Source organism: Microbacterium sp. 22215, from assembly GCF_052045655.1.
In the GTDB taxonomy this organism is placed as follows: domain Bacteria; phylum Actinomycetota; class Actinomycetes; order Actinomycetales; family Microbacteriaceae; genus Microbacterium; species Microbacterium phyllosphaerae.
This window is the reverse complement of record NZ_JBQEPC010000003.1, coordinates 227,550-339,670: the sequence shown is the minus strand read 5'-3', so window position 1 is coordinate 339,670 and position 112,121 is coordinate 227,550. Positions and strand designations below refer to the sequence as shown.

The window sequence follows — 112,121 nt, the reverse complement described above, 5'->3', positions numbered from 1 at the left end:
GTCAGGAAAGCCTGACCGCGAGTCCATCAGGCGAGCTGTCGCAGAACTGCACTGACGGTCGATTCGCCGCGGCGGGAGCTCTCCTGCCAGAGTGGGGCATGGCCACCTACACGCACGGACATCACGAGACCGTCCTCCGCTCGCACAGCAGCCGCACCATCGCGAACTCGGCGGAGTACCTGCGACCGCACCTCACCGCGGGCGCACGACTCCTCGATGTCGGAGCGGGCCCCGGCAGCATCACGGTCGACTTCGCCGGCGTCGTCGGTCACGTCACGGCGACCGAGATCGACGCGAACGCCCTCTCGCTGTCGCGCGATCTCGCCGCGAGCAAGGGGCTCACGAACCTCGACTTCTGCGTCGAGGATGTGCACTCACTGAGCTTCGCCGACGACAGCTTCGACATCGTGCACGCGCACCAGGTGCTGCAGCACGTCGGCGATCCGGTGCAGGCGCTCCGAGAGATGCGTCGGGTGACGACACCCGGCGGGATCGTCGCCGTGCGCGACGCCGACTACGCCGGCTTCATCTGGTTCCCGGTGCTCCCGGAACTCGACCGGTGGCTCGACCTCTACCGACGGGCGGCGCGAGCGAACGGCGGCGAGCCCGATGCAGGGCGGCGCCTGCTCGCCTGGGCGCGGGCAGCCGGATTCGACGACGTCACGGCGACGACCTCGAACTGGACGTACGCGACACCGGAGGACCGCGCCTGGTGGGGAGGCATGTGGGCCGACCGCATCCTCGAGTCCGCGCTCGCCCGGCAGCTGGTCGACAGCGACATGGCGACGTCCGCAGACCTGCAGGCGATCAGCGACGCCTGGAAGCGCTGGGCTGACGACGGCGACGGCTGGTATCTCGTGCCGCACGGGGAGATCATCGCGCGCGCCTGATCCACCCGGTGGATACATCTGCAGGCGGATGCGGGGCGGAAGCCGTGCCGCGTAGCGTGGAAGAGTGATCCGCCCGCTCTCCCGCACGGCGCTGATCCTCGACATCGTCGGGGCGGCGCTGCTCTTCGTCATCCTGACCCCGTTCTCGATCGTGTTCTACGGCCCCGGGGCCCTCGGCGAGGGTGTCGACGGGATGGCGGTCGTGGCAGTCGTGGTGCCGGGCATCCTGATGTTCGGCGGTGTGGCGATCGGCAGGCTCGCGCCGGGGCTCGCGCTCGCCGCGGCCTGGGCGGGAGCGATCGTCCAGATGCTCGCCGGATACGGTCCCCTGCCCATCGACCTCGCGATACTTCTCGTGCTGTACGCGACCGCCGCCTGGGGCTCACGGGCCGTGCTGTGGTGGGGGTTCGGATCAGCGCTCTTCGGGGGGTTCGTCGCGGCTGGCTTCCTGGTCGTCGTCACCGGGGTCGCCTCCGGTGCCAGCGGGTGGGACCAGCTGACCACCGGCACGCTGCTCCTCGCGGTCTCCGTGCTCGCGCTCGGATTCGCCTGGGTGTGCGGGCTGCTGTGGCGTGTGGTGTTGCGGGCGCGGAGCACACGATCGGCTCAGCTGCAGGCGGAGTCGCTCGCTGCCGAAGAGCAGGAGCGCGTGCGCATCGCCCGTGACATGCACGACATCGTCGCGCATTCGCTGGCCGTGGTGATCGCGCAGGCCGACGGCGCCCGGTATGCCGCGGCCGCGAAGCCGGAGGTGGCCACCGAGGCGCTGGGCACGATCGCGCAAACGGCCCGTGGCGCGTTGAGCGACGTCCGGCTGTTGCTCACCCAGCTGCGCCACCGTCAGGGCGACGGCCCCCAGCCCACTCTCGCCGACCTCGAAGCCCTTTTCGCGCAGGTGCGGCAGGCGGGCATCGAGCCGCGCATCACGGTCGACCCCACACCACCCGGCGAACCGCCCGGAGCGATCCAGCTCGCGGTCTACCGGATCCTGCAGGAGGCGCTCACCAACGCCATCCGGCACGGCGACGGTGCCGTCGACGTGCACCTCGCCTGGCTTCCCGAGCGCGTCGACATCCAGGTGCGCAACACCGTCGGGCGCGAGCAGACGCAGTCCGGCGGTGGACACGGCCTGATCGGCATGCGGGAACGTGCGCAGCTGGTCGGCGGTAGCCTTCAGGCGGAGCGCCAGGGCGTGCAGTTCGTGGTCCGAGCGTCGCTCCCGATCGGAGAAGCCGAATGATCAGAGTCGTCCTCGTCGACGATCAGGCGCTGTTCCGCGCCGGCATCCGGATGCTGCTCGCCTCTCAGCCCGACATCGATGTCGTCGGCGAAGCCGGAGACGGACGGGAGGCGATCGAGCTCGTCCGCGCGACCCGCCCCGATGTGGTTCTGATGGACATCAGGATGCCGGTGATGGACGGACTCACCGCGACGGCCGAGATCCTGACCCAGCCCGACCCTCCTCGGATCGTCATGCTGACGACGTTCGACCTCGATGAGGCGGCGGCCCGCGCGATCCGGCAGGGCGCCAGCGGCTTCCTGCTGAAGGACGCGGATCCCGAGTTCCTGCTCGCCGCGATCCGCACCGTCCATTCGGGGTCGAGCGTCATCGCGGCATCCGCGACCCGTGAGCTGTTCGCGCACTTCGCCGAGGCGCCGAAGCCGGTGCCGGCGCAGTTCGCAGCGCTGACCGATCGAGAGCGCGAGATCTTCGCCCTGGCGGCGAGGGGCCTGTCCAACTCCGAGATCGCCGCCCGTGAGTACCTCAGCGAGGCCACCGTGAAGACCCACATCAGCCGCATCCTCACGAAGCTGACGCTGCGCGATCGAGTGCAGCTCGTGGTGTTCGCGTTCGAGCACGGACTCGCCTGAACACGACACGCGGCGTCTCGAGATCATCCTTGCGATGTATGCGGATGCGCCGTAAGGGCGACGCGGCAGGGTGGTCGTGCTCCGTAGCGTCGAAGACATGGAGATCACGACCACAGACCTCGGCCTCGCGGCCCGCGTCCAGCACCTCGACAAGACCTACGGCGCAGGCGAAAGCACCGTCCGCGCGCTCGACGACGTCAGCGTCGGCATCCGCCGCGGTCAGTTCACCGCGATCATGGGCCCCTCCGGCTCGGGCAAATCCACGCTGATGCACATCATGGCGGGGCTCGACAGCCCGACGCAGGGGCGAGCGTGGATCGGTGACACCGAGATCACGGGCCTCGGCGACCTCGATCTGACGATCCTGCGACGCCGTCGCGTCGGGTTCATCTTCCAGGCCTTCAACCTCGTGCCCACTCTCACGGCGCACGGCAACATCATGCTGCCGTTCGAACTCGACGGGCGGCGCCCGAGCGCGATCGAGAAGGCCCGCATCGACGGTCTGATCGAGACCCTCGGGCTCGGCTCGCGGCTGCAGCATCGTCCGCATCAGCTCTCGGGCGGCCAGCAGCAGCGTGTCGCGATCGCGCGGGCGTTGGCGACGGCACCCGACCTCGTGTTCGCCGATGAGCCGACCGGGAACCTCGACTCGAAGACCGGGCGAGAGGTGCTGCAGCTGCTCGCCGCCGCGAGCCGCGAGCACGGGCAGTCCATCGCGATGGTCACCCATGACGCGATCGCGGCAAGTCACGCGGATCGGGTGCTGTTCCTCGGCGACGGACGCATCGTCGCCGACCACCCCCGTCAGAGCGCCGAGGAGATCTCGGCCTACATGCTCGCTGCCGAGGTGGCGGCATGACCGCCGTCGACTCCCCGATCCGCACGGTCGTCCCGCAGACCGCGGCGACGGGACCGCGCCTGGGATGGTTGCGTGACCGGGGCATGGGCGCAAGCATCCTCGTCGCCGCTCTCTCGGCCGCTTTCGGAGTCGTGCTGGTCGAGACCACCGCGTACCTCGGCGCCGTGCTGCAGGCCGACCCGTTCATCGGCGACAGCGAGACCCTCGCCTTCATCGTCGGCCTGCTCTCCGTCCTTCTCACGGGAGTCGCGATGTACGTCGCGGCGATCGTCACCGCCAACACGTTCTCGACGATCATCGCCGGCCGCACACGTCAGATCGCGCTCATGCGCCTGATCGGTGCGACCGCTCGGTCACAGCGCGCGGAGGTGGGCACGCAGGGATTCGTCGTCGGCGTCATCGGCGCCGCACTGGGGCTGCTGGCCGGTCTCCTGATCGCCGCGGTCGGCGTGCAGATCGGCTCCCAACTGATCGCGAACGTTCCCGAGGGCTTCTCGCTCGCACAGCCCTTCATCGCGCTGCCGGCTGTCGGCGTCGCCCTCACGACCTGGGCTGCTGCCTGGGCGGGGTCGCGCCGGGTGCTCGACGTCACGCCGCTGCAGGCGATCGGCGGCTCGGTCGAGCGCACGCACGACGAGGTCTCGCGCGCAGGCCGTCACGTCGGTGCCTGGGTGCTGCTCGTTGCCGGGGCGTTCCTGCTCGCGGCCGGTGTCGTCGTGGGGCTGGTGCATCCGCTCGGTGTCGTCATCGCGTTCGTCGGCGGGCTGCTGTCGTTCACCGGTCTCGCGCTCGGAGCGGTGCTGTTCATGCCGCCCGTACTGCGACTGGTGGGGCGGATGTTCGGGTCGAGCGCCACCGCCCGGCTCGCCGCCGAGAACGCGCTGCGCTACCCCGAGCGCTCGTCGCGCATGGCCATCGGCGTGGTCATGGGGGTCACCCTGGTCACGATGTTCGCCGTCGCGCTCGAATCGGTCAAGCAGATGCTGATCAGTCAGGTCGACGGCGAGACGCCGGCCGAGTTCTTCACGCCGTTCGACGCCTTCGCCGCGGTGATGATGGTGCTCGTCGCCGTGTCTGCGGTGATCGCGGCGGTCGGTCTGGTCAACCTGCTGACGATCGGAGTCGTCCAGCGCCGTCGCGAGCTCGGACTGCTGCGCTCCATCGGTCTGTCCAACGGCCAGGTGCGCCGCATGGTGCTGCTCGAGGCCGCGCACATCACGGTGGCGGCCACTCTGACCGGTCTCGTGCTCGGGACGGTCTACGGGTGGATCGCCGCGCAGTCGCTGCTCGGCTCCACGCCGACGCTTCCGGACTTCGAACCGGCGGGCCTCGTCGCGCCGCATGTGCCGTGGCTGCCCATCGTGATCATCGTCGTCGCGACGGCCGTGCTCACCCTGGTCGCGGCCGCCGCCCCGACCAGGCTCGCCACCCGTGTGGCGCCTGTGGAGGCGCTGGCCGCGGACTGATCCGTTCGCCGTCACCCATGCCCCGATGACACGAGCCGTCATCGGGGCATGGTCGTGCACGGGCTCGTCCTAGGCTGGACGGATGCCGTCTCCGTTCGATCAGTCCACGTATCAGGTGCGCCTCGAGTGGGGTGTCGAGGGACTCGGGCGTCTCGCGCCCGCCGACGTCGTCGTGGTGGTCGACGTCCTGCGGTTCTCGTCGACCGTGGCGGATGCCGTCGCATCCGGCGCCTCGGTCTCGCTCGACGATGCCGAGCGCTGGTCGCGCAACGGTGCAGCGGTCGCCGCCGCTGCGAAGGATTCGGTGGTCCTTCTCGGATGCCTCCGCAACGCCTCGGCGGTGGCACGAGCGATCGCCGAGCTGCAGGAGCGCAGACAGGCGCGCACCTCGGTCGCCGTGATCGCGGCGGGGGAGGCCGACGCTGCCGGAGCCGTGCGCTTCGCGGTGGAGGACCAGCTCGGCGCGGGCGCGATCGTCGCCGCGCTGACCGACCTGGGCATCGACCACACCGCACCCGACGCCGCCGTCGCCGCCGAGGGGTTCCGCGCGCTCCGGCGCGCCCTGCGTCACATGATCAACGCCAGCGGGTCAGCGCGCGAGATCGCCGACGGAGTCGCCGCGACCGAGCGGATGACCGCTGCGGGTCTCCTCCCGGTGACGCCCGCCGGTGCCGCCGAGCTCGACGCGCATGATGTCGTCCCCGTGCTCCGTGAGGGCGTCTTCGTCGCCTTCGGCTGAGCGGTCGCCGTGTACTCGGCAACAGGCCGGGCATCCGACGGACTATTCGAACGCTCCGACGTAGGGTCGTGAGATGAGGTTCGTCCCCGCTCTCGTCCTCGACGCCGTGCTGGTGCTCGTGTTCGCCGTGATCGGTCGTGCATCGCACGACGAGGATCCCGGTGGATTCCTGCTCACGGCCTGGCCGTTCATCGTCGCCCTCCTGCTCGGCCATCTCGTCGCCGCTCTGCTTCCGGGCAGACCGCGTCGGCCGTGGTCACTCGGCTGGGGCGCGGTCGTCTGGGCTGTCACGGTCGTCGGCGGGATGCTGCTGCGCGTCGTCTCGGGAGACACCGCACAGGTGGCGTTCATCATCGTCGCGACCCTCGTGCTCGGGATCTTCCTCGTCGGCTGGCGGGCCGTGGCGGCGCTGCTGCGTCGGCGTGCCCACCGCGAGCGACAGGGCGGCGGGGCGGATGCGGCCGAGGCGGTCGGCGACGAGCGGATCGACGACGGTGTGGTCGCCTCGTCGGAGGATGTCGCGGAGCAGTCGCCCGACGCATCCGGGCCCGACGGCGTTCCGGATTCCGACCCCCACACGCGCTGACCCCGACGCGCTGACCCCGATCGGGTCAGCGTGACATCTGGGCGGCGAGCCGGGTGTCGGCGCTGATCTCGCGCCGGGTCCAGTCGAACAGGTAGCGAGCGTCGTACGAGCGTGAGCAGCGTGCGCACGAGGTCGCACGAGACGGCCGCCGATGACGGTAGGTGACGTGGCCCGACGGGCACCGGCCCACCCAGGGGGCGAGTTCCACGGCCGTCTCGCCGTGGTGCGTGGTTCCGCCCACGTAGCCGAGATCGCGGGCCACACGCTTCCACGCGGAGCCGTGCCCCGCCTCATGCCCGGCCAGTGCGTGCGCGACCTCGTGCAGCAGCACCTGGTGGATCTCGTCGTCGTCGAACCGCGCGGCCAGATATCGTGACACGGTGATGCGCTTCTTCGAATAGTCGCACTGCCCCGCACGACGTTTCGCATGGTCGAAGTCGAACGACCAGCTGTCGTCGAGATGCATCGTGATCAGTGCTTCGCCCCAGACGCGCACACGGTCAAGTTCGGCCATGCGATCAGGCTAAACCATGCCGCCGACATCGCGGGCAGGGGCGCGTCAGCCGGCGACCAGCTGCGATGTGCGTCGTCGCTCGGCGGCCTCGATCGCGAGGAGCACGGTCTCGAGCTCACGATCCTGGGCTCCGGCTTCCCGCCGCAGGAACAGGGACTGTTTGAAGCTCTCACGGGCCGTCTCGTAGTCGCCGGCTTCGTAGGCGTTCTTACCGTGGTGGTGGTGGGCGAACGCGGCGATCGACGCCCAGCGCTGCCCTTCGGCCTCGGCGGCGCACGTGGCGAGCTCCTGCTCGGCGGCGGCGTGGGCGCCGCGGTGCTGGAGGACGGTCGCGTGCAGGACCCGTGCGCGGAGGACGTCCTTGCGGGTGCCCGCCATCCGCGACTGGCGCACGGCCTCATCGGCCAGCGGCAGAGCTTCGTCGAGTCGATCCAGCACCTTGAGGAGCCAGACCCGTTCGAGCAGAGCCGGAAGGCTCCGCTGGTTCTCGATCTCCTCCAGTCGTGCCGAACACTCATCGAGGTCGACCAGCTCGCGAAGGCTCTCCTGGTCGTATCCCTGGATGAAACTCATTGCTCTCCTTCCGCAGCGTCCCCCGTCCAGTGTGCCTCGCGACCGTCTCGTCGTCGGGGCGGCACGCCCCACGGGCTCCGCATCCGGAACCGGATCCGCGCCTTCAGCGCAGGAACAGCGATGCATCGGGACGCGGCGATGCGACGGCATCCGCGTCCGTCACCACCCGTGCGCCCTGGACGAACGCGGTCACCTCTGCGCCCTGGGCGATCTTCGCCGGATGCGGCCCTGCGGCCAGCATCCGCGGAAGCCATTCGGTGGGGAGCGGGGCGGCGGAGGCCGCGATCACGAGGTTGCCGAAGCGGCGCCCCTTGAGCACCTGGGTGTCGGCGAGCACTCCGATCTCGGGGAGCACCTCTGCGATCGTCGCGACCTGGCGTCGGGCGAAGGCGAGGCCGGGGCCGTCGGCGACGTTCACGAGCAGCACGCCGCCGGGGGAGAGGAGGGCGGAGAGCTCGTGATAGAACTCCAGACTCGTCAGATGTGCGGGTGTCCGAGCGCCGGAGTAGACGTCGGAGACGACGAGATCGCAGCTGCCGACGATGGCCGGGGGCAGTCGTGTGATGCCCTCACGCGCGTCGCCGATCCGCAATCGGATCGCCGCACCCTTGGGCAGGGGCAGATTCTCGCGCACGAGCGTCACCAACGGCGCCTCGAGCTCGATGACCTGCTGCCGGGAGCCGGGTCTCGTGGCGTCGATGTAGCGGGGTATCGTCAGGGCGCCCGCGCCCAGATGCACGGCCGTGAGAGGACCGGCCGGAAGCTGGTCGATCACGGCGCCCATGCGCACGATGTACTCGAAATGCAGGTGCGTCGGGTCATCCAGGTCGACGTGCGACTGCGGGGTGTCGTCGACGATGAGCTCGAATCCGCTCGTGAACTCCGACGGGATGATCCGCGCGATGCCGCCGTGGTCGAGTCTGGCCTGCGGATGCTCCGTGTCTCGCGCTCGCGTCCTGCCCATGCTCCGAGACTACGCGCTCACTTCGCCTGGTTGCCGACCGAGCAGGTGTCCTGGTCGACGCTCTGCCCCGAGATCTCCGGAGGCAGCGTCGCCCGCGTCTCGGGTGTCTGGGTGGGCGCAGGGGTCTCCGTCGTGCCCTCGGACGGGGCGGGCGTCGCGAGCTCCACGCTTCTGTGCGTCGAGACATCGCCCGAGAGTGCGATGGGCTCCCCCGCGACGAGCGCCGCCCAGAGCGGTTCGGCCGCATCGTAGTTCGGCACGACCTTGTCGCTGTCGTCGGGATCCTCGAGGTTGGGGTACTGCACGAAGACGAAGTCCGAGAACCGCACATCCTTCAATGCGAGCGCCAGTTGGGTCAGGGTCAGTGCATTGCTCAACGACTCGCTCGGCACGATGTTGTCAGCGACGGTGTTCATCAGCCGCAGCACCTTCGCCGGATCCGTCAGCGTCTCCGCACTGAGGATCTTCTTGGCGAGTCGCGACATGTACTGCTGCTGATTCGAGATTCGCGCGAGGTCGCTCTCGTCGCCGACACCGTGTCGGGTGCGGATGAACGCCAGCGCGCTCGCACCGGAGACGGTGTGGGTGCCGACGGGCAGATCGATGCCCGCGAGCGTGTCATGGATGCCGTCGCCGGCGACGCACACCTCGACGCCGCCGATCGCGTCGGTGATGGCGATCACCCCGTCGAAGCTGATCTTCGCCGCGAACTCGATCGGAAGCCCGCTGAGATCGCTCACGGTCTTCACGATGCAGGACGCGCCGGCGTGATCGAAGAGGGAGTTGATGGAGGCCTTGGCCATCGACGACGCGGTCGAGCCGTCCTGCCTCGTGCACTCGGGCACCTCGACTCCCAGGTCACGCGGGAACGAGACCACCGTGACGTTTCGCGGTGCGGCCGAGACGTGGACGAGCAGGTTCACATCGTTCCGGCTGCCCTCGTCGGCCTTCTCGCAGCGCTCACCGAGGAGCTTCGTCGAGACGTCGCCGCACTCGTCCGTGCCGACGATGAGTATGCTGAAAGCCTTGTCGCTCGGGTAGGCGCCCAGTGACGGGGGAGCGATCTCGACATCATCCTCGAGAGCGATCGCGCCCTCCCCGACCCGGTTCAGCACGTCGATCACGATGAAGCTCGCAACGGCGACGGAGGAGACCACCAGGACTCCGAGGGCCACGCCGAGCAGCCGGAGAAGTGTCGACAGCGGGCTGGGTGTCGGCAGGTCGGCATGGCGCGCGAGCGTTGCGCGCTTCGGGTCGTCGAGAGGCCCTGACATGCGGCGAGCCTACCGGCGGAAGCCGATGTTACGGCCGCATGACGTTTCTGAGAATAACTTGCAGGGAATTAGTTAGTGATGAATACTTTTTCCTACGTGGTAGGCACCCGATGCCGCCAGGACGTTCAAAGAGGAGAACCCTGATGCACAAGCGCATTCTTCCGGCCGTGGCGCTCGGCGCCGTGGCCACCCTGGGGCTGGCGGCCTGCGCCGGCGGCGCAGACAACGGTGGAGCCGTCGACGGAGAGGGCCAGGAGCTCACCGTCTGGATCATGAAGGGCACCAACCCCGACGCGAGCGCGTTCTACGACGAGGTATCGGACGCCTTCGAAGACGAGACCGGAGCCACGGTCAAGATCGAGGAGATCCAGTGGGCCGACGCCCACGACCGCTTCGTCACGTCGATCGCCGGCGGCACCACGCCCGACATCGCTGAGACCGGCACGACCTGGACCGCCGAGTTCGCCGATGCAGGCGCGCTCGAGGAGCTCGACGAGTACGTCGACGGTGAGAAGGGCCTGCGCGACGACCTGGTCGAGGGTCTCGCCGTCGCCGGCACCTACGACGAGAAGCTCTACGGCATGCCGTGGTACGCCGGAGTGCGTTCGATCGTCTACCGCACCGACGTCTTCGAGGAGCTCGGTCTCGAGGCTCCCAAGACGTGGGACGACATCGTCACCGCGGGCGAGGCCATCAAGGCCGCCAAGCCCGACATGCTGCCCTTCCCCGTCGCGGGCGACGCCGAGTTCCAGGTCTACCCCTGGGTCTGGGGCGCGGGCGGCGAGATCGCGACTCTCGACGGCAAGAAGTGGACGAGCGAGCTCGACAGCGATGAGTCGCGTGCCGGCATCGAGTTCTACACCGGTCTCGCGACCGAGCACGGCTTCTCGTCCGCCGGTGCGACGACCTGGAAGGAGACCGATCTCCGTGACTCGTTCACGCAGGGCAACGTCGCCATGATGCTCTCGGGCTCGTGGACCCCGAAGGCCCTCATCGAGGCGAACCCCGACCTCGAGGGCAAGATCGGCGCCGCAGTGATCCCCGGCGAAGACGGCGGCATCGCGCCGTCCGTGCTCGGAGGCTCGCACCTCTCGGTCTTCAACACCACCAAGAACGCCGACCTCGCGTGGGAGTTCGTCAAGCTCATGACCACGGGTGAGTTCGCCGAGAAGTGGGCCGACGAGACCGGATACTTCCCGGGCGTCCAGTCCGCGATGGAAGAGGCCCTGGCCTCGACCGACCCGCTCGTCGCTCCGTTCGCGCAGCAGATGGTCGAGGGCGGCGCATCCGTGCCGGTCACCCCGAACTTCGGTGCGGTCCAGGCGAAGAAGACGACCAACTCGATGATCCAGGCCATCCTCAGCGGGCAGAAGGACGTCGACACGGCGACCAAGGACGCCGCTGCTGAGATGACCGAGCTGCTCAACAAGTAAGGCTGTATCCCTTCATGTCGATGGTGCAAGCGCCACTGCCGGCCACGAAGGCGGAGTCCACCTCCGCCTCCGTGGCCGGTGGCCGGCCGCGCAAGCGAGGACTCTCGCTGCTCACGGCCCGCCCCTGGCTCCTTCTCGCTCCCGGGCTGGTCATCCTCGCGGTGCTCATGCTCTGGCCGCTCATCCAGGTCTTCATCTTCTCGCTGCAGGACTACGGTCTGCGCGAGATCAACACCGGTGAGAGCAACTGGATCGGCATCGACAACTACGTCGAGGCGCTCACCAACCCGACACTCTGGACGGTCGTGCTCCCGAACACGGTCGGCTTCGCAGCCGTCGCGGTGTTCGTCACCGTCGCCGTCGGCACGCTCGTCGCCCTGCTGCTCGCGAAGCTGGGCCCGGTCTGGCGAACCATCGTCTCGAGCTGCATCATGGTGGCCTGGGCGATGCCCGCCGTCACCGGCACCTACGTCTGGACGTTCATCTTCGATGCCGACCGCGGCATCTTCAACACCGTCCTGCAGGATCTCGGCCTGATGGACGACCCGGTGAACTGGTTCACCAACCAGTGGTCGTTCTACGCGATCGTGCTGCTGAACGTCGTGCACCACGGCTTCCCGTTCGTGGCGATCACGGTCCTCGCCGGTCTCCTCGGAGTCTCGAAGGAGATGCTCGAGGCGGCGGCCCTCGACGGCGCGAACGCCTGGATGCGCTTCTGGAAGATCATCTTCCCGACCCTCAAGCCCGTCTTCTCGGTCGTGATCATCCTGTCGACGATCTGGGACTTCAAGGTCTTCGCGCAGGTCTACCTGATGCCCGGCGGAGGCGGCGGGAACCGATCCGTGCTGAACCTCGGCGTCTGGTCGTACGTCGAGTCCTTCGGCCAGAACCGCTACGGGTTCGGTGCCGCGCTCGCCGTGCTCCTCACCCTCGTCCTGATCGGCATCACGATCGTGTACATCCGCTCCCTCATGAAGGAGGACGAGCTGTGAACCCCCGCCCGTCTGTCATGTCGCGGGTCGGCACCGGCATCGCGATCGCGGCCGTGCTGATCTTCACGCTCTTCCCCGTGTACTGGATGGTCTCCAGCGCACTCGACGCCAAGGCGTCCAGTGGAGGACAGTCCCTGCTGCCGCAGGAGTTCACGTTCGACAACTTCGCGTTCGTGCTCACCGACGGCGGTTTCGGCACCTACCTGCGCAACTCCGCGATCGTGGCTCTCGTCACGGTCCTCGTCAGCGCTCTGGTCTGCCTGCTCGCGGCGGTCGCGGTCGCTCGCTTCCGCTTCAAGTTCCGCACCACGATCCTCATGATGATCCTCGTCGTGCAGATGGTGCCGCTCGAGGCCCTCGTGATCCCGCTGTTCCTCCAGGTGAAGAGCCTCGGACTGCTCAACAGCATCCTGGGTCTGATGGTGGTCTACGTCGCGCTCTCGCTCGCGTTCGGAATCTGGATGCTGCGCGGATTCGTCGCCGCCGTCCCGGTGGAGCTCGAGGAGGCCGCGTACATCGACGGTGCCAGCTGGTGGCGGATGTTCCGCTCGATCCTGCTGCCGCTCGTGATGCCGGGCCTGGTCGCGACCAGTATCTTCAGCTTCATCACCGCCTGGAACGAGTTCATCTTCGCGATGACGATCCTCGGCAGCGCGACCGACCAGTACACGGTGTCGATCGGTCTCAAGTCGTTCTTCGGGCTGCACTCCAACGACTGGGGCAGCATCATGGCCGCGTCGACGATCATCACGATCCCCGTCATGATCTTCTTCGTGATCGTGCAGCGTCGGCTCTCCGCCGGCATGGTGGCAGGAGCGGTGAAGGGATGACCGACGAGCTCGAACGACTTGCGAATGCGGTGCTGTGGCCCGGGTTCCTCGGAACCGAGGCTCCGCAATGGCTCGTCGCAGAGCTCGAGGCCGGCCTCGCCGGCGTGGTCTACTTCGGCCAGAACATCGGTGACGAGCTGTCCGAGTTGAGTGCTCGGATCCTTCGCGCGAACCCCGACGCCCTGATCGGCATCGACGAGGAGGGCGGCAACGTCACCCGCCTCGAGTCCGCCACCGGGTCGACGCTCCCCGGCGCGGCTCAGCTGGGCATCGTCGACGACGTCGAGGCGACGAGGGCGTCGGGCGCGGAGCTCGCCCGACGTGTCGCGGCGATCGGGGGCAACGTGGTGCTCGGCCCGGTCGCCGACGTGAACACCGACCCGCGCAACCCGGTGATCGGAGTCCGTTCCTTCGGCAGCGACGAGGCGGTCGTCTCACGGCACGTGCTGGCGGCCGTCGAGGGCATCCAGAGCGGTGCTGCAGCGGCCTGCGTCAAGCACTTCCCCGGCCACGGCGACACCCATCTGGACTCGCACCACGCGCTGCCGGAGATCTCCCTCGACATCGACGAGTTCGAGAGGGTTCACCTCGAGCCCTTCCGGGCGGCGGTGGCCGCAGGCGTCGATTCGATCATGACCGCGCACATCGTCGTCCCCGCCTGGGGGCCGCAGCCCGCGACGCTCAACGCCGGAGTGCTCGGGATGCTGCGCGACTGGGGCTTCGACGGCGTGATCATCACGGACGCCCTCGACATGGCGGCGATCCGCGAGACCGTCGGCATCGGAGCGGGGGCCGCGAAGGCCCTCGCCGCCGGCGCCGACCTGCTGTGCATCGGAAACCCCACCAATCGCGGCGAGGCGACTCTCCCCGATCAGGACCAGCGTGACTTCCACGAGGCGCGTGACGGGATCGTGGCCGCCCTGCGCGACGGCACGCTGTCTCGCGCACGTGTCGAGGAGGCGGCACGCCGCGTCGGAGCGCTGGCTGCGACGCTGCGCAGGCGCGCCGGTTCGGCCGATGCCCCGTCCGACTTCGACGCGAGCGAGATCGTCGGGCGCGCGGTGACGGGTGCGACCGCGGATGTCGAGTCGCTGGCCGTGGTCGATGCGCGGCGCCGATCCACGCTCGCGGTCGACAGCGCGTCCGCGTACGTCGCCGAAGCGCTCGCCGGCGACGGATATCGCGCGCGCGTCGACGTGGCCCGTGCCCCGCTCGCCGAGCAGGATGCCGCTCTGGACGCCGCCGTCGCCGACGACGGACTCACGGTGATCCTGATCGACCGCCCCGACGCGGACGAGGCGCAACGTGCCCTCGTCGACCGGGCGGCGATGAAGGACCACGGCGCGGTCGTCGTCAACGTCGGACTCGCACCGCAGCGCCCCTTGGCCGCACCGGTCGTCGAGGTCGGAGCGGCCAGCCTGATCGGCGCGCGTGCGGCCCGCGAGCGACTGATCGCGAGCTCGGCCCACGACGATGTGACGTCACGACCCGACACAGATCCGGCCGACTGAGGCAGGATGACACCGTGGACGCAGACGTTCTCGCGCTGGTGCGCCGATCCGTTCCCCGCCTGAGTGCCGCAGAGGCACGAGTCGCGGAGACGATACTCGGCGACCCCACGCTCGTCGTGGACCTCGCGATCAACGACCTCGCCCAGCTCTGCCACACGTCGCTCTCGACGGTGGCGAGGTTCGCGCAGTCCCTCGGCTTCAGTGGATATCGCGAGCTCAGGGTCGCCGTCGCCCGCACGGTGACGCTCGCGCAGGCGCAGCAGGCACGCTTCGGACTCGACACCACGGCGATCGATCCGGATGACGAGCCGGCCGCGATCGCCGCCAAGCTCGCCGCACAGGAGATCGACGCGATCGAGAAGACCGCGCTCGGCCTGGATGCCGCCTCCCTCGACCGCGTGGCCCTCGCGCTGGTCGCCGCGCGGCATGTCGATCTGTTCGGCCAGGCGGCGTCGTCCCTCACGGCGCAGGACCTCCAGCAGAAACTGGCGCGCATCGGATGCTCCGTCGCGCACTCGGCCGATCCGCACCTCGCGCTGACCACCGCGTCGCTGCGCACGCCCGAGGATGTGGTGATCGCCTTCTCGCACAGCGGGGAGACGCACGAGGTCGTTCGCGCCGTGGAGGTCGCCCGTGACGCGGGTGCGCTGTCGGTCGCGGTCACCAGCGCGCCCGACTCGACGCTCGCCCTCGCGGCTGATCTCGTGCTGCTCACCTACGCGCAGGAGTCGCCGTTCCGCATGGCGGCGATGTCGAGTCGCATCGCGCAGCTCGCCCTCGTCGACATCCTGTTCGTGCGTGTCGTGCAGCACAGGGGAGAGCCTGTCGTCATCCCGCTGCAGCTGACGCACGATGCGGCGGCCTCGAGACGACGTCGCTGAGAACACCCCGGCGTCGCTGAGAACACCCCGGCGCTGTCGTGCGTGGTCCCGTGTCAGACCACGTGATCGCGGGTGCTGATCAGCGCCCGCGTGGCGATCCGATGAGCCCGGGCGAGGCTGCCCGTGAGTGACAGTCCGGTGAGGATGCCGGCGAGGAAGCCGGCGGCGAACGCATCTCCCGCGCCGATCGACTCGACGACCGGCACATCGAGTGCCTCGCTCTCGGTGCGCTCGGACCCGTCGAAGGCCACGGCGCCGGACGGGCTCGTGGCGACCAGATACCGCGCTTCGGGGAACAGCTCGCGCAGGCGATCGGGGTCGGCCGTGCCGAACACGGCCTCGGCATCGGGCTGCGTGCAGAACACGATGTCGGCGCGGCGGGCATAGGACGCGATGACTGCGCGCCCCTCATCCTCTCGGCCTCGCCACAGTGCGGGCCGCCAGTTCACATCGAAGCTGATCAGGCGGCCCTCGCGCGGTGCGTCGAACAGGGCATCCTGCGCAGCCCTCGTCGAGTCGGAGAGCGCGGGGGTGATGCCCGAGGTGTGCACCAGCGCGGACTCGGCGAGCAGGTCGGATGCGGGGGACGACTCGACGGTGCCGGGCGACATCGCCGAGGCCGCGGAACCCGAGCGGTAGTAGTGCATCGTCCCGTCGATCGAGCCGTCAGGACCCGACGAGAGCTCCTTCACATAGAGGCCGGTCGGAGCATCCGGGTCGATCTCGATGCCGCGGTCGTCGACCCCGTGCTGACGCAGCTCGGCGGTGAGGAAGCGTCCGAATCCGTCGTCACCGACCCTCGATACGACAGCGGTGCGGATGCCGGCCGAAGCCAGCGCGATCGCCGTGTTCCACTCCGCTCCGGCCAGTGAGCGGTGGAACGTCCGCGCCTCTTCGAGGGGGCCGGCCGTGGCGGGGACGAAGGAGACCAGACCTTCGCCGACGCAGACGGCGAGAGCGGAAGTGTCGGGCACGTTCTGGACACTACCCGATCGGTCGGAGGGGGGAACTTCCGATACCGGAATGCAACCTGGAAGTGTTTTGCATCGGTATGCCCACTGGGTAGCGTCGAGGCATCACCGTTTCCGGAGTCGACGACGCCTCCGGAACGCGCACTGCAGCGCTCGACAGGAAGGTCACACAATGCACCATGAAGTCATGCGTCGGCGAGGTCTCATCGCCGTCACGGGAGCAGCGCTCGCCGCGCTGGTCCTCTCGGGATGCGTCGCCAGCGAGCGCGGCGACGACGGCGGAGAGGCATCCGGAGATGTCGACGGCACGTTCGTGTTCGCCGCATCGTCGGATCCCGCCAGCCTCGACCCGGCATTCGCCCAGGACGGTGAGAGCTTCCGCGTCTCCCGACAGATGTTCGAGGGACTCGTGGGCACCGAGCCCGGCACGGCCGACCCCGCTCCGCTCCTCGCCGAGTCGTGGAAATCGTCCGAAGACGGCATGAGCCACACCTTCGAGCTGAAGAAGGACGTCACCTTCCACGACGGCACCCCGTTCGACGCCGAGGCTGTGTGCGCGAACTTCGACCGCTGGTACAACTGGACGGGCCTCGCGGCCTCCGAAGCCTTCGGCTACTACTACAACAAGCTCTTCAAGGGCTACAAGGAGAACGCGGCGGATGCCGTGTACAAGTCCTGCACGCCGGACGGCGACCTCTCGGTCACGATCGAGCTGAACAAGCCGTTCGCCGGTTTCGTCGCCTCGCTGTCCCTGCCGTCGTTCTCGATGCAGAGCCCGTCGGCCATGCAGGAGTTCGGTGCCGATGACGTCAGCGGTTCGGCCGAGGCTCCCGTCCTCTCGGAGTACGCGATGGGTCACCCGGTCGGCACCGGCCCCTACCAGTTCGACGAGTGGGCTCCGGGCGAGCAGGTCACGCTGAAGGCCTACGACGACTACTGGGGCGACGCCGGACAGATCGACGAGATCATCTTCCGCACGATCGACGACCCGACCGCTCGTCGCCAGGCTCTCGAGTCCGGCTCGATCGACGGGTACGACCTCGTCGGTCCCGCCGACACCAAGGCTCTCGAGGACGACGGCTTCACCATGGTGTCGCGCCCGCCGTTCACGATCCTCTACCTGGCGTTCAACCAGGCGGTGCCCGAGCTGCAGGACCCGAAGGTCCGCGAGGCTCTCTCGTACGCGGTCGACAAGGACGCGCTGATCAGCCAGGTGCTCCCTGAGGGCACGCAGAAGGCGATCGAGTTCGTTCCCGAGGTCGTCAACGGCTACAACCCCGACGTCACGACCTACGACTACGACCCCGAGAAGGCCAAGGAACTGCTCGCCGAGGCAGGGTACGACGAGTCGAACCCACTGAAGCTGACCTTCAACTACCCGGTCAACGTCTCTCGTCCGTACATGCCGGACCCCGAGCAGATCTTCACGGTGCTGTCGTCGCAGCTCTCCGAGGTCGGCGTCGAGACCACCCCGGTCTCGGAGGAGTGGGTCGAGTACCTCGACCGCACCACCGGCACGTCCGACCACGGCATCCACCTGCTCGGGTGGACCGGCGACTACAACGACACCGACAACTTCGTCGGCGTCTTCTTCGGCCAGAAGAGCTCGGAGTGGGGCTTCGACAACCCCGAGCTGTTCCAGAAGCTCAACGAAGCGCGTGGCGTCTCGAACCTCGAGGACCAGACCGCGCTCTACGAGGAGATCAACGAGATGGTCGCGCAGTTCATCCCGGGCGTCCCGCTCGCGCACCCGGCGCCCACGCTGGCGTTCGACCCGCGTGTGAAGAGCTACCCCGCCAGCCCGGTGAACGACGAGGTCTTCACGGACATCGTCCTCACCAAGTAGGTCTGACCGACTGAGATGCCCACCCGGGTCTCCGCGCTCGTCGCGGGGACCCGGGACCGGCGTACCTTCTGATCAACGGAGACCTCTTGCTGCGTACCATCGGCAGGCGACTGCTTTTCCTCATCCCCACCCTGATCGGCCTCAGCATCCTGCTGTTCGCCTGGGTCAGGGCCCTGCCGGGCGGCCCCGCCGTCGCACTTCTCGGTGAGAAGGCGACTCCGGATGCCATCGCCAGGGTCAACGAGCTCTACGGCTTCAACAAGCCACTCATCGAGCAGTACTTCATCTGGGTCGGACGACTCCTTCAGGGGGACTTCGGAACGTCGATCCAGACGAACCGACCCGTGACGGAGGAGTTCTTCCGGCGCTTCCCCGCGACGATCGAGCTGAGCGTCCTGGCGCTCATCTTCGCGATCGGCGTCGGCATTCCCCTCGGATACTGGGCGGCCCGCCGACACGGCAAGTTCACCGACCACGCCTCCGTGGTCATGAGCCTGATCGGCATCACCATCCCGGTGTTCTTCCTGGCGTTCATCCTGAAGTACGTCTTCGCGGTGCAGCTGGGCTGGCTGCCGTCCGACGGCCGGCAGAACCCGCGAATAGACGCGACGCATCCCACGGGGTTCTACGTGTGGGACGGGATCATCACCGGGGAGTTCGATGCGTCGTGGGACGCGTTGCTGCACCTGGTGCTTCCGGCACTCGCACTCGGAACGATCCCGCTCGCCATCATCGTCCGCATCACCAGGGCCAGTGTCCTGGAGGTGCAGAACGCCGACTACGTGCGCACCGGTCGAGCCAAGGGCGTCGGATCGTCGACGCTGCGCAACAGGTTCATCCTGCGCAACGCGATGCTGCCCGTCATCACGACGATCGGCCTGCAGACCGGACTCCTGATCTCTGGTGCCGTGCTCACCGAGACCGTGTTCGCGTTCCCCGGCATCGGCTCGTTCCTGGCGCGAGCGATCTTCACCAGGGACTTCCCGGTGCTGCAGGGCTTCATCATCTTCATCGCCATCGCGTACGCGCTGATCAACCTCGCGGTCGACGTGTCGTACAGCTTCATCGATCCGAGAGTGAGGGTGCAGTGATGTCCCGTCTCGGCCTCTGCAAGATCGTTCTCCGAAAAGAGGTGACGTCATGAGCGTCGCACTCCCACCCGCACAGGGCGGCGGGATCATCGACACCGTCGCCATCGCCCAATCCGATCTGAAGGACGGACCGGGAGGCTTCTGGCGCGACGTGTTCCGGCGTCTCCGGCGCAACCCCACCGCCTGGATCGGCGCGGGCATCGTGCTCGCCTTCCTGCTGGTGGCGGCACTCGCTCCGGTCCTGGCCCCGTACCCCGAGACGGCGCTGCCCGGCGCGAAGTACATCACGCCGACGTACATCCCCGGACCAGGGGAGCTGCCCGGATTCCCGCTCGGCCTCGACCGCTTCGGCGGCGACGTGCTCTCCAAGCTCATCTGGGGTGCCCAGGCGTCACTGCTCGTCGGCGTCATCTCGACGGCGCTGGGTCTCGTCGGCGGCATGGTGCTGGGGCTCCTGGCCGGCACCTTCGGCGGCTGGGTCGACACGGTGATCATGCGCATCGTCGACATCATCCTGTCGGTCCCGAACCTGCTGCTGGCCGTCTCGATCGCGGCGATCCTCGGTCAGACGCCGTTCGCGGTGATGATCGCGATCGGTGCCTCGCAGGTGCCGATCTTCGCGCGACTGCTGCGCGCGTCGATGCTGCAGCAGCGATCCAGCGACTACGTCCTGTCGGCCCAGACCCTCGGTCTCGGTCGAGGACAGATCACGATGTCGCACGTGCTGCCCAACGCCATCGGCCCGGTCATCGTGCAGGGCACGCTCACCCTCGCCACCGCCGTCATCGATGCGGCGGCGCTGTCGTTCCTCGGTCTCGGCGGCGGTCGCCCCGAGACGGCCGAGTGGGGGCGCATGCTCACATACGCGCAGGCGGAACTCGCCATCGCGCCGTGGTTGGCATTCCTGCCAGGTATCTGCATCGCGGTCACCGCGCTCGGCTTCACCCTGTTCGGTGAAGCGCTGCGCGAGGCCATGGACCCGAGGACGAGAGCACGATGAGCGCTGCGAAAGAGAACCAGGTGCCGAACGCACCGCTGCTGTCGGTCGAGGGCCTCGCCGTCGACTTCGCCACCATGGACGGCGTCGTGCACGCGGTCGAGGGCGTCGACCTCGAGATCGCACCGGGGCAGACCGTCGCGATCGTGGGGGAGTCGGGGTCGGGCAAGTCGACGACCGCGATGGCGATCATCGGCCTGCTCGCCGGCGGCGGGCGGGTGGCTGCCGGCAGCATCCGCCTCGACGGCCGCGAGATCGCGCACGCCCCGGAGAGCGAGCTGCGGATGATCCGCGGTCGCGACATCGGGCTGGTGCCGCAGGATCCGATGTCGAACCTCAACCCGGTCGCCAAGATCGGCACTCAGGTGGCCGAGACGCTGCTCGCGCACGGACTCGCCACACGGCAGAACGTGCAGCAGAAGGTCGTCGAGGCCCTCACCGCCGCGGGGCTGCCGGATCCGGAACGCCGCGCGAAGCAGTATCCGCACGAGTTCTCGGGCGGTATGCGGCAGCGCGCTCTGATCGCGATCGGTCTGGCGTGCAAGCCGCGTCTGCTGATCGCCGATGAGCCGACGAGTGCGCTCGATGTCACCGTGCAGCAGACGATCCTCGATCAGATCGGTGAGATGACGCGGGAGCTCGGCACCGCCGTGCTGCTCATCACTCACGATCTGGGCCTCGCGGCCGAACGGGCCGAGCGGGTCATCGTGATGCACCGCGGCAAGGTCGTCGAGCAGGGGCCCGCGAAGCAGATCCTCGAGGATCCCCAGCATCCCTACACGCAGTCGCTCGTGCAGGCGGCGCCGTCGGTGGCGGCAGCGCGTCTGCGGCCCGAGGCCTTCCGCGTGGAGGACAGGCAGGCTGCGTCGTCGGATGCCGAGAGGTCTGCGGATGCCGAGGCGCTGGGCGCCGCGACCGCCGCCGACAACATCGTCGAGTTCGAGCACCTCACCAAGGTGTATCCGGTGCGCGGGCAGAAGGAGGACTTCGTCGCCGTGAACGACGTGTCTCTCGCTATCCCGCGCGGTGAGACGGTCGCGATCGTGGGTGAGTCGGGGTCGGGTAAGACGACGACGGCGCGGATGCTGCTGAAGATCATCGAGCCGACCAGCGGGCTGATCCGCTACGAGGGCAAGGACGTCGCCTCGCTCACCAAGGCCGAGACGCGCGACTTCCGCCAGAAGGTGCAGCCGATCTTCCAGGACCCGTACTCGAGTCTGAACCCGATGTTCACGATCGAGCGGCTGATCGCCGAGCCGCTCGACTTCTACAAGCGGGGGAGCGGTGCCGACCGCCGCAAGCGCGTGCGCCAGCTGCTCGACGATGTGGCGCTGCCGCAGTCGATGCTCCGGCGCTACCCGTCGGAGCTCTCCGGCGGTCAGCGCCAGCGCGTCGCGATCGCCCGTGCACTCGCGCTGTCGCCCGAGCTCATCGTGTGCGACGAACCGGTGTCGGCTCTCGACGTGCTCGTGCAGGACCAGATCCTGAACCTGCTCGGAGACCTGCAGCGCGAGTACGGACTCAGCTATCTGTTCATCTCGCATGACCTGGCGGTGGTGCGCCTCATCAGCGACTACGTGTGCGTGATGAAGGACGGATCGCTCGTGGAGGCGGCCTCGTCGGAGGAGATCTTCACGAACCCGCGCGATCCGTACACGCGACGTCTGCTGGCGTCGATCCCCGGGAACGAGCTCAACATCGCCTCCTGAGGCGATCCGGTCGACCTTCTTCGGATGCCAATACCGCAGCATCCGAAGAAGGTCAAGGATCGAGCTTGCCATGTCGCAAGATCGCGCGTATAGTTGGTAGTTGCGCTCGCTTCTCCGTGCCCTCATATGGTGGTCGGCATCTCGTTGAGCAAACGGGCGCACACTCACCTGACGACAAAGGAATCGAGAAGCCCTGCGGGGCTCACGGAGGTTATTCCCTTGGCTGCTGCTCGCAACGCATCCACCACCACCACCACTAAGAACGGACGCGGAGCATCCCGTCTTTCGTTCGCCAAGATCTCCGACACGCTGACGGTCCCTGACCTTCTCGCTCTGCAGACCGAATCCTTCGGCTGGCTCGTCGGCAACGACGACTGGAAGGCTCGCGTCGCAGAGGCCAAGAAGGCCGGCCGCACCGACGTGAACGAGAACAGCGGTCTCGGCGAGATCTTCGAGGAGATCTCTCCGATCGAGGACCTCGGCGAGACGATGCAGCTGTCGTTCACGAACCCGTACCTCGAGCCGGAGAAGTACTCGATCGAGGAGTGCAAGGAGCGTGGCAAGACCTACGCCGCTCCGCTGTACGTCGAGGCCGAGTTCATGAACCACCTCACGGGTGAGATCAAGACCCAGACGGTCTTCATGGGCGACTTCCCGCTGCAGACCGGCAAGGGAACGTTCATCATCAACGGCTCCGAGCGCGTCGTCGTCTCGCAGCTCGTGCGTTCGCCCGGCGTCTACTTCGACAAGACCCCCGACAAGACGTCCGACAAGGACATCGTGTCGGCGCGCGTCATCCCGAGCCGTGGTGCATGGCTCGAGTTCGAGATCGACAAGCGCGACCAGGTCGGCGTCCGCGTCGACCGCAAGCGCAAGCAGTCCGTCACCGTGTTCCTCAAGGCGCTGGGCATGACCAGCGAGGAGATCCTCGCGGAGTTCGCCGGCTACACCTCCATCGAGGAGACGCTCGCGAAGGACACGATCGTCACCAAGGAAGATGCGCTCCGCGACATCTACCGCAAGCTGCGTCCGGGCGAGCAGGTGGCCGCCGAGGCCGCGCGTGCGCTCCTCGACAACTTCTACTTCAACCCGAAGCGCTACGACCTGGCGAAGGTGGGTCGTTACAAGATCAACCACAAGCTGGGCCTCGACGCTCCGCTGACCGACTCCGTCCTCACGGTTCAGGACATCGTCGCGACGATCAAGTACCTCGTCCGCCTGCACGCGGGCACCGAGGAGACCTTCCCCGGCATCCGCTCGGGCAAGAAGGCCGAGATCCGGATCGCGACCGACGACATCGACAACTTCGGCAACCGTCGCATCCGCGCGGTCGGCGAGCTGATCCAGAACCAGGTCCGCACCGGTCTCTCCCGCATGGAGCGCGTCGTCCGCGAGCGCATGACCACGCAGGACATCGAGGCGATCACGCCGCAGACCCTGATCAACGTGCGCCCCGTCGTCGCCGCGATCAAGGAGTTCTTCGGAACGTCGCAGCTGTCGCAGTTCATGGACCAGAACAACCCGCTCGCGGGTCTGACCAACAAGCGTCGTCTCTCGGCTCTCGGACCCGGTGGTCTGAGCCGTGACCGCGCCGGTGTCGAGGTCCGTGACGTCCACCCGTCGCACTACGGCCGCATGTGCCCGATCGAGACGCCTGAAGGCCCGAACATCGGTCTGATCGGTGCTCTCGCGACCTTCGCGCGCATCAACTCGTTCGGTTTCATCGAGACCCCGTACCGCAAGGTCGAGGGTGGCGTCGTCACCGAGCACATCGACTACCTGACCGCTTCCGAAGAGGTCGACTTCAACATCGCGCAGGCCAACGCCCCGCTCGACAAGAACGGTCGCTTCCGCGAGAGCCACGTCCTCGCACGCCCCAAGGGCGGTAGCGGTGAGGTCGACCTCTTCCTCCCGGAGGAGATCGGCTACATCGACGTCTCGCCGCGCCAGATGGTGTCGGTCGCGACCTCGCTCGTGCCCTTCCTCGAGCACGACGACGCACAGCGCGCCCTCATGGGTGCCAACATGCAGCGTCAGGCTGTGCCGCTGCTCCGCAGCGACTCGCCGCTCGTCGGAACCGGTATGGAGGGCTACACCGCCATCGACGCCGGCGACGTGCTCACGGCCGAGAAGGCCGGTGTCGTCTCCGAGGTCTCCGCAGACCGCGTCACGGTCATGCTCGACGAGGGTGGCACGCAGGACTACCACCTGCGCAAGTTCGACCGCTCGAACCAGGGAACGTCCTACAACCAGAAGGTCGTCGTCAACGAGGGCGACCGCGTCGAGGTCGGAGAGGTCATCGCCGATGGCCCCGCCACCGAGAACGGCGAACTGGCACTCGGAAAGAACCTCCTCGTCGCGTTCATGACGTGGGAAGGCTACAACTTCGAGGACGCGATCATCCTGAGCCAGGACCTGGTGAAGGACGACACCCTCTCGTCGATCCACATCGAGGAGTACGAGGTCGACGCCCGCGACACGAAGCTGGGCAAGGAGGAGATCACCCGTGACCTCCCCAACGTCAGCCCCGAGCTGCTCAAGGATCTCGACGAGCGCGGCATCATCCGCATCGGCGCCGAGGTCCGCCCCGGCGACATCCTCGTCGGCAAGGTCACGCCGAAGGGTGAGACCGAGCTGTCGGCCGAGGAGCGCCTGCTCCGCGCGATCTTCAACGAGAAGAGCCGCGAGGTCCGTGACACCTCTCTGAAGGTGCCCCACGGTGAGCAGGGCACGATCATCGCCGTCAAGGAGTTCAACGCCGAAGACGGTGACGACGAGCTCGGCTCCGGCGTCAACCGCCGCGTCGTGGTCTACATCGCCCAGAAGCGCAAGATCACCGAGGGCGACAAGCTCGCCGGTCGTCACGGCAACAAGGGTGTCATCGCGAAGATCCTCCCGATCGAGGACATGCCGTTCCTCGCGGACGGAACGCCGGTCGACATCGTGCTGAACCCGCTGGGTATCCCGGGTCGAATGAACTTCGGCCAGGTGCTCGAGACCCACCTCGGGTGGATCGCGAAGCAGGGTTGGAAGGTCGAGGGAACCCCGGAGTGGGCTACCAAGCTCCCGAAGGACGCCTTCGAGGCGGCCCCCGGCACCAAGGTCGCCACCCCGGTGTTCGACGGTGCGAGCGAGGAGGAGATCGCAGGTCTCCTCGACTCGACCATCCCGACCCGCGACGGCATCCGTCTGATCGACTCCAGCGGAAAGGCCCAGATGTTCGACGGCCGCTCCGGCGAGCCGTTCCCGGCGCCGATCTCGGTGGGCTACATGTACATCCTGAAGCTCCACCACCTGGTCGACGACAAGATCCACGCGCGTTCGACTGGTCCGTACTCGATGATCACCCAGCAGCCGCTCGGTGGTAAGGCGCAGTTCGGTGGCCAGCGATTCGGTGAGATGGAGGTGTGGGCCCTCGAGGCCTACGGTGCCGCTTACGCGCTCCAGGAGCTCCTCACGATCAAGTCCGATGACATCCTCGGCCGCGTCAAGGTGTACGAGGCCATCGTCAAGGGCGAGAACATCCAGGAGCCCGGCATCCCCGAGTCCTTCAAGGTGCTCATGAAGGAGATGCAGTCGCTCTGCCTGAACGTCGAGGTCCTCTCGGCCGATGGCACGCTGGTCAACCTCCGCGACACGGACGACGAGGCCTTCCGCGCTGCGGAAGAGCTCGGCATCAACATCTCCAGCCGCTTCGAGGCCGCCTCGATCGACGAGATCTAAGGTTCAGGCCGCCGCCTGAGCGTGCAGCTCCGGCGGCGGCCCACCTCCCCGATTTCTTCAGAAGAATTCCTACACAGGAGAATTTGTGCTCGAGTCAAACACTTTCGATGAGCTTCGCATCGGCCTGGCCACCGCGGACCACATCCGCGCCTGGTCCTACGGCGAGGTCAAGAAGCCTGAAACCATCAACTACCGCACCCTGAAGCCGGAGAAGGACGGTCTCTTCGGAGAGCAGATCTTCGGCCCGTCCCGCGACTGGGAGTGCGCCTGCGGCAAGTACAAGCGTGTCCGCTTCAAGGGCATCGTCTGCGAGCGCTGCGGCGTCGAGGTCACCAAGTCCTCGGTCCGTCGTGAGCGCATGGGCCACATCGAGCTCGCCGCTCCCGTCACCCACATCTGGTACTTCAAGGGTGTTCCCTCGCGTCTGGGCTACCTGCTCGACATGGCGCCGAAGGACCTCGAGAAGGTCATCTACTTCGCCGCGTACATGGTCATCTCGGTCGACGAGGATGCTCGTCACCGCGACCTGGGCACGCAGGAGAACAACATCCGCCTCGAGCTGAAGACGCTCGGAGACCGCCGCGACGCGAAGATCGCCGAGCGCCTGGCACGCCTGGAGGAGGAGCTCGCTTCCCTCGAGGCAGAGGGCGCCAAGGCCGACGCGAAGAAGAAGGTCAAGGACGCCGGCGAGAAGGAGATGTCGCTCATCCGCAAGGGTGCCGACGAGGCGATCGCCAAGCTCGAGCGCGTGTGGGAAGACTTCCGCACCCTCGAGGTCGGTGCACTGCGCCCCGAGGACGACGTCTTCCACGAGCTGCAGGACCGTTTCGGTCAGTACTTCGAGGCCTACATGGGCGCCGAGTCGATACAGCGTCGCCTCGCGGCGTTCGACCTGGCCGCCGAGGCGGAGAGCCTGCACCTGCAGATCTCCGAGGGCAAGGGCCAGCGCAAGATCCGCGCGATCAAGCGTCTGAAGGTCGTCAACTCGTTCCTGGAGACCGGCATGAGCCCGGCCGCCATGGTCCTCGACGTCGTTCCGGTCATCCCGCCGGAGCTGCGCCCGATGGTGCAGCTCGACGGTGGCCGCTTCGCGACCTCCGACCTCAACGACCTCTACCGTCGTGTGATCAACCGCAACAACCGTCTTCGTCGTCTGATCGACCTCGGTGCCCCCGAGATCATCGTCAACAACGAGAAGCGGATGCTGCAGGAGGCCGTCGACGCACTGTTCGACAACGGTCGCCGTGGTCGTCCCGTCACCGGTACCGGCAACCGCGCCCTGAAGTCCCTCAGCGACATGCTGAAGGGTAAGCAGGGTCGTTTCCGCCAGAACCTGCTCGGCAAGCGCGTCGACTACTCGGGCCGTTCGGTCATCATCGTCGGCCCGCAGCTGAAGCTGCACCAGTGCGGTCTGCCCAAGCAGATGGCTCTGGAGCTCTTCAAGCCGTTCGTGATCAAGCGCCTGATCGACCTCGGTCACTCGCAGAACATCAAGGCGGCCAAGCGCGCCGTCGAGCGCACCCGTCCCGAGGTCTGGGACGTGCTCGAGGAGATCATCCGCGAGCGTCCCGTGCTGCTCAACCGTGCACCCACGCTGCACCGTCTGGGCATCCAGGCTTTCGAGCCTCAGCTCGTCGAGGGCAAGGCCATCCAGCTGCACCCGCTCGTCTGCGCGGCGTTCAACGCCGACTTCGACGGTGACCAGATGGCCGTCCACCTGCCGCTGTCGGTCGAGGCTCAGGCCGAGGCCCGCGTGCTGATGCTCGCGTCGAACAACATCCTGAAGCCGTCCGACGGACGCCCGGTCACCCTGCCTTCGCAGGACATGATCATCGGTCTGCACCACCTGACCACGGTCAAGGCGGGCGCAGCCGGTGAGGGCCGTGCATTCGGTTCGGTGGGCGAGGCGATCCTGGCCAAGGACGAGGGCACCCTCGACCTGCAGGCCAAGGTCCGCATCCGCATCCCGGGTCTGACGTTCCTCGAGGGCGAAGCACCCGAGGGCTACGAGCGCCACGGTCTCGTCGACGCGTCGCTCGGACAGGCGATCTTCAACGACACGCTGCCGAAGGGCTACCCGTTCGTCCGCGAGCAGGCTGACAAGAACAAGCTGTCGCAGATCGTCAACAAGCTGGCCGAGGAGTACCCCAAGGTCGAGACGGCTGCGTCGCTGGACCGCATCAAGGACGCCGGCTTCTACTGGGCCACTCGTTCGGGTGTGACCGTCGCGCTGAGCGACATCCTCACGCCGCCGAACAAGGCCGAGATCGTCGCCGGTTACGAGAAGCAGGCCTCGAAGGTCCAGTCTCAGTACGAGAAGGGTCTGACGACCGACACCGAGCGTCGCCAGGAGCTCATCAAGATCTGGACCGAGGCGACCGACGAGGTCCAGGCCGCGATGAAGGCGAACTTCCCCGAGGACAACACCATCAACCGCATGGTGTCGTCGGGCGCCCGTGGTAACTGGCTGCAGATCCGGAACATCGCCGGTATGCGTGGTCTGGTGAACAACCCCAAGGGTGAGATCATCCCGCGTCCGATCATCTCCTCGTACCGCGAGGGCCTGTCGGTGGCGGAGTACTTCATCGCGACGCACGGTACCCGTAAGGGTCTGGCCGACACCGCTCTGCGTACCGCCGACTCGGGTTACCTGACCCGTCGTCTGGTGGATGTCTCGCAGGACGTCATCATCCGCGAAGAGGACTGCGGCACGTCGAAGGGCCTCGAGCTCCCGATCGCCGCTCCGAACTCGCAGGGCGAGCTGGTGCGTGACGCGAACGTCGAGAACTCGGTGTTCGCTCGTACGCTGGCCTCCGACGTGGTCGACAGCAAGGGCGAGGTCCTCGCCTCTGCCGGCGACGACGTGGGTGACGTGCTCATCGACAAGCTGGTCGCCCTGGGCGTCGAGAGCATCAAGGTGCGCTCGGTCCTGACCTGCGACTCCGCCGTCGGTGTCTGCGCGCAGTGCTACGGACGGTCGCTCGCGACGGGTAAGACCGTCGACATCGGCGAGGCCGTCGGCATCATCGCGGCCCAGTCGATCGGTGAGCCCGGTACCCAGCTGACGATGCGTACCTTCCACACCGGTGGTTCGGCTTCGGCCGATGACATCACGCAGGGTCTGCCCCGTGTGCAGGAGCTCTTCGAGGCGCGTACCCCCAAGGCTGCGTCGCCCATCGCAGAGGCCGACGGTCGCATCACGATCGACGAGACCGACAAGGCGAAGAAGCTCATCCTGACGCCCGACAACGGTGACGAAGAGGTGATCTACCCGGTTCTGAAGCGTGCGACGCTTCTGGTCGAGGACGGTCAGCACGTCAGCGTCGGTCAGCCGCTGCTGGTCGGAACGCTCGACCCCAAGGAGGTCATGCGTGTCATGGGTGCCCGCGAGGTGCAGCGTTACCTCGTCGGCGGCGTGCAGGGCGTGTACCGCTCGCAGGGTGTGCCGATCCACGACAAGCACATCGAGGTCATCGTCCGTCAGATGCTCCGCAAGGTCACCGTCGTCGATCACGCCGACACGACCCTGCTCCCGGGTGAGATGGTCGACCTCAAGCGCTACCAGGCGATCAACCGCGAGGCTGTGGCAGAGGGCAAGCGCCCCGCGTCGGGCCGTTCGGAGCTGATGGGTATCACGAAGGCGTCGCTCGCGACGGAGTCGTGGCTGTCGGCCGCCTCCTTCCAGGAGACGACCCGCGTGCTCACCGAGGCTGCGATGCAGGGCAAGCGCGACCCGCTGGTCGGTCTCAAGGAGAACGTCATCATCGGAAAGCTCATCCCCGCCGGAACCGGTCTCTCGAAGTACCGCGACGTCACGGTCGAGGCGACGGAAGAAGCCAAGAGCGAGCGCTACCCGAACCGGATCTTCGCTTCCGACGGCGCGTACGCTGACGGTGACTTCGGTTACGTCGACTTCGACGCGTTCTCGACGGACGACATCACGCCGGGTACGTACAACTGACGTACTGAGTGAGTGAGAAGGCCCCGGGCGATTCGCCCGGGGCCTTCTTCGTGCGCGGATGCCGCGGAGGCGGCCTGGTGGCCGTGTCTGGGACGGGTCAGTCGAACAGGTGAGCGATGATGCTCGAGGTGTAACCCTCGGGGGCGAGGTTCGAATACTGGGAGTCGATCAGCACGTCGTCGCGCCAGAACAGCGTGCGGCCGTCGATCACGGGATACTCCGTGTTCTGCCAGGTCTTCTCGCAGCGCGTGCCGTCGTCCGGGGTGAAGCAGGTGAAGCCCTCGTCGGCGACGAGAGAGTTGAGCATGTCGAGGGCAGGACCGCGGTTCATGAGCGAGATCGTGGTGACGAGTCGCGTGGTGTCGGCCGCGGGGTCGGCCCAGATGCAGGTGAGGGTTTCGTCGTCGCCGACACCCGACGGGCCGAAGGCCGCGTCATTCAGCGGCACTCCGTCGAGCTGCGCGAGCACGTCGCCCGAGAGGATCGCTCGGCAGTCGGTCGGCAGTGTGATCGGCGCCGTCGTGGGAGTGGGGGAGGGCGACGGAGAGGGTTCGGCCGTCGCATCCGTCGTCGAGGTCGCGGAAGGGCTGGGCGACGTGCCCTGCCCATCGGACCCGGAGCCGCCCGGACCGCAGGCAGTCAGCAGGGCGATGAGCAAGACGGCCGCAGCGCCGGTGGCGAGTCGCGCGTTCATGCGCTCACCGTAATGGTCGGTGGCACCCGTGCGATAGAGGCAGACCGCGGCGCCGAACATGTCGTGCGAGCGGTAGTGTCGGCGGAATGAGCGTTGAATCCTCCCGTGCGTCCGGTGCCGTCGTCGTCGGAGACGCGTTGATCGATGAGATCCGTGACGATGCCGGTGTGCGCGAGCTCGTCGGCGGCGCCGCGTTGAACGTGGCCGTCGGGCTTCGACGACTCGGCGTACCGACCACGCTGATCGCGATGGTCGGCGACGACGAGGCGGGCGCGCACATCCGCGAATACCTCGTGGACCATGACGTCCGTCTGATCGCGAGCGAGGCTCCGCTCGGCTCCTCGCGGGCGATCGTGCAGCGAGGAGCCGACGGCGAGCCCGTGTACGTCTTCAATGAGGCGGCGCAGCAGCGCAGCATCCGCTACTCCGCCGAGGCCGCGCGGGCTATGGCTGATGCGGGTCTGGTGGCTGTCAGCTGCTTCCCGTTCGATGTTCCGGCCGAGGTCGACGCTCTCATCGCCGCCGCGGGCGACGCTCGTCTCGCCATCGATCCCAACCCACGCTCGGGCATGCTCAGCGACCGTGAGGAGTTCGTGCGGGGCTTCGAGCGTGCGGCCGCAGGAGCGGCGATCGTCAAGGTGGGCGCGGATGACGCGACCCTGCTGTACGACGGTGACCTCGACGCTCTCCGCGCTCGACTGCGCGGGCTCGGGGTCGGCGCGGTCCTCGCGACAGCGGGTGCTGACGGCGCAGCCCTCGAGTCGGATGCCGGTATCGTCACAGCCCCCATCTCGGCGCTCCCCGGGCGCGTGGTCGACACGGTCGGTGCCGGAGACGCGACGCTCGCAGCTGTGGCGGCGGGGCTCGCTGAAGGCACACCGACGGATGCGGAGGGATGGCAGGAGCTGCTCGATCGGGCGATGGATGTGGCCGCGGCGACCTGCCGAGCGGAGGGCGGTCTGCTGCGCACGCCGGAGTCTCTGACGGACGCCGACAGAGGCGTCTTCGGCAGCTGACGTCTCGATTTCTCGCGCCTGCCGTTCGCAGGTATGATTATCTATCGTGCCCCCGGTTGGCTGTCGAAGTCGGACGGGTGCGCTCTGGCGAGTTACCCAAGCGGCCAAAGGGATCTGACTGTAAATCAGACTGCATTGCATTCGGGGGTTCGAATCCCTCACTCGCCACCAGGGGGCCATTCCCGGATCTCGAGGATTTTGTTCTCGTATCTCAGAAGGACAGGTCACAGTAAGAAAGCCACCGGAATTCCGGTGGCTTTCTTCGTTTTCCCTCAGATTCCAGTCAGCGCCTTCGGTGGCTCCAGGTAGCTGACAAGATGAGGGCGTGAACGAGCTGATGCTGAGAGATGCTGTCGCGATCTGGGACCTCCGTCCCAACGATTGGGGGGATCCTTACACAACCGCGAGGAACGTGCCGTTGAAGTCTCCCGTCGACCTCACGGACGACGACGTCGAGGTGCTTCGAGGCATCGACCTGAGTCGCCTGGATCGTCGTGAGCGCATCCGGCTCCTCGACATCATCGCGATCCGTGGTTCGGGACGGGAGCGCGCCGACGCATTCCGCAGGATGGTCGCTGCCGTCGCGGATGAGTGTGCATCCGTCGAGCTTGAACGCGAGGACATCGAGCTGTGTGAGCGGGCTATCGAAGTGGCGCTTCGTTTTAAAGGGGACGTCGGAAAGGAGGGCGCACGTCTCGAATCGCACTTGGTCGCTCGGCTTCTAGCGTCCGCCATCTACGCGGAGGTGATCTTGATCTCCGACGTACTGTTCACGCACAGTCGTGCCCGGGGCCAGGCGGCTGCCATCGCGTCTCATCTACGCGATCTTGCCGAGGGGGAGGCGCCGTGGGACGGGAGACAGCTTCGGGAAGCGGCGGCAAACTGGCACTACACGATTGGGGAGACGTCGGCGGCTTTCGATGACACTGTCTGGATCGTTGGCAGCCTCATAGCGGAAGCTGACGCCGTGCGCTCGTCTCGGCCCATGCACGCGGCCGACGCGCTTGAGAACGCGCTGAAGGTCCTCCGCACCATCCCGCAGTCAGAACGTGCGTCCCGCGGACTCGCAGAGGCGGATAAGCGGATCAAGGCGAAGATCGATGCCGCCAACTCTGAAAGGCATCGTTTCCTCGCCACCGTGCGTGACGAGAAGGTCGACGTCAGCGCTGCCGCAAAGCGTGCATGGACGGCGACGCGTGGGCGTGAGCTCGAAGAAGCTGTGCACGTGCTTCTGTATCAGCGAGACCTTGCGGACTATGCCCAGATGCGGAGAGCGGGGGAGGCGAGCAGCAAGGCACTGTTCTTTTCCACGGTGTACATCTCGGCTGACGCGCGCACGATTGCCCGTAGCGACGCCGGCGAGATTTATGGGGTTCCCGACGACGTGTGGGCGCAGATGGCCGAGGCTTATGACGAGCGGGTTGGACGCACGGTCGCGGGACACATCATCCCGATTTGGCAGTCGATGAGAGCTGACCATGCCCTTCGTGTCGACGACTTCCGAGAGCTGGCGAGAGTCAGCTCCATCGTGCCGGCGGGTCGGGAGTACTCCGTGGCTCGGGCGCTCGCGTATGGCTACGACGGAGACTTCTTCACGGCGGCGCAGTTGCTGGCCCCGCAGGTCGAGAACATGGTTCGTGTTCATCTCGCGAACGCTGGTGTCCTCACTCGTTCGTATGAGGGTGGCGTGCAGCACGAGGTAGGGCTGTCATCGTTGATGGAGCGGGCGGAGGCGGGATCGGTGTTCGGGGACGACCTCGCGTTCGAGATTCGAGCCCTATTCTGCGGCCCGCTCGGACCGAACCTCCGCAACGAGTTCGCGCATGGACTCGTGAACGACTCGGGATCCGGGATGCACGCGAGCGTCTACGCATGGTGGTTGATGTGGAAGGTCGTGAATCAGCCTTTCGCCAACCCGCTTCACGATGTCGAAGCGGCCGCGGTTCGAGAGCCTGCACTACCAAGTCGCGAATAGGTCGCACAGCGCACGTCTGCTCGGCTCGCACACGCGACGTTCAGTGAATTCCGACCGCTTCCGTCATGCGTAGACGTTGCGCCTCGCTGGCATAACGTGAAGTACCGTTGACGCACACACTACGGGAGGCTCTCTTGTTCGATGCTCACGTGCTTAAGGTGCTCATCGCATCGCCGTCAGATGTGAGGACGCTGCGAGACAGCGTCGAGCAGTCGCTGCATGAATGGAATACGGATCGTGCGGCTGCCGCCACGACGATCTTGCTGCCGCGCCGGTGGGAGAGCGGCGCCGTGCCACAGCTCACGGGTGAAGACGGCCAGTCGGTGATCAATCATCAGCTTGTCGATGACGCCGACATCATTATCGGGGTCTTCAGCCAGACGCTCGGTTCAGCGACACCGCGCGCCGCGTCCGGAACCGCGGAGGAGCTCGAACGCGCGCGTGATGCCGGCAAGCCGGTGCACGTGTACTTCAGTGCGATGCCTATTGACAGAGACCATGACCGAGAGCAGCTTGCCGCGCTCGATGCATTTAAGCAGTCGCTTCAGGAGATCGGGCTCTACGGGACGTTCGACACGGCCGGCGACCTCGAGAAGAAGGTTCGAGCAGCTATCGAGCATGACATCGCTGGGCTGGGACTTGGCAGCCCCATGCTTCAACGAGCGGGGGGCGCCGAAGTTGCGGGACACTACAAGTACGAGCGCGAGGCGGATTCGAAAGGACGTATGCGCACTCGACGCGAGCGAGTTGAGATCGTGAACGCGGGTACGTCGACAGCGGAGGACGTGCAAGTAACTCTCGTTTCTGAAGATGAAGGCCTTGAAGCCCCTTCCTTCTACAACGCTGCCACGCCGTTCACTCTGGCCCCGAATGGCGGCACGTTCGCACTGCCCATCCTCGCCTACGCCGGCTCAGCGAATCATGTTCGCGTCGAATTGTCGTGGAAGGAAGATGGGGAAGAGCGACAGAACTCGCACTCGCTCTCGCTTCTTTAGGCGGCGGAGTTCCGCACCGACGTCAACCGGATGGGCAACTTTTTGAACTGAGCTCGCAGGTCCGCCGTGGTTGCTCGAAAAAGTGCGTCAGGAATCGCGCGCTGGGACAAAAGTGCAGACTTCTGAGTCCTCCTGCGGGCGCTAGCGTGAGCGGCGAGACGAGAGATTTCGACAACAACGGGAGACGCCATGGCGGTGCACTGGGTGAATTACGACCTGAGGAAGCAGGGCCAGGATTACACGAAGCTCATCGACTACCTGAAGTCGTCTGGGACGTGGGCCAAGCCGCTAGACAGCAGCTTCTTCGTCAGCACCACTCTGACGGCCGCTCAGCTTCGGGACGGAATCATGGAGCACATCGATTCGAACGACGCTGTGGTCGTCGTCGACGTCACCAGCGACGACTGGGCAGCATTTGGCATTTCTGAGAAGGTCAGCGACTGGATGAAAGACGAACTGAAGTAACGTCCCCACGCGGCAGGCCGATGACGGGCTTCATCGACCTGCCGCTGTGCGAGGCACTTACGGCGCGAGCTAGTGGAACCGACGTAGCCACGCGTCGATGTCTTCGAAGGCGTAGTACACAACGTTGTCGACGCGGACCGCTGCGGGTGCGCAGCCGGCCCATCGAAGCAGCCGCAGCTTGTGGCGGCTGATCCCGAGGTCGTCGGCCAACATGGACTCAGTGCGCGCTTTCTCCGCGAACACGGCGTGCTGCGCCGCGGACGAGCGGAAAGTTACAGCGTCGCGGTTGAACAGGTAAGGCATAGTTCTCCGATCTTCGGAGCTCCTATGCGGGAGGGAATCACATGCGAGACATCAACACCGGCGGGGACGTGCACGGAGGAATCCACGTCAACGAGGGCCCCACATACGTGGACTATCGCCATCTCTCATCGGACGTGCTCGAAAACGAGCATGCTCGACTGCGCATGAAGCGCTCAGCGAGACGCCGCAAGAGATATCGCAACATGGCCGTTGGCATGGTGATCGGCGCGGTCGTCGTCATCGGCGGGCTATGGGCTTTGAACTCGCTCGACCCAGCTTGGGTCCCCATCCTCGGCGTTGCCGTTGGCATCGGTGCCTTCGTGTTCTCTATCAAGAAATGGGGAGAACCGACAAGAGACGAACTCAACGTCATGAACGGGATCGAGGAGATCCGACAGATCTTGGCCTATCGAGAGGCCGGCGAGACGGGTTCTGGCCGCAGCGCGCGCCGCTAGGGCAGGAGGCAGAGATGACAACACGAATCGATTTCACGAGGACTCAATGGGCCGTCGGACAGGGGTTCTTCCACTCCGGCGAGGTGTCCTGCCTGGACGCTCGCGCGCTGTACGTGTACGACTGCGGGTCGCTATCGTCGAACTCTCTCGATAGGGAGCTGGACGAGTTCATTGACCGGTACAGCGACCGCGTCGTCGACTTGGTCTTCGTATCCCACTATCACTACGACCACGTCAGCGGCCTGCCGAAGCTTCTCAAGGACGCGAAGGTCCGAGCCGTTGTGATCCCTGTTTTGTCGCCAGCCGAGCGCCTCGTCGCAGCCGCCGTGACGACCCCCGCGTCAGACGTCACCGGGTGGACCATGTTCTTCGCCGCGGACCCGGAGGGAGCGCTACAAGAAGTCGCGCCCGACATCGAGATCATTCGCGTGTTCCCAGAAGGAGAAGACGGGGCCGACGGGGACGATGACGATGACCCCGACTTTGATCATGTAGACGTTGGTGTCGGTGGCGGGGAAAAACTCACCGCGCCTACGCAGGTCAGCCTGCGGATCGGGAAGAGGTCCGTCCTGCAAGGAACAGACGCGTCGGGGGCGACGGTGAAGTTGTGGGAGTGGCGCGGATACACGACGAAGTTCGCATACGGCCGCGAGAAAAAGCTTCTGGAGAAGCTGGCGAAGCAGAGCGGGCTCGACGAATCGAAGGTCGAAGCCGCTCTTGCTGACCCGGCGCAGTTCCGAAGCTTCGTCGAGACCTTCCACACCCAAATCACACAGGCGTTCGCCGAGTCTTTCGCCGACGTCAACCTTTCCTCCCTGCTCGTCTATAGCGGACCGGCCGACGAACGTCCCGTGTCGGGCCTTGTCTACCGCACGCGAACGGGTGAGGTGGAAGGGCGGGAGATTGGCGCATGGGACATCCGACCAGGATGGTTCGGTACCGGGGACCAGAAGATGGGTGTGCGGCGCTGCAAGGAAGTCGCGAAAGAGTTCGAGAGCGAACTGCACCGCGTCGGTGTGCTTGCACTCCCGCATCACGGGGCGTCGTCCAGCTACCACCCTGCCCTCATCAAGATGTTCCCCGGGCAGAAGCCCACGTGCGTGGCAGCAGCGGGCGAGAACAGCCCATACGGACACCCGGAGCGTGAGGTGCTGTCCAATGTCGCATCACAGGGAAGCCCCATTGTCATCGTCACTGAGGACGTGCGGTCGCGCATCACTGAGTCTGGGGCGGTCGACTTTTGAGAAAGTCGAGCAACACGAGGAAATCCTCGTCGCGGGACCGGACGCGCGCGCTCGATACTGTGGACAGGTGACTCTCCTCGATTTCTCTCGCACCGTTCACACGGAGCAGGCACCCGACGGCTTCATTCCCACCATGGTCGACATGCCGACGACGCAATCATTTGGTGAATGTCGCGTCAGGTTCGAGCCTTGGAAGGCCGGAGGGATCGTCTTCGTCATCGTGCGCGGGGTCGACGATGTTCATACTCTGACGACGTGCGCCGAGCAGATCGAGGAGTGGGTGCGGAAGATCTGGGGCCTACACGCACGTGTCATCGAAGACTGGGCGAGCGAGGCTCCTCGCTACCGCGTGCAGGGTGACGACGGCGAACGGGTGGCCGCGGATGTCGACGAGTTGGGGGAGATTGGTCTCATGCTCACCCGCGACCCCTCCGGCGAGCTCATCACAGGGCGCGCATGACCCGAGGGACAACTTCGACGTAGGCGTCGAAGCGGAAGCCGTCGCAGACGAACTGGCCGTCGTTGAACAGCCCGTGACCGTCCCAGGTGAAGGCGAAGGTCCAGCCGTCCGCTGTCTCTGCGACTCCCACGTCCTCCAGCTGCTGCCGCAGATCGCGGGTGAGGATGGGCAGCATTCGGGCTGCCGCGTCCGCGGTCGTCGATGACGCGGGCGTCGGATTCAGTGATTCGGAGGACCCGACGAAAATCGTGTAGCCGGGAACCGTAGTCAGCGGGCTGTCGCGGAGGCGCGCGCGGATCCGCCCGGGGTAGTGCTGGTGCAGCAGCGTGCGCAAAGCAAGTCCGATCTCGACGGTGATGTCGCTGACGTAGTCGTCAGGGTGGATGGGCTGGATCGCAGTCGTGGTCATGGTTGCGTGCTTTCTGAAGAGGTGAGGTACCCGGGCTTCGGGTACCTCACCTCCATGCGCGGTCTCGCGTCGGAGCATGCGTCACACGGGTATCAGGCCGTAACGCGCGCGACGTCCGGCGGGCATGCCGCGCCCCTTCTTGACGCTTTTAGTGCGGCGCGGGGCGCTGACGTGACGGTTGGTGCGCTTCTGCCGGCGGTTCGGTTCCGGGGCCGGGCGGGTCTCGTCGTACTCCTCCTCCAACCATTTGAAGATGATGCGGCCGTTCATCGCGATGACTCCGATGAGTGCCTGGAATGCCTGTGCAGCCTCGCCGCGCATCCGGCGGTTGGTGGAGTCGTGCAGGCTGTTGTCCGCATGCTTGAGAAGGTTGTTGAACGATTCGATGGTCTGACGCCCGTACGTGTGCGCTTCATCCCACTCCTGGCTGCCATAGCGGTGGTGCTGACGGTACTTGGCACCGAGGTCGGCGTCGAAGGTGACGCTGGAGCCATTCGTGCAGATGTGGCCCGGAGCCTTCGGCGGGTTCTCCACGGGAAGGGGGGAGCGTCCTTCGCGCGGTGCCGGCTCGTTCGGCTTCAGCGGGCATTCCAGGCTTCGGTTCGTTCCGGAGCCCGGGCAGCTCATCACGAGGTTGCCGTTCGCCTGCTTGTCCTTCTGGTACAGCTCCCACTTCGCCCGCTCCTGGAGGGCGGCGTAGCGCCGCTGGCGGTGGCTGAGTTCACGCTCAGCCCGAATCGCCTTCGTCAGCGTCTTGTTCTTCTTGTCCTCCTGCACGGCCTTGTTGTACCTCACCATGATTTCGCGATGGGTCATCGGGGTGGCCGGGCACATCCAGCGCCCCTCGAGCATGAAGGCACCGTGCGCCTGCGCCTGGATGACGCCTTCACCTTTGGACGCCTTCGCCTTCGGGTCCGGGTACCGCATGCTGAGCATCGCTCCCGCCTCGCGCAGGGGCGTCTGCAGGACGCTGGGGTTCGCGTTCGGCAGGTATGCCTGGTCTCCGATGACGTAGCCGAGGCCGTGTCCCCAGGCGAGAATGTCGTCGAAGATTTCGCGGGCCCGGTAGTTGGATTCAGTGTTCGGGGTGTGGAAGTTGAATCCGACGATGATGTGCGGGACGGACTCGCGGTAGTCCGAGTCGTTGGAGACGAGGATGGCGAGCTCGCTCTCGTACCCGTACCCGACCTTCTTGGCGTGAGTCTCGGTGCCGTCCCAGCTGTCGCGCTGGTCGTAGGTGCGCACGTACCATCCGGCGTCCGGGTCCATCGGAATCGTCTGGTCGTCGCGACGCTTCTCCCGCCGCTCCGAGGACATGCCCTTACTCGGGGCGGCGAGGAACGTGGCGTCGACGGCCACGCTCAGCTCGCGCGTCTTCGCGGACTCCGGCAGAGACTCGTACTGCGCGTGCAGCAGGTCGTTCGCGAAGTGGAAGAAGCGCATACGTTTGTCCTCGAGCTCGTCGGCGCGTTGTTCGCGGTAGTCCACGACGGAAGGCCACTCGCGCTTCAGCAGTGCCCGCTGCCGGCTCAGGGCGGGCTTAAGAGGCTCGATGGACTCGATGGGCTTGTAGTCGAGGACGTCGAGCAGACGGTTGGTGGCCCGCTCAACGCGGTTCTGCATGTCCTCATACGGCACCGGCTCGAACGCGACGCGCAGGATGGCTGCGGCCTCGGGGGTGAGCCGGTCGCTGAGCACTTCGGCAACGCGCGTCGCGTACAGGGGCTCTTGCTCGAGAGCGACCACGAGCCAAGCGATGAAAACCGCGCGAGCGCTGAGCTTAGGCGGTCGACCACCGCGGTACTTGCGGTCATCGAGGTCCCACTGGCAGACCTTGTCCATGACGCCGGAGGTGTCGACGATGTTCGCGGCCCACTTGATGGTGTTGAGGGGAACGAGGTGAGCAGCCATCACTTCACCTCCATCGAGAGGCGGAACGCGGCAGGCTGTGCGGAAGCGGGCACGTGGTCGGCGAAGGCGGCGAGGCGGCGCAGGAAGTCTGGTGCGCTGAGACCAGCGGCGGACATCAGCGAGTAGATGTTCGTCGACGCGTTGACGTGAGTGAGCAACCACGTCGCACGCAGCCTCTGCGCGCTCGGCGAGTTCGGGCCCAGGTTCTGCAATGCCGCGCCGAGCGTGACGGCTGTCCTGAGCGTCCAGTCCGGGCCGACGAGGTACGCGTCCGCGGCCGTGCTGCGTGCAGCAGACAGCTCGTCGTGCCACGCGCTGAGAACCGGGACGGTCCGGTCAGGGAGCTGCACTCCCAGCAGGCCGTCGTCGAGGGTGACGATGTCGGCGCAGCGGACCTGCAGCATCTCCGTGCCGGTGAGACCGCAACCGAGGCCGAGCGCGACGATACCAAGCGCGCTGCGCCGTCGGACGTCCGTCGGCTGCCATTCTGCCCAGCGCAATATCGCGCCCTGCTCATCCTCGTTGTATGGCATCGAGGGGGTGGAGGTGGTGGCGATGGTCCGCTGCTCGGGGGTGCTGCGCAGTCCGGCGATAGCCCGCAGGCGTTTGCGCTCGCGCTCGGCGACCGGCCCGTCGACCTCTGAGTGTCGGTGGGATGTGTAAGTGTCAATGATGTTGGCGCGGAGGATGGATTCGTTCATCCCTCCGACCCCGGTCATGAGCACCCAGTCGGCGAACGCGGAGAGCGTCGCCAGGCCGTGCTGGATGGCACGCTCGGTCCGACCGTGCGCGTAGCGGGTGCGAATGGTCTCCCGAACGAAGCCCTCCATCTCGGACCAGGCGGTGGCGTCCAGGGTGCGGGGTGTGTAGTTGTCGATGATGTGGTGAGTGGTGTTCATGACCAGTACATGCACGGTGGGCCGCTGTATTGTGTACGGAGCTACCTGAAGTCCTTTTCGTAGCGATTTCACGCACAGGAAGGCGATGTGTTGGATTTTCGGTACCCGCCAAATCACCATGTTCCGGACTACGAGCGGTTCGGTTCGAGTGACACTCTCATGTGGTCTGGCCCCGACGATCCGGACCCGGAGCGGCGCGCGGCACGCATCCAGGATCAGGCGGCGAGGATCGTCCGCTTGCGTCTGAAGGCCGACGGCATCACCCAGGCGCAGTTCGCGGAGTCCATCGGGATGGATCGGCCGAAAGTGAGCCGTCTGTTGACGGGCGCTATGTGGGCGAGCCTTATTGACCTCGAGATTCTTCTCGGTGGGTGCGGCGCGACGCTGACCTCCATTTCGCTCGCCATCGGTGACGGCTCGCATCAGAGCACACGGGTGAAGAAGATCATCAGCTCGTACCTTCGAGAGCAACTTGCGAAGGTGGAGGAAGAAAACGCTCATATCGAACCAGAGCGTCCATCGACTTGAGGCCGGCCCACCAGAGGAGGTCCTGCATAGGAGTTCCGGCCGCCATGTGATCCACCAACCATGTCGCGCGCATACGTTGCGTAGACGGGCGTATGCCTTCGTTCGCGCAGGACGCGACGAAGTTGGTGACCATGTTCTTGCTGCCAACGATGTTGGGCCGAAAAATGGGAGCGGTCGTGTCGTCTGCCCGGCTGACGATTGCTCGAAGGTCGTCCTGCCAGTCGACGTTCACAGGAACGGTCCGCCCGGCCACCTCAATCGCTCTCCCATCGCCGACGACGTCGACTGGTCTGACCGCGCAGAGGTCGCGGGGAGCGAGGCCTGCGCCGAGCCCGAGGACGGCGATGACTTGTGCGGGGATCTGCTTGCCGTCGAGTTGCCGCGCGGCCCACTGCCAGATGCCGTCGACCTCGTCGAGCGTGTAGGGAGTCGATGGCTTCGCTGCGGAGAGGGGTGTGAGTTGCGGTGTGCGGGGGATGACGTCCAGCGCTTCCCCGACGCGCAGCAGAAGGGAACGTCGCCGGCCTCGGGTGGAGTTTTGAGTCGTGTCCATGACCGCGGTGGCGGTACCAATGACGTCGCGGCGAAAGACCGTCTCGCGCGTCATCGAGTATCCGGCACCGTTGACGCACCAGTCGACATGGTGGGCAATAGCGTTGACGACGGACGCCTCTGCGTAGTTGAGTCCCGGAAGGGCATCGTCTGCAGCGAGGACCACAAACTTCCTGATGTGTGCCCATTCTTCTTCGGGCAGGTCCGGCCTGTACCGTTTGAGGTCGATGGGGGCTGGACGCACGCGCGAATCCGACGACATGGCGACCTCCTCCCTGGGGTGCCGCGACAGTAGCATTTCCAATAAGGCCATGTATAGGGGTCCTTATGGATTACTCTCGGCGCGTCCCGGAACCGCCTCGCGCTGGGTGACCATGATTATCGAGTTGACGCGGTTGACATGGTGTAATTGGACATGTCTAACAGGCCGGAATCATAGGGTGTGTTTTTTGAGACCGGGTGCGCATGCTGAGAGTGTGTGGGACGAGGAAAGCGCGAGCCGCTTAGGTGCGACGCTCCGGCAGCTACGGAACGCGCGTGGCCTTTCGCAGGAGGCCCTCGCCTATCAGGCGGGCATCACGAAGAACCAGCTGCAGCTCATCGAATCGGGACGTGCCTCCGGCCGAAAAGATGAGTCGGGACCGTCCAATCCCCGAATGGCAACACTCAGTGGCCTCGCTGGAGTGTTGGGCATCAGTGTCGCCGAGATCATCACCGACGCAAAGATCTAACCGCAGGTCCGGTCTCTTCGCTGCGATTGATGGCCCTAGGCAGCGCTATTGGCACGCCGTCGGTGCCTGTCGTCCACGCCAGCCATTGATGAAGAACGTCGGTGTCCCGTTGACGCTGCTTCGGATGCCTCCCGGCATGGCAGTCACGACCGGTTGTGCGGCATCCCGAAGGGGCCGACCGTGGATGAGATCGGTGACGTCGACCAGGGGCTCAACGTCCCGCAAACTCACGGTTTGGTATACCAAACCGTGAGTTTGATGCAATTTCGGCAATCTTGCCTAGCTCTGCCAGGGAGTCCTTGGCAGGATTCTGCCGTACTCTCTACTGGGATCGGGGGTCGCTGGCAAGGCTGCCAAGTAGTAAGTATGTTTTATGAGAGATCAAAAAGAAGAAGTAGATAAAGGGGGAACTTCACTCCCCAACTCTCTATAGGGGCACACCCCGCGCTTGGTCACCTTGGCAGGTTGGACGCGGCCCCTACTCGCGACTGGGCACACGGGGTATTTCAGCCTTGGCAAGGACCTTGGTCCGGGCCGGATGTGAAGTTTTTCCGGGATCGGGCCAAGAACACCCCAGATGTGCCGCAGGGTGATACGTGAGAGAGAGTCGCGGACAACACATTCCCGTCGAAGCAGATCCCAGGACTGCTGAGCAGCCGCGACCGAAGCCCGAGGCATAGACCTCGCGCCGGGCCGTGTCTGAAAACTCCACAGCGAACTATCGCGGTACGCGACACTCGACGCGCTTAGGCGGTCTGCGCCACCCCGCAGCTCATCAACCGACTCACTGACTGACAGGAGACGCCCGGCGTGCATTCGACGCACATGCTTGGCGCACTGGGACAGCGACTAGCCGGGACGGGATCTTGCGATGCGGCGAGCTAGCTGCTCCACGCCCACGCCGTGTGCCTGGCATCGCGGAGGACGTCTTCGAGGTGGCCTGCGCGCAGCTGCTCCATGGGGCTGGGTGCTTCCTCGCCTGTACCGTCGTTGACTCGAGTGTTCAGCCACTGCGCCCAGGTCCATGTCCCTTTCGTGCCGGTGCTCAGTACGTGAAGCACCTCGTTGATGCCCTCGACCAGATGTCCCTCGTGCACCTGAAACGCGGGGTAGAGCACCTTGCCGTCGCTCGTCGATACCTCGAGCACTCTGAGTGACGCAGCAGCCTCAGCCACGTCAGATTCCGTCCAGCCGAGGGTGCGAGCGAGCGAGGCTGCGGTGTAGCAAGGGCCGACAATCGCCGCCCATGAATCCGCTTTCTCGGACTCCGTCACACCCCTGCCGCCGCTCGGATCGCCTTCAGGCTCGGGGTTCGCAGGGTCAAGGAGCTCATGTCAAGAAACCCCAGATGCCCCTCCTGGCCTTCTCGCCCCAGGCTGCCGACTCGGCGGCCGTCCTCCGTGGCACCGCCACCAGCCACGTGCATATGGCCGTGCAGCAGAAGCTCGGGCCGTGCAGCATCCCACGCCTCAGCGACGCGCGCTCGGGACGTCGCTGAAGCGGCGAGGGCGTCATCGGGGAATCCCATCGGGTTCGTCCGGAGGGTCTCCCGAACCGCTCGGACGGGTGTGCGGGCAGGGCCTTCATGGGTGAGCATCAGGTCCGCCGGGCCGCTCGCGATGGCCGCGGCGACGTGCTCTTCGCTGATCTCCTCATCGGGCCACCAACTCACCCCTGGCTGTCGCCAGGCCTTGTCTACGGAAGACGCGCCACCGAGCGAGAGCACGGCACGGTCGCCGATCCTGAGGCGACCGGGACGAGGAAGTAGCCAGGTGATGTCAGACACCCGCACGGCGGCCGTGGGGTACGCGTCGAGCAGAGGGGACACCTCATCCCACGGCTCATGGTTACCGAGGGTGACGTAGATCTGCTTGATGTTGGACGCGGCAAAGGCGTCATCCACCTCCTCGGGCTGCATCCACCAGTCACCGAGTTGCAGAAGTGTCGTCACGTCCGGCGCGAGCGCGGTCAACGCTTTGGCCAGAATCCTCAACCAGCCCGCATTGCCGTGCACGTCGCCGCACACCGCGACGCGCCGGTCTGGCAGGACGATGCGACGTTGGTACTCGAGCGCTTTCATGGGAACCTCCTTCTGGCCGTTAACCATTTGTACAAGGCCATGTCACGGAGTGCTAGTGCTCGACCTCTAGGCGGATCCCTCGTCCCGGTCGCGAGGGCGGTCCTCTCCCGGGGCACTCCTGGGGATGACGTCGTGAGGCTCTGAACGCTCAGCGTGCAGATCTTGAAACGTCGTGTGGTTGTAGACGGGGAAGTGGTGCATCAAGAGTCGTTGCCGCGGGAACGGTCGGCTGATTGGTAGCACCTGGTCGGCGACGTCTTCGACGATGCCCATGTTGAGCAGGTCTTGACGAGCCGTCAGCATGTTCCGATAGCTGCCCACGCGCCTTGGCCAGAACTCCGGCTGAAGACCCGGCAGGATGTAGCACCGATCTGAGCTGAACTCGACGAACGCGGTGTGTGCGCGAGTCGCGGTATCGTCGGGCATCAAGGACTGGAACTCGAGCTCGAACCCGACCCCGACCCCGACCGGTCCGGGCGTCATCCAGCTCGCTCGAATTGACTGCACCTGGTTGTCGTCAATCATGATGCCGGAGGGGCCCGTCACTGCGTCGAGGAGTGGCTTGATGACGTTGTCGAGGTCTGCGGCGGTCTGTGTTTGGTAGCGGTCTTTCTCGGCGACGAACAAGGTGAGTGTGACCTCGACGTCGTGGGTGAAGAGGAAATCGGTGTCCGTCGAGATCGCCTCCCGCAGTGCCGCCTGAAACTCGCTCACCCTGATCCGCTTCGCTTGCAGCGAGAGGGGAGGGACTGTCGACGTCACGGTGACCCGCCCCGCCTCCCGGTAACCGTTGACTGTGAACGCTGTGTGGTCCATGCTCACTCCGTTCCTGCTCGAGCGTGAAGGTCTCGCTCCACTGTGAGCATGCCAGCTCGATGAGGGGCGCCCTCCCCGCATGTCGGTCAGGACTTCGCATGAGCGGCAAATACGGCGTGACGGCTGTCTGTTGTGCGCGACGATGTCACAGCGGTCAGATAGGGTCACCACGTGCCCACCAAAGACGAACTCAGGATTGTTGTCGGCCGACGCATGCTCCTCGAGGATGCGCTCTGGATGGGAGACGTTCTCACCAGTGCGCTTCGTCATGACGGGCCGGCGCAGGCGATGGTCCCGCTGCTGCTGTCGGGGCATGCCGCGCGCATCGTCTATGAGGGGCGTGGACTCCTCACATCACGGAATCCGGATGTCGCACTTCCCGCGTTCGTGGAACAGCTCCCCGATAGCGAACACCCTTCTATCGCGCTCGCTCGTCACGCCACGAAGATGCTCGACAATCAGACCCGCAAGGACAAGCCACTCAGCGAGTTCGAGGCGGAGATCCATCAAGCGTGGATGTCGCAGAGGGCATTGCTGTTTGCTCCAGTCAAGCGAGGCTTCACCTGGATGCAGCCGGACCTCGGCTTCTACACGCTCGACGGTGATGTCGTCGGAGCAACAATCCCACTCCACATGCGGTTCGGCCTCGACACGGTGTCCCCAGAAGGCTATCCGCAGTTCTTCAATGACTTCGGTAGGGATCTGGTCACCTCGCTGCAGATCTACACCTGCCTGTCGGGGCGTACTGATGCCATGGCCACCACGGTGGATGTGAGCCCTGTCGATGCAGTTGACGACAACGACAAGTTCGTGAAGCGCTACCTCGGGAGGGCGTACGACAAGGACCTCAACCTCGACCAGAAGCTCCTTCTTCTCCTTGTGGAGTCGGAGGTCAACACGGCGAACGCTCTCATCCCTCAGATGACGGGGACGCACGTGTCCGCCGCTTTCCGTGCGCGGCTCATCAGCTTGTGGCACGCGATGTCATCGCTGGGCAAGGTTCTCGATGCGAAGCCCGGAGCTTCGTCTCCCGGACGGGACAGGGTGCGCGCTGTCGTTGAATCCGCCGACGCGCGGCGGCTATCCGCGTCCGGCATGCGCGAAGTGCGAAACCGCAGTGTTCACTACGAGATCCCAGGCGACCGCGAGATCGTGTTCACGGACGGGCCGATGTTCGGGATCATCGAGCATCAGACCACCGAGAGTTTCGCGAGCATGGACGCGCTCGTCCTTGACCTCAGCGCGGAGCTCGGCTCGGTGCTGCGGCAGTGGAGAGGACAGTGACCCTGGCCGACGCGAGTAACGTGCTGGTCATCGGCTGCGACGAGTCCGGGTCAGAGGGCGAGACGTTGGTCGCCAGCCAGCATCCTGTCTTCGTGCATGCGAGCGTGAACCTACCAGCAGGAGAAGCGGAGGACCTGCGAGACTGGATGCGCGCTGAGACGCGTACCCAGGCATCTGAGATGAAATCGAAGACTGCACTCCTTCCGAGGAACCGCAGAGTCCTTTTCCAAGCGCTCGACCGGCTCTCTGGCGCTGCGAACATCACCCTGGTCGACAAGGCGTACTTCCTCACCAGCAAGCTTGTTGAGACGCTCGTCGGCCCTCACGCCGAGCAATGGGGCACCGATATCGGCAGGTCCGGCTTCGGCAGAGCTTTGGCCGAGGTGCTGGATCGCCGGGCCCCTGCGTCCGTCGGCATCTCCCGCTGGGACGCCCTCCTCAGTAGCTATAACTCACTCGTCCGCTCCCACCGACGGCAAGGCGCAGAACCTCCCACGGTGGGCGCGTTCTTCTCCGCCCTTGAGGACGCGCTGCGACACAGCACGGATGACGACGTACGAGAAGCACTCACGCTGGTGTGGGATTCACGAATGTTCGCGCACGAGTACCAGGGGAGAAGCGAGGTGGAGTTCCGAGAGCTGGACCCGCTGATGCCGACGATGAGTGGTGTCGCAAGAAACTGGGCGATGCGCATCGGCGACGCGCCCTTCACATTCCTCGCCGATACCTACAGTGGCCTGACCCCGGTCGTGCGCGACTACATTGTGGAGGCATCCCGCATGCCGCTCGCCGTCGGCGGCTACCTTCTTCCGAAGCCAAACCTTCGCGGAATCTCTCTCGAGGACTCACGTGAGGACGCTCGCATTCAACTCGCGGACATCCTTGCGGGCATCGGACGGGAGGTCGCCCGGATGGCGATGGAGGGGACGTTCGATGATGACCTACAAGTGGCGATTCACGAGATGCTCGACAACACGGTGATGGCGTCCGACGGGTCGCCGCTGGATGTGCTCATCGACCGTCGCCCGATTGCTTACCGGGACGAGTGGGTCGCCACGCATTGGGGTATGTAGCTCCCGGCAGACATGGTGCGGCAGTGCCTCGGTGCATCACACGTGCCTTGTGACTGGAGTCAGCTCGCGATGTGGCCGTTCACATAGAGAAGCAGGGCCCGCACGTGAGGTGCTGACTCATGCAGGTCCTCGAACATGTCCCCGTACGCCTCTTTGAGCTGGGAGAACAGGCTCGCGAGCGAACGGTGCTTGATCTTCAGGCCCGAGTCTTTCGCGTGGATTCCTTCGGAGAGCGCGAGCAAGAACTCGAATGCCGCGTCCCCGGCCTCGCCACCGAGGTTGGACAGTACGAACCACAGCAGGTCAGCGACCGCTCGGCTGGCATCCTCATCGGAGGTGTAGTTCAACTCCCCGGGCTCCGCGGCACGGATCACCGCCGCTTGAATGATGGGGTCGTTGAAACGGTCGAACACCGCGGGGTGAAGCGCATAGCCGTGCCGGCGGGCGGTGATGGTCCTACTCTCGATGCGGGGACTGCGCCGTCGCGATTCGTAGAGAAGGTGTGCGACGGTTGCGTAGATCTCGGCATGCGTCGGGGTCGCTGCGCTCCCGTGCGTTTTCCAGTCGAACGGCCAGAGGGCGAACTTGGCGTTCACCTCGGCGATTACGCCGCTCTTCTTCGCGCCGACGAACAAAGTGGAGCTGTTCACCGCGCCCAGAATCTCGAGTCGACCTTCGAGCGTGGCGATGAGGTCGGCGTCGGCGTCGTTGTCAGCCAGCCACGCACCGACCGTTCGGAGAGTGGCATCTTCACGGCCCCACGGAGTCTTCGACCCGGGGAATCGCGGTTCACGAGGAACCTTCCAGACGTGGTTGAGCTTGCTCGTCTCCGAATCACTCACTCGCTTGAGAGTGCCCTCCAGCATGTCCCACGTCGTCGAGGATTCGGGGTGCGCGGCCGCGACGAAGTATCGGAGATGGAAGTTGCCTGTGACTTTGCGCAGATCGCGGCTCACGGACGTGAACTGACGACCGGATCCGAGAACGGCGGCACACACGAGAATCGTTCCACCATCGAGGTCGTCGAGGCTCGATGTCCCCGCCTTTCGCCATTCTCGCCAGATCACCGGGTCGTCGCCGGTCTCCTCGAGATTGCTCACCGCTTCGTTGCCGATGAGCTTGTCGGCGAGCATCTGTCCGAGTGCGGTGGAGTCGTCGTCGAGGAGCGAGACAATAGCGACTATCGTGCCGTCTGCGGCACTCTCAGCAGCGGCCGTGATCTGCCGGGAGACTGCCGAGTCGGGATCCGTGAAGAGGTGCCCGAGGCGCGTGGAGACGCCATGTGGCGACGCTCCGGCCGAAGAGCCCCGGTCGAACGTGATGGCGTCCAGGCCGAGAAGATCGTCGAAGTAGTTGGAGCCATCAAACTGCGTGAGCTCATCAGGGATCCTTCGCCTCGGACCCTTCGGCTCGCGAAGTGGCCGGTCCGTGAAGGAGGGCATCCGCAGGTCGAGCGCGCTCGTTGCCGGGAAGAAGGAGTCCCCATCCAGCTGGATCTCTCCGCTGCCGATATCGCACGCCTCGCACTTCCCGCTCTTGAAAGTCTTGTACGGCGTGATGCGCGACCCGCGGACGGATGGATGCGCCTTCGGGTCGTGGTCGCTGAGGTCGCACAGCATGAGGCCCGATTTCTCTGGCCACGGTTCCTCCGAGATGTAGAAGAGAGTGACCACCTGACTGTCGGGAAGTTTCTTCTCATCGACGATCTGGCGTGCGAGCGATCCCGATGTGGAACCGGAGACGAGGACGATGTCCCCGGTCTGGGGACTCAGGTTTGGGTCCAGGCCGCTGTACCCGCCGAACGTCTCGATGCGGTGATGACCGGGGTTTCCGCCGCGTCGAAGAAGGTCCGCGTACGCGTATCCCACGACAGAGATCGCGGCGGTGTCGACCCACACGGTGGCGTCATCTTCTGGGATCTCCAGCACATGCAGCAGGGACATGGCGACGAAGTACGCGTGGTGGACGCGGGACACGGCCTGGGAGGTGCGGATGAAGTGCTCGGAGTGGCTGCCGCTCGGATGAGTGAAATGGAAACCTGCCGCCGCGGTTGCCAGCGCTTCTGAGTCCCGGAAGAGCTGTCGCAGGCCATCTTGGACGACGTCGTTGACGATGTCGTCGGTGACAGCGTGGAGATGGGCCTCTTCGCGCAGCTGCTCGCGGAAGACGCCTTGGACGTCGACGCTGAAGAAGCGGTACTCGCGGGGCGCAGACGTGTCGCCTTCTTCCCCGAACCGTTCCGACGTGCTCAACGTCGTAAAGAGGGGGAGCAGATCCTCCGGGAACACGAACCAGACTTCGGACACCTCATGCCGCGGGCGAAGGTACTCGCGGAGCGGGATCAAGAAGGCCTCTGCGGCGGTGAAGTTCAGGCCCGTCCAGTGCACGGCGACGAACGCGGGGAATCCGTCGCGGTCGACTTCGGTGGTGAAGAGGTAGCGGTTCTCGTCGATCCGGGTGCGCTTCTCTGTCACGGTGCCACCTCGAAGTCGACGGGGTAGACGATGGTGACAGCTGTTCCCAGCCTCGGGCCGACAACGAAATCGCCAGCTTCGGGGATCCATTCGACGATGAGGGACGGCGTCGTTGTAGATCCAGCGTCCACCGGTTCGAAGGGGCGGTCGACGAAGTTTCGAAGCATCTCCACTGTCCCGGTTCGGATAGACATGAAGCCGTTGAGGTTCGTCAGACTCTGCTGTACGCGTGCCAACCCGATGTCACCGAGGTCGACACGACGGCGCTTCAGGTTCTTCGCGAGGGCGGCGGTGAGGTAGCTGATCTCGGTCTTCTCGGACAGTAGATGACCTTCATTCAGGCTGTCTGCAAGGGAGCGGGCGAGGCCGACCCCACTGTCGATGATGGTGGCGGCACCCAATACGACGCGGGTGACTTCGCGTCCGGTCTCCCTCTGGGCGAGCCGGGCGACATCACGCACGTAGCCGACGAAGCTGGGGTCTGAAGCGGTGGCCGCGGTGATCTCATCCGGGGCATAGCTGTACTCGCGGAACGTGAATGAGCGGCAGTTCGCGCCGGTGCGGCCTCCGGCGAGGTGTGCGGCGTGCCACTGCGTGTTCTGCACGAGCTCGAACAGGATCTCGCCGACCTCGTCCTGGACGGGCTTCCTCTGTTGCCGAACCTTCGTCGCCAGCGCAAGTGCGATGCCGCGAAGTTGGGGAACTCGCTGGCTGAGGTTGTGGAAGGGTGCCTGGCCGGTCACCGGATGCTTGGTGCGGGTGACGTTGCCGGCCGGCGTCGCTTCCTCGCTGAGCTCACTGAGCGGATCACGAACGGGCGCACTCTCTGTCGGCCACAGGTCGTGATAGAGCGTCCGTGCGGTCTCTTCCACACCTGGCTCGCCATTCCAATCGGAGTGAAGATCCGGGCTGGTGCGGTTGCTGAGCGACTGTGCCACTAGGAGGATGCTGGATGTCTCAGCCCCGTCTCCGTCGTGCGCGCTGAAGGCCTTGCGGGCCGAGAGTTGTTCCCGAGCACGCTTCTTCGCCTCGTCGGTGACGTCGTCTCCGTCCACGGTGACACGCTCGGCGAGGTAGAGCGCAAAAATCTCGACGTCGGAGAGGGCGCTCCCGCTCCGTAGGCGTTCGAGGGTCGCTGCGGTCAGCTCGAGGACGCGTCCGGTCATGTTCTGGCCCCAGGTGAGAACAAGCTGCATCCACATGCTGTACTGCCCGGGCGTGAGCGGATGGAGAATGTCCTCGAGCGTCAGCGTCGTGTCTGCGCCGCCATCGACACCCATCTGCTCGTGCCACTCACGTAGCGTGGACCGCGACGTGGACGGGGCAAGTCGGAAGTGCAGCATGCGGTCTCCTGGTCTTCGCGTTGGGCCAGCATATTGGGGACGAGCGTCGTTGCTCAAAGCGCAGGTGTGCGGGGTGCCACCCGTCCTCGCGCGACCTCGGGGGCACGTGGGGACCCGACCCTTCACAGGTTGGATCGCAGCCACTGAATGAGCTTCGCGGACAGCCCTACCGATGCCCACTCCTGACCTTCCACGTCGACGACAACGACGGTGTCGTTCGGGTCGATGTGCTTGCGGATGTCTTTCACTAGATCGACTGCGGTCGAGTTCGATTTGACGAAGAAGCTGCTCTTCAGTGGCTTCGCCCACTTCGCATGTGACTGGAGGAACGTGATGAGCGTGTCATAGTTCTGACCCGGACGGTTGAGGTCGTAATTCACCCAGTAGATGGCCATTCATGCTCCCCAGTTCGTGGTCCCCACAGGAACCCATGCGCGTGCATCCATCAAGACACAGGTAGCGGTCGTGGCAACAGGGGCGAGAGAGGTGCCTTTTTGCAGCTCGACGGACTTCCTGACGAACCTCGAATCGAATCGCGAGCTCTCGGGGCGGTCCTGGGGTAACCGCCCCGAGAGCTGCGTTGGGGACCGGATGCTCTTCGAAGCCCTCGGAGTGTGCGGCGACGCCCGAGGAGACATCCGCGGTTCACGATAGGACCGCCCGCGGTCGTCGTCTGTCCGCCGTACGGGGGACAGTCCGACCGTCGGACCGAGACCTTTTGCCGCTGAATGAGAAACCTGACCTACCTGACGCTGGTGGCACTCACCGGAGGTACGCGGGCGCCTTCAGGCTGACCAGGACACAGTGCGCGCGCTCCGCGTCAGGACGTCTGCACGCGCCTGTTCGACCAGCGACGCTCGAGCGAATATGCACCACCAACGATGAGCGCGCCACAGATGGGCGCGACAATCGACATCCACAGCTGAGAGAGGGCGACCTCGCCGCCGTAGATAGCGGTGGCGATAGACCGAGCTGGGTTGAACGATCCGTTTGAGATGGGGATCGCGGTCAGTGCGACCAAGGTGAGCGTGCCGCCGATGGCCGCAGGCGCAAGCGCGGGGTTCGACCCGGAAGTGGTGACGCCCAGCACGACTGCGACGAGGACGCCTGTCGCCAGCATCTCTACGAGGAACGCGGAACTGAGGTCGAAGCCGCCGGGAGACAACGCTCCCCACCCTGTGGATGCGAAGCCGTTCGTCTGTGCGGTCCTCAGGATCCCGTTGGGTCCACCTGCGGACACAAGGAAGATCAGTGAGGAGGCGGCGGCTCCACCAAGCACCTGCGCCGCGATGTAGGGCGCGCTGTCGCGCCAGGCGAAGCGCCCGGCGATGGCGAGACCGATGGTCACCGCGGGGTTGAAGTGACCGCCGGAGACCGGTCCCCACGCCGAGGCCCCGATGAGCACCGATAGTCCAAGGGCGATGGCCACGCCGAGGAACCCGATGTCGAGACCGCTCGCGCCTTGCTTGAATCCGGCGCTGAAGGTCGCCGCTCCCACGACGCCGACAACGAGGAGGAAGGTGCCCATGAACTCGGCGATGAGCCGGAGGACGAGCGTGGGGGAGGTGAGTGCGTGAGACATAGAGGGTCCTCAGGGTGTGGAACTGGCCAGGGCGGTCGCAGAGATTGTGCTGACGAACGCTGCGAGGGCAGGAGGCGGCGTGCCCANCACGCCGCCTCGCGGTGTTGCGGGTTACTTCTGGATGAAGGCGAGGATGTCGGGGTTGATGACATCCGCGTGGGTGGTGAGCATGCCGTGCGGGTATCCCTCGTAGATCTTGATCTCGGAGTTGGGGAGGAGCTCGTGCTGCTTGATGGCGGCGTCCTTGTAGGGGACGACCTGGTCGTCGTCGCCCTGAAGGACGAGGACCGGAACGGTGATGGCCTTGAGGTCTTCGGTCTGGTCGGTCTCGGAGAACGCCTTGATGCCCTCGTAGTGCGCGAGCGCGCTGCCGGTCATGCCCTGACGCCACCAGTTCGCGACGACGGGCTCGGAGAGCTCCACGCCCCCGCGGTTGAACCCGTAGAACGGACCGGAAGCGACCGCCTGGAAGAACTCGGCGCGGTTCGCCGCGAGAGCCTCACGGAATCCGTCGAAGATAGCGCTCGGCAAACTCAGCCATCCGCGTGGGGTCATGGTTCCACCACGTGCGCAGATCCGGCGTCGGCGCGATATCTTTCAACCAGTCATCCAACTCTGCATGCGCTTTCGATACCCTTCGAGGCCAGAGCCGGTCGACGAGGACCCGGAAGCCATCGTCGGGCGAGGCCGGCTCGTAGATGCGCTTTATAGTCAGAGAGTTCATAGTGGTCCTCGGAAGACATGGGCAGGTCTGATTTCACGATAGGTCCGCCACCTTCAGCCCCTGCGCGACGAATGTATGAGCAGCATCCGACTTCCGCTCGATGTCTGAGGTGGTGCACCAGCGTTGACTGTTCGCATGACCAACGATCCGAACTGGAAGCTCCCCGAGGTTCCTTCCTTTTCCCTCACAAGCCCGGACTTCGTCAACGGCGCGCACCTTCCTGGTTGGGTTCGTGGATCCGCGACCGGAGGCGAAGACCGTTCACCGGCCCTGGAGTGGTCGGGGGCGCCGGAAGGCACACAGAGCTACGTGCTCTCTGTTTTCGACCCGGATGCCCCCTCTGGCTCCGGCTTCTGGCACTGGACTCTCATCGACATTCCGGTCGGCGTCACCGCTCTGCTTCGAGGGGCGGGAACCGAAGACGACGTCCTCCCTCCCAAGGCGCGCCGACGTCGCAATGAGTACGGCACGGACATTTTCATCGGCGCTGCGCCGCCCGCAGGTCACGGTCCCCACCGCTATGTCTACACGCTGAGCGCCCTCGACATCCCCACCCTCGAGGTCGCAGCGGACGCGACCCCCGCCATCGTCGGGTTGCGCCTTCGTCCGCACATCATCGGCCGCGCACAGATGATCGGCTATCAGGAGACCAACGCTGACGGTACGCCCGCTTACGGCCAGAACAGGGCGAGCGCATGATTCACCACCTTGTCTCCTGGAAGCTCCGGGAAGATGTCGACCGCGCCGAATCCATCGGCCGAACCCGTGAGTTGCTCCTGGGGCTCGTGGGGATCGGCGATTCGATCCGATCTATCGACGTCATCGAGAACGTCGCATTCCCCGAGGTGAACCACGATTTCGCGGTCCTCGCGACGTTCGACGACGTGGCAGGTCTCGAGGCGTTCGCGAACAACCCCATCCACCGGGCCGCTGTCGTCGAGATCCACACATTCATCACCGAGCGCGGCGGCATCGACTGGGAAACCCCCGACGCCTGACCACGAGCGGCGACACCTTCGAGGCAATCAGCGGAGCTTCGTCGTTCGATTCCGTCATACCCCTCAGGAGACCAAAATGACCGACTCAACCCCCGCCACGGGCGACCTCACCGGTACAGCCGATGACCGAGCGCGTCAGCTCGCCACGCTTCGGTCGGAACAGCAGACAGCTACATGGCTGCGCAGACAACTGGACCTGACACTGGTCGCGTGGGCAGATGACGAGACGAAGCTCGACATCGAACTCGAGGCGCACGACGACATCGAACTCGAGGCGCTTCCTGCTCAGAATTCGTGTCGGCACGCACTAGGGCCTGTGTCGCCGAGCTCAGCGATCCCAGGGTGCGGTCGGTGCCGGTTGGCGGATCCCGGCGTTGGACCACGCTCGCGCCGCCGACCGCTTGAGTCGTTCGTTACAGTGCACCCCGCACACATGACGGTCACGGTGAATCCAGTGGGCTGATTGCCCGACCGGAGCGTCGCACCAGATGCAGGCGTCGCCTGCGACGGCACGTCCCTTCGGGTGCGCGAGGGCGGCTCTGAACCACTCCCAATAGTCTCCGGTTGGCCCGTTTCCGGAATGCGCCACCACCCACTCGGGAAGCTTGGCGCGTCGGCGTGCGCGAGCTCGCAGAGCCTCTTCGCCCAGCGATAGCCGTGCGATGAAGTCACTCTCGGTGATGATCTCCAGGCGTTGTCCGGCGTCGACTAGGTCAAACGCTTTCTGCAGCTTGGAAGAGAAGGCGGCACCGGGGCGGAACGTGCGGGCATCGAAGTCGCCGGTGACGAGGATCGTGGTCTTCTTGTTCGGTGCCGGTTGTGTGAGACCGCCGTGCTCGGCCACCAGGGATCGTGCGTCATCACGGACCATCATCCGCAGCGCTCCGGTGAAGCAGACCATCTGTCCGGCGAACCCTCCTCCGACCTCCGGGTCGGGAGATGAGTCCAGCTCCGTGGCGAGGCCGTCGATGTCGTCGATGAACGTCGGCACGATGGGCACGGCGTGGTGGTCAGCGAGCGCCACCACAGACTCGGCGCCAACCTGACGCGCGAGCGCGATGAGAACGGCCGCGGATGTGCGTGCATCAGCGAGAGGGTCATGGTGGTCGAAAGCGCCCATGTTGAGGTGGGTCGCCACCCAGGGCAGGGAGTACGACGGGATGTGCAGGGCGGCTCGTGCTAGCTGCAAGGTGCACAGTGTGCCGAGCTCCGGCCAGGGCAGATCATACGCGCCGGTTGCATTCAGAAGCACGGAGACATCGAAGCGGGCGTTGTGGCCTACGAGGAGGTCCTCGCCGACAAAAGCCATGAGCTGCGGGTAGACCGCATCCCAGGTAGGTGCATCGTCCACGTCGCGGGCGGTGATCCCGTGGACGCGCACGTTGATCTCCTCGAACTCGTCGAAACCGGAGGGCGGCTTCACGAAAGAGGAGAACTCCCCAACGATGACGCCGCCTTGGACTCGAACGGCGCCGACGGCGCAGACCGACTCGCGGGACCTGTTCGCCGTCTCAAAGTCGATGGCCGTGAAGTTGAGCCCAGTGCGGGCATCGGCAGCACTCACAGTGGTCTGTCCTTCAGAAAGTGGGCAGGTTTTCGAGGTTGTTGTTGTAGCGACCGTCGGCATGCGTGCGCAGGTACGCTGCTCCGCGGCTGGGGTCGACGACGCCGACGTTGACCTGATTGGCGCCGTTGCCGACATAGACCTTGTTGCCCTCGGCGACCCACGCGACGAGAGTCGGCTTGTCGCTCTGCCCGGAGCTCCCGTTGTCTCGCGACACCCACTGGTACGCGACTATCACTTCCGGTGCGCGCCGCTGACCGTCGAATCGAACGTGTGTGATCTCGATTGCCATGTTGTCCCCATTTCCTCCGTGTCCCCGCTCCTCTCAGTATCTGGCAGGAGGGAGTGCCAGATCCCTGGACAGCGCCGAGGAAAAGAGGTGTGTAAGGAAGTCGCTGGCTCGCGCAAAGGCCTCCAGCAGCGGGGGTCAGCGCAGTGCGACGCTCATCTGCCGCTTGTCGCGCGCAGCTTGTCGAGTCGTGTCTTGACGCCGCTCTTCTCGTAGCGTGGCGGGAGCGGTTCTAGTTACTCGACGTCCCAGAGCGTGTAGCCGACGACGCCGGCAGGAATGAACTCCATCGGCTTGGTCAGCTCGTTCTCCATCCCGATGATCCGGCCACTGTCCTGAGAGATGAGGAGCGTGTTCTCGTAGTCGGTGCGGTCATCGCTGGTACGAAGCCCGACGACGTCTCTGCCTAGTCGGTCTTTCGTTTCGCCGAGGACAGTGATGCCGCCGGCGTCGACGAGCATGCTAATCAGGGTCGCGTGCTGCTCGTCGGTCAGCGTCCAGTAGCTCAGCAGTTGGCCGATGGCGAGAAGCAGATCTCCGGACGACGAATCGGGTGTGACGCCGAAATCTGCCAGAGCCGCGAGCAGATCCTCGCGGCTCGAACCTTTCAGCGCCAGTACTCCAGGCGGGATATCGAGATCCTCCGGGCTCGTCTCGACTTCACTGATCACGTCGCCTGGCTTGTAGGGGCTCTCCGCAATGCCCTCCGGTCGCTCGCCATCTGCCCAGTAGGACTCGGCGGCGATGACCGTGCTGATCGAACCGGACTCCGGCGACCACTCGAATAGAGACTCCTGTGGAACTACTTCGACGTGCTCCGTGGCGATGTCGATGTTCCATCCCCAGCCCAATGTCCTCACCCGGGACTGCTGGACGACCCCTTCAGAAAGGTCAAGTTTCTGTTGGGCGTCGGCAACCACAGCGTTCAACGGTTGAGCGTCCGAGTACTGGAGGGGTGCAGGGGTCAACGCGAGCGCGGACGGTGACGGACCGAGGACGTTCACCGCAATGACGGCGATGACAGCGATGGACGCGACAGCAGCGGTAACACCGCCCCAGGCCCAACCCAGGCGACGGCGTCGGGCGGGAGATGGTTGGAAAGTCCCCCGAATGATGCCTTCACGAACGGCGATCTCGCGCGCAGTGAGCGGGGCAAAGCGTCCCGCCGACGCGGGATTGGAGGCGCGGAACAGTCGGTCTAGCTCGTCGTCGGAGACGTTCATCGCTCGCCCTCCTTCGCTTCCAGCTGCGCGCGCAGTTTGGCCCGTGCTCGGGTAAGTGTTGTCCACACCGCTGCCGGACTGCAACGCAGCACGTCCGCGACCTCCCCGGCGTTGAGCTCGTCCCAATACGTGAGGACGACAACCTGACGCTCACGCGCGTTGAGGATCTTCATCGCCTGGCGAAGGGCCAACGCGTCCAGCGGGTGAATTCTGTCCGCAGCGTTCTGGAGACCGCGGCTGAGTGCGTCCAGTGCCCGTCCGCGCGAGCGAGCACTGCGGTCGACATCGCGGAGCTTGTTGTCGGCGGTGCGAATGAACCACCGCAGACCCATGGGCTTCTCGGGATGCAGCTTCCGCCACGCGACGACGAACACCTCGGCGGCGATCTCGTCAGCTTCCTCTTGACTCTCGAGGAAGCACGAGAGGTGGTGCCGAACCACAGGCCAGTACTCGTCGAAGAGGCCGCGGAATACGGCGGCCTTGTTGGCATCGGTCGTCTGGGAGGAAGCGCTGGAGCGTGACGAAGTGATTGACGGGAAGTAATCGCCGCTGTCCATGACGACGCGGAGGTTGCCGAAAAGACTGCCCCGCATGATCACCGCCGCCTCACTCACCTTGCTCGTCTCCTCAGGCTATCCGGCGAGTCAGAGAGTGCAGAGGAGGTTGGTGGTGACTCCGCCGACGTTCGCGGAACCGTTCGCCCCCGCCGTCGCAAGTGTCGTCCCCGAAGAGTTGCGTGCGCGCACGCTACCCGAAGTTCGACCGTTGGCGATGGATCCCACGGTCTGGAGGGCAGCTGTACTGACGTTGGTGCAGATGGTGAACGTCAGCTTCGAGCCTTGAAGATTGGGCGAGGCGTATGCGCAGTACGTCCCGGTGGCACAGCTTCCGACGGCGCGCAGAGCTGAGGACTCCGACGCCGCTTCGAGGGTCATCCCGAGTGCCGGCCAGACGACCGTGGTGTCGTCGACTGCGATGCCACCGGGCACAGCCTCCAACGCGTACTCAACATCGGGGTGGAGTTCGTCGGTGTCCGCGTTGGCCGCGGTAGTTGCGAAGGTCAGCGCGAGGACGAGTGTGGCAATAGCGGTGACAGTGCGTTTCATGATGCCTCCCGGGCTGCTTGACCGGGGCCGATTCAGAGCCCTGGGAAGAACTGACTTCAGCCCTTCGATCCCAGTATTGGCGCCGGGAGAGCGGTCCCATCGCGCGCTATTTGCGCCTGGCAGGAATTCCTTACGCACTGTTTCGTAACGATGTGCAGCTCGGCCACAACTGTACTGGCGCGATACCTACCAGGTCCGACGGCCTCTCGGGTTCGGAGTAGCGAGGTGATCTGCTCGGCATGATGTCGGAGAAGAAAAAGTGTCAGGTGTTCGTTGCTGCCGCAAAAGGGGGCTAAAGGTGTCCCCCAAACGGTGGACAGCGCACGACTTCGCTCTGTGCCTAGCATCGACTCAGTCAAGCTGCGTCCTTGCACCTCCGAGGATGTGTTCAAGTGCCGTGACGATGTGGAGCGTGTATGCCTATCAACGAATTGCCGCGCGAGTTTCGGCCGGCGGGCGACGACAAGTCCCGTGAACTGTCACGGCGGTCGATGCTGCGCATGGTCGCAGCGGTCGGCGGGGTCATCGCCGCGTCTGCAAGCCTCCATGCACTGGGGGGCCAGTCCGCCGCTGCCGCCACGTCACAGTCCGCGACGTCAGATGCCTCTTCTAGCGAGATGAACCAGTTCGTCGACGCAACGCGAGCAGATAGCTTCACCAACCTTGCGGGTGTTCGCAGCGAATACGCCGAGGTCACCACCGACTTCCCGCTGGCTCTCCCGGAAGAGACAACGTTCCCGTCCGAACCGACGCTCCAAGACACGGCCCCGCACACCTTGTGGGAACGAGGAAGTGGCGTGGCGGATGCATTTATGATCTGGTTGGGGCTCACCATCGCGGCGGCAAGCCAGGCGCACTCGAACGGACAGGCTCAGCAATCGCTGCAGCTCCTGGATGAACTCGATGAAGGCTACGCGAGTCCCGCTCGCGAGGCCGTTCTGGAGGACGCCGGTCGATACTTCCCGGCCGCGATCTCCCAAGCACGCCAGGGGGACTTCGCCGGCCTTCTCGCATTGGCGGCGTAGCGATGAACGCCTTCAGGTTCTCGTCGAAAACCCTTGTTCGACACATGGTCTCGCTCGGAGCCGTTATCGTGCTTGCGACTGCAGCTCTGGCTGGGTGCGCAGGGCAAGAACCCTCGACAGAGTCCGGCACTGCCCAGCCGTCGCCCGCCGCGACACCTCCGCTCGATCCGGGATCGGCCTCGGAGTATGACGGATGCGACCCAACGCAAGGCCCGCACGCAAGCAACGATCCGGTCGCGGGAGGGGTTCTCCACCCGGAGTTCTACGCCGAGATCCGCGACCTCGGAAAGCGTGAGCACGCGATGGGCGAGGCAACGTCGAACGAAGAAGGTCTCCCCGCAACCTATACGGCGGTCGCTAACGATGTGGAAATCGCCATCGCCGCGCGCTTCTGCCTCACCACGGAAGATTTGCACCTGCTGAACTTCGTGCGGCATTGCGTTGGTGACACCATTCAGCCGGGTGACGTGTACAACCTCGACCCGTACACCATCGCGACCGTAGGTCAGAGCGTGAACGGCCTCTGCAACAACACCCCCACGTTTACCCTCCCCGAGCGCTGAAGCGCGTCTGTCGTCAATTACCGTTAGGACAACCATGGCCTGGACCTATTCCTACCCCGCATCGGAGCAGGGGAGCGGCAACCCGGTGAACTTCTACAAGTGGCGCACAGTAAGAGGTCTCGTGCAGATGCGACTTACCGATGTTGCCATCAGCGGAGGAGCGCAATGGTACTCAGCCCGCTACCACATCAACCTCATCACTGCTTCGGGGCAGGTGCTCTGCGATACGGACATTCACAAGGACTGGGGTGTGCCTGCTCCCTTCAAGTCCCTGTGCTTCGTCTCGCCCGCCACCTCTGTGCGAATGCAGGTCACGGCGTACGTGTACACCTCCATTCCCGTCTACAACTGGTGGAGCTCCGAACTCCGGTGGGACAACTCGCAAGCCTGAACTCGAGCGCTCGGGGCTGTGCCGGGTTGCCTATCGGTCTCGCTGCGGTCAAGCACCCCAAGGGGTGCTATCTGCTGGGTGCGTGAACAGCGCGCGACGACGCCCCTCGGGTCTAGCGCACCGTTCATCGGGTCTTCCCGCTGCACGCGGTGAGCTGAATCGCCTCACGAGGAAGCAACCGCCAAGAGATGTGTGCGATGGCGGCGCCAGGGCGAGACATGCGCGGTGCGCGTAAGTGCTCGACCGATACCGAAGACGTTTGGTTCTCAAAAGCCCCAGCCATATGGGCGGGGCTACCGAGGTTTCGCAATGCACCAGTACCGCATCGAAGCCGTAAAGCAAGGAGTAGACATGGTAGGCAGCCATAAGCGGCGAAAGACAATCGCCGCCATCGCTATCGCGGTCATGCTTTCTGTGAGTGCGACAGAGTCCGCCAGTGCGCTCTCCGACGACTCGGCGACGCCCACGCCGACCCCCTCGGTCACTCCAGAGGACCAGACTGAGCTGCCTGAACCCGCGCCAGAGACACCCGTCGAGCCCGACGATGATGAAGCGCCCTCGGAAGAACCTCAGTCTCCCGTTGAGGGGTCTACGCCGCCGTCGGAGGAAGCCGAGCCGGACATGGTTCTTCGCCAAGATCCCGAGAACGGAGATGCGGGCTCCGTGATCCCTGAAGAGCAGAGGGCGGCAATACTCGGCTCCGAGTGGACCACAGCCCACGACATCGCGTGGGCCACCTCGGGCGACGCAGATGGCCTGCACGTATTGACCGCCGAGTCTTCGAGCGGGTACGAGTGGAAGCGCATCGCCACGCTGTCGATGTACGGTTTCGACACCGATAGGTGGGTCGGCAATGCGTGCCTCACCAGCGACGCGGCGACGCTTGCCGTTGTGTACGCGCCACGTGGATTCACCAACGACGAGACGCTGTTCAACCACGGCGCATTCGGCGCCCTTGTCAACCTCGAGACCGGCGAGAGTCATCAGCTTGGAGCCGGATACACACTCGCCTACTTCAATCCGGGCTGCGGGCTGGACTCCCGCATTGCCTTCACACAATTGGACGAGGCGCGCACTCGCATCGTCACAGTCACTTCCGACTCGCCAGAGGACGCGGCCGCAGTCGAGGTCCCAGGGCAGATCACATCCGCGGTACCGGCCGAGTCCGGACTCCTCGCTGCCGCTTCCGGTGCCGTAATCCACATCGACAACGATGGAGCGACTTCTCCCTTAGCATCGACGAATGGCACTCCGTACGACCTGACGGTCACAGGCGAGGGGGACCTGGCCTACATCTCGCACGACGGAACAACCGCGACGGCGTTCCTTTCCTCGGCGTCGGACGGCGACCCACCCATCGCTCTGGCCAAGGGCGACCTCGATGAGCTTGGCATCGCCCGAAGCGGCGACGAGGCCTTCCATCTCCTCGGCGATCCCGAGGTTCTCGTCGCTGATCTTCCGGCAACCGTGCAAGCCCACCCAGAAACGAAGGCGACAAGCGAGATCTCTTCATCGGGTCAGCTCGCCGTCGACGTGTCGCTGCCTGCGCCCGGCCTCGAGGTGGATCCGAAGAGTCCAGCGGCTACCCCGGACACAGTCATCGTTGACGCCACGGCGCTCGAATCTGGGACCACCATTGAGTTTCAAGTGCAAGATGCGACGGACGACTTGGCCGCACCAGACCAGTCGTTGGAACCTTCGCGGCTCTCATCAGGGAGCGGCGGGTCGCCGGTGTGCGCAGTGCCGCGCAACGACCCGGGCATCCAGGCGTTCCAGCCGAATCTCGCTGAAGTTGAGTGGGCGGTGAATCAGGCTGTTCTTGGGAATTTGTCCGCGCAGACGACGTTCGGGGTGCCTGCGCTAGCAGGAGCTTCGCAGACGACAGGAAAATCGGTCCCGGCTCAGATCATGCTGGGGATTCTGGCGCAAGAGTCGAACTTCTGGCAGGCATCCCGGTTTACAGTTCCCGGCGTCACCGGGAACCCCTTAATGGGTGACTACTACGGCATCAGAAGCGCGGAGGAGGGTGAGCCTTGGTGGACTATCGACTACGGGGCAGCGGACTGTGGTTATGGAATCGCTCAGGTGACGACGGGCATGGAATCCGGGGAAATGCCGTACTCCCAGCAACTGATGATTGCCACGGACTACCGGGCGAACATCTCCCGCGGGCTACAAATCCTCATCGATAAGTGGAACGAGACGCGAGCAGCGGGCCTGACCATCAACAACGGCGCTCCCAAGTACCTCGAGAACTGGTTCTATGCACTGTGGGCGTACAACACGGGCTTCTACCCCGACACAGTTAGCGGACAACCATGGGGCGTCGGATGGCTCAACAACCCCATCAACCCCATCTATCCCCCCAACCGAGGACCGTTCTTGGACGGTTCGCCCGGTGACGCTTCACACCCTCAGGACTGGCCGTACCCAGAGAAGGTCCTGGGATTCGCCGCGCACTCGGCATACTTCCTCAATTCCGTGAGTCAGGGCCCCCTCGGCGACACGTTCAACTATGGAACGGCGTTCAGCCCTGCCTGGTGGACGAGTGCTGACGGAAGCCAGGGAGTGACGTATCGCGAGGATGTGAAGCCACCGATTGACTTGTTCTGCGACGCAAGTAACAACTGCGACCCGAACGTGTCGATCTACATCCCTTCCGAGGGGTACAGCGCTCCCTGCTACCACCAGGCCTATTCCGGAGGGCCATACGACCTCCGGTGCTGGTACCACGAGCCTGCAACGTGGAAATCCAACTGCTCCACCATGTGCGGTTATCAAAGCCAGACGTACACGACCAGCGACCCAAAACCTGCGTCGTCCAACAGCTACCCTGCAAACTGCACAACGAATGGCCTGCCATCCGGGGCGATCATTGTTGACAATCTCCCAAACGGCACGTCAGCGCAAAGATGCGGATCCGTCGTCAACACAACCGGGAGCTTCCAGCTCACATATGCTCCAGGACCCAACGGTGACTATCCCTCGAAGATAGACACTCATCAACTCGGCGCAGGCTTCAACGGACACTTCTACTTCTCCCGTGTCCGGGTGCCAAGCGTCGACCTCGAGGAGGCTCAGCACCTCGCGGTATCTGGCACGTGGAACCTCGGCCAGAACCTAGCTGGCCAGTGGACGCGCGTCCTCGTGCATATGCCCAGCCATGGCGCATGGAGCCAGCAAGCTAGCTACGAGATCAACACAGGATCGACGACCGTCGTGCGTTCGGTGAGCCAACGCAATTATTCCGACAAGTGGGTTTCCCTGGGGACCTTCCAGATGACAGGTACTCCCACAGTCACGCTAAGGAACAACACGGCGTCATATAGCAGGGCGGCGCAGGCCAATGCGCTCCACGGTGTCGACGACATCGCCTGGGACGCCGTAGCGTTTGTGCCGCTCGCTCAGAAGCCGACGGACTTCATCGTCGCACTGGGTGACTCGTTCTCCTCAGGCGAAGGAACGTCGGCCGGCGACGGATCAGACTTCTTCCGTGGCAGCGACCACCACGGCTCAGATCCGTTCAATCAGAACGCGTGTCACCGATCTCCATACGCCTGGCCGTACAAGATCGACGTCCCCAACGTGTCGGGATTCGCCAGTGTGGGCACTCTCGCATCGGCCAACGATCCACGCCTCGACTTCAACATGCTCGCGTGTGCTGGAGCGGAGACCAAGAACATGTTTCCGACTGGGGGAGGGTCGAACTACGCCACAGAACAGCAGTTTGGTGAACGAACTCAGCTAGACCGAGGCTTCCTCGATGCGAATACCACGCTGGTGACCATGACTATCGGTGGCAATGATGTCGGGTTCGGTCCCATCCTTCAGGCGTGTATCAAGTCGCCGGGAGCGTTCACATCCCCGGCGATTGAATGCAAAGTAGATCCCGCACCGGCCGAGACAGCCTTCTCGGGAACAATCGAACAGATGGTGAACTCTCGCCTCGCTGCTCTGCCCGGCAAGATCACAGCTGTGCTGCAGGAGATCAAGCAGCGCGCAGGAAACGCTCGCATCATTCTGCTCGGTTACCCCACTCTCTTCGAGAACGGCACATCCTGCATCGCACTCAGCGATATCAACAGATCTTGGCTCAACAGCGTCAGCCAGCGCCTCAACCAGGCCCTCACGAAAGCGGCCTTCGATGCGGGCGCCTGGGTCACGTACGAGAGTCCGCAGTATCGGTTCAGCGGGCATAACGTCTGCGCGGACAACCCGGCGCTCCGTCGATTGGTGCTGACGACCACTCCCGGCGACGCAGAAACCTGGATCCAGCCGCCCAATGCAGCAGGATTCGGTATTTCAGCCCAGTCAGTTCACCCGAACCAGTTCGGCACCGACCTATACGCACAGGCAGCGAACAACGCTGTGGCGACGGAGAGAGTTCCGTTGTCGGCCACACTCACTGCGGGCGCACCGACGACCTACTACGCCACGTTGCGATGGATGGAGGGACCGACTTCCATGAGTATCAGCTCCTTCAGCAGCTGCGGACAGGAGCTCCGTCTGGGACTGCGCACCGGGGCAGCGGGCACACAGTCGAGCAACTCGTTGTCCTGGACAAGCCCCCATGACAAACAGAACTTCCTGCATGCGCCAGACTCGTTGAACACCCCAGACTTACCGGGGAACACCTACGCGATGAATGCTCGGCTCACGACAGCATGTCCGGGAGGAGGGAATCAGTCATGGACCGGAGATCTTTACCGCTAGCGCGAACGGTCGCGGCAGCGGCTGTGCTGTTACTCATCAACGGGCTCGCCGGGTGCGATAGCGGCCAGCGCATCTACGAAGAAGCTGTGACTGAGGCCGAGCGGGGGGTAGCTCTCTCACTGGAGATTACGACGACTCAGACCACTGACCTTCTCGCGGAGCGTTCTGCGGCGAGCGAGATCTCGACCGAGGACATCATCTCGATCTTCCTGACAGATGCGAGGAGCTACGAGACCGAACCACTGGACGCGATCCAGACGCGAGCACTTTTCGGTGTGAGGGAGAACAACGACGGATCCGTGACATTCTCGATCTTCATCGTGGACAGCGTGTACCGCGCGAGCGGACTCACGACTACTAGTCAGTCTCGGCATAGCTGCGGGGAGATCACAGGCCGTTTCGGCGAGGGCGTGTTGTCGGTCGAGGATCTGGACTGTCCCCCGGTCTTCGTGCAGCGGGCGGGTGAAGACTCCGTATACGTGTCAATGACAGAGAACGCGGAGAAGTACGGGGTGAGCGTGGGAGCGACGCGGTGACGCGTCAAGGACTGCGACCACATAGAGCATGGGTGGCGTGGTTGTTGATTCCGACTGCGATAACGCTCAGCGCTTGCACCGGCGCGGACGCCGAGCTGGAGGGACGCCCCGAAACTGCGTTGCCTACTCCTACCCCTACGACCACCTTCACCGATCTCGACGGTTTCGCGGAGGAGTACACGAGCGCGGCGGAGCGTCTCGCCGATTCGCTTCCTGCGGGTAGAGATTTCCCCGCGACCCCGCCGGGCGAATGGGAGGCCGAGGGTAACTTCGAGGAGGGTACGGGCGAGGTCGCTGCAGCGCTTCAATGGCGTTGCGAGTGGTTGTCCGCATACGTCATCGCTGCGGAATCAGCTCGACCTGATGATGCCGAGGTCGCGCTTGACCAGTTGGCTGAATGGGGCAACCTCCGTGAGGTTCGTGACCATTCCGATGGCGAGACGCGCACGATGTGGTTGGAGCGGGTCGTCGAGACCGCGCGCTCGGGGGATGATTCGGCGTTGCGAGCGATTCAGGCTGAGTGCCTTCCCCAGCCGAAGTAGTAGTTGTCACAGCACTGTCTCGACCGTGTTCACGTCCCTGACCTCGAGTTCCCGTGTAAGAGCATCGGCGTGTTCATCGGCGATGCGGCTCAGCACCGTCACAACTTCGTCGTGACGAGTGACACTTCAGTCGGTCGGATTCGCCAAATGCGGCGATGTTTTCCCGATGCGCGACGATCTTCATGCTTTGACTTGCGGTGGGCCGGCAACGGTGGGAGAGAAGACCTGTGCATGCGATGGGAACAGCGCACGCACCTTATTGGTCGCGCTCCGACTAGTCTGCACCTTGGCAGCGAGAGGTAGCGTTGGACGCTACGCCGAGCTCAGGACGAGAACTGCGAGGGCTTACTACGCCCAACCCAGGACTGCGGGCTGCGGTACTGCTCCACTCGCTGCGGGGAGTTGTAGCCGATAATCATGGCGTCGGCTGAGCCGAGCGAACTGATTCGGCTGTTGCCGAAAGCGATGCGGCCTCGGGTGCTGCTGCTCCCGGAGTGCTGTGCGTTGCTCATCACTGGACCTCTCCTCTTTCCCTCACTATAACTTGAGACTCTACGCGGAAGGTCAGACTTTCCGGGTTCTCGGGAACATCTTGCTCACAAACCAGATCGCGAGCCGACCAAGCAGAAGGAAGGCGGAGATGGCGGCGTTCCAGACGAAGATGAACCATAGCAGGAGTGCGAACCAATCGGTGCTGATCTTCGCGACGATGCCGATGGCCATTCCGAACAGTGACAGCGTGCACGTGAAGAGGAGAACTCGCAGGAAGCCGAGCGGTCCGGTTGCCAGACGGTTCTCGCGACCTCCAGTGAGCAACAGGCCGAAGAACACAGCGGGGGCGGCGATGAGGAGCGCAGCGGCCGACTCAGGCGATCCCAGCCACACCGCGGTTGCTTGCACGGGGAACAAAATCACCGCGACGACCGCTGTCGTGAAGATGGCTGCGATTGTCGTCGCCAACCAGAGTCCTTGACGGGGGAGCCGTACGAAGATGGACGCCGGATCGGCTGGTTTGGCGGCGTACGAGGCGTGAGCATGCGCGACTGGAGCTCGGCTCTCGTCGAGTTCTCCGCCGGAGACGGCGGGCGCGGTGTCCGAGGGCGGAAGGATAAGACCTGCACATTCGAGCTCCCCCGGCACCTGGAACTCCAAGTGGTATGAGCGCGCTGCAGCCGCTTGGTCGAGATCCACCTGCAGTCGGCGTTCGCCTCCCAATGCGATGAAAGGCGAGATCCACTTCTCACGAGCAGGGCGATGCATCTGCCAGTGATAGGAGTACTTGAGGACCTGTCGGACTCCGGCGTCCTGCGAGTCGATGATGGCGACGAGGAGGAAGTTTGTCGCGAAGGTAGCGATCATGCCTTTGGTCGCATCCGACATGGAACGAGACGGCCACCACACGCGTTCGCTGTCCCACTTCCCGGTTCGTATGAGTTCCCGAACCGCGTCTGTCTGCTCAGCGGCGCCGCGTGAGCCGAAGACTTCCGCAAGAATGCTGTCCCATTGGTCTGTCAGCTCCACGCCGTCGACGCCGAACATGAAGCGAAGCATAGACAGTTGCAGTTGAGTGATCTCGTCACTACGCAGGATCGGCATGGGATTACCGTTGCCATCCCGAGCGTCGAAGTGGCGTAGAGCATGCTTTCCGATCACTGCGAGCGGAAGCATCATCTGTCCGTGCTCTGGTCCGATGTTCGGCGCACCGCGGTGATGCGCCTCAACCAGCAACCGCGGATCCGGTGGCGGTGTGCAATCTATCGAGTGGCGTCGGCGGCCGCGTTCCCCCTCGAGAGGATGCAAGCTGTCGACACGTCGGTGGCACCAATTTGACCACGACACGACCACGTCGACGAGCGCGGCGCCTATCAGCAGATCGGGGTCTAACTGGGGCGGTGCGCTCTGAAGGGCATAGTCGCGTCGGCGCTTCCTGAAAACCATCTTCGCCCTCCAGAGCAACTTGCAATTCGACGTTGCCGGCGGCGATTGTCGTCGTCATGAACTGTCTTGACGATAGCGGTTCGTAGTGAGGCGGTTGCGTGAGCACTAGAAGATGAGCGCGCTCAAGCGTGGGCACGGATCAGATCACCCAGAACGAACCCGCTTTACACGCCCCGAGCGCCGCCCGCTCCGGTTCGGACGTTCTCTTTCGCTCGCTCCGCGTTGTCGCGGCTTGCGAACGCTTCGCCGGAGGCTGCGACCTTATTGCCTCCGCGTAGTGCCCTCCAACGGTACTTACCTCCGCCGTCGAGATACACCTCGTAGAAGACGACCGATGCGGCGGCCTGGAACGCACGCGCGGCACGTTGCGCGTTGAACGTACTCGCAAAGCTCTCGCCAGCCCAGGCGACGAGTTGGTGATTCGCGCTGAACAGCTTCCAGGTCGGGTGACCGCCTGCGTCATTGCTCACTTCGAAGTACATGGTGCCCCTTTTTGTGCGTTCCTTGAACACATCCTCGGGGGTGCCTGCGCTCGGCGCGAGAGGCGCAAGAAAGTACGTCAGGAAGTGTTAGCTGGCGCAAAGGGGGACGCGGTTGTGTACGCCGGAGGTTTAGCCCCCGCAGGTGCCTCGTGCACATACTGCCAAGATGAGGATCGCCGCAGCCGCAACCCGACGTCAGTAAGGCCGGGGGACGTCTGCCGGATCCGGATGTCTAGGCGCTGCTGCCGGGGCCGACCGGGGCGGTCGGCGCAGCGCCTTCTAGCCAACTGATTTGAGAGCAACATGGGTTTCTACGTCCGCAAGAGTGTCAAAGCGGGACCGTTCCGTTTCAACCTGAGCAAGTCGGGTGTCGGTGTCAGCGTCGGAGTTCCGGGTTTCCGGGTGGGCTCCGGCCCCCGCGGCAACTATGTTCACATGGGGGCGAACGGCGTCTACTACCGGACCTCGCTGAACGGCACCCCTGCTGGTGGAGTGAGAGCAGGGCTTACGCCGACACCCGTCAACGTCCCCTTCAACCCGGGTGCAGTGGTTCTCGAAGATGTGACCGGGGCGACCACGGTTGACATGCAGCCCACCGGTGGTGGCGAGATCGTTGAGCAACTCAATGCGGCTGCTCGCCACACGCGCATCGGATGGTGGGTCCTTGCCGCCGCCGTCATCCTGGGTGCGGCGACCCTCCCGTTCGGCCTCATCATCTGGGTCCTCGCCATCCCTTTGTGCTGGTGGCTATTCCTGCGTGACGCCGCCAAGACGAAGGCCGTCGTGTTCTACGACGTGAACGACGCCGCCGCCCAACAGTTCGAAGAGCTGATGACGAACTGGGGATGGTTCACCGACGCTACGAAGCTGTGGCGGACAGTGGCATCGGGCCAGGTGCACACCCTGCATCAGCACAAGCGCAACGCTGGCGCGAGCAACATCGTCCAGAAGATTGACGCGAGTGCATCTTTGACCGGTCCGAAGCATCTCGCGACCAATGTGGCCGTGCCCACCGTCGTCGCGGGGAAGACGAGTCTTCACTTTCTGCCGGACCGTGTCCTCGTCCGTGACGGGAAGACCTACACGGATGTCTCGTACGCTCACCTGCGTGTGCAGGGTCGGCAGCAGCAGTTCATCGAATCGCCCGGCGTCACCCCTCGCGACTCAGTGAAGGTCGGACAGACGTGGCAGTACGTCAACAAGAAAGGGGGACCGGACCGCCGCTTCTCCAACAATCCGGTGCTCCCCATCATGCTCTACAGCAATCTCGATCTGACGAGCGCGCAGGGACTCAATTGGAGGGTGCAGTGCTCTCGCCCCGACGCAGCTGCCGCGCTGGAGAACACGCTGCGCCGTATGGAAGCAGCAGCAGGGTGACCTTCGAGGACGAGTTCGACGAGCCGGCTTTTCAGCATGCTGTCGCCGCGGCACGTGAAGCAGCGCAGGACGCCGCCCACGTGATCGTGATGCTCAAGCAACGCCCCGACTGGGCATCGCATCGACCTGTGGTTGAGCTCATCTTCTACCTGACGCTCATCGACTACGAGACGAAGGCTCTCATCCACAGGCTGATGGTGTCATCGGACGACAGGTACGTCTGGGAGAAGTATCTGGCGCTGCACCTGCATGAGGCCTTGCAGAAGGTCCCGAAGCGTATCAGTGACGCCATACGTGAGATCAGCCGGCCCGGCACTCCATCGCACGCGTCACCGGCGAAGTATCTCGCTGCCTCGCAGAAGCTCAAAGAAGAACTCAAACCCATCAACACTGACAAAGACTTTTAGACCGCTCTCCGTCAGGTCCGCAACGGCGTCGCCGCGCACCATGGCGGCAAGGGGGAGGCGAGCATGGACGCTAGCACCTTCTGGATGCTGACGGCGAGCCAGGGAGTGTCCGCGGGGCGGAGTCCGCTACGAAGCCAGTTCCTCGACTATGCGTGGCGTCTCGCTCGCGCGGTTCAGGACTTCGCGCAGGCCAGCTGACTTGTCACGCCTGTCAGGCGAACGGTGCACTTCGAGTAGTCCTCGGCTGTCAACGGCCGACGCGCTCGAGGAACTCCCGGAGATCGAACAGTAGAGCTCCTTCCGGCATGCCCGTCTCGTCGACGAGCTTATCGAGCGCCCACAGCAAGATGATGTTCGAGGCAGTGAGGATCGGAGTGAAATCGAGGCTGAGGTGCCCGTCATCATCCATCGTCGCGATGACTCCCTCGACGTCGTTCAGCCGCCGCATGGCCGTGTCGAACGCCGCATGCTCCTCCGCTGCATCTTCGCTGGTGGCGTGCGCGGAGTAGAGGTCGAGAAGTGCTCGCGCGATGTCTCTCGTCGTCTGATTCATGTCCACCACCATGGAGCGGCGCTACGGGAGGCTGCAAGAGGTACGCGCCGTTGCCGGTGACGAGAACGTCGACTTCGACAACCCCAACTAGCGGCATCCGGCACAATTCTCGGCTTGATTTTCCCCCGATTCTGCACATTTCATGCACCGGATGAAGGTTTGTTGGATGCACGTGCTGTCACATGCTGTGGAAGGCGCAGAAATACCTGTTCAAAGGTTGATAGTCGCGAGTGATGGTCGGATGAGACCCTGACGCCACCGAGATCTTATCCACAGATAATCGGCGGTTGTCCTCAGTTTATCAACATGGTTATCCACAGGCTCTGTTGCCCGCAGAATCCCAAGAGGTCCACAGTGGAACCGCTATCCATGACGGAAGCGACAGATACAAAGAGGAGCGGCTCCGGGACTGCAATCACGGGAGCCGCTCCACCACCCAAGGGACCTGAGGAGGCCATCTATGAGTGACAGCCAGCCTAGCCAACGCTCTGCGGGAGCGACCGAGATCACTGGTGCGGTTCGACGGAGTGCCCGCACCGCACGCTGCGGACAGGCGCGCATGGCACAACTGCTGGCCGACAGTTACGGCTGGGAGGTCAGGCGGATCGCAGAGGAACTGGACATCACCACGGGGGAGGCCTATCGACTCCTCGCCGCCGACGGAGTGCACCGGTGCATCGACTGCTCGTTCGGCGTCCACCGCTCGTGCATGGGCGGACTGAGCACGGACGCGTACGGGGCGGCTCGGCCCTGCGAGTGTCAGCATGACGCGCGTTGAGTTGCATCGGAGCGGGTTTCGACCGTGTCCAGGAGTGCTCGCGCACCAGGTCGTCGTAGACCGGCTTGCTGTTCAGCGCCAAAGCCGCAGGCGCTCTCTGCTATCGCCGGTTACGTGTGGCGCGGACGATGAGGTACACGAAGCCGACCGCGACCGCGGCCAGAACCACGATGACTGCGAGAACAAGGAGTGCGTGTGTGTCATGAGACTCTCGATTCTTGATTACCAGGTTCCACCACGGGGCTGTGAAATCCCACCAGGGCTGGCCTGAGGAGAATCCGTGTCCGCATTCGCCGGAGCGGAGGTGGCGCCAGCGAGCAGAGTAAGAGCAAGGGCTAGACCTGCTCTCATTTTGCTCACAACCTTCGGACTCATCAGTTCGTCCTTCCTGCGAGCGAGAGTGGTGAACGTGGTTCGTGCGCTGAAGCCATCCCGCGCGTCTCGTTGACGCTACGAGCGAGGGCATCAAGTCGTCTGTCCCCCATTTGGGGGGACCCGTATCGCCCTTTGCTTCACCGGTGAGATCCATACATAGTTCTCGTAGACATGGATCCGCGAGGCGGGGTCAGCAGGAAAACTGGGGACTGGCGCACGCGGCGACGTTGCGGGATACAGAGCGGCTGAGCGCAGCTAAGACATGCGCTCGCAGACGGGCCTCCGCTCTACCAGGCTGGATGCGTGATGATGTGTTGTCCTCTACGTTCGATGTGTGGGGATCAAGAGCGCCGACTTGAACAGTGTGCACTTCGCCGAGTTGGTTGACGCGCTGCGAGATGCGGACGACATGGGTGTGCTGCTTCGTGGTCATCTCTGGATCGAGGCTCTGCTCGAATATGTGACGCGCACCAAGCTCGAACGGCCGGACGCTATCGACTGGGGCAACGCCCGCTTTGAACACAAGCTGGCCTTGGCCGAAGCGACAGCTGCCGTGGACGTCCCTCTGGTTCGAGCAATCCGAAGCTTCAACCGGCTCCGGAACAAGAGCGCGCATGAGATTCTCTTCACCATCGACCTGGATCAGGTCAAAACGTTGGTCGGCCTCACCGACGAGTCGATGAGAGCCTCGATTCACCGTATCGCCGATGAACAGCTCGAGGTTGTACGCCAACTCGAGAAGTACGAAGCGGAGGGCGTCGAAGTGGACATCGCGCCCGACGTGCTCCCGTACCTCCGGGTCCTCACCCCAACTCGGACTTTGCTGTTCGCGTTCGTCGTATGCGCGGTGCGCAGCCTTGCCATCGACGGAGCTCTCGAGGTTGCGTTCGACAGCGGAGAGAGCGAGCCGAAGTCTATCTTCAGGAGAATCGACGCGGAGATGGAGCGGCTCACCGGCGGGCTATTCCGGTATCAACCGGGTCAATGATCCGCTCCCTTATGTGGCCGAGCGTTGCCTCGCTACTGAGGAGATGGCCGCCAAGCACGGCTACGTCGCACAGCGATCCCGATAAAACCGATGAACCCCACGGCGATGCCGGGCAGCGCCCAGATCGCGATAGTCCGGACGGCGCTCTCGTCAGTGTTCAGGAAGAGGAAGAGCCCGAGCGCGAAGAACAGCGCCGGAAACACGACGAAGGTCATAATCTTGTCGCCGCGCAAGAGTGCCCCGTCCTTCCCGGTGCCAGGTGGATAAACCCACTTCTTGCGGCCTACCTTCACGACATCTCTGATGCGCGCGTGCACACGTACTGGTGACGGAGCATCTGTTGTGATGGTCAGTTCCACCAAATCAGTGCTGTTGAGGAGAAGCGGTGCGATGGTCGCACGGTCGCCGTCCACCGATAGAAACACGCGGAGATCAGCGGGCCGCGCCCCTGTTTGCTCCGCGGACTCGACGACACGGCCGGGAAAGCGGACCTCAAGGGGGCCGTCCCAGTCATCCGTAGGCAGCGATACTCGTCCGGTGTTCGCCACTCGTACTACGGTCGTCTTCTGCGGGTGCCCACGGACCACGGCAGCCGCAGCATGAGCGTCGGAGAACGTGCCAGGCAGAGGCGTGTAGAACTGCAGGCGCCGCTTCGGTCCGCGTCGAAGGAGCGGCACCCACGTGCCGAGCACAGCGGCGACGCTGATCACGACTCCGAGCAGGTTTGCAGTCTCTTGGTCCATGAGTGAACCCTATGGCTCGGTCAGGTCGTTCGATGTGGGCAGGATCTCCCTGGATGCTCACGACGCACTGCTCTCCGAACCGCTATCGAGGGGCGAATCGAGGCGACCGTCTTGTATGCCGAGTCGATCTACGGCACACCGCCCGAGCCGCCGTTTTCTCGCCCTTCTTCCCCGGGCCTGCTCGCGGCTGTTTCGAATGCGCGGAACCCAGACGGGAGTAGGGCAGTTGGGGCCGCGCATGGGAATAACGAAAGGATGGCTTGGGAAACACGTAGGAATAGCGTTTCGCGGCGCCAGTAGAGAGTAGGTCGAAATGAGATACGGGAAGACCCCACCAGAACGAAGGCCTCGATACCCGCGGATACGCGGCGATCGGGGCCTTTCTCGTTGCGGCACCGAGTAGTCGCCCGACTCGATCCGGTGTCGAGTCGCCGACGGCGTCGACGTCTATTTCTAGACCGAGTTCAGATATCTCTGGACAGCCGGAGTATGCAGGCGCATAATCTGACTCACAGACATGGACCGAGCGAAGGAGCACGCCATGAGCGATCCGAACGAACCTGCGGAACTGTTCGACTCGACATCCGGACCCACCGGTGCATCGATCACCGACTGGACAGACCTCGGGCGGGAGATGTGGGCGTATCTCACCGGTCGTGGTGCGGCCGTCAATTACACGTTCGACGACATGACCGTCGAGGTGCCACGGGATATCGGACCCGATGCCCCTCGCGCCACGTGGAAGTTCAACGGCACACTGCGGGTCACGACCAGTGACAGCGCATCCGGTGACTCGGGCTCGCACTGAGGAAGATCCACTCCGATGCTCCGTCTCGATATCGACCTGAATGTGGAGCAGTCTGCCGCGGACGGCGGCCCCCCGACGCGGTTCAGCGTCCGCGCCGCGGGTACGGAGGTCGTCGTGACCTTCGAGTCCAGTCCTGGTCTGGGCGGCATGAGCCGACATGATCTGGCTGAGCTCGGCCCGCTCGCCGACGGACTCGCGCGGCGCGGGATCACCGTGCGCGTGGAAGGTCCGCGGGGGACGCTCGTTCAGCTCGGCGACGTGAAGCCCGGTCCTGTCGGGCGGGCGATCGTCGGCTCGTCGCACATCAAACTCGGACACCTCGCGACCCTCCTGTCCGAGGCATCCCACCGCGACGGTGGCGACGGCTTCCGGCTTCCGATGACGCCGCCCACGCTGTTCCCCCTTGTGCCCACCGTGTCTCGGGGAGTCCGTCGGCGGGTCACGACGACCCACTACCTCCCCGGGTCCGGTCGACCTCGGTTGATCTTCGCGGTCGGCTCAGGTGACTGGAACTTCAGCAGGCCGCGGGAGTTCGACCTTCTCCCTGGAAGCACGGTCATCGGGTCCGGACCTGAAGCCGACCTGCGATTGGAGGGACTGGAAGCCCGTCATGCCGAGATCCGACACAACGAGGATGACGAGTACGTGCTCTACTCGTTCGCCGCGACCGGAGGCGGGCGTCCCAATCTGCCGCACAGCAAGGATGATGCCAGGATCCTTCGGACCGGTTCTCGGATCGAGATCGGCACCTGGCGGCTCGCCTACTACCGCGAGGAGTTCGCCGACCACGGCCGGCCCTTCGGAGGGCGACAGGGCGGAGAGTACGAGTTCCAGCGGCAGCAGCCGATCCGGCCCTACGGGTCGGGGGAGCTCGGCTGACGCGCCGTAACGCGGGGTCCCGTCAGTAGTCGGGATGCAGGCGCAGTCGTGAGGCGATCTGCGCCGCCTGCTCGGCGGGCGTCAGGGCGATGTCGATCTCGATCGACCTCTCGTCGTCTCCGAGCGCTTCGAGCGTCGCGAACTGCGAGTCGAGCAGCGTCGCGGGCATGAAGTGGCCCTGGCGGCGCAGCATCCGATCGAGGATGAGCTCTCGTTCGCCGGCGAAGTGGACGAACGTGACCGCATCGCGGCGCAGCACGTCACGATAGCTGCGCTTCAGGGCCGAGCACGTGACGATGCCGGGTTCGCCGGCCTCGATGCGCTCGTCGATCCACTCGGCGATGCGGTCGAGCCAGGGCCAGCGGTCGTCGTCGTTGAGCGCATGACCCGCCGCCATCTTGGAGACGTTCGCCTCGGGGTGCAGGTCGTCGCCCTCTTCGAAGGCCCAGCCGAGGCGGCCGGCGAGCATCGCGGCGACCGTGGACTTGCCGGTGCTGGCGACACCCATGAAGACGAGGACGGGAGCGTTGACGGACATCATGGCGCGCTCAGACGAAGATGCTCAGGACGAGGACGCCGGCGAGACCGGTGACCGAGATCAGGCACTCGAGCACCGTCCAGGACTTCAGCGTCTGCGGGATGCTGAGACCGAAGTACTCCTTGATGAGCCAGAACCCCGCGTCGTTGACGTGCGAGAGGAACACGGATCCCGAGCCGATCGCCAGCACGAGCAGCGCGACCATGGGGGAGTCGAGTGTCTCGGTGAGCGGCTGCAGGATGCCGGCGGCGGTGATGGTCGCCACGGTCGCAGATCCGGTGGCGACGCGGATGACCACGGCCACGAGCCAGGCGAGGATCAGGACGGAGACCGACGAGCCCGAGACGAACTGCGCGATCACGTCGCCGATGCCGGTGTCGACCAGCACCTGCTTGAAACCGCCACCGGCGCCGACGATCAGCAGGATGCCGGCGATCGGGCCGAGCGAGGAGCCGACGATGTCGTTGATCTTCGTGCGGTCGAAGCCGGCTCCGCGGCCGAGGATGAAGAATCCGGCGAGCACGGCGATCAGCAGTGCGATGACGGGTGTGCCGAGGAAGTCGAGGGCGACCTTCCAGGGGGCATCGGATCCGGCGGCCGAGATGTCGGCGACGGCCTTCGCGAGCATGAGGAACACGGGGAGCAGGATGCTGAAGAGCGTGGCGCCGAACGACGGGCGGCGACGCTGCTCGACGCCCTCGTCCTCTTCGGTCACGAACAGTTCAGGAACGGGGACGTCGACCCAGCGGGCCGCAAATCGCGCGAACAGGGGGCCGGAGATGATCACGGCGGGGATCGCGACGATGACGCCGAACGCGAGGGTGAGGCCGAGGTTGGCGCCGAGCGCGTCGATGGCGGCGAGCGGTCCGGGGTGCGGCGGGACGAGTCCGTGCATCGCCGAGAGCCCGGCGAGCGTCGGGATCGCGATGCGCATCAGGGGAGCGCCGGAGCGACGCGCGACGAGGATGATGACCGGTACGAGCAGGACGAGACCGACCTCGAAGAACATCGGCAGCCCGATGACGGCGCCGATGAGGCCCATCACCCAGGGGAGCGAGCGTGCGCTGGCCCGGCTGACGAGAGTGTCGACGATGCGGTCGGCTCCGCCCGAATCGGCGAGGAGCTTGCCGTAGATCGCCCCGAGCGCGATCAGGATGCCGACGCCGCCCATGGTCGTGCCGAATCCGGTCGAGAAGCTGGTGACAGAGGCGGCGATGTCCATGCCGGCGATCGCGCCGGTGGCGAGCGCGCCGATGGTGAGCGAGAGGAAAGGATGCAGCTTCACCCAGGTGATCAGCACGATGATCACCGCGATGCCGATCACGGCGGCGGTGATGAGCTGCCCGGCGGGGCGGTCGGGGGATGCGGCGTCGGTGACGGCCGTCATGAGCGCGTCAGCGGCGGGGGTGAAAAGTGCCATGAGCTTCCTTGATCCGGGCGTGGTTTACGACCTTATGCCGTACATAATAAGCACGCATAGCACGTCATGCGCAACATAATCGAAACAAAGGTGTGAGACGTACCGCGTGACGAGGTCGTCGCGGGCATACTCGACATATGACCGTCTCCAGCGCCGGAAGCCCCGTTCACGACTCGCTCGTCGCGGAGCTCGGTCGAGCCATTGTCGACGGCGTGCATGCCCCGGGCTCGCGGATGCTCACGGTCGAACTCGCCCAGGAGCGCGGAGTCTCGCGCTCTGCCGCACGCGAGGCCGTGCGTGTTCTCGAGTCCTTCGGGCTGGTCTGGGTGCGCCGCAAGTCGGGCGTCGAAGTGCGTCCTCGATCGGAATGGAACGTCTACGCGCCGGAGGTGATCGCCTGGACGCTGGCGGGGCCCGGGCGAGACGCGCAGCTCCGCGAGCTCAGCCAGCTGCGTTCGGTGATCGAGCCCCTGGCCGCGAGGCTCGCCGCAGGCACGGCGACCTCCGAGCAGAAGGTCGATCTCGTGTCACTCGTGGTCGCGATGGGGCAGGAGGACCACGACGCCGATCGTGAACGCTACCTCACCGCCGACATCCGCTTCCACCGGTTGCTGCTCGAGTCTTCGGGCAACGGGATGCTCGCCGCTCTCGGTGGCATGGTCGAAGCGGTCCTCCGCGGCAGGACTGCGCACGATCTGATGCCGCATGTGGCGAACCAGAGCGCGGTCCAATGGCATCGCGATGTCGCGTTCGCGGTGGCGAGCGGTGACGGGGATGCCGCGGCGACCGCGATGCGGAACATCGTCTCGGAGGCGGACGAGGCGATGCAGCGCGCCGCCGGGTAGTCGCGGACCACCGACGCCGGTGACTCGTGGTGTTCATAGACTGGACGGATGCGAGCGCTCACCGAAGCAGACATCCGTGCGTCCTTCGTCAACGCGGACGAGGATGAGCTGCGGGTCATGGAGATGCCGCACGACTTCGTCCTGATCGACTGGGACTATCTGGACTTCTTCGCCTGGCGCGACCCCAGTGCCGGTCGACGCGGCTACATCCTCATCCAGCACGAGGGCGAGATCTCGGGCTTCGTGCTGCGGGTCTCGGATCCCGGCCGGGGCCGGGCGGGCATGTGCAACATCTGCCACACGATGCAGCCCGGCAACCAGGTGGCTCTCTTCTCCGCCCGGAGGGCCGGCGACGCGGGGGCGCGCGGGGATTCTGTGGGAACCTACATCTGCGCTGACCTCTCGTGCCACGAGAATGTGAGGCTCGCTCACCCGCTCGCTCCCAACGAGGTGCTGGCACCCGGACAGGTGGACATGCGACTCGACGGCACCAGGCGGCGTATGGAGGCTTTCGCCAAGCGGGTGCGGGATGGATCCTGATCGCGATTAGCCTGAGGGCATCCGTCCTGTGCTCGAAGGAGATGCCATGAGCGATGCCATCCTGTTTTCCGTCGATGAGGGGTTGGCCAGGCTCACGCTGAACCGCCCTGCGCGACTCAACGCCTTCAATGCCGATCTCGCCCATGCCTGGCGTGACGCGACGGCGGAGGCGACATCGCGGGCCGACGTGAAGGCGATCCTGGTGGATGCCGCGGGCCCGGCGTTCTGCGCGGGCGGCGATGTCATCGAGATGGCGACGACCATGGGCTCCGGCGACGAGATCACTGCGCTCGCCGAGGTCATCAACGCAGGCATCCGCTCCCTGACCGAGTCTGCGGTTCCCGTCGTCGCGGCGGCCCACGGCACGACGGCCGGGGGCGGCCTCGGCATCCTGCTCAGCAGCGACTACGCCGTCGTCGGCTCGCGCTCTCGCCTGGGCAGTCTGTACGCGAACATCGGCCTCACCCCTGATCTCTCCGTCTCGGCACAGCTCGCCCGCGCGATCGGGCAGCGTCGGGCCCTTCAACTCGTGCTGCAGGATCGCCTGCTCTCGGCCGCAGAGGCCGTCGAGTGGGGGCTCGTCGCGGAGGTCGTCGAAGGGGGCGACTCTTCGGACGAAGCAGAGAAGGTGCGCGAGCGAACCGAAGAGGTCGCCCGCTTCTGGCTCGACGGGGCTGCAGAGGCATACGGGCACGCCAAGCGGCTCGTGCGCTCGCAGCCCGAGCGCACGTTCGCCGAACAGCTGAGCGAGGAGGCTCGTTCGATCGGGGTGTCGATGGCGACCCCCGACTCGCAGGCCCGGATCGCCGCGTTCGCGGCCTCGTCGGCACGGAAGAGCTGACCACAGCAGCGCCCCTGACGCGGTTCATGTGTCCACCGCTCGTGACGTCGACCCGGCTCGCCCGTCGCCGCGTGCAAGGATGAACGCAACGCCGCTCAACGAGAGGAACGCGATGTCCCAGCCGGAGATCGCCCAGCAGCCGTCGGCGCTGGTCGAGAAGAAGAACATGTCACTCCTGATCCGAGGGGCGATCTGGATCGCCATCGGTGCGCTCATCGCTGCCGCGCTCGTCTGCGTCGTGTGGGTGCTCGTCGGCGACCAGGACGGCCTGATCGGTCGCGCCTTCCTGACGATCCTGCTGCTCGCGGCCTTCGCCGGGATCGCGATCCTCGAAGCGGGCCTGGCGCCGAATCGTCCCGACTGGCTCGCGCTGGCGAGCATGGTCACATGGATCGTGGCCCTTCTGGTCGGCGCGGTGAAGATCTGGCTCCCCGAAGACAACCAGTACTTCACGGGCGCCGAGCGCTTCTTCCAGCTTCTGCTGGTCGTCGGCATCCTTCAGCTCGCGCTGCTGCACGTGCGGCTGTTCACCCCGGCAGCACAGCGTCACGTGACCACGTTCACGCGCATCATCTACATCGCCACGGTCGCGTTCCTCGCCGGCCTCGTGGGCATGCTCGTGTTCTTCCTCACGTTCCCGAACACGTTCGAGTACGGAGAGCTCTACTGGCGGATCGTCGTCGCGCTCACGATCCTCGCGGCGGTCGGAACGACGCTGATCCCCCTGCTGAACGCGCTGTTCGCGCCGCGCAAGCCCGCGGCGGCCGCGGCGGCACAGGGAATCGCGGCGGCTCCCGCATGGCCGTCCTACGCAGACGGCATCACGCCGCTTCCCGTCCTGCCCGACGGCTCACCGGACTGGAACGCCTACTACACGGGACACCCGTCGGCGCCGCAGCAGGCGGCGTTGCCGGCCGCGCCGGCGCCCCAGCAGTTCCCGGCAGCTCCGTTCCCGGTCGCTCCCGAACCCTACGCGCAGGGGCCTGCCGTCCCACCCGCGCCGCAGGCTCCGACCGCGTATCCGCAGGCTCCGGCCACGTACCCGCCGGCTCCGCCGTACCCGCCGCAGTGAGCCTCGAGCTCGAACTCGCCCGCCTCGCGTCGCTGATCGCGCGCGAGGCCGGCGACCTGGCACGCGAGAGGCGCGCCGAGGGCGTACACCTCGCAGCGACGAAGTCGACACTCGCCGATATCGTGACCGATGCCGATCGCGAGGTCGAGGCACTCATCCGTGCGCGCCTGCAGGCGGCCCGGCCGGGCGACGGTTTCCTCGGTGAGGAGTCCGAGGCCGATCCCGGAGAGACGGGGATCACCTGGGTCGTCGATCCGATCGACGGAACGGTGAACTACGCCTACGGCATCCCCTCCTATGCGGTGAGCATCGCAGCCGTGAGCGGCACCGCCGTGCCGGGAGAGTGGAACGCCCTCGCCGCAGCCGTCTACGCGCCCGCATCGGGAGAGACGTTCACCGCCGCGCGGGGCCATGGCGCGTTCCTCGGCGAGCAGCGGCTCGCGGTCACGTCCGAGACGCCCGCGGGTGCGCTGCTCGCGACCGGGTTCGGGTACGACCCGGCGACACATGACGGCGACCTCGCGACCGTTCGAGCGATCATGCCGATCGCGAGGGATCTTCGTCGGGCCGGATCCGCGGCGCTGGACCTCGCCTTCGTCGCGGCCGGGCGTCTGGACGGATACTTCGAGCGCGGGCTCAAGCCCTGGGATCACGCGGCCGGAGCACTGCTCGTCAGCGAAGCCGGTGGTCGGGTCTCGCTCACCGACACCGCCTCGCCGAGACCCATGATCGTCGCGGGTGGTACCCAGGTCCACGACCGGATCCTCGAGATTCTTCGAGATGAAACGTGACGAATTCATGGCATTCCCAGGTCGAGCAGGCTAGGGTTTATCCGATCGTTACTTTCATCGGCCCGAATCGATGAACTTTGTAAGCGCCCCCGAGCTTGACGTTTAACCCGAGAGAATCTGCTTTGCCCTTCGAGAATTCACAGGCTGCCTCTGCGCCCACGCGCCGCTCCAGCCGTCCCCGCACTGCGGCCTTCGAGGCCTCTGCGGCAGGAGTGACGGAAGCCGTCTCCGACGCCGCACCGGCCACCCCGGAAGCCCCCTTTTCGCGCCGAGCCGCTCGTCAGCGACTGAACACCGCAGAGGTCTTCATCGCTGCGACCGCAGTAGCCGCGGCATCCGCTGCCTCTGATTCGACCGACGTGATCGCCCCGGCGGATGTCGCTGAGTCGACCGTCGACGCCGCCGAGCAGTCGCACGCCGAGCCCGTGACCGAGTCCGCTGAGGCAGGCGACGCCGCTCAGGCGGACGCACCGGTCGGCGACGCTTTCGAGTCCGCATCCCGTGCGTTCCGCGCCGTCACGACCGAGACGGTCACCGAGCCCGCTCCCGAGGCAGCGGCCGCAGACGAGGCACCGGCCGAGCACGTCGCCCGTCGCCGCCCGAAGGCCCGCAAGTTCCTCGCCGTCGGCGCGACCGTCGGCGTGATGAGCATCGCAGGACTCCTCGCCGTGGGCATGACGCTCCCGGCGGAGGCCGTGGCCGCCGTCCAGGGTGCGCAGTCCGTCGGCGCGACGTCTCTCGTCGCCGCATCCGGATCGGCTGCCGCAGGTGAGGCGGACGACGAGATCCAGGCGTTCGTCACCTCGTCCGATGTGCAGAACGAGTCGCTCGCGCGCTCGGACAGCTTCTCGACCGTCTCGCTGATCCAGGTGGCGTCGGAAGAGGGCATCAACTACTCCAACGAGGTCTTCACCAACGACCCCGAGGCCGCCATCCAGTGGCCCTTCAAGGTCGGCGTGGGCATGAGCTCGGGCTACGGAATGCGCTGGGGCCGTCTGCACGAGGGAATCGACTTCGTCCCGGGCGAGGGCGCACCCATCCAGGCGATCGCGGATGGCGTCGTGCGCATCGCGACCGAGCAGGGCGGCGCCTACGGCGTGACCGTCTACATCGATCACGTGATCGACGGACAGGTCATCACGAGCCACTACTCGCACATGCAGTACGGCTCGCTCCAGGTCAAGGCGGGGCAGACCGTCAAGGTCGGCGACATCGTCGGGCACACGGGCAACACCGGTCGTTCGTACGGTGCCCACCTGCATTTCGAGATCATCATCAACGGCAGCACGATCGATCCGCTGCCGTGGTTGCGCGAGAACGCGGGCCGGTACTCGTACTGACCCGCCTCGATTTCATGAGGACGCCACAGTGATGGTATTCTCGTGTGGTTGCCCCGCGAGGGGCAGCACGCCCCGATAGCTCAGTGGCAGAGCACTTCCATGGTAAGGAAGGGGTCGTCAGTTCAATCCTGACTCGGGGCTCACAGCGTTCGTATCTGCGATGCGGATGCGGTGTGGCAGGGTAGCTCAGCTGGTCAGAGCGCACGACTCATAATCGTGAGGTCGCGGGTTCAAGCCCCGCTCCTGCTACAGATGAAAACCCCCGGGATTCCCGGGGGTTTTTGCGTACCCAGGGTCCAGACTCATCACGATCGTCGGTGCAGTGGCGTCCGTTCGCGCGCGGACGTGAATCCTGTCAAGGGGATGCCGTCCGACTCGCGCGGCGGCGAGACTGAACGTCCTTTGCTGCAACAGACGATCGGAGCGAACATGTCAGACCCTCAGGCAACACCGGAATCAGGCTCCGGGATCGAAGCGGTCGGCGTGGACGCCGACTTCGTGACGAACGACCCGGATCCCGAGGTCGACCCCGCGACTCCTGGCGAGGATCAGAAGGCCGACGGCGACAACGCGGATCACCCCGACGAGCTCGAGGTCGGCGACCTTCCCTGATCGCGCAGACCACGGGCCCGCTCCTCGTCCGAGGAGCGGGCCCGTGGTCTGTGCCAGTGGGTCAACGGATGGTGGGCGGGGCATCGCTCCGGCCGGCCGCGACGCTGTCCTCGTCGTCAGGCGCGGCGTCAGACGGTCGTCCGGAGAGGCCGCGCTGCTCGGCCTCCAGACGCTCGGCCTCTTCGCCGCTGATCGCCTCGCCGCGGGCGACGAGTCCGGCCTGATCCGAGAGGGGGATCTGCTTGAGGAACAGCGACAGCACGAGGGCGAGCACGATGAACGGCACGAGGTACCAGAACACGGGTGCGAGAGCATCCGCGTAGGCCGTCACGATGCCGTCTCGCACCTCATCGGGCAGCGAGCTGAGCGTCGCGGGGTCGATCGTCGACGCGGCCTGTGATGCGGCGTCCGGTGAGGCGCCTGCGTCCGCGAACACCCCGAGCAGGTTCTCGGTGAGGCGCGTCGTGAAGATCGTGCCGAACACGGCGGTGCCGAGCGATGCGCCGACCTCGCGGAAGTAGTTGTTCGTGCTGGTGGCCGTGCCGATCTCGCCGGACGGGACCGCGTTCTGCACGACCAGGACGACGACCTGCATGATCAGGCCGAGTCCTGCGCCGAACACGAAGAGGAACGTGCAGATCAGCCAGATCGGCGTCTCGGCCGACAGCGTGGTCATCGAGACCATCGCGATGCCGGTGAGGATCGTGCCCACGATCGGATAGATCTTGTACTTGCCGGTCTTCGAGATCGCGATGCCCGAGAAGATCGAGGTTCCGATCAGGCCCACCATCATCGGGATCATCAAGAGCCCGGATGCTGCCGCGGACGTTCCGGAGGACATCTGCAGGAACGTGGGCACGAACCCGATCGCGGCGAACATGCCGATTCCGAGCACGAGACCGATCGCGGTCGCGTTCACGAAGATCGGGTTGCGGAACAGGCTCAGCGGGATGATCGGGTCCTGCACCTTCGACTCCGTGATGACGAAGGCGGTGGCTGCGACGACGAGCCCCGCGCCCCAGGCCCAGGTGGCCAGCGAATTCCAGCCGAACTCCTTGTCACCGCCGAAGTCGGTGAAGAAGATCAGACACGTGGTGGCGATCGAGAGGAAGATCACGCCGAAGATGTCGATCGGCTTCTGCGCCTTCTTGCTCGGCAGCTTGAGCGCCACGAGGGCGATGATGAACGCCGCGATACCCACCGGGATGTTGATGTAGAACGCCCACTGCCAGGTGAGGTGGTCGACGAAGAAGCCGCCGAGGAGGGGGCCGGCGACAGCCGACAGGCCGAACACGGCGCCGAGCGGTCCCATGTACTTGCCACGCTCGTTGGCCGGGACGATGTCGGCGATGATCGCTTGCGACAGGATCATCAGTCCGCCGCCGCCGAGCCCCTGAAGGGCGCGGAAGATGACGAACATCCAGAAGTCGGTGGCGAAGGCGCATCCGACGGAGGCGAGAGTGAACAGAGCGATCGCGACCAGGAAGAGATTGCGGCGGCCCAGCACATCGCCGAACTTGCCGTAGATCGGCATGACGATGGTGGTCGCGAGCAGGTAGGCGGTGGTGATCCAGACCTGGTGGTCGACGCCGCCGAGCTGGCCGACGATCGTCGGCATCGCGGTCGAGACGATCGTCTGGTCGAGGCTGGACAGCAGCATCCCCGCGATCAGGGCGCTGAAGATGATCCAGATGCGCCGCTTCGTGAGCAGGAAGGGCGCATCCTTGGTGGCTGTGGCGGACATTCAGTCGGCTTTCTGTGATGGTGCGTACACGGTGCGGGCGACCTCGAGCCGGCGGCTGACGAGGTCGCTGAAGGAGTCGGTCGAGTGGTGGTGGAGCAGCTGGTCCATGCTCAGGCGCACCAGAGCACCGACCGAATGGACGAGGACCTCGGCGCGCAGTTCGGCGCCGGTGCCGTCGCCTGTTCGCCGGACGATCAGCGCCATGTCACGACGTTCGTTCTTGGCGATCTGCTCGAACGCCGCCTTGATGAGGCGCGGCTCCTGCTCGATGATCGCGAACATGGCGGGGGCGTCGTCGAGCGGGTTGAACAGGTCGAACCGAGCAGTGGTCAGCTCGATGAAGTCGTCGAGCAGGTCACCGGCACGGGCCACGAAATCCTCTTCGAGAGCCTCCTGACGGGGGTCGATCGCGGCGAAACCGAAGACCGCGTTCTCCTTGCTCTCGAAGTAGTTGAAGAACGTCCGTCGCGAGACGCCGACCTCGGTGCACAGCTCCTCGACCGTGAAGCCGGCGAACCCGTGCTCCGCGGTCAATCGTCGGGCGGCCTCGGTCAGCGCGCGCGATGTCTCGCGCTTGCGCTGACCCCGCAATGAATCTGCACTCTGGCTCATAGAGTGCAATATTGCACTCTGAACCTAAGAGTGCACTGTGAAGAGAATCTCGGAGCACTTTGTGACGAATGGTTCGTAGCATCCGTCTTAGTGGTGTCGCGGCACTGCGACCCGCTCCTCGACGGGGCGGACATTCGGATGAAGGAGCGCACCATGGCGAACGTGACGAACAGCACCGGGTCGAAGGCTCAGGTCGCAGCGACCGAGGCGGCAGCGCCGTCGACGGGCCAGACGGTCATCGAGAACGGTGTCGTCGCGAAGATCGCGGGCATCGCCGCCCGGGAGGTGCCGGGTGTCCATGCTCTCGGTGGGGGAGCGGCTCGTGCGGTGGGCGCCATCCGCGACGCGCTCAACTCCACCGATCTCGCGCAGGGCGTCAGCGTCGAGGTCGGCGAAACTCAGGTCGCCGTCGACGTGACGATCGTCGCCGAGTACCCGGCCGCGCTGCACAAGGTCGCCGACGAGGTGCGAGCAGCCATCTCCCTTGCGATGGCCGAGTACGTCGGCAAGCAGGCCGTCGAGGTGAATGTGACCATCAACGACGTGCACATCCCGGCCGACGACGAGCCGGCCGATGACGTGGACGTCGACGGCGGTGCGGAGGCTCGTGTCCTGTGACCCCTCGAGGTCTGGACGAGTGATCGGATCAGAACCTCATGAACCCGAGATCGGATCGGGCATCCCATCCGATCTCGGGTTCGCTCCGAATCTATTCGGGGGCATGGAAAAAGGAGTCCACGCATGGCTGGGGAACCATTTCGCTCTGCTCTCGAGCAGGCTGACGACCGGATCGTCGCCGGGCGAGCGATGGATGGGGACGTCGCCGCGTTCGCGGTGCTCGTCCGCAGGTACACGCCGATGATGCGCGCATACACGCACCGGATGCTGAACGCCTCCGCCGACGTGGACGACATCGTGCAGGAAACGTTCGTCACCGCGTGGCAGCGGTTCTCGGAACTCGACGACCCCGCGAAGGTCAAGAGCTGGCTGATGAGGATCGTGAGCCGCAAGGCCGTGGATCGCATTCGGGCGTTGCGCCCGACACTCGACGTGGATGACATGGAGCAGGCGGCCCCCTCGAAGGACTCGCCTGCACGGGTCGTGGAGGCGCGTGAGGGTGTCGCGGCCCTGGGAGCCGCTCTGCAGGAGCTTCCCGCCGCACAGCGCGAGTGCTGGGTGCTCCGCGAGATGGGCGGATACTCCTACGACGAGATCGCCGCGGAACTGGGCATCTCCGTCTCGACCGCTCGAGGCCTGCTCGCCCGAGCCCGAAAGTTCATGATCGTGCGGATGGAGGCGTGGCGATGACTGAAGAGCAGGAGACTCCCGACGTGCGTCAGCTCGGTCTCGAACCGAGTGATCTCGATGGACACACGCTCGAAGAGCTGACCGACTACCTCGAGGCGGGGCGTCTGCCTCTCGACCCTGACATCGAGGGTTCGCCCGGGTGTCAGCTCGCGCTCGACGCGCTCGAACGTCTGCGCGGGTTGGGTGGGCAGTTGATGGAGGCGGATACCGCGGCGATGCCCGAGGTCGACGACAGCTGGGTCGACCGCATCCTCAGCGGGATCGCCCTGGATGCCCGTGCCGGTCGCCGCATCCCGTTCGAGGAGGCGGAGGCGGGTGTCGACTTCGGGATCACCGAGGGAGCCGTTCGCGGCCTGATCCGCTCTGCCGAGAACGCGGTCCCCGGCATCCTCGTCGGTCACTCGACGCTCGAGGGCGATGCCACGACAGTGGGCGCGCCCATTCGGATCACCATCGAGGTCAACGCCCTGTACGGCGAATCGATCCCCGTGGCCGTCGAACGGCTGCGGCAGGAGGTGGGTGAGCGGGTGCACCGACACACCGACCTCGCCCTGACCGGGATCGACATCACGGTGCGTGATGTCCAGAGGGTCAGCGACTCGACGGAGGAGAAGTCATGACGAACCCAGTGACCCACGAGGGACTCGCGGAGCGCGTGGAAGCGGCGGTGCTCGCGACGACGGGTGTTCGCAGCCTCTATCGCGCAGGTTCGCTGATCTCGAATCTCGTCGGCACGAGCGCGATCGTGCTCGGCATCAATCGCTCCGACGAACCCCTCGTCGCGGTGCGGATCTCCGGCGATGCCGCACAGGTCGAAGCATCGCTCGGGATCGAATACTCGGCGGGCGCCGTCGCCACGCTCCGCGAGGTGCGTGCGGTGGTCGAGCGGACCCTCACCGCTGACGGCCTGGCGCTCGCCGACATCGTGCTCACGATCGCGTATGTCCATCCTCGGGAGGCATCGTCGGACTGAGTCCGCGTGAGCACGCAGAGGCGCCGATCTTGGGTGAAGATCGGCGCCTCTCGGCGTTCTGGTGGTGAGGGGTCAGGCGATCGAGCGCAGGCCGTCGACGAGCGGCGTGGTCGGACGGCCGATGAGGCGCGCGAGCGTCCCGTCGGTGTCGGCGAGTGCGCCGGAGCCGATGCCGGCATCCAGGGCGACCACGAAGCCGGCGGTGCCCTCGTCGAGGCCCGCCGCCAGGAGGCCGGCGCGCTGCTCGTCAGCAGTCAGCGGCTGGTAGGTCACGTCGCGCCCGGAGATCTCCGCGATCGCCGCGGCCAGGTCGGCGTAGTTCCAGGCGACGTCGCCGCCCAGCTCGTAGACCTCGCCGATGTGGCCGTCTTCGAGCAGCACGACGGCTGCGGCATCCGCGAAGTCCTTGCGGCTCGCAGAGGCGACTCGCCCGTCGCCGGCGCCCGCGGCAAGGACGCCCGTCTCGGCGGCGCGGGCCAGGTCTGCCGCGTAGTTCTCGGTGTACCAGTTGTTGCGGAGGATCACGGAGGGGAGCCCGGAGGCCTGGATGAGCTCCTCGGTGGCCTTGTGCTCGGGAGCGAGGACCAGGTCGCTCGTCGTCGCCTTCGGGGCGCTGGTGTAGACGAACTTGGTGACCCCTGCCTGCGTCGCGGCGTCGATGACGGCCTCGTGCTGCGCGACGCGCTGTCCGACCTCCGAACCCGAGATCAGGAGGACGGAGTCGACGCCGTCGAGTGCCGCCGTGATCGACGACGGATCGGCGTAGTCGAGACGGGCGACTCGCACGCCCAGCCCCTCGGCCTTGGCGACGTCACGAGCACCCGCGACGATCGACTGCGGGTCCGCACCGCGCTCGAGGAGGCTGGCGATGACGAGGCGTCCGAGTTTGCCGGTCGCGCCGGTGACGAGGATGGTCATGGGGTGTCCTTTCGTAGGTGACATGACCCACAACCGTCGGGCAGGAGGAGAACATTCCGGACCGGTGGTACCCACTTTGAAGTAAGGTACGTACATGGCGGTAAGTTATGCGCAGATCCGGGAGTCCACCCCGCAGATCTTCGAGCCGGGATGCAGCACCCGCGTGATCCTCGACCACGTCATGAGCAAGTGGGGTGTGCTCGTGCTCTCGTCTCTCTCCGACGGGACGCGCCGCTGGGGCGAGCTGCGACGTGAGGTGGGCGGCATCAGCGAGAAGATGCTGGCCTCGACTCTCCGCACCCTCGCTGATGACGGACTCGTGCACCGGGAATCGTTCCCGACCGTGCCCCCGCACGTGGAGTACAGCCTGACGCCGCTCGGCCGCGATCTGATGGGGCGGATGCTGCCGCTCGTCGAGTGGGTGGCCGATCATGCCGACGGGATGACCGCTCGACGATAGGTCAACGGATTCCGTTGTTCGCAACGACACGTCTCCACGAAATCCGTCGGTCCGAGAAAAGGATTGACGCGATAACCGTAGTGGCCGTATCTTCTGAGCATGTCAGCTACGACGCCGATCCATCTCGAACGCCCCGACGGCAAGGGGCTCGCCACCGGTTCGCTGGGGCTGTGGGGGTCCACGGTCATCGGTCTCGCGTCCACCGCGCCGGTGTACTCGCTCGTCGCGACGCTCGGATTCGTGGTCCTCGCAGTCGGAGCCCAGGCGCCGATCGCGTTCATCATCGCGTTCGTGCCGATGCTGCTGATCGCCTTCGCCTACCGTGAGCTGAACAACGCCGTGCCCGACTGCGGCACGACATTCACCTGGGGCACGAAGGCGTTCGGTCCGTGGGTCGGCTGGATGGGCGGCTGGGGCGTGGCCGTCGCCGGCATGGTCGTGCTCGCCAACCTCGCGCAGATCGCGTCGGTGTACTTCTGGTCGCTGATCGGGTTCGACCTCGAGAACAACGACTGGCGCATCATCCTTGTCGCGGTTCTCTTCATCGCCTCGATGACGTGGGTGAGCTGGCGCGGTGTCGAGATCGGCGAGCGCATCCAGAACATCCTGCTCGGCATCCAGTACCTCGCCCTCGCGATCTTCGTGGTGGCGGCACTCTGGCAGTTCTTCGCCGGGACGGCGCCGAACCCGACCCCGTTCGATCTCGAGTGGCTGAACCCGTTCGGCTTCACCGACTGGTCGGGCTTCACCGAGGCGATCCTCCTCGCCCTCTTCATCTACTGGGGCTGGGACACCTGCCTGGCGCTGAATGAAGAGACCAAGGATCCGAAGAAGATCCCGGGGCGGGCCGCACTGCTGACGACCGTCATCCTGCTGTTCACCTACGTCGGCGTGACGATCGCCGCCATGATGTACGCCGGACTCGGCGAGACCGGCACCGGGCTCGGCAACGAGGCGAACGCCGACGACTTCTTCCTCGCCATCAAGGACGGCCTGCTCGGGCCCTTCGGCTGGATGCTGGTCGTCGCCGTGATCATCTCGGCGGTCTCCTCGACCCAGACCACGATCCTCCCGACGGCACGAGGCACCCTCGCGATGGGCGTCTACCGCGCTCTGCCCGCGAAGTTCAAGGACGTGCACCCGACCTTCAAGACGCCGTCGTTCTCGACCATCGTCATGGGCGTCGTCGCGTCCGCCTACTACGTCGGGATGACCCTGATCAGCGACAACATCCTCCAGGACTCGATCCTGTCGCTGGGGCTCGCGATCGCGTTCTACTACGCCATCACCGGCTTCGCGTGCGTCTGGTACTTCCGCAAGGACCTCACCACCTCTGCGCGGGACTTCTTCTTCAAGGGGCTCTTCCCGCTCCTCGGCGGGCTCATGCTGACGGGTGCATTCGTGCAGTCGGCGATCGACATGTGGGACGTCGACTACGGCTACACCGTGCTCTTCGGAATCGGCGGCACCTTCGTGATCGGCATCGGCTCGCTGGCCATCGGCCTGGTGCTGATGTTCGTCTGGTACCTCTTCCCGCGTTCGAAGCGGTTCTTCCGCGGCGAGAGCCTCAACCGCGACACGCAGGTCATGGTCCCCGACGAGCCGGGCGACTTCATCCGCTCGATCGACGGCGGCATCTGATCCGCATCGGGCGGCGCACGGGTACGCCCTAGGCTTTATCCGTGCGCATCCGGCTCGACATCGCCTACGACGGCACCCACTTCCGCGGGTGGGCCAAGCAGCCGACCCTGCGCACCGTGCAGGGGACTCTCGAGGCGGCGCTCGCGCGCATCGTCGGATCCGACGTGCAGTTCGTCGTCGCGGGGCGCACGGATGCGGGCGTGCACGCGCAGGGGCAGGTCGCGCACGTCGATCTCGACGAGGAGCAGTGGGCGCGCATCGAATCTCGGCAGGGCCGCACTCCGCAGGACCCGGCCGCATCCATCGCTCGCCGCATGCGCGGGGTCCTCGGGGCGTATCCCGATGCGACCGTGACGCGTTCGTCGATCGCCCCTGAAGGATTCGACGCCCGCTTCTCCGCCGTCTGGCGCCGCTACCGCTACCGGCTCGCCGACGAGGCGTCGGGGTATGACCCGGTCCGCCGACACGACACGACGACGCACCGCGGGGTGCTCGACGGCCAAGCGATGGACGCCGCAGCGCGCACGCTCATCGGACTCCACGACTTCGCGGCCTACTGCAAGCCACGCGAAGAGGCGACGACCATCAGAACTCTGCTGGACTACCGCTGGTCGCGAGATGCCGACGGCGTGCTCGTCGCCGAGGTGAAGGCCGATGCCTTCTGCCACAGCATGGTGCGTGCACTGGTGGGCGCGTGCGCGGCGGTGGGCGAGGGCCGCCTCGATGTCGACGACCTGGCCGTGTTGCGCGACGCGCTCACGAGGACGAGCGAGTTCAAGGTGCTGGCGGCACGGGGGCTGACGCTCACCGAGGTCGGATACCCCGCCGACGAGCTGCTCGCGACCCGAGCGGAGCAGACGCGCGCTCGCCGCGACAGCACGAGCGCATGAACGCGTCCACGGCGACGATCATCGAGGTCTCATCGCGTGGATGGGCGTTCTGGCGTGCTCTGCTCGACACCTGCGTGGGGCTGATCGCCGGTACGGCTTTCACGTTCGTCGGCATCATCGTGATCGGGATCGTAGGGGAGGAGGCCCTGCCATCGCTGTACTGGCAGGTCGACCTCGATCCCCTCTTCCGCGCGAGCATGGGGGTGTTCCTCGTCGTCGCCGCCGTGTTGGCGATCGCCGTGCCCTTCGTCGTGGTCGCCGAGCGCGTCGCGGCACTCCGCGCGGTCGAGGCGGCCGCGCAACGGAATCCGGATGCCGTGCCGCAGCGAACCCTGAGACTCGAACTCCAGAACGCGCCGGCCGACCTGCTGCAGACGACGGGTGCGGTTCTGTTCTGGTGCCTGGCGGGGCTCGGCGGACTCTTCGCGCTGGGGGTGTTCTTCACCGAGGACCTTCGCGAGGATGCGGTGAGCTGGGTCGCGCTCCTCGTGATCGCCGTGCTGGCCTCCGGAGCCGAGGCGGTGCGGCGACTCGGTCGACGAATGGTCGAGCGCGACGCCGCTCGTGTGGGTGAGCTGTGGACCCGGTGGAAGCGGCTCGTGCCGCGAGCGCAGAGAGCAGATGCGGATCGGCGGGAGGCCGCGATGCGCGCTGTCGTGCCCCGCTGGCTCTCGGTCCCGACCGCGCGAACGATCGCTCGGATCGCGAACGTGCTGCTGACCGCGACACTCGTCTCGCTCGCGGCGTTCATGCTCTCGGTCTTCATGCGCCAGCAGTGCCGCACCTGTGATCCGGTCTACTGGAACGAGCCGATCGAGAACGGCATCGATGTGCTGAGCCTGAGCAGCGGGGCCGCGATCGCGATCTGTGCCGTGCTCGGCATCCTCGCCTGGGCAGGAGGCATCGTGCTGCAGTTCCGGAGGGAGCGCGCACTGACGCGGTGGGTGTCGGACGGCATGCCTCGCCGCGTCGACGTGACCCTGGTCGATCCTCTGCTCTCGGGCAACCGGTCGATGGTGCGCCTGCAGATCGGCCTGTCGGCCGCAGGCGCCGGTGCGGTGCTGGTGGGCACCGGGTCGCTGTGGGCGGAGTGGGTGGCCATGGACGCGCGGGCAGTGCTCCTCGCCGCCGTCGTGCTGATCGCGTTCGGGTTCGTCGTCGGCTGGGCCGATGCGCGACGCAGCCGCAGAGAGCGACAGCTCGCGAGGGACACGCTGTTCCCGGGCGATGTCGGGCCCGTCGGCGATGAGACTCGCAAGACCGCACGGGAGCGCCGCCGCCGACGACGTTGACCCATTCGTGGCCGCCTTCCCCCGAAGGCGGCCACGATGCGGGAGTGCCGCCACGACGGGCCCCAGACCGACGCGGTGGTGACGATCCACAGGCCGAGGGGAGGCGCTGCTGGATCGTATGCTGATATTACGGAGGGCGGGTTCACACTGCGGCGGGGGAACTGTGACGGAGCGGATCGATGATCAGGGCGGCGCGTTCGCCGCGGCGCTCCGTGCGGCGATCTCCGAACGGGGCGTCACCCTCGCGCGGCTGCGGAGCCAGCTGATCGACGACGGCAATCCGGTGTCCATGGCGACCTTGAGCTACTGGCGTTCCGGCGATCGGCAGCCGGAAGGGCCGCAGTCGCTGAGCGTCGTCGACGGAATCGAGGATCGCCTCGGTCTGCATCGCGGGCATCTGGGCGGTCTGCTCCGGGCGTCGGCTCGATTGGGCACGGTGGCGCCGCCACGGCTGCCCTTCGACGAGGAGCGGGAGCAGCGGGAGACCGAGGAGACGCTGCGAGAGCTGCGCGCGGCCCCGCAGGACGCTCTGCGCGACCTCTCCACGCACGTGACCGTGTCGGTCGGGGCCGAGGGATCCGTCGAGAAGGTCATCATGCGCTCCCTCGTGCAGTCGACGAAGGGGACGATCTCCGAGCTGCCGCTCATCGACGTCGCTCCGATCGAGACCGATGCGATGTCGGTGATCTCCGATGTCGTCGGCGGGCATGTCGACCGCGCCTACCAGCATCCGGGCCGTCTGCTGTCGGGAGTCGTGATCGCGCTCGACGAGCCGATCGAGACCGGTGCGACGACGCTGTTCGAGTTCACCGAGACCTTCCCCGTCGGATACCCCCCGAGGCAGTCCGCGTGGCACGCCACGTCTCGGCCGGCGCGCGAGGCGCTCATCTGGGTGCGATTCCATCCTGACGCCCTGCCGAGCTGGTGCGAGGAGTACATCGAGACCGACGACGAGTACGTGTCGTCGATGCGCTCCGTGCGAAGTGGTTCCGTCCATCTCGCGCGACACGGTTTCGGTCCTGGGGTCATCGGGATCCGCTGGGGGTACGACGAGTGACCCGACGCGACGGCCCGTTCACCGGACGGACGGACGATTGCCACCGGAATCCAAGGCTGACGCACTACCGTGAGGTGCGATGAAGGTCATCTCGTACAACCTGCAGAAGCACCGAGCAGCGGGGGAGCTCTCGGTGCTCGCCTCCGAGCACGATCCCGACATCCTGTGTCTCCAGGAGTGCGATGTCGCCGACCTGCCGGAGACCATCGGCGACCTCACGCTCGCGGATGCGACGCAGGGCAACCGGCTGGGACTCGCGATGTTCTATCGCGCGAGCGAGTTCCATCTGCAGGGGATCCGCACGATCGAACTCAAGAAGTCGCTCCACGACCGCATCGCCAAGCCCGCCCATGAGCGTGTGCTGGGTGCGAGACTCCACGACATCGACGCGGGGCGGGACTTCATCGCGGCATCCTTCCATGCGGCGCCGCTGACCGCGCTGAACTCGCTGCGTCGCCATCAGATCCGTGCGGCGCTGACCGAGCTCGCGACGCTCGGCGAAGGTTTGCCCCAGCTGATGGTGGGCGACTACAACTACCCGGTCTTCAAGGAGAACCTGGGCAAGACCGTGCGCGAGCACGGCTATGCGCTCACGATGAGCGACGATCACACCTACACGCGGTACCGCGTGTTCCGCGGTCACTACGACTTCGCCACATCGGCGGGCTTCGAGATCCAGCGGGTCACGACCCTTCCCCAGGGGCTCAGTGATCACCGGCCGATCCTGGTGACGACGCGGTTCGACTGACCGGCGGCCGCCGCCCGGTTTGGGAGAACGCCCGGGATGGCGTAGGCTGTCTCTTTGGTACTCGACTGCCGAGTGCCGCGAACGTGAGCCCTCCACTGGCGTGTTCCTCCCTCTCGGGAAGAACCACCCCGGAGTGGGATTCACGAACTTCTCCGTTCGAACAAGAAAGCAGCACTATCGTGACGCGCACTTACACTCCGAAGGCCGGCGAGGTCCAGCGTGACTGGGTCGTCATCGACGCCACTGACGTCGTTCTCGGCCGCCTGGCTTCGCACGCCGCTACGCTCCTGCGTGGCAAGCACAAGCCCACCTTCGCCAACCACATCGACTCGGGTGACTTCGTCATCATCGTGAACGCCGACAAGGTCGCGCTCACCGGTCAGAAGCTCCAGAAGAAGCTGGCTTACCGCCACTCGGGTTACCCGGGCGGCCTGAAGTCGGTCACCTACGCCGAGCTCATGGAGAAGAACCCGGTCCGCGCTGTGGAGAAGGCCATCCGTGGCATGCTCCCCAAGAACAGCATCGGCCGTCAGCAGCTGTCGAAGCTCAAGGTCTACGTCGGTGCAGAGCACCCGCACGCGGCTCAGCAGCCGAAGACGTACACCCTCGACCAGGTCGCCCAGTAAGCGCCGTAAAGACTTAAGGACATACTCGTGGCTGACATCCAGGACACCACCGAAAACCCCCAGAACTTCTCGACGTCGACTCCCGAGACCGACGCAGTCGAGGCGGCTCCCCGCCCCGTGCTGAGCGTCCCGGGTGCCGCTGTCGGCCGTCGCAAGCAGGCCATCGCCCGCGTGCGTCTCGTCCCCGGCTCGGGAACGATCACGGTCAACGGCCGCACGCTCGAGGACTACTTCCCGAACAAGCTGCACCAGCAGCTGATCAACGACCCGTTCACGATCCTCAACCTCGCCGGCGGCTACGACGTCATCGCGCGCATCTCGGGTGGTGGCCCCTCGGGTCAGGCCGGTGCACTGCGCCTCGGCATCGCTCGTTCGCTCAACGGCATCGACGAGGAGAACAACCGTCCGACCCTGAAGAAGGCCGGCTTCCTCTCGCGCGACGCTCGCGTCAAGGAGCGCAAGAAGGCTGGACTCAAGAAGGCCCGTAAGGCGCCTCAGTACTCGAAGCGTTAAGGTCCGCTGCTCCGATGCCGATCTTTGGCACGGACGGCGTGCGAGGGCTTGCCAATGGCATCCTCACCGCCGACCTCGCGCTCACCCTGGCCCAGGCGACTGCTGTCGTCCTGGGCCAGGGCCGTACTGCGGAGGCTCGCAAAGCCGAAGGCAAGCGACTCACCGCGGTGGTGGCCCGCGACCCTCGGGTCTCCGGTCACTTCCTCACCGCTGCCGTCTCCGCAGGGCTCGCGTCCTCCGGAGTCGACGTGCTCGAGGCAGGGGTCATCCCGACGCCGGCGCTCGCGTTCCTCGTCGCCGATCGTGACGCCGACTTCGGCGTGATGATCTCGGCGTCGCACAACGCCGCACCCGACAACGGGATCAAGATCTTCGCGCGTGGGGGCGTCAAGCTGCCAGACGTCGTCGAGCAGCGCATCGAAGAGGCGATGGCGGGCGAGAAGCTCCGCCCCACCGGCGCGGGCGTGGGCAGGATCATCCGGTTCTCCGACGCTGAGGACCGCTATGTCGTGCACCTTCTCGGCTCGCTCCCGAACCGCCTGAACGGCCTCAAGGTCGTCCTCGACTGCGCACACGGCGCGGCCTCCGGAGTCTCACCCGAGACGTTCCGCGACGCGGGTGCCGACGTGACCGTCATCGGTGCCGATCCTGACGGATGGAACATCAACGACGGCGTCGGATCGACGCACCTCGACCAGCTCGCCGAGACCGTCGTGCGCCTCGGCGCCGACATCGGCATCGCCCACGACGGTGACGCCGATCGGTGCCTCGCGGTCGATGCGCAGGGCAAGGTCATCGACGGTGACCAGATCATGGCCATCATCGCGGTCTCGATGAAGGAGCGCGGTCATCTGACCGACGACACCCTCGTCGCCACCGTGATGAGCAACCTCGGCCTGCACGTCGCGATGCGCGAGCACGGCATCACCGTCAGGCAGACCGCGGTCGGCGACCGGTATGTCCTCGAGGACATGAACGCGGGTGGCTACGCCCTCGGTGGCGAGCAGTCCGGTCATGTGATCATGAGCGAGTACGCGACCACGGGCGACGGCCTCCTCACGGGGCTCCACCTCGTCGCCGAGATGGCTCGTCAGAACAAGACGATCGCCGAGCTCGCGAGCGTCATGACGGTGTACCCGCAGGTTCTCATCAACGTCCGCGACGTCGACAAGGACGCCGTCGACGGTGACCCGGTCGTCCAGGCGGCCGTCGCCGAGGTCGTGGCCGAGCTGGGCGACACCGGCCGCGTGCTCCTGCGCAAGTCCGGCACGGAGCCGCTCGTACGCGTCATGGTCGAAGCGGCAGACGCCGACTCCGCCCGGGCCTATGCCGATCGTCTGGTCGACGTGGTGCGCGAGCGCCTCGCTCTCTGACACACCTGAACCACGGCTCGCGCNGCGCGGCGCGTTCCCGTCGAACTGCTCGATGTATCGCAGCAGCACGCCCTCGCGCAGCGCCCAGGGCGAGACCTCGAGCTCGTCGACGTCGAGCGCGGTCATGGCGGTGTGCAGCGAGACCGCTGCGGCGACGATCTGGAACGTGCGATCTGCGGTGATTCCGGGAAGCTCCTGTCGCGCCGATGCGGGCAGGCGCGCGAGTCGTGGGATCCACGAGCCGAGTGACGCACGCGGCAGCACCATGCGTTGGATTCCCGACCAGCCGGGCACGGGATAGCCGGCGAGCTTGGCCAACGAGCGGATCGCCTTCGATGAGCCGACCACGTGGTCGGGCGAGGGAAGAGCGGTGAAACGGGGGAGCACCTCGGCGAGCGTCGCGCTCGCATGATCGCGGAGCCGCTCGACGTCGTCTTCGCCCGGCGGGTCGTTCGGCAGGAACTGCACGGTCATGCGCCCGGCACCGAGCGGGACGGATGCCGCGGCATCCGGCAGCTCGTCGCCACCCGCCGCGACCTCGAGGGATCCACCTCCGATGTCGAGGAGCAGGAGCTGGCCCGCAGACCAGCCGAACCAGCGCCGCACGGCGAGGAACGTCAGCTCGGCCTCGGTCTCGCCGTCGAGCACCTGCAGCGGCTGGCCGAGCGCCGCCTCGATCCGAGCGATCACCTCGGCTCCGTTCCGAGCATCCCGCACAGCGCTCGTGGCGGTGGCGAGGAGTTCGTCGACCTTCTCGGACTCGGCGACCTCTCGTGCCCGGCGGACGGCCGTCTCGAGGGCGACCACGCCCTCCTCCGAGATGGATCCGTCATCCGCGAGGTACCGCATCAGCCGCAGAACCGTGCGGTCGCTGGTCGTCGCCAGAGGTCGGCCGCCGGGTCGAACGTCGGCGGCGAGCATATGGACGGTGTTCGAACCGATGTCGAGGACTCCCAGGCGCACGGGTAGAGACTACTCGCGCGCCGTTACGATGTATGCGTGACCACCGCCGATCCCACGCTGCCGCTGTCTCCGTACCGAGAGATCGGTCGCGACGAATGGGCGCGACTGGCAGCCGGCCTCGATCAGCCGCTCACCGAGACCGAGGTCGTCGAGCTTCGCGGCATCGGAGACCGACTCGACCTCACCGAGGTGCGTGAGGTGTACCTGCCTCTCAGTCGTCTGCTCAGCCTGTACGCGACGGCGACCAAGCGCCTCGGTGCCGCCACGAGCTCGTTCCTTCAGGAGGACGACACCACGACGCCGTTCGTCGTCGGCGTCGCAGGCTCGGTCGCCGTCGGCAAGTCGACCATCGCCCGTCTGCTGCGGGAGCTGATGAGTCGCTGGCCCGGCACGCCGCGCGTCGAGCTCGTCACGACCGACGGGTTCCTGCATTCGAACGCGGAGCTCGAGCGCCGGGGGCTGATGGACCGCAAGGGGTTCCCAGAGTCCTACGACCGTCGCGCGCTGCTCGAGTTCCTCACCGAGGTGAAGAGCGGTGCGCCCGAGGTGCGGGCCCCCTTCTACTCGCACATGCGGTACGACATCGTCCCCGACGCGCACGTGGTGGTGCGGCGGCCGGACGTCGTCATCGTCGAGGGACTGAACGTCCTCCAGCCGCCGCCCGCGCCCAACGACGTCGCGGTGAGCGACCTCTTCGACTTCTCGATCTTCGTCGACGCCGACACCGCGCACATCGAGAAGTGGTACGTCGATCGGTTCCTCGCCCTGCGCGAGGGGGCATTCTCGAATCCCTCCTCGTACTTCAACGTGTTCGCGCATCTCACCGACCAGGAGGCGATCACCACGGCGCTCGGCTATTGGAACGAGATCAACATGCCGAACCTCGTCGAGAACGTGATGCCGACCAAGCATCGGGCACGACTCGTGCTCAACAAGGGCGTCGATCACAGCGTCGAGAGTGTGCTGCTGCGCAAGCTCTGACGGGCGCGGCGAGTTCGTTCGGAACCTTCGCAAAATGCCCGGCTTATCCTTGACCACATGTGTGGAATCGTCGGATACGTGGGCCCGCGGCCCAGCCAGGACATCCTGCTCGCCGGCCTCGCTCGGCTCGAGTACCGCGGATATGACTCCGCAGGTGTCGCCGTCATCGACGGCGACGGGGCCCTGGGCATGCGCAAGAAGGCGGGCAAGCTCGCCGTGCTGCGCGACTCGCTCAAGGATGCAGCCCTCGCGGACGGCAACACGGGCATCGGGCACACCCGCTGGGCGACGCACGGTGGACCGACGGACGAGAACGCGCACCCGCACCTCGCGGATGACGACAAGCTCGCGCTGATCCACAACGGCATCATCGAGAACTTCGCCGCGTTGCGCGACGAGCTGCTCGCCGACGGTGTGAGCTTCCGCAGCGAGACCGACACCGAGGTCGCGGCCGCGCTGCTCGGACGTGAGTACCGCAACAACGGCGGTGACCTCCAGCTCGCGTTCCGCGGCGTCGTCAACCGTCTCGAGGGCGCATTCACCCTGCTCGCGATGCATCAGGATCACCCGGGCCTCGTCGTGGGAGCCCGCCGCAACTCACCGCTCGTGATCGGCCTCGGCGAGGGCGAGAACTTCCTCGGCTCCGACGTCGCCGCATTCATCGAGTACACCCGCAAGGCGCTCGCGATCGGCCAGGACCAGATCGTCTCGATCACCCCGGATGCCGTCACCGTCACCGACTTCGCCGGCACGCCCGTCGAGGCCGAGCCGTTCGACGTCTCGTGGGATGCCGCAGCTGCCGAGAAGGGTGGCTGGTCGAGCTTCATGGCCAAGGAGGTCGCGGAGCAGCCTGAGGCGGTCGCCAACACGATCCGTGGTCGCATCCAGGGTGATCAGGTCGTGATCCCCGAGCTGGACGGCCTCGACGAGCTGTTCCTCGGCATCAACCGCATCATCATCACCGCGTGCGGCACGGCCGCGTACTCCGCCCTCGTCGGCAAGTATGCGATCGAGCAGTGGGCGCGGATCCCCGTCGATGTCGAGCTCGCGCACGAGTTCCGCTACCGCGACCCGGTGATCGGCGACGACACCCTCGTCGTGTCGATCAGCCAGTCCGGCGAGACCATGGACACGCTGATGGCCGTGAAGTACGCCAGCGAGCGCGGCGCGCGCACGCTCTCGATCTGCAACACGCAGGGTGCGACCATCCCTCGCGAGTCGGACGCCGTGGTCTACACGCACGCCGGCCCCGAGGTCGCAGTGGCCTCGACCAAGGCGTTCTCGGCCCAGATCACGGCTCTGCTGCTTCTCGGACTCCACATGGGCCGCGTCCGCGGATCCGTCGCGGATGCGTCCGTCGACGTCGCCGAGCTCGCCGCTCTGCCCGAGAAGATCGCCAAGGTGCTCGAGAGCGAGCAGGAGCACGTCACTCAGCTCGCCGGCTGGATGGCCGACACCCGCTCGGTGCTCTTCCTCGGCCGCCACGTCGGCTTCCCGATCGCCCTCGAAGGTGCGCTCAAGCTCAAGGAGATCTCGTACATCCACGCTGAGGGCTTCGCCGCCGGTGAGCTGAAGCACGGTCCGATCGCGCTGATCGAGCCGGGTCAGCCCGTGTTCGTGCTCGTGCCGTCGCCCCGCCACTCGGCTGTCGTGCACTCGAAGGTCGTCTCGAACATCCAGGAGATCCGCGCCCGCGGCGCTCGTGTGATCGTCGTGGCGGAAGAGGGCGACGCCGCGGTGCTGCCGTTCGCCGACGAGGTCATCCGCATCCCGCTCGCCGGCGCGATGTTCGAGCCGCTGCTCGCGGTGGTGCCGCTGCAGATCTTCGCCATGGCCCTCGCCACCGCCAAGGGGCTCGACGTCGACCAGCCGCGCAACCTCGCGAAGTCCGTCACGGTCGAGTAACCCTCGGCCGGCTCTCGGCCCCGCTGCACACCTGCAGGTCAGCACACCTGCAGGTCAGCACACCTGCCGGTCAGCACACCTGCAGGTCAGAATCACAGATGCATGCCCAGATGAGCGATCTGGGCATGCATCCGTTTTCTCGACCTGCGTTTGTGTGACTCATCATCCGCGCGCCCGGGCGATCGCCGCGATGACAGCGCGAGCGACGGCATCCCAGTCGTGCATGATCATGGCGTAGTCGAAGCGGAGCGTCTCGAATCCGAGGCGGGATGCCGCGGCATCCCTCGTCAGATCCTTGTGCCGCATCTCGGGGCCTTCGTGGTTGAGTCGACCGTCGACTTCGATGATCACCCGTCGCGCAGCCACGAAGTCCACGCGGCCGACACCCTCGATGACGACCTGGCAGTCCAGGTGTATCCCGAGCAGATGCAGTCTCAGTCGGAGGATCGATTCGAGTCCGCTCTCGGCATCGGGGCGTGCGAGATCGAGGAGCCTGTGGGCCGACTTCGGCAACTCGCGTCTGATCCTCTTGCGATCGTGCGCGGAGAGCAGGCGCAGGTTCCACGCGGACTCGTACGCCGCGAAGAACGCCTCCTGATCGAGGCATCTGTATGCATGCACGAGAGCCGCCGCGACCGGAGCCGGCCCGAGTCCCGCGGTGCCGGGAGAGTGATGCGGGATGCATTCGCAGGGGGTGTGCGGATGCCTGCGCCCGGAGCCGCCCAACCACACATGCACGATCGCATCGACGCTCGGGAGCACCCAGACGCCGTGCGCGCGGAGCGCATCCGCACACGTGAGAGCTCCGCCATGCGCCGCCGCGGCGACGACTTTCGGGTCTGTGGTGGACAGGGCGTAGACCCCTTGGCGGACTCGGTTGATGGTGCCGGCGCGCGCCGCAGCAGAGAGTTGAGCGCGGGTCGATCCGAACTGCTGTAGATGCCGCCCTCGCGCGATTCCGCCGAGAACGTGGAGGAGATCCGCCGGTTCGATCATGCTCCGAGCATCCGACGCCTGTGGTGTCGCCGGATGTCAGAAACCCGCGCTTTGGGGAAGACTGCCGACGTCAGGATGAGTGTGCAGTCGAAGTCACTCGCACAAATGCATGCTCGAACGACGGATGCAGGTCGAAAACTGGGATCCGAGCGTGCGTATGTGATCTCGGCATGCACATGACAAAGGGCCGGGGCGTCGGGGTATCGGGTGGGAGGGGGAGTGGGAGCGGCTGAGTCGGGGCGTCGGGGAGGTATGGCCGGGGGAGGCGCGGGGCGAGCCCAGCCGAACGCTCCATCCGCCGCGACTAGGCTGAACGGGTGATCATCGGGACCGGCATCGACCTCGTGGACATCCCGCGGTTCGAGCGGACGCTCGAGCGTACGCCACGGCTTCGGGAGCGCCTCTTCGCGCCGGGGGAGCGTTCGCTGCGGCTGCCTTCCCTCGCCGCGCGCTACGCCGCGAAGGAGGCGCTGATCAAGACGCTCGGCGGTTCCGACGGCGTCCACTGGATCGAGATCGAGATCGCCTCGGAGGCGTCGGGGCGTCCGCACTTCGTGCTGTCTGGCACCACCGCCGAGGTCGTCGCCGCGCGGGGCATCACCCGACTCCACCTCACACTCACCCACGACGCGGGGCTCGCCGCCGCATTCGTCGTCGCCGAAGGAGAGCCGCTGTGACCGTTCCGTTCCGCGAGGCGCGCATCGATCTGGATGCGATCACCGACAACGTCCGCCATTTCCGTCGCCTGACAGGCGTGCAGGTCATCGCGGTGGTCAAGGCGAACGCGTACGGGCACGGTGCCGCGGCAGCCGCTGTCGCCGCGCTCGCCGGCGGTGCCACGCGCCTCGGGGTGGCCGAGATCCCGGAGGCGCTCGACCTGCGACGCCAGGGCATCACGGCACCGATCGTCGCGTGGTTGCACGCGCCGGGTGAGCGGTTCGACCAGGCAGCCGAGCACGACATCGAGGTCGGCATCTCGTCGTTCGATCAGCTCGAGGCAGCTGGCGCCGCGGCATCGGTCGATCGTCCGGTGGGCGTCCACCTCAAGTTCGAGACCGGGCTCTCGCGCAACGGCATCGCACCGGCCGACTGGCGGCGAGTGCTCGCGGAAGCGGCCCGACTCGAGCGCATCGGCCGGTTGCGGATCATCGGACTCTTCAGCCACCTCTCGAACACCTCCGCTCAGGACGATCGCGAGGCGCTCGCGAAGTTCGACGAGGGCGTCGCGGCTGCGGCATCCTTCGGCATCCACCCCGACATCCGGCACATCGCGGCGACCGCCGCAGCGATCGACCTGCCCGAGATGCGGCTGGATGCCGTGCGCATCGGCGTCGGCATCTACGGACTCTCCCCGTTCGACGACCGCTCGTCGGCCCAACTCGGACTGCGCCCCGCGATGACGCTGCGCGGCGCGATCGCCGCCGTGCGCCGGGTGCCCGCCGGCACGGGAGTCTCGTACGGTTACGATCACCGTGCACCCCACGACACGACCCTCGTGCTCGTGCCACTCGGCTATGCCGACGGGGTTCCGCGACACGCCTCCGGCCGCCTGCCGGTGTCGATCGGCGGCCGCCGGTACACCAACGTCGGCAGGATCGCCATGGACCAGTTCGTGGTCGATGTCGGAGACGCGCCCGTGTCGATCGGCGACGAGGTCGTGCTGTTCGGCGACTCGACCCTCGGTGTCCCGTCCGCCGCGGAATGGGCGAACGCCGCTTCGACCATCAACTACGAGATCGTCACTCGCATCGGCGCACGCGTGCCGCGGAGGTCGGCATGAGCGTCGACCCCGCATTCCTCGGGCACCGTGAGATCGAGACGTCCGAGGCGATGGAGAAGCTCGGCTTCCGTATCGGCGAGCGGCTCGAACCGGGCGATCTGCTGATCCTCACCGGCCCACTGGGCGCAGGCAAGACCACGTTCACGCGAGGGCTCGCCGAGGGCCTCGGCGTTCGTGGCCCGGTGCAGAGTCCCACCTTCGTGATCGCCCGGACGCATCCGTCGCTGGTGGGACGGGCGCCGCTGGTCCATGTCGACGCCTACCGCCTCGGCTCGGGCGCCGAGCTCGACGACCTCGATCTGGACCTCGCCCGCTCGGTCGTCGTGATCGAGTGGGGGCGCGGGATGGCCGAGGACCTCGCCGAGACCTGGTGGGACATCGAGTTCGAGCGCCCGGTCGGCGGCGACGACGACCTCGACCCCTCCGAGCTCGATGCCGATGCCCCGCGGCACGTCACCATCACGCGGGGCGGACGCTCAGCGATCGCGGGTGGAAGGCCGACTACCCTGGAGGGGTGATCCTCGCCGTCGACACCTCCCTGGGCACCGCCGTCTCGCTCATCGACGACGACGGCACCCGTCGCTCCGACGCATCGGCCGCTGACCCGCTCGGTCATGCGGAGGTCATCGGCGACCTGCTCGTAGGGGCGCTCGACGCCGCGGGCTCGCAGCCGGTCACGCACGTCGTCGCAGGGATGGGTCCCGGTCCGTTCACGGGGCTCCGCATCGGCATCGCGACGGCACGCGCGTTCGCGCGGGGTCGTGGAATCCCGGTCGTCCCGGTGCCGAGTCACTTCGCGCCCGCGCTCACCGCGATCGAACAGGATGCCGTCACGGGGCCGTTCGCGATCGTCACCGACGCACGCCGTCGTGAGGTGGCCATCACGGTGTTCGACGGGACGGATGCCGACGGCATCCCGCTCGTGACCCGCGACACCGTGCTCGTGCCCCGAGCCGACGCGGACGACCGTCTCGACGGCATCCGGCGTATCGATGTCGAGACGCTCTCTGCCGTCGATCTCGCTCGCGTCGGGGGGAGAGCCGTCGCCGCGGGGCGCGTTCTCGCCGGTGACGAGCCGCTGTACCTGCGGCAACCTGATGTCACGGTTCCGGGCGCTCCGAAGAAGGTGGGGCGATGACTCTCCGAGTGGCGACGCCGGACGATCTCGACGCGATCATGGCCATAGAGCATCGCTCCTTCCCCACCGATGCGTGGAGCGCCGAGGCCATGGCCCTGGAACTCGCCAGCCCTCACGGGCGCTACCTGGTCGACGAGCTCGACGGAGCGATCGTCGGCTACGGGGGAGTCCGAGCCCTCGAGGGCTCTCGCGACGCGGACATCCAGACCATCGCCTTCGACGCGGAGCACCGCGGTGCAGGTCGTGGCCGTGCGCTCCTTCGGGGGTTGCTCGACACCGCGGCAGAGCGCGGAGCGCGCGAGGTGTTCCTCGAGGTCCGCGCCGACAACCCGAGTGCCGAGGGGCTGTACCTCTCCGAGGGATTCGAGGAGATCGGGCGTCGTCCGAGGTACTACCAGCCCGATGACATCGATGCGATCGTGATGCGACTCGCACTGCAGCACGGTCGATCCGCTCACCGCGACGAGCCTGTCACGGATGCCGCGAAGGAGGCGACCGCATGACCGAGCCCCTGGTGCTGGGCATCGAGACGAGCTGCGACGAGACCGGCATCGGGATCGTCCGAGGACGAACGCTGCTGTCGAACACGATCGCGTCGAGCATGGACGAGCACGCCCGCTACGGAGGCGTCGTGCCCGAGGTCGCCGCCCGCGCGCACCTCGAGGCGCTGCAGCCGTCGATCGACGCCGCGCTCGCCGAAGCCGGGGTGCGGCTGGCGGATCTCGATGCGGTGGCGGTGACCAGCGGCCCTGGCCTTGCGGGTGCGCTGATGGTCGGTGTCGGCGCTGCCAAGGGTCTCGCCGTGGCACTCGACAAGCCGCTCTACGCGGTCAATCACCTGGTGGGCCACATCGCGGCAGACATCTTGACTCCCGAATCCGAGCCGCTGGAGTATCCGACGATCGCACTGCTGGTCTCGGGCGGGCACACATCGCTGCTCCACGTGCGTGACCTCACCACCGATGTCGAGATGCTCGGCGAGACCATGGACGATGCGGCCGGCGAGGCGTTCGACAAGGTCGCGCGCCTGCTGTCTCTCCCGTATCCGGGTGGACCGGAGATCGACCGCGCCGCACTCGACGGCGACCCGAACGCGATCCGCTTCCCCCGGGGCCTCTCGCGGGCCTCGGACCTGGCGAAGCACCGCTACGACTTCTCGTTCTCCGGGCTCAAGACGGCCGTGGCGCGGTGGGTCGAACGCTGCGAGGCCGACGGGGTTCCCGTTCCCGTCGCCGACGTCGCCGCCAGCTTCCGTGAGGCCGTCGTCGACGTGCTGGTGACCAAGGCGCTCGCCGCGTGCGCCGACCTCGGTGTCCCGCGGCTGCTCCTCGGCGGCGGCGTCATCGCGAACCGGCGGCTTCGTGAGGTGGCGTTGTCCAGGGCGGAGGCTGCAGGGGTCACCGTGCGCATTCCGCCGCTGTCGCTGTGCACCGACAACGGGGCGATGATCGCGGCTCTCGCGGCCGAGCTGATCTCGTCGGGGCGTCGTCCGTCGACGCTCGCCTTCGGCGCGGACTCCACCCTGCCCGTCACCGAGATCCAGGTCGATGAACGCGTCGCGGTGATGTGATGAGCGACGTGCCCCGTTCTCCCCGCCCCGACGGCTCCGGCGTCGACGGAGCGTCGCGTCCTGCCCTCCCGAACCCGAGCATCGAAGGGCCGAGCGGCGAGGTCGAGCATCCCGCCGGGTCGGCCCGCATCCCGGGAGCCCGACGAGACGGCTACACGAAGCTCCCCACGGGGCCGGTCGGGATCGAGCCCGTCAACGTCAGCGGTCCGGTGGCAGACGACGTCGCGCACGATGCGGACTGGGAACCGGCGACCGGGGCCTCCGCCGTCGATGACACCCGACTCGCGCCGTGGGCGCTCATGGCCGCGATCGTGGCTCTGGCGGCCTCGTTCTTCGTGGGCTGGGGCATTCCGATCGCGGTCGTCGCCGTGATCGCGTCGATCATGTCGCTGCGGCGGCCGGTCGAGAGCCGCGCGATCGCGCGCTGGGCGCTCGTCCTCGGACTGTGCGCGACCGTCTACAGTCTCGGATGGCTGGTGTGGGCCGGCATGCAGTTCGAGAGGCTCGGGTAGCCGATGCCGGACGCCGACGACGTGGTCGAGCTCCGGGCGCTGCAGGTGCGTGCCTACGGGCGTGTCGGGGCCCTCAGCGAATCCGAGGCCGCGCGTCTGCGAGAGCTCGAGCATGCACGAGCGGGGGAGGGCGGGTCGCCCTCGGCAGTGGAGGCTCCGGATGCTCCGCAGGTGGCGCAGCATCCGGCCGATCTTCCTGCCGCGCAGCCCGCCGCCGACTCGCAGGTCGCCGAGAGCGATGAGGCATCACCGCCGCATCGTGAATCCGCGCTGACGACGCTGCGGAGGCATTGGCGCCTCGTGTCGGTCATCGTCGTCGCCTTCGTGCTGATCGGTCTCGCTCTCGGCTGGTTGCTGTTCGGGGATCGTGGTGCGGCGCCGATGCAGCTGAGCGCGGAGCAGCGGGGATGGCATGACGCGATCCTCGCGTCGGGTGACTTCGACCCGGGATCCTTGCGCGCGATCGACGAGGAGGAGGGGGTCGTCATCTGGTTCGCGACGAAGAAGGACGGCGCCGACGTGTGCCTGGTCCTCGGCGACGGCGATCAGACCGCTCCCGCCTGCACCACCCGGAAGCAGGCGCTCATCCAGGGTGTCAGCGCGACACTTGTGAAGGTCGTCGACGATACCCAGAACTACGACATCGACGCCCAGATGTTCCTGACCGCCGACGGCGAACCGGCTGTGATCGCTCGCAGCTACATCACGGCCCCGCTGTCGACGACGATGTTCGCGAGCCCCGAAGAGGCGGCCACCGCGGTGTCCCTCGCCACGGAGACGGGCTGGGATCGCCGCTCGATCATGGTCGCGGGATACGACGACGGTGTGCCGATCTGGGTCGGAGTGGACAAGGAGGACCAGCGCTACTGCCTCGCCTACGACGGATCGATGCCCGATCCGCCGATGTCGTGCGACGACAGCCTGATGCTGACGGATGCCGATCGCACCCTCACGCTCGACATCTCGAAGGACGGAGAGTCGACCCGGTACGAGTACCGGTTCGGCTACGGTCAGCAGTACCTGACCGTGACGAAGGGGCTGGGAGGCGAGGATGCTGCAGGAGAGTGATGCCGCAGAGCTCCGTGCCCTCCAGGTGAAGGCGTACGGGCGAGACGGCGGCCTGACCGAGGGGGATGCAGCGCGGCTGCGCGAACTCGAATCGTCTCGGGCGGAGGCGGAGACTCCGGCGAATCCGGAGACGCGGACTTCGGCGGAGGTTCCTCCTGCCGGGGATGCCGCGTTCGAGGGCGATCCACACGCGGACGGGTCCGACGTCGAGGGGGCCGATCGGACGAGCTGGGGTTCCGCGGACGCCGGGGATCCGGGAACGGCCGCGAGCGACCGCGAGTCGCACCCCTCACCGGGTCTGCGTGGGTCGGTCCGACAGCACTGGAAGCTCGTGGCCGCGGCTGCCGTCGCGCTGGTCCTGATCGGTCTCGGCGCCGGCTGGGCACTCTTCGGTCGGGGAGGCGATGGCATCGCCCTCACGGCCGAGCAGCAGGAGCGTCGGGCCCAGCTGCAGAGCGACGGCGACTTCGACCCCGGCACGCTCCGTGCGATCGGTCGAGACGAGGATGCCCTCGTCTGGTTCGCGACCAAGCAGGACGGCAAGACCATCTGCCTCACACTGGACGCCGCAGACAAGTCGGCGAGCCAATGCCAGCCTGCCGAGGACCTCGACAACGGCAACGGGATCGGTGTGAGCGTGACGGCGGACACCGCCGATGACGGATCCGCGGACCAGGTGTGGGCATCGGCGGCGCGGGCGACGACGGGCGAGATCCTGGCGATCGTTCAGCGGTGGAACAGCGGGGGTCAGGACTGGTTGTCGCAGTTCTCCGGTGCCGAGAGGGATCGCGCGGAAGAGCTCCTCGGCCAGGGGTTCGAGGAGTACGCGGTCTCGATCGTGGGCTACGTCGAGGATGCTCCGGTGTGGTTCGGACAGAAGATCGAGGACGGTGACCCGTCGGACTGCCTCATCGTGGACCACCTCGGTGCGATCACGTGCAAGACGGCGGGCGAGGCGCAGACCTCCGGCGACGGCATCGCCATCGAGGGGGACTGGGCCGACGGTTCGGCCGCCACCGAACCGTGGAGCATCCGGCTGGAGTTCACTCCGAACGGGACGCCCTACCTCATGATCACGGGAGACCTGCCCCCTGGGCAGGTGTCCGAGACGGATACCACCGTGAAGCCCGGGGAGACGCTGGAACTCGGCGGGGAGTACCAGGACCCGATCCAGGTCGAGGTCCCCTCCGAGGACGAGGGATGAACGGCTAGTCCGCTGCCGGAACCCGGTCAGCCAGGATCGCCCGCCGCTGATCGCCGATGCGGGTCAGGATCAACGTGGCCGTCTGGTCGCCCTTGAGGGTCAGCTTCTTCCGGAACGCGGCAGGATCGATGTCCATCCCGCGCTTCTTGATCTCGAGCGTGCCGATGCTGTGGGCCTTGAGCACAGCACTGATCGCCTTCGGATTCGCGGGCATGGTCTCGCGCACCCGGAACGACTGCACGAAGGGACTCGTGAGCGCGGCGTTCGAGGTCAGATATGCGATGCGCTCGTCGAGCATCCCCGCATCCAGGCTTCGAGCGACGTCTCCGATCAGCCGCGCGCGGATGACCGCTCCGTCGGGTTCATGGAGGAAGCCGCCGAGGTCGCGCACCGGAGCGTCGAGCGCGTCCGCCCCCGCCGTGAGTTCGTGCGAGCGGTCTCCGCGGATGACGAGCGCTGCCCGGCGGACACCGTCGCGGGCCAGCGCTCCGGTCCAGAGCACGAGTTCGACGACGCTGCCCTCGGCGCTGACCCACTGGGCCTCGGCGTCGGAGGGAAGCGAATCGCGGTCATGGCCCGGGCCGAGCTTGATGCCCGTCGGTCGGCGGGAGGCGACCTCGAACGCCCAGTCGAGCGATGGCGAGTAGTCATCGGAAGAGACCCTCTTCGTCTCGCTGTGCCCCGAGGTGCGACGGGCGGGATCCATCCAGATCGCGCTCTCGTCGCTCGGCACGTTCTCCTCCGCGGTGCCCTGTCTCACCACCGCGCTGTCGCCGAAGGGGGCGAGGTTGTACGCCGCGATCGCCGCTGTCACGTCGTCGGCGTCGACGGCGAGCACGTCGAGCCCCGCGCCCGCGAAGGCGAGCGCGTCGCCGCCGATGCCGCATCCGAGGTCGGCGACGCTCGTGAGCCCGGCTCGGCGGATCCGCTGCGCATGACGCGCGGCGACGCCGAGGCGCGTCGCCTGTTCGAGACCGGCGCGGGTGAACAGCATCCTGGCCGCGAAGTCGCCGAACTTGCCCTTCGCTTTGGCGCGCAGATGCGCCTGTCCGACCACGGCCGAGACGAGGTCGGGGGAGTGACCGGCGGCGCGCAGCCGTGACACCGCACGAGCCACGTCGGCGACCTGCTCGACGGGGCCGAGCGAGTCCAGCAGGTCGAGGCCTTCGGGGGTGAGCAGGGCACGCAGCTCGGACATCTCCACCCGCCCAGCTTAGGCGGCTCGGGTTCGCGTCGATTGGCACTCGCATTGCATGAGTGCCAGCTCACGCCCTAGACTGACTGTTAGCACTCTCGGGTTGAGAGTGCGAAAAAGTCTTCCTGTCAGCGTCAAGAAAGAAGAGGTAGACCGTGTCGGTTTCCATCAAGCCGCTCGAGGACCGCATCGTCATCAAGCAGGTCGAGGCCGAGCAGACCACCGCGAGTGGCCTGGTCATCCCCGACACCGCCAAGGAGAAGCCCCAGGAGGGCGAGGTCGTGGCCGTGGGCCCCGGCCGCATCGATGACAACGGCAACCGCGTCCCGCTCGACGTCGCCGTGGGCGACCGCGTGCTGTACAGCAAGTACGGCGGCACCGAGGTGAAGTTCGGCGCAGACGAGTTCCTCGTCCTGTCGGCTCGCGACGTGCTCGCAGTCGTCGTCCGCTGAGACAACGTCTTCGGAAGGACCCGGATGCATCATGCATCCGGGTCCTTTCTGCATCTCTGCCAGGTGTCGACCGTTTCCTGCCATTCACTCGCGGGGAGCCCGTCGGTCGCACGGCGGGCTGTCGGCCTGGGAATAGTGTTGTGCGGTGACCCTGACGAACGCCGCCACCACCAGAGCCACGCAGACCGCGGGGGTCGCGTATGCAGGCGGGGCGTATCTGCTGTGGGGTG

At 65.9% G+C, this 112,121-nt stretch carries 112 protein-coding genes, 3 tRNA genes and 2 pseudogenes (2 of these 117 cut by a window edge); 80 read left to right on the top strand and 37 right to left on the bottom strand.

Features of this window, described 5'->3' with window-relative positions; all coding sequences use genetic code 11:
* From ACTJKH_RS07590 to ACTJKH_RS07555, 8 genes are all read left to right on the top strand, one after another.
* Positions 1–55 carry the 3' end of an AMP-binding protein gene (locus ACTJKH_RS07590; protein ID WP_440736402.1) on the top strand. It extends 1,106 nt beyond the left edge of the window, so only the last 55 of its 1,161 coding nucleotides appear in the window; its start codon lies beyond the left edge, outside the window; its stop codon occupies positions 53–55.
* 43 nt (positions 56–98) lie between these two features.
* Positions 99–890 carry a class I SAM-dependent methyltransferase gene (locus tag ACTJKH_RS07585; protein WP_440736401.1) on the top strand — a complete coding sequence of 264 codons (792 nt, stop codon included), beginning with the start codon at positions 99–101 and terminating at the stop codon, positions 888–890.
* Positions 891–954: 64 nt separating this feature from the next.
* Positions 955–2,130, top strand: a complete 1,176-nt coding sequence (locus ACTJKH_RS07580; RefSeq protein WP_210097143.1) for an ATP-binding protein — start codon at positions 955–957, stop codon at positions 2,128–2,130.
* On the top strand, positions 2,127–2,762 hold the full coding sequence (locus ACTJKH_RS07575) for a response regulator (protein WP_259160292.1): 636 nt from the start codon (positions 2,127–2,129) through the stop codon (positions 2,760–2,762). The genes ACTJKH_RS07580 and ACTJKH_RS07575 overlap by 4 nt, the downstream gene beginning before the upstream one ends.
* A 97-nt stretch (positions 2,763–2,859) precedes the next feature.
* Positions 2,860–3,621: an ABC transporter ATP-binding protein gene (locus ACTJKH_RS07570; protein ID WP_210097145.1), complete on the top strand. Its 762-nt coding sequence runs from the start codon at positions 2,860–2,862 to the stop codon at positions 3,619–3,621.
* A complete protein-coding gene (locus tag ACTJKH_RS07565) occupies positions 3,618–5,087 on the top strand; it encodes an FtsX-like permease family protein (protein WP_440736400.1) in 1,470 nt (489 codons plus the stop codon). Before ACTJKH_RS07570 ends, ACTJKH_RS07565 begins: the two co-directional genes overlap by 4 nt.
* 82 nt (positions 5,088–5,169) lie before the next feature.
* The gene (locus tag ACTJKH_RS07560) at positions 5,170–5,826 is read left to right on the top strand and encodes a 2-phosphosulfolactate phosphatase (protein WP_440736399.1); all 657 of its coding nucleotides are present in this window, start codon (positions 5,170–5,172) and stop codon (positions 5,824–5,826) included.
* Between the two features lie 73 nt (positions 5,827–5,899).
* Complete coding sequence (locus ACTJKH_RS07555) at positions 5,900–6,412, top strand: DUF3054 domain-containing protein (RefSeq protein ID WP_440736398.1); 513 nt, start codon at positions 5,900–5,902, stop codon at positions 6,410–6,412.
* A 25-nt stretch (positions 6,413–6,437) separates the two neighbouring features.
* On the opposite strand, the gene ACTJKH_RS07550 is transcribed toward ACTJKH_RS07555, so the two are convergent.
* The 4 genes from ACTJKH_RS07550 to ACTJKH_RS07535 form a co-directional block, all read right to left on the bottom strand.
* Complete coding sequence (locus ACTJKH_RS07550; protein ID WP_440736397.1) at positions 6,438–6,926, bottom strand: SprT-like domain-containing protein; 489 nt, start codon at positions 6,924–6,926, stop codon at positions 6,438–6,440.
* Positions 6,927–6,971: 45 nt separating this feature from the next.
* Positions 6,972–7,499 carry a hypothetical protein gene (locus ACTJKH_RS07545; RefSeq protein WP_210097150.1) on the bottom strand — a complete coding sequence of 176 codons (528 nt, stop codon included), beginning with the start codon at positions 7,497–7,499 and terminating at the stop codon, positions 6,972–6,974.
* Between the two features lie 103 nt (positions 7,500–7,602).
* Complete coding sequence (locus ACTJKH_RS07540; protein ID WP_440736396.1) at positions 7,603–8,463, bottom strand: spermidine synthase; 861 nt, start codon at positions 8,461–8,463, stop codon at positions 7,603–7,605.
* A gap of 17 nt (positions 8,464–8,480) precedes the next feature.
* A complete protein-coding gene (locus ACTJKH_RS07535) occupies positions 8,481–9,737 on the bottom strand; it encodes an LCP family protein (RefSeq protein WP_440736395.1) in 1,257 nt (418 codons plus the stop codon).
* A gap of 143 nt (positions 9,738–9,880) precedes the next feature.
* Between ACTJKH_RS07535 and ACTJKH_RS07530 the strand changes: the two genes are divergently transcribed.
* From ACTJKH_RS07530 to ACTJKH_RS07510, 5 genes are read left to right on the top strand one after another with little or no spacing between them, the layout of a single operon-like run.
* A complete protein-coding gene (locus ACTJKH_RS07530; RefSeq protein ID WP_440736394.1) occupies positions 9,881–11,170 on the top strand; it encodes a sugar ABC transporter substrate-binding protein in 1,290 nt (429 codons plus the stop codon).
* A 14-nt stretch (positions 11,171–11,184) separates the two neighbouring features.
* Positions 11,185–12,162, top strand: coding sequence for a carbohydrate ABC transporter permease (locus ACTJKH_RS07525; RefSeq protein ID WP_440736393.1), 978 nt, complete (start codon positions 11,185–11,187; stop codon positions 12,160–12,162).
* On the top strand, positions 12,159–12,992 hold the full coding sequence (locus ACTJKH_RS07520) for a carbohydrate ABC transporter permease (RefSeq protein ID WP_056515922.1): 834 nt from the start codon (positions 12,159–12,161) through the stop codon (positions 12,990–12,992). The genes ACTJKH_RS07525 and ACTJKH_RS07520 overlap by 4 nt, the downstream gene beginning before the upstream one ends.
* Entirely contained in the window at positions 12,989–14,503 is a 1,515-nt protein-coding gene (locus tag ACTJKH_RS07515; RefSeq protein WP_440736392.1) for a glycoside hydrolase family 3 N-terminal domain-containing protein, read from the top strand. Before ACTJKH_RS07520 ends, ACTJKH_RS07515 begins: the two co-directional genes overlap by 4 nt.
* Positions 14,504–14,517: 14 nt before the next feature.
* Complete coding sequence (locus tag ACTJKH_RS07510; protein ID WP_210097156.1) at positions 14,518–15,384, top strand: MurR/RpiR family transcriptional regulator; 867 nt, start codon at positions 14,518–14,520, stop codon at positions 15,382–15,384.
* Positions 15,385–15,437: 53 nt separating this feature from the next.
* On the opposite strand, the gene ACTJKH_RS07505 is transcribed toward ACTJKH_RS07510, so the two are convergent.
* Positions 15,438–16,358, bottom strand: coding sequence for a sugar kinase (locus tag ACTJKH_RS07505; RefSeq protein WP_440736391.1), 921 nt, complete (start codon positions 16,356–16,358; stop codon positions 15,438–15,440).
* 169 nt (positions 16,359–16,527) lie between these two features.
* Between ACTJKH_RS07505 and ACTJKH_RS07500 the strand changes: the two genes are divergently transcribed.
* The 6 genes from ACTJKH_RS07500 to rpoC all read left to right on the top strand — a co-directional run bounded on the left by ACTJKH_RS07500 (position 16,528) and on the right by rpoC (position 29,682).
* Complete coding sequence (locus ACTJKH_RS07500; RefSeq protein ID WP_440736390.1) at positions 16,528–18,201, top strand: ABC transporter substrate-binding protein; 1,674 nt, start codon at positions 16,528–16,530, stop codon at positions 18,199–18,201.
* 86 nt (positions 18,202–18,287) lie between these two features.
* A complete protein-coding gene (locus ACTJKH_RS07495) occupies positions 18,288–19,292 on the top strand; it encodes an ABC transporter permease (protein ID WP_210097159.1) in 1,005 nt (334 codons plus the stop codon).
* 49 nt (positions 19,293–19,341) lie between these two features.
* Positions 19,342–20,292, top strand: a complete 951-nt coding sequence (locus ACTJKH_RS07490; protein ID WP_210097160.1) for an ABC transporter permease — start codon at positions 19,342–19,344, stop codon at positions 20,290–20,292.
* Entirely contained in the window at positions 20,289–21,998 is a 1,710-nt protein-coding gene (locus tag ACTJKH_RS07485; protein ID WP_440736389.1) for an ABC transporter ATP-binding protein, read from the top strand. The genes ACTJKH_RS07490 and ACTJKH_RS07485 overlap by 4 nt, the downstream gene beginning before the upstream one ends.
* A 219-nt stretch (positions 21,999–22,217) precedes the next feature.
* Positions 22,218–25,721 (top strand): DNA-directed RNA polymerase subunit beta, encoded by a 3,504-nt coding sequence (gene rpoB, locus ACTJKH_RS07480; protein WP_440736388.1) that lies wholly within the window; start codon positions 22,218–22,220, stop codon positions 25,719–25,721.
* Positions 25,722–25,806: 85 nt separating this feature from the next.
* Positions 25,807–29,682 carry a DNA-directed RNA polymerase subunit beta' gene (gene rpoC / locus ACTJKH_RS07475; protein ID WP_210097163.1) on the top strand — a complete coding sequence of 1,292 codons (3,876 nt, stop codon included), beginning with the start codon at positions 25,807–25,809 and terminating at the stop codon, positions 29,680–29,682.
* A 97-nt stretch (positions 29,683–29,779) separates the two neighbouring features.
* Here rpoC and ACTJKH_RS07470 read toward each other — a convergent pair whose 3' ends face one another.
* Positions 29,780–30,376, bottom strand: coding sequence for a hypothetical protein (locus ACTJKH_RS07470; protein WP_440736387.1), 597 nt, complete (start codon positions 30,374–30,376; stop codon positions 29,780–29,782).
* Between the two features lie 86 nt (positions 30,377–30,462).
* Between ACTJKH_RS07470 and ACTJKH_RS07465 the strand changes: the two genes are divergently transcribed.
* From ACTJKH_RS07465 to ACTJKH_RS07445, 5 genes are all read left to right on the top strand, one after another.
* Positions 30,463–31,392, top strand: a complete 930-nt coding sequence (locus ACTJKH_RS07465; protein WP_440736386.1) for a PfkB family carbohydrate kinase — start codon at positions 30,463–30,465, stop codon at positions 31,390–31,392.
* An 86-nt stretch (positions 31,393–31,478) separates the two neighbouring features.
* Positions 31,479–31,563 (top strand) — tRNA-Tyr (locus ACTJKH_RS07460).
* 154 nt (positions 31,564–31,717) lie between these two features.
* Positions 31,718–33,367, top strand: coding sequence for a DUF4209 domain-containing protein (locus ACTJKH_RS07455; RefSeq protein ID WP_440736385.1), 1,650 nt, complete (start codon positions 31,718–31,720; stop codon positions 33,365–33,367).
* Positions 33,368–33,516: 149 nt separating this feature from the next.
* Positions 33,517–34,362: a hypothetical protein gene (locus ACTJKH_RS07450; protein WP_440736384.1), complete on the top strand. Its 846-nt coding sequence runs from the start codon at positions 33,517–33,519 to the stop codon at positions 34,360–34,362.
* Between the two features lie 189 nt (positions 34,363–34,551).
* Positions 34,552–34,827: a hypothetical protein gene (locus ACTJKH_RS07445; RefSeq protein WP_440736383.1), complete on the top strand. Its 276-nt coding sequence runs from the start codon at positions 34,552–34,554 to the stop codon at positions 34,825–34,827.
* 69 nt (positions 34,828–34,896) lie between these two features.
* On the opposite strand, the gene ACTJKH_RS07440 is transcribed toward ACTJKH_RS07445, so the two are convergent.
* Positions 34,897–35,130, bottom strand: coding sequence for a hypothetical protein (locus tag ACTJKH_RS07440; RefSeq protein WP_440736382.1), 234 nt, complete (start codon positions 35,128–35,130; stop codon positions 34,897–34,899).
* 41 nt (positions 35,131–35,171) lie between these two features.
* Between ACTJKH_RS07440 and ACTJKH_RS07435 the strand changes: the two genes are divergently transcribed.
* The 3 genes from ACTJKH_RS07435 to ACTJKH_RS07425 all read left to right on the top strand — a co-directional run bounded on the left by ACTJKH_RS07435 (position 35,172) and on the right by ACTJKH_RS07425 (position 37,289).
* Positions 35,172–35,585, top strand: a complete 414-nt coding sequence (locus ACTJKH_RS07435; RefSeq protein WP_440736381.1) for a hypothetical protein — start codon at positions 35,172–35,174, stop codon at positions 35,583–35,585.
* Between the two features lie 14 nt (positions 35,586–35,599).
* Positions 35,600–36,829: an MBL fold metallo-hydrolase gene (locus ACTJKH_RS07430; RefSeq protein WP_440736380.1), complete on the top strand. Its 1,230-nt coding sequence runs from the start codon at positions 35,600–35,602 to the stop codon at positions 36,827–36,829.
* A 133-nt stretch (positions 36,830–36,962) separates the two neighbouring features.
* Complete coding sequence (locus ACTJKH_RS07425; protein WP_440736379.1) at positions 36,963–37,289, top strand: hypothetical protein; 327 nt, start codon at positions 36,963–36,965, stop codon at positions 37,287–37,289.
* Here ACTJKH_RS07425 and ACTJKH_RS07420 read toward each other — a convergent pair.
* From ACTJKH_RS07420 to ACTJKH_RS07405, 4 genes are all read right to left on the bottom strand, one after another.
* On the bottom strand, positions 37,273–37,698 hold the full coding sequence (locus ACTJKH_RS07420; RefSeq protein ID WP_440736378.1) for a hypothetical protein: 426 nt from the start codon (positions 37,696–37,698) through the stop codon (positions 37,273–37,275). The genes ACTJKH_RS07425 and ACTJKH_RS07420 overlap by 17 nt on opposite strands.
* Before the next feature lie 81 nt (positions 37,699–37,779).
* The gene (locus tag ACTJKH_RS07415; RefSeq protein ID WP_440736377.1) at positions 37,780–39,609 is read right to left on the bottom strand and encodes a hypothetical protein; all 1,830 of its coding nucleotides are present in this window, start codon (positions 39,607–39,609) and stop codon (positions 37,780–37,782) included.
* The gene (locus ACTJKH_RS07410; RefSeq protein WP_440736376.1) at positions 39,609–40,931 is read right to left on the bottom strand and encodes a hypothetical protein; all 1,323 of its coding nucleotides are present in this window, start codon (positions 40,929–40,931) and stop codon (positions 39,609–39,611) included. The genes ACTJKH_RS07415 and ACTJKH_RS07410 overlap by 1 nt, the downstream gene beginning before the upstream one ends.
* A gap of 25 nt (positions 40,932–40,956) precedes the next feature.
* Positions 40,957–41,850 carry a hypothetical protein gene (locus ACTJKH_RS07405; protein WP_440736442.1) on the bottom strand — a complete coding sequence of 298 codons (894 nt, stop codon included), beginning with the start codon at positions 41,848–41,850 and terminating at the stop codon, positions 40,957–40,959.
* Here ACTJKH_RS07405 and ACTJKH_RS07400 point away from each other — a divergent pair.
* On the top strand, positions 41,765–42,319 hold the full coding sequence (locus ACTJKH_RS07400) for a helix-turn-helix domain-containing protein (protein ID WP_440736375.1): 555 nt from the start codon (positions 41,765–41,767) through the stop codon (positions 42,317–42,319). The genes ACTJKH_RS07405 and ACTJKH_RS07400 overlap by 86 nt on opposite strands.
* An 881-nt stretch (positions 42,320–43,200) precedes the next feature.
* Here the strand turns inward: ACTJKH_RS07400 and ACTJKH_RS07395 are convergent.
* From ACTJKH_RS07395 to ACTJKH_RS07385, 3 genes are all read right to left on the bottom strand, one after another.
* On the bottom strand, positions 43,201–43,494 hold the full coding sequence (locus ACTJKH_RS07395; protein ID WP_440736374.1) for a hypothetical protein: 294 nt from the start codon (positions 43,492–43,494) through the stop codon (positions 43,201–43,203).
* 95 nt (positions 43,495–43,589) lie between these two features.
* Complete coding sequence (locus tag ACTJKH_RS07390; RefSeq protein ID WP_440736373.1) at positions 43,590–44,399, bottom strand: metallophosphoesterase family protein; 810 nt, start codon at positions 44,397–44,399, stop codon at positions 43,590–43,592.
* A 66-nt stretch (positions 44,400–44,465) separates the two neighbouring features.
* On the bottom strand, positions 44,466–45,113 hold the full coding sequence (locus ACTJKH_RS07385; RefSeq protein WP_440736372.1) for a RusA family crossover junction endodeoxyribonuclease: 648 nt from the start codon (positions 45,111–45,113) through the stop codon (positions 44,466–44,468).
* Between the two features lie 273 nt (positions 45,114–45,386).
* On the opposite strand from ACTJKH_RS07385, the gene ACTJKH_RS07380 reads away from it, so the two are divergent.
* Positions 45,387–46,499, top strand: coding sequence for a hypothetical protein (locus ACTJKH_RS07380; protein WP_440736371.1), 1,113 nt, complete (start codon positions 45,387–45,389; stop codon positions 46,497–46,499).
* The gene (locus ACTJKH_RS07375; protein ID WP_440736370.1) at positions 46,496–47,572 is read left to right on the top strand and encodes a hypothetical protein; all 1,077 of its coding nucleotides are present in this window, start codon (positions 46,496–46,498) and stop codon (positions 47,570–47,572) included. The genes ACTJKH_RS07380 and ACTJKH_RS07375 overlap by 4 nt, the downstream gene beginning before the upstream one ends.
* Positions 47,573–47,631: 59 nt before the next feature.
* Here the strand turns inward: ACTJKH_RS07375 and ACTJKH_RS07370 are convergent, their stop codons facing one another.
* From ACTJKH_RS07370 to ACTJKH_RS07345, 6 genes and pseudogenes are all read right to left on the bottom strand, one after another.
* A complete protein-coding gene (locus tag ACTJKH_RS07370) occupies positions 47,632–50,046 on the bottom strand; it encodes a hypothetical protein (RefSeq protein ID WP_440736369.1) in 2,415 nt (804 codons plus the stop codon).
* Complete coding sequence (locus tag ACTJKH_RS07365) at positions 50,043–51,389, bottom strand: hypothetical protein (protein ID WP_440736368.1); 1,347 nt, start codon at positions 51,387–51,389, stop codon at positions 50,043–50,045. The genes ACTJKH_RS07370 and ACTJKH_RS07365 overlap by 4 nt, the downstream gene beginning before the upstream one ends.
* Positions 51,390–51,511: 122 nt before the next feature.
* On the bottom strand, positions 51,512–51,784 hold the full coding sequence (locus ACTJKH_RS07360; RefSeq protein ID WP_440736367.1) for a hypothetical protein: 273 nt from the start codon (positions 51,782–51,784) through the stop codon (positions 51,512–51,514).
* A 425-nt stretch (positions 51,785–52,209) separates the two neighbouring features.
* A complete protein-coding gene (locus tag ACTJKH_RS07355) occupies positions 52,210–52,971 on the bottom strand; it encodes an aquaporin (protein WP_440736366.1) in 762 nt (253 codons plus the stop codon).
* A gap of 111 nt (positions 52,972–53,082) precedes the next feature.
* Positions 53,083–53,499, bottom strand: a pseudogene (locus ACTJKH_RS07350) (alpha/beta fold hydrolase); the annotation flags it as partial.
* Positions 53,471–53,695: a DUF488 domain-containing protein gene (locus ACTJKH_RS07345; protein WP_440736365.1), complete on the bottom strand. Its 225-nt coding sequence runs from the start codon at positions 53,693–53,695 to the stop codon at positions 53,471–53,473. The pseudogene ACTJKH_RS07350 and the gene ACTJKH_RS07345, both read right to left, overlap by 29 nt.
* A gap of 135 nt (positions 53,696–53,830) precedes the next feature.
* Between ACTJKH_RS07345 and ACTJKH_RS07340 the strand changes: the two genes are divergently transcribed.
* Positions 53,831–54,394 (top strand): YbhB/YbcL family Raf kinase inhibitor-like protein, encoded by a 564-nt coding sequence (locus ACTJKH_RS07340; protein ID WP_440736364.1) that lies wholly within the window; start codon positions 53,831–53,833, stop codon positions 54,392–54,394.
* Positions 54,391–54,693, top strand: coding sequence for a Dabb family protein (locus ACTJKH_RS07335; protein ID WP_440736363.1), 303 nt, complete (start codon positions 54,391–54,393; stop codon positions 54,691–54,693). Before ACTJKH_RS07340 ends, ACTJKH_RS07335 begins: the two co-directional genes overlap by 4 nt.
* Positions 54,694–55,021: 328 nt before the next feature.
* On the opposite strand, the gene ACTJKH_RS07330 is transcribed toward ACTJKH_RS07335, so the two are convergent.
* From ACTJKH_RS07330 to ACTJKH_RS07310, 5 genes are all read right to left on the bottom strand, one after another.
* Positions 55,022–56,320: an exonuclease domain-containing protein gene (locus ACTJKH_RS07330; RefSeq protein WP_440736362.1), complete on the bottom strand. Its 1,299-nt coding sequence runs from the start codon at positions 56,318–56,320 to the stop codon at positions 55,022–55,024.
* Positions 56,271–56,549, bottom strand: coding sequence for a DUF3892 domain-containing protein (locus ACTJKH_RS07325; protein WP_440736361.1), 279 nt, complete (start codon positions 56,547–56,549; stop codon positions 56,271–56,273). Before ACTJKH_RS07325 ends, ACTJKH_RS07330 begins: the two co-directional genes overlap by 50 nt.
* Before the next feature lie 233 nt (positions 56,550–56,782).
* Positions 56,783–57,769: a hypothetical protein gene (locus ACTJKH_RS07320; RefSeq protein WP_440736360.1), complete on the bottom strand. Its 987-nt coding sequence runs from the start codon at positions 57,767–57,769 to the stop codon at positions 56,783–56,785.
* The gene (locus ACTJKH_RS07315) at positions 57,766–58,383 is read right to left on the bottom strand and encodes an RNA polymerase sigma factor (protein WP_440736359.1); all 618 of its coding nucleotides are present in this window, start codon (positions 58,381–58,383) and stop codon (positions 57,766–57,768) included. Before ACTJKH_RS07315 ends, ACTJKH_RS07320 begins: the two co-directional genes overlap by 4 nt.
* 30 nt (positions 58,384–58,413) lie before the next feature.
* Positions 58,414–58,875, bottom strand: coding sequence for a hypothetical protein (locus tag ACTJKH_RS07310; protein ID WP_440736358.1), 462 nt, complete (start codon positions 58,873–58,875; stop codon positions 58,414–58,416).
* A 416-nt stretch (positions 58,876–59,291) separates the two neighbouring features.
* Here ACTJKH_RS07310 and ACTJKH_RS07305 point away from each other — a divergent pair, with 416 nt between their 5' ends.
* From ACTJKH_RS07305 to ACTJKH_RS07280, 6 genes are all read left to right on the top strand, one after another.
* Entirely contained in the window at positions 59,292–59,900 is a 609-nt protein-coding gene (locus ACTJKH_RS07305; protein WP_440736357.1) for a hypothetical protein, read from the top strand.
* Positions 59,901–59,902: 2 nt separating this feature from the next.
* Positions 59,903–60,463, top strand: a complete 561-nt coding sequence (locus ACTJKH_RS07300) for a hypothetical protein (protein WP_440736356.1) — start codon at positions 59,903–59,905, stop codon at positions 60,461–60,463.
* A gap of 34 nt (positions 60,464–60,497) precedes the next feature.
* The gene (locus tag ACTJKH_RS07295; protein ID WP_440736355.1) at positions 60,498–60,854 is read left to right on the top strand and encodes a hypothetical protein; all 357 of its coding nucleotides are present in this window, start codon (positions 60,498–60,500) and stop codon (positions 60,852–60,854) included.
* Between the two features lie 309 nt (positions 60,855–61,163).
* Positions 61,164–65,567: a golvesin C-terminal-like domain-containing protein gene (locus ACTJKH_RS07290; protein WP_440736354.1), complete on the top strand. Its 4,404-nt coding sequence runs from the start codon at positions 61,164–61,166 to the stop codon at positions 65,565–65,567.
* Positions 65,568–65,590: 23 nt separating this feature from the next.
* Positions 65,591–66,103 carry a hypothetical protein gene (locus ACTJKH_RS07285; RefSeq protein WP_440736353.1) on the top strand — a complete coding sequence of 171 codons (513 nt, stop codon included), beginning with the start codon at positions 65,591–65,593 and terminating at the stop codon, positions 66,101–66,103.
* 32 nt (positions 66,104–66,135) lie between these two features.
* Entirely contained in the window at positions 66,136–66,645 is a 510-nt protein-coding gene (locus ACTJKH_RS07280; protein ID WP_440736352.1) for a hypothetical protein, read from the top strand.
* A gap of 564 nt (positions 66,646–67,209) precedes the next feature.
* On the opposite strand, the gene ACTJKH_RS07275 is transcribed toward ACTJKH_RS07280, so the two are convergent.
* Both ACTJKH_RS07275 and ACTJKH_RS07270 read right to left on the bottom strand, forming a co-directional pair.
* Positions 67,210–68,241, bottom strand: a complete 1,032-nt coding sequence (locus ACTJKH_RS07275; RefSeq protein ID WP_440736351.1) for a hypothetical protein — start codon at positions 68,239–68,241, stop codon at positions 67,210–67,212.
* Between the two features lie 506 nt (positions 68,242–68,747).
* Positions 68,748–69,065, bottom strand: a complete 318-nt coding sequence (locus ACTJKH_RS07270) for a hypothetical protein (protein WP_440736350.1) — start codon at positions 69,063–69,065, stop codon at positions 68,748–68,750.
* Positions 69,066–69,368: 303 nt separating this feature from the next.
* On the opposite strand from ACTJKH_RS07270, the gene ACTJKH_RS07265 reads away from it, so the two are divergent.
* The 3 genes from ACTJKH_RS07265 (at position 69,369) to ACTJKH_RS07255 (ending at position 71,047) form a co-directional block, all read left to right on the top strand.
* Entirely contained in the window at positions 69,369–70,442 is a 1,074-nt protein-coding gene (locus ACTJKH_RS07265) for a DUF4236 domain-containing protein (protein ID WP_440736349.1), read from the top strand.
* A complete protein-coding gene (locus ACTJKH_RS07260) occupies positions 70,439–70,849 on the top strand; it encodes a hypothetical protein (RefSeq protein ID WP_440736348.1) in 411 nt (136 codons plus the stop codon). Before ACTJKH_RS07265 ends, ACTJKH_RS07260 begins: the two co-directional genes overlap by 4 nt.
* A gap of 63 nt (positions 70,850–70,912) precedes the next feature.
* Positions 70,913–71,047, top strand: coding sequence for a hypothetical protein (locus tag ACTJKH_RS07255; protein WP_440736347.1), 135 nt, complete (start codon positions 70,913–70,915; stop codon positions 71,045–71,047).
* Positions 71,048–71,096: 49 nt separating this feature from the next.
* Here the strand turns inward: ACTJKH_RS07255 and ACTJKH_RS07250 are convergent, their stop codons facing one another.
* On the bottom strand, positions 71,097–71,402 hold the full coding sequence (locus ACTJKH_RS07250) for a hypothetical protein (RefSeq protein WP_440736346.1): 306 nt from the start codon (positions 71,400–71,402) through the stop codon (positions 71,097–71,099).
* Positions 71,403–71,961: 559 nt separating this feature from the next.
* On the opposite strand from ACTJKH_RS07250, the gene ACTJKH_RS07245 reads away from it, so the two are divergent.
* Both ACTJKH_RS07245 and ACTJKH_RS07240 read left to right on the top strand, forming a co-directional pair.
* On the top strand, positions 71,962–72,180 hold the full coding sequence (locus tag ACTJKH_RS07245) for a hypothetical protein (RefSeq protein ID WP_440736345.1): 219 nt from the start codon (positions 71,962–71,964) through the stop codon (positions 72,178–72,180).
* Between the two features lie 709 nt (positions 72,181–72,889).
* Positions 72,890–73,543 carry a hypothetical protein gene (locus ACTJKH_RS07240; RefSeq protein WP_440736344.1) on the top strand — a complete coding sequence of 218 codons (654 nt, stop codon included), beginning with the start codon at positions 72,890–72,892 and terminating at the stop codon, positions 73,541–73,543.
* A gap of 32 nt (positions 73,544–73,575) precedes the next feature.
* Here the strand turns inward: ACTJKH_RS07240 and ACTJKH_RS07235 are convergent, their stop codons facing one another.
* Entirely contained in the window at positions 73,576–74,286 is a 711-nt protein-coding gene (locus ACTJKH_RS07235) for a hypothetical protein (RefSeq protein ID WP_440736343.1), read from the bottom strand.
* Positions 74,287–74,827: 541 nt separating this feature from the next.
* Between ACTJKH_RS07235 and ACTJKH_RS07230 the strand changes: the two genes are divergently transcribed.
* Positions 74,828–75,094, top strand: coding sequence for a hypothetical protein (locus ACTJKH_RS07230; protein WP_440736342.1), 267 nt, complete (start codon positions 74,828–74,830; stop codon positions 75,092–75,094).
* A gap of 15 nt (positions 75,095–75,109) precedes the next feature.
* Positions 75,110–75,973 (top strand): hypothetical protein, encoded by an 864-nt coding sequence (locus ACTJKH_RS07225; protein WP_440736341.1) that lies wholly within the window; start codon positions 75,110–75,112, stop codon positions 75,971–75,973.
* 22 nt (positions 75,974–75,995) lie between these two features.
* Here the strand turns inward: ACTJKH_RS07225 and ACTJKH_RS07220 are convergent, their stop codons facing one another.
* On the bottom strand, positions 75,996–76,511 hold the full coding sequence (locus tag ACTJKH_RS07220; RefSeq protein ID WP_440736440.1) for a gluconokinase: 516 nt from the start codon (positions 76,509–76,511) through the stop codon (positions 75,996–75,998).
* Positions 76,512–76,521: 10 nt separating this feature from the next.
* A complete protein-coding gene (locus tag ACTJKH_RS07215; RefSeq protein WP_440736340.1) occupies positions 76,522–77,931 on the bottom strand; it encodes a GntP family permease in 1,410 nt (469 codons plus the stop codon).
* 137 nt (positions 77,932–78,068) lie between these two features.
* On the opposite strand from ACTJKH_RS07215, the gene ACTJKH_RS07210 reads away from it, so the two are divergent.
* The 9 genes from ACTJKH_RS07210 to ACTJKH_RS07170 all read left to right on the top strand — a co-directional run bounded on the left by ACTJKH_RS07210 (position 78,069) and on the right by ACTJKH_RS07170 (position 83,972).
* On the top strand, positions 78,069–78,776 hold the full coding sequence (locus tag ACTJKH_RS07210; protein WP_440736339.1) for a FadR/GntR family transcriptional regulator: 708 nt from the start codon (positions 78,069–78,071) through the stop codon (positions 78,774–78,776).
* A 48-nt stretch (positions 78,777–78,824) separates the two neighbouring features.
* On the top strand, positions 78,825–79,316 hold the full coding sequence (locus ACTJKH_RS07205) for an FBP domain-containing protein (RefSeq protein ID WP_440736338.1): 492 nt from the start codon (positions 78,825–78,827) through the stop codon (positions 79,314–79,316).
* 46 nt (positions 79,317–79,362) lie between these two features.
* Positions 79,363–80,157 (top strand): enoyl-CoA hydratase/isomerase family protein, encoded by a 795-nt coding sequence (locus tag ACTJKH_RS07200; protein WP_440736337.1) that lies wholly within the window; start codon positions 79,363–79,365, stop codon positions 80,155–80,157.
* 112 nt (positions 80,158–80,269) lie between these two features.
* Positions 80,270–81,229 carry a hypothetical protein gene (locus tag ACTJKH_RS07195; RefSeq protein ID WP_440736336.1) on the top strand — a complete coding sequence of 320 codons (960 nt, stop codon included), beginning with the start codon at positions 80,270–80,272 and terminating at the stop codon, positions 81,227–81,229.
* Complete coding sequence (locus ACTJKH_RS07190) at positions 81,226–82,020, top strand: inositol monophosphatase family protein (RefSeq protein WP_440736335.1); 795 nt, start codon at positions 81,226–81,228, stop codon at positions 82,018–82,020. The genes ACTJKH_RS07195 and ACTJKH_RS07190 overlap by 4 nt, the downstream gene beginning before the upstream one ends.
* 122 nt (positions 82,021–82,142) lie before the next feature.
* Complete coding sequence (locus tag ACTJKH_RS07185) at positions 82,143–83,360, top strand: M23 family metallopeptidase (protein ID WP_440736334.1); 1,218 nt, start codon at positions 82,143–82,145, stop codon at positions 83,358–83,360.
* Positions 83,361–83,429: 69 nt separating this feature from the next.
* A tRNA-Thr gene (locus tag ACTJKH_RS07180) sits at positions 83,430–83,501 on the top strand.
* A gap of 34 nt (positions 83,502–83,535) precedes the next feature.
* Positions 83,536–83,609 (top strand) — tRNA-Met (locus tag ACTJKH_RS07175).
* A gap of 180 nt (positions 83,610–83,789) precedes the next feature.
* Complete coding sequence (locus tag ACTJKH_RS07170; RefSeq protein ID WP_210097175.1) at positions 83,790–83,972, top strand: hypothetical protein; 183 nt, start codon at positions 83,790–83,792, stop codon at positions 83,970–83,972.
* A gap of 61 nt (positions 83,973–84,033) precedes the next feature.
* Here ACTJKH_RS07170 and ACTJKH_RS07165 read toward each other — a convergent pair whose 3' ends face one another.
* Both ACTJKH_RS07165 and ACTJKH_RS07160 read right to left on the bottom strand, forming a co-directional pair.
* Positions 84,034–85,716, bottom strand: a complete 1,683-nt coding sequence (locus ACTJKH_RS07165; RefSeq protein WP_440736333.1) for an MDR family MFS transporter — start codon at positions 85,714–85,716, stop codon at positions 84,034–84,036.
* Positions 85,717–86,328, bottom strand: coding sequence for a TetR/AcrR family transcriptional regulator (locus ACTJKH_RS07160; protein ID WP_440736332.1), 612 nt, complete (start codon positions 86,326–86,328; stop codon positions 85,717–85,719).
* A 153-nt stretch (positions 86,329–86,481) separates the two neighbouring features.
* On the opposite strand from ACTJKH_RS07160, the gene ACTJKH_RS07155 reads away from it, so the two are divergent.
* From ACTJKH_RS07155 to ACTJKH_RS07140, 4 genes are all read left to right on the top strand, one after another.
* Complete coding sequence (locus ACTJKH_RS07155) at positions 86,482–86,946, top strand: Asp23/Gls24 family envelope stress response protein (protein WP_440736331.1); 465 nt, start codon at positions 86,482–86,484, stop codon at positions 86,944–86,946.
* 123 nt (positions 86,947–87,069) lie between these two features.
* A complete protein-coding gene (locus ACTJKH_RS07150; RefSeq protein ID WP_210097179.1) occupies positions 87,070–87,636 on the top strand; it encodes an RNA polymerase sigma factor in 567 nt (188 codons plus the stop codon).
* A complete protein-coding gene (locus ACTJKH_RS07145) occupies positions 87,633–88,256 on the top strand; it encodes a hypothetical protein (RefSeq protein ID WP_440736330.1) in 624 nt (207 codons plus the stop codon). The genes ACTJKH_RS07150 and ACTJKH_RS07145 overlap by 4 nt, the downstream gene beginning before the upstream one ends.
* A complete protein-coding gene (locus tag ACTJKH_RS07140; RefSeq protein ID WP_440736329.1) occupies positions 88,253–88,609 on the top strand; it encodes a hypothetical protein in 357 nt (118 codons plus the stop codon). The genes ACTJKH_RS07145 and ACTJKH_RS07140 overlap by 4 nt, the downstream gene beginning before the upstream one ends.
* 72 nt (positions 88,610–88,681) lie before the next feature.
* Here ACTJKH_RS07140 and ACTJKH_RS07135 read toward each other — a convergent pair whose 3' ends face one another.
* A complete protein-coding gene (locus ACTJKH_RS07135; protein WP_440736328.1) occupies positions 88,682–89,527 on the bottom strand; it encodes an SDR family oxidoreductase in 846 nt (281 codons plus the stop codon).
* 94 nt (positions 89,528–89,621) lie between these two features.
* On the opposite strand from ACTJKH_RS07135, the gene ACTJKH_RS07130 reads away from it, so the two are divergent.
* The 9 genes from ACTJKH_RS07130 to glmM all read left to right on the top strand — a co-directional run bounded on the left by ACTJKH_RS07130 (position 89,622) and on the right by glmM (position 98,127).
* Entirely contained in the window at positions 89,622–89,987 is a 366-nt protein-coding gene (locus ACTJKH_RS07130) for a winged helix-turn-helix transcriptional regulator (protein ID WP_440736327.1), read from the top strand.
* Positions 89,988–90,086: 99 nt separating this feature from the next.
* Positions 90,087–91,628, top strand: coding sequence for an APC family permease (locus ACTJKH_RS07125; protein ID WP_440736326.1), 1,542 nt, complete (start codon positions 90,087–90,089; stop codon positions 91,626–91,628).
* 41 nt (positions 91,629–91,669) lie between these two features.
* Entirely contained in the window at positions 91,670–92,518 is an 849-nt protein-coding gene (truA, locus tag ACTJKH_RS07120) for a tRNA pseudouridine(38-40) synthase TruA (RefSeq protein WP_440736325.1), read from the top strand.
* On the top strand, positions 92,515–93,810 hold the full coding sequence (locus tag ACTJKH_RS07115; protein ID WP_440736324.1) for a hypothetical protein: 1,296 nt from the start codon (positions 92,515–92,517) through the stop codon (positions 93,808–93,810). The genes truA and ACTJKH_RS07115 overlap by 4 nt, the downstream gene beginning before the upstream one ends.
* A gap of 163 nt (positions 93,811–93,973) precedes the next feature.
* Complete coding sequence (locus ACTJKH_RS07110) at positions 93,974–94,867, top strand: hypothetical protein (protein ID WP_440736323.1); 894 nt, start codon at positions 93,974–93,976, stop codon at positions 94,865–94,867.
* A 79-nt stretch (positions 94,868–94,946) separates the two neighbouring features.
* On the top strand, positions 94,947–95,615 hold the full coding sequence (locus tag ACTJKH_RS07105; RefSeq protein WP_440736322.1) for an endonuclease/exonuclease/phosphatase family protein: 669 nt from the start codon (positions 94,947–94,949) through the stop codon (positions 95,613–95,615).
* A 179-nt stretch (positions 95,616–95,794) separates the two neighbouring features.
* A complete protein-coding gene (gene rplM, locus ACTJKH_RS07100) occupies positions 95,795–96,241 on the top strand; it encodes a 50S ribosomal protein L13 (RefSeq protein ID WP_210097189.1) in 447 nt (148 codons plus the stop codon).
* Positions 96,242–96,268: 27 nt separating this feature from the next.
* Entirely contained in the window at positions 96,269–96,754 is a 486-nt protein-coding gene (gene rpsI / locus ACTJKH_RS07095; RefSeq protein ID WP_042539158.1) for a 30S ribosomal protein S9, read from the top strand.
* A gap of 14 nt (positions 96,755–96,768) precedes the next feature.
* Positions 96,769–98,127 (top strand): phosphoglucosamine mutase, encoded by a 1,359-nt coding sequence (glmM, locus tag ACTJKH_RS07090; protein ID WP_440736321.1) that lies wholly within the window; start codon positions 96,769–96,771, stop codon positions 98,125–98,127.
* Positions 98,128–98,154: 27 nt separating this feature from the next.
* Here glmM and ACTJKH_RS07085 read toward each other — a convergent pair.
* Positions 98,155–99,090, bottom strand: a pseudogene (locus ACTJKH_RS07085) (Ppx/GppA phosphatase family protein); the annotation flags it as partial.
* A 36-nt stretch (positions 99,091–99,126) separates the two neighbouring features.
* On the opposite strand from ACTJKH_RS07085, the gene coaA reads away from it, so the two are divergent.
* Together coaA and glmS are read left to right on the top strand one after the other, a co-directional pair.
* Complete coding sequence (gene coaA, locus ACTJKH_RS07080; protein WP_210097192.1) at positions 99,127–100,071, top strand: type I pantothenate kinase; 945 nt, start codon at positions 99,127–99,129, stop codon at positions 100,069–100,071.
* Positions 100,072–100,128: 57 nt separating this feature from the next.
* The gene (glmS, locus tag ACTJKH_RS07075) at positions 100,129–101,976 is read left to right on the top strand and encodes a glutamine--fructose-6-phosphate transaminase (isomerizing) (RefSeq protein ID WP_259160183.1); all 1,848 of its coding nucleotides are present in this window, start codon (positions 100,129–100,131) and stop codon (positions 101,974–101,976) included.
* 162 nt (positions 101,977–102,138) lie between these two features.
* Here the strand turns inward: glmS and ACTJKH_RS07070 are convergent, their stop codons facing one another.
* On the bottom strand, positions 102,139–102,972 hold the full coding sequence (locus ACTJKH_RS07070; protein WP_440736320.1) for an endonuclease domain-containing protein: 834 nt from the start codon (positions 102,970–102,972) through the stop codon (positions 102,139–102,141).
* 317 nt (positions 102,973–103,289) lie between these two features.
* Between ACTJKH_RS07070 and ACTJKH_RS07065 the strand changes: the two genes are divergently transcribed.
* From ACTJKH_RS07065 to ACTJKH_RS07025, 9 genes are read left to right on the top strand one after another with little or no spacing between them, the layout of a single operon-like run.
* The gene (locus ACTJKH_RS07065; RefSeq protein ID WP_210097195.1) at positions 103,290–103,649 is read left to right on the top strand and encodes a holo-ACP synthase; all 360 of its coding nucleotides are present in this window, start codon (positions 103,290–103,292) and stop codon (positions 103,647–103,649) included.
* Complete coding sequence (alr, locus tag ACTJKH_RS07060; RefSeq protein WP_440736319.1) at positions 103,646–104,752, top strand: alanine racemase; 1,107 nt, start codon at positions 103,646–103,648, stop codon at positions 104,750–104,752. Before ACTJKH_RS07065 ends, alr begins: the two co-directional genes overlap by 4 nt.
* On the top strand, positions 104,749–105,270 hold the full coding sequence (tsaE, locus tag ACTJKH_RS07055) for a tRNA (adenosine(37)-N6)-threonylcarbamoyltransferase complex ATPase subunit type 1 TsaE (protein ID WP_440736318.1): 522 nt from the start codon (positions 104,749–104,751) through the stop codon (positions 105,268–105,270). Before alr ends, tsaE begins: the two co-directional genes overlap by 4 nt.
* Complete coding sequence (tsaB, locus tag ACTJKH_RS07050; RefSeq protein ID WP_440736317.1) at positions 105,267–105,890, top strand: tRNA (adenosine(37)-N6)-threonylcarbamoyltransferase complex dimerization subunit type 1 TsaB; 624 nt, start codon at positions 105,267–105,269, stop codon at positions 105,888–105,890. Before tsaE ends, tsaB begins: the two co-directional genes overlap by 4 nt.
* Entirely contained in the window at positions 105,887–106,393 is a 507-nt protein-coding gene (rimI, locus tag ACTJKH_RS07045) for a ribosomal protein S18-alanine N-acetyltransferase (protein ID WP_440736316.1), read from the top strand. The genes tsaB and rimI overlap by 4 nt, the downstream gene beginning before the upstream one ends.
* Positions 106,390–107,460: a tRNA (adenosine(37)-N6)-threonylcarbamoyltransferase complex transferase subunit TsaD gene (gene tsaD, locus ACTJKH_RS07040; protein WP_440736315.1), complete on the top strand. Its 1,071-nt coding sequence runs from the start codon at positions 106,390–106,392 to the stop codon at positions 107,458–107,460. The genes rimI and tsaD overlap by 4 nt, the downstream gene beginning before the upstream one ends.
* Complete coding sequence (locus ACTJKH_RS07035) at positions 107,460–107,972, top strand: hypothetical protein (RefSeq protein WP_440736314.1); 513 nt, start codon at positions 107,460–107,462, stop codon at positions 107,970–107,972. The genes tsaD and ACTJKH_RS07035 overlap by 1 nt, the downstream gene beginning before the upstream one ends.
* A gap of 3 nt (positions 107,973–107,975) precedes the next feature.
* Positions 107,976–109,040 carry a hypothetical protein gene (locus ACTJKH_RS07030; protein ID WP_440736313.1) on the top strand — a complete coding sequence of 355 codons (1,065 nt, stop codon included), beginning with the start codon at positions 107,976–107,978 and terminating at the stop codon, positions 109,038–109,040.
* Positions 109,024–110,244, top strand: a complete 1,221-nt coding sequence (locus ACTJKH_RS07025) for a hypothetical protein (protein WP_440736312.1) — start codon at positions 109,024–109,026, stop codon at positions 110,242–110,244. Before ACTJKH_RS07030 ends, ACTJKH_RS07025 begins: the two co-directional genes overlap by 17 nt.
* A 4-nt stretch (positions 110,245–110,248) precedes the next feature.
* Here the strand turns inward: ACTJKH_RS07025 and ACTJKH_RS07020 are convergent, their stop codons facing one another.
* On the bottom strand, positions 110,249–111,448 hold the full coding sequence (locus ACTJKH_RS07020) for a THUMP-like domain-containing protein (protein ID WP_440736311.1): 1,200 nt from the start codon (positions 111,446–111,448) through the stop codon (positions 110,249–110,251).
* Between the two features lie 146 nt (positions 111,449–111,594).
* On the opposite strand from ACTJKH_RS07020, the gene groES reads away from it, so the two are divergent.
* Complete coding sequence (gene groES / locus ACTJKH_RS07015; RefSeq protein ID WP_017203655.1) at positions 111,595–111,891, top strand: co-chaperone GroES; 297 nt, start codon at positions 111,595–111,597, stop codon at positions 111,889–111,891.
* A gap of 151 nt (positions 111,892–112,042) precedes the next feature.
* Positions 112,043–112,121 carry the 5' portion of an EamA family transporter RarD gene (gene rarD, locus ACTJKH_RS07010; RefSeq protein WP_440736439.1) on the top strand. Its footprint extends 857 nt past the window's final position, so 79 of the gene's 936 nt are visible here — the first part of the coding sequence; the start codon lies at positions 112,043–112,045; its stop codon lies off the right edge, out of view.

Excerpts from the sequence above, each read along its gene's own strand:
- ACTJKH_RS07585 (WP_440736401.1), top strand. The coding sequence starts at position 99 with ATGGCCACCTACACGCACGGACATCACGAGACCGTCCTCCGCTCGCAC.
- ACTJKH_RS07575 (WP_259160292.1), top strand. The coding sequence starts at position 2,127 with ATGATCAGAGTCGTCCTCGTCGACGATCAGGCGCTGTTCCGCGCCGGC.
- ACTJKH_RS07570 (WP_210097145.1), top strand. The coding sequence starts at position 2,860 with ATGGAGATCACGACCACAGACCTCGGCCTCGCGGCCCGCGTCCAGCAC.
- ACTJKH_RS07565 (WP_440736400.1), top strand. The coding sequence starts at position 3,618 with ATGACCGCCGTCGACTCCCCGATCCGCACGGTCGTCCCGCAGACCGCG.
- ACTJKH_RS07560 (WP_440736399.1), top strand. The coding sequence starts at position 5,170 with ATGCCGTCTCCGTTCGATCAGTCCACGTATCAGGTGCGCCTCGAGTGG.
- ACTJKH_RS07555 (WP_440736398.1), top strand. The coding sequence starts at position 5,900 with ATGAGGTTCGTCCCCGCTCTCGTCCTCGACGCCGTGCTGGTGCTCGTG.
- ACTJKH_RS07550 (WP_440736397.1), bottom strand. The coding sequence starts at position 6,926 with ATGGCCGAACTTGACCGTGTGCGCGTCTGGGGCGAAGCACTGATCACG.
- ACTJKH_RS07545 (WP_210097150.1), bottom strand. The coding sequence starts at position 7,499 with ATGAGTTTCATCCAGGGATACGACCAGGAGAGCCTTCGCGAGCTGGTC.
- ACTJKH_RS07540 (WP_440736396.1), bottom strand. The coding sequence starts at position 8,463 with ATGGGCAGGACGCGAGCGCGAGACACGGAGCATCCGCAGGCCAGACTC.
- ACTJKH_RS07535 (WP_440736395.1), bottom strand. The coding sequence starts at position 9,737 with ATGTCAGGGCCTCTCGACGACCCGAAGCGCGCAACGCTCGCGCGCCAT.
- ACTJKH_RS07530 (WP_440736394.1), top strand. The coding sequence starts at position 9,881 with ATGCACAAGCGCATTCTTCCGGCCGTGGCGCTCGGCGCCGTGGCCACC.
- ACTJKH_RS07525 (WP_440736393.1), top strand. The coding sequence starts at position 11,185 with ATGTCGATGGTGCAAGCGCCACTGCCGGCCACGAAGGCGGAGTCCACC.
- ACTJKH_RS07515 (WP_440736392.1), top strand. The coding sequence starts at position 12,989 with ATGACCGACGAGCTCGAACGACTTGCGAATGCGGTGCTGTGGCCCGGG.
- ACTJKH_RS07500 (WP_440736390.1), top strand. The coding sequence starts at position 16,528 with ATGCACCATGAAGTCATGCGTCGGCGAGGTCTCATCGCCGTCACGGGA.
- ACTJKH_RS07490 (WP_210097160.1), top strand. The coding sequence starts at position 19,342 with ATGAGCGTCGCACTCCCACCCGCACAGGGCGGCGGGATCATCGACACC.
- ACTJKH_RS07485 (WP_440736389.1), top strand. The coding sequence starts at position 20,289 with ATGAGCGCTGCGAAAGAGAACCAGGTGCCGAACGCACCGCTGCTGTCG.
- ACTJKH_RS07470 (WP_440736387.1), bottom strand. The coding sequence starts at position 30,376 with ATGAACGCGCGACTCGCCACCGGCGCTGCGGCCGTCTTGCTCATCGCC.
- ACTJKH_RS07465 (WP_440736386.1), top strand. The coding sequence starts at position 30,463 with ATGAGCGTTGAATCCTCCCGTGCGTCCGGTGCCGTCGTCGTCGGAGAC.
- ACTJKH_RS07445 (WP_440736383.1), top strand. The coding sequence starts at position 34,552 with ATGGCGGTGCACTGGGTGAATTACGACCTGAGGAAGCAGGGCCAGGAT.
- ACTJKH_RS07440 (WP_440736382.1), bottom strand. The coding sequence starts at position 35,130 with ATGCCTTACCTGTTCAACCGCGACGCTGTAACTTTCCGCTCGTCCGCG.
- ACTJKH_RS07435 (WP_440736381.1), top strand. The coding sequence starts at position 35,172 with ATGCGAGACATCAACACCGGCGGGGACGTGCACGGAGGAATCCACGTC.
- ACTJKH_RS07430 (WP_440736380.1), top strand. The coding sequence starts at position 35,600 with ATGACAACACGAATCGATTTCACGAGGACTCAATGGGCCGTCGGACAG.
- ACTJKH_RS07425 (WP_440736379.1), top strand. The coding sequence starts at position 36,963 with ATGGTCGACATGCCGACGACGCAATCATTTGGTGAATGTCGCGTCAGG.
- ACTJKH_RS07420 (WP_440736378.1), bottom strand. The coding sequence starts at position 37,698 with ATGACCACGACTGCGATCCAGCCCATCCACCCTGACGACTACGTCAGC.
- ACTJKH_RS07415 (WP_440736377.1), bottom strand. The coding sequence starts at position 39,609 with ATGGCTGCTCACCTCGTTCCCCTCAACACCATCAAGTGGGCCGCGAAC.
- ACTJKH_RS07410 (WP_440736376.1), bottom strand. The coding sequence starts at position 40,931 with ATGCGAGCCGTCACCGATGGCGAGCGAAATGGAGGTCAGCGTCGCGCC.
- ACTJKH_RS07400 (WP_440736375.1), top strand. The coding sequence starts at position 41,765 with ATGTGTGCCCATTCTTCTTCGGGCAGGTCCGGCCTGTACCGTTTGAGG.
- ACTJKH_RS07405 (WP_440736442.1), bottom strand. The coding sequence starts at position 41,850 with ATGTCGTCGGATTCGCGCGTGCGTCCAGCCCCCATCGACCTCAAACGG.
- ACTJKH_RS07390 (WP_440736373.1), bottom strand. The coding sequence starts at position 44,399 with ATGAAAGCGCTCGAGTACCAACGTCGCATCGTCCTGCCAGACCGGCGC.
- ACTJKH_RS07365 (WP_440736368.1), bottom strand. The coding sequence starts at position 51,389 with ATGCTGCACTTCCGACTTGCCCCGTCCACGTCGCGGTCCACGCTACGT.
- ACTJKH_RS07360 (WP_440736367.1), bottom strand. The coding sequence starts at position 51,784 with ATGGCCATCTACTGGGTGAATTACGACCTCAACCGTCCGGGTCAGAAC.
- ACTJKH_RS07355 (WP_440736366.1), bottom strand. The coding sequence starts at position 52,971 with ATGTCTCACGCACTCACCTCCCCCACGCTCGTCCTCCGGCTCATCGCC.
- ACTJKH_RS07345 (WP_440736365.1), bottom strand. The coding sequence starts at position 53,695 with ATGAACTCTCTGACTATAAAGCGCATCTACGAGCCGGCCTCGCCCGAC.
- ACTJKH_RS07340 (WP_440736364.1), top strand. The coding sequence starts at position 53,831 with ATGACCAACGATCCGAACTGGAAGCTCCCCGAGGTTCCTTCCTTTTCC.
- ACTJKH_RS07335 (WP_440736363.1), top strand. The coding sequence starts at position 54,391 with ATGATTCACCACCTTGTCTCCTGGAAGCTCCGGGAAGATGTCGACCGC.
- ACTJKH_RS07330 (WP_440736362.1), bottom strand. The coding sequence starts at position 56,320 with ATGCCGACGGTCGCTACAACAACAACCTCGAAAACCTGCCCACTTTCT.
- ACTJKH_RS07325 (WP_440736361.1), bottom strand. The coding sequence starts at position 56,549 with ATGGCAATCGAGATCACACACGTTCGATTCGACGGTCAGCGGCGCGCA.
- ACTJKH_RS07320 (WP_440736360.1), bottom strand. The coding sequence starts at position 57,769 with ATGAACGTCTCCGACGACGAGCTAGACCGACTGTTCCGCGCCTCCAAT.
- ACTJKH_RS07310 (WP_440736358.1), bottom strand. The coding sequence starts at position 58,875 with ATGAAACGCACTGTCACCGCTATTGCCACACTCGTCCTCGCGCTGACC.
- ACTJKH_RS07305 (WP_440736357.1), top strand. The coding sequence starts at position 59,292 with ATGCCTATCAACGAATTGCCGCGCGAGTTTCGGCCGGCGGGCGACGAC.
- ACTJKH_RS07300 (WP_440736356.1), top strand. The coding sequence starts at position 59,903 with ATGAACGCCTTCAGGTTCTCGTCGAAAACCCTTGTTCGACACATGGTC.
- ACTJKH_RS07295 (WP_440736355.1), top strand. The coding sequence starts at position 60,498 with ATGGCCTGGACCTATTCCTACCCCGCATCGGAGCAGGGGAGCGGCAAC.
- ACTJKH_RS07290 (WP_440736354.1), top strand. The coding sequence starts at position 61,164 with ATGCACCAGTACCGCATCGAAGCCGTAAAGCAAGGAGTAGACATGGTA.
- ACTJKH_RS07275 (WP_440736351.1), bottom strand. The coding sequence starts at position 68,241 with ATGCCGATCCTGCGTAGTGACGAGATCACTCAACTGCAACTGTCTATG.
- ACTJKH_RS07270 (WP_440736350.1), bottom strand. The coding sequence starts at position 69,065 with ATGTACTTCGAAGTGAGCAATGACGCAGGCGGTCACCCGACCTGGAAG.
- ACTJKH_RS07265 (WP_440736349.1), top strand. The coding sequence starts at position 69,369 with ATGGGTTTCTACGTCCGCAAGAGTGTCAAAGCGGGACCGTTCCGTTTC.
- ACTJKH_RS07255 (WP_440736347.1), top strand. The coding sequence starts at position 70,913 with ATGGACGCTAGCACCTTCTGGATGCTGACGGCGAGCCAGGGAGTGTCC.
- ACTJKH_RS07250 (WP_440736346.1), bottom strand. The coding sequence starts at position 71,402 with ATGAATCAGACGACGAGAGACATCGCGCGAGCACTTCTCGACCTCTAC.
- ACTJKH_RS07245 (WP_440736345.1), top strand. The coding sequence starts at position 71,962 with ATGGCACAACTGCTGGCCGACAGTTACGGCTGGGAGGTCAGGCGGATC.
- ACTJKH_RS07235 (WP_440736343.1), bottom strand. The coding sequence starts at position 74,286 with ATGGACCAAGAGACTGCAAACCTGCTCGGAGTCGTGATCAGCGTCGCC.
- ACTJKH_RS07230 (WP_440736342.1), top strand. The coding sequence starts at position 74,828 with ATGAGCGATCCGAACGAACCTGCGGAACTGTTCGACTCGACATCCGGA.
- ACTJKH_RS07225 (WP_440736341.1), top strand. The coding sequence starts at position 75,110 with ATGCTCCGTCTCGATATCGACCTGAATGTGGAGCAGTCTGCCGCGGAC.
- ACTJKH_RS07220 (WP_440736440.1), bottom strand. The coding sequence starts at position 76,511 with ATGTCCGTCAACGCTCCCGTCCTCGTCTTCATGGGTGTCGCCAGCACC.
- ACTJKH_RS07215 (WP_440736340.1), bottom strand. The coding sequence starts at position 77,931 with ATGGCACTTTTCACCCCCGCCGCTGACGCGCTCATGACGGCCGTCACC.
- ACTJKH_RS07210 (WP_440736339.1), top strand. The coding sequence starts at position 78,069 with ATGACCGTCTCCAGCGCCGGAAGCCCCGTTCACGACTCGCTCGTCGCG.
- ACTJKH_RS07205 (WP_440736338.1), top strand. The coding sequence starts at position 78,825 with ATGCGAGCGCTCACCGAAGCAGACATCCGTGCGTCCTTCGTCAACGCG.
- ACTJKH_RS07200 (WP_440736337.1), top strand. The coding sequence starts at position 79,363 with ATGAGCGATGCCATCCTGTTTTCCGTCGATGAGGGGTTGGCCAGGCTC.
- ACTJKH_RS07195 (WP_440736336.1), top strand. The coding sequence starts at position 80,270 with ATGTCCCAGCCGGAGATCGCCCAGCAGCCGTCGGCGCTGGTCGAGAAG.
- ACTJKH_RS07170 (WP_210097175.1), top strand. The coding sequence starts at position 83,790 with ATGTCAGACCCTCAGGCAACACCGGAATCAGGCTCCGGGATCGAAGCG.
- ACTJKH_RS07165 (WP_440736333.1), bottom strand. The coding sequence starts at position 85,716 with ATGTCCGCCACAGCCACCAAGGATGCGCCCTTCCTGCTCACGAAGCGG.
- ACTJKH_RS07160 (WP_440736332.1), bottom strand. The coding sequence starts at position 86,328 with ATGAGCCAGAGTGCAGATTCATTGCGGGGTCAGCGCAAGCGCGAGACA.
- ACTJKH_RS07155 (WP_440736331.1), top strand. The coding sequence starts at position 86,482 with ATGGCGAACGTGACGAACAGCACCGGGTCGAAGGCTCAGGTCGCAGCG.
- ACTJKH_RS07150 (WP_210097179.1), top strand. The coding sequence starts at position 87,070 with ATGGCTGGGGAACCATTTCGCTCTGCTCTCGAGCAGGCTGACGACCGG.
- ACTJKH_RS07145 (WP_440736330.1), top strand. The coding sequence starts at position 87,633 with ATGACTGAAGAGCAGGAGACTCCCGACGTGCGTCAGCTCGGTCTCGAA.
- ACTJKH_RS07140 (WP_440736329.1), top strand. The coding sequence starts at position 88,253 with ATGACGAACCCAGTGACCCACGAGGGACTCGCGGAGCGCGTGGAAGCG.
- ACTJKH_RS07135 (WP_440736328.1), bottom strand. The coding sequence starts at position 89,527 with ATGACCATCCTCGTCACCGGCGCGACCGGCAAACTCGGACGCCTCGTC.
- ACTJKH_RS07130 (WP_440736327.1), top strand. The coding sequence starts at position 89,622 with ATGGCGGTAAGTTATGCGCAGATCCGGGAGTCCACCCCGCAGATCTTC.
- ACTJKH_RS07125 (WP_440736326.1), top strand. The coding sequence starts at position 90,087 with ATGTCAGCTACGACGCCGATCCATCTCGAACGCCCCGACGGCAAGGGG.
- ACTJKH_RS07115 (WP_440736324.1), top strand. The coding sequence starts at position 92,515 with ATGAACGCGTCCACGGCGACGATCATCGAGGTCTCATCGCGTGGATGG.
- ACTJKH_RS07105 (WP_440736322.1), top strand. The coding sequence starts at position 94,947 with ATGAAGGTCATCTCGTACAACCTGCAGAAGCACCGAGCAGCGGGGGAG.
- glmM (WP_440736321.1), top strand. The coding sequence starts at position 96,769 with ATGCCGATCTTTGGCACGGACGGCGTGCGAGGGCTTGCCAATGGCATC.
- glmS (WP_259160183.1), top strand. The coding sequence starts at position 100,129 with ATGTGTGGAATCGTCGGATACGTGGGCCCGCGGCCCAGCCAGGACATC.
- ACTJKH_RS07070 (WP_440736320.1), bottom strand. The coding sequence starts at position 102,972 with ATGATCGAACCGGCGGATCTCCTCCACGTTCTCGGCGGAATCGCGCGA.
- tsaE (WP_440736318.1), top strand. The coding sequence starts at position 104,749 with ATGAGCGTCGACCCCGCATTCCTCGGGCACCGTGAGATCGAGACGTCC.
- rimI (WP_440736316.1), top strand. The coding sequence starts at position 105,887 with ATGACTCTCCGAGTGGCGACGCCGGACGATCTCGACGCGATCATGGCC.
- tsaD (WP_440736315.1), top strand. The coding sequence starts at position 106,390 with ATGACCGAGCCCCTGGTGCTGGGCATCGAGACGAGCTGCGACGAGACC.
- ACTJKH_RS07035 (WP_440736314.1), top strand. The coding sequence starts at position 107,460 with ATGAGCGACGTGCCCCGTTCTCCCCGCCCCGACGGCTCCGGCGTCGAC.
- ACTJKH_RS07030 (WP_440736313.1), top strand. The coding sequence starts at position 107,976 with ATGCCGGACGCCGACGACGTGGTCGAGCTCCGGGCGCTGCAGGTGCGT.
- ACTJKH_RS07025 (WP_440736312.1), top strand. The coding sequence starts at position 109,024 with ATGCTGCAGGAGAGTGATGCCGCAGAGCTCCGTGCCCTCCAGGTGAAG.